Origin of the sequence: Aurantiacibacter sp. MUD61, from assembly GCF_027912455.1 — a bacterium.
In the GTDB taxonomy this organism is placed as follows: domain Bacteria; phylum Pseudomonadota; class Alphaproteobacteria; order Sphingomonadales; family Sphingomonadaceae; genus Alteraurantiacibacter.
The window spans coordinates 741246-856588 of record NZ_CP115446.1; the positions used below are offsets into that span (position 1 = coordinate 741246).

Genomic DNA, 115343 nt, shown 5'->3' on the forward strand with positions numbered 1-115343 from the left:
CTCCCCCCTTGGGCACGTGTCGTGCAACAGCATGGGAACGCTGCCACCACCCCGCGCGCTTGACAAGCAACACCGCGCAAGCTTTGCCGCGCATATTGGCCTGTCATTGCGGCAGGCGCAGACTTTTTTCTAGATAGGACCGTTCATGGACCGTGCCGAAATCGATACCCGCATCCGCTCGATCATCGAGCCCTTCAACAAGAAGGATGTCGCCATCACCGATTCGACGACTTTTGCCGGGGATCTGGAATTCGACAGTTTGACGGTGATGGATTTCGTCGCCGCGATCGAGGACGAGTTCGAAATCATCATCTCGATGAACCAGCAGGCCGAAATCGAGACTTACGGCCAGCTTGTGGATGCCGTCGCCAAAATGACAGAGGCCTGATCCATTATGAGCGAAGGCATTATGCAACCCGACAAGCCGGAGACCCTTGAAGGCGGGCCGAAGGACCTGTTTTCGAAATTCGACGATACGATTGAACTGCGGCGCAATCTGCTTTCCAGCGGCGTTCAGGACCCGTTCTCGCTTGTTATGGAAAAGGTGCTTTCGCCCACCCGCGCCATTTGCAACGGGCGCGACACAATCCTTCTCGGCACATATAATTACATGGGGATGACCTTCGATCCGGACGTGCTCGAGGCCGGAAAGCAGGCGCTTGACGACTTCGGTTCCGGCACCACCGGCAGCCGGGTTCTCAACGGAACCTTCCAAGGCCACAAGGAATGCGAAGAGGCGCTGCGCGAGTTCTACGACATGGAACACGCGATGGTTTTCTCGACCGGCTATCTCGCCAATCTTGGGATCATTTCCACGATCGCGGGCAAAGGCGATTACATCGTGCTCGACATCGATAGCCACGCCAGCATCTGGGATGGCTGCGCGATGGGCAATGCCGAAGTCGTGCCTTTCAAGCACAATGACATCGAAGCGATGGAAAAGCGCCTCAAGCGGATCCCTGAAGGTGCAGGAAAGCTCGTCATCCTCGAGGGCGTCTATTCCATGCTGGGCGATGTCGCACCGCTGAAGGATATGGTGAAAGTCGCCAAGGAAAACGGCGCGATGGTGCTGGTCGATGAGGCGCACTCGATGGGCTTTATCGGCGAAAACGGCCGCGGTGTTTGTGAAGAGGCAGGCGTCATCGACGATTGCGATTTCATCATCGGAACCTTCTCCAAGAGCGTCGGGACCGTCGGCGGCTTCTGCGTGTCGAACCACCCCAAATTCGACATCATGCGGCTGGTCTGCCGCCCCTATGTTTTCACCGCTTCGCTGCCGCCCAGCGTGGTCGCAACCGCCGCAACTTCGATCCGCAAGCTCATGCATGCCTCGAACAAGCGCGGCCACCTTTGGGAGAATTCCAAGCGATTGCACAGCGGCCTCACCGAGATGGGCTTCAAGCTCGGCACGGAAGAGCCGGAAAGCGCGATTATCGCGGTGATCATGCCCGATTTGGAAAAGGGCGCGGCGATGTGGAGCGCGCTTCTTGAGGAAGGCCTCTACGTCAATCTCGCCCGGCCGCCTGCCACGCCTGCAAACATGACGCTGCTGCGCTGTTCGCTTTGCGCCGAGCATTCGAGCGAAGAGGTCGAGACGATCTTGCAGATGTTCGAAAACGCCGGAAAGGCTGTTGGGATCATTTAACCAAGCGGTTGTTTAGACGCTCTTTTTAAATTAGCTCTACGAGCATCAAGAGGGGCGTTTTCATGAAGTCAGGTGTTTCGCGCGCAATCGTTTTGTCGTTTGCGCTTGTTCTCGGCAGTTGCGGTGGTGGCGGCAGTAGCAGCAGCAACAACAACGGAGGCGCTGCAGGCGCTCCCGTTCTGACGAAGCCGCGTTTCACCTCGGCTGGCAGTGCAAGCGTTGCGGAAAATACGGCGGATGCGTTCTATACCGCAACGGCAACAGACCCACAGAACGATCCTGTTTCCATAACCTTGTATTCGGGCCGGGATGCAGACAAATTCGTCCTCGAAGACGGCGGACGACTGCGGTTCAATACAGCTCCGAATTACGATCTGCCGATCGATGCTGATCGCAACAACGTCTACGAGGTTACGCTCCGCGCCACTGCAGCAGGCGAATCGACCGATCTGAACTTGTCGGTAGCAGTGACGAACGACCGCGAAGGCATCGTGGTGACCCGCGTTGTAAGCGGGCTCTCTCGCATCGTCGCGGCAAACTTCATTCACAATGAGGAAGAATTGCTCATTGCCGATGAAATGGGCCGCGTCCTCCGCGTGAACCCCATTACCGGCGATGTGACGGAAGACACCTACATTAGGGATCGCCGCTACGAAGGCGAGATTCTCGCCGTTTCCTACGGGTTTCCGGGGCAACCCTATCAGGAGGGTGTCTATATCGTCACCCACAGCCCGGTTTTGGGTCTCTACGCCCAATCCTTCAACGAAGCGCGCGGGAAGTATGACCAGTTCCGGCTTGGCGACCCTTGGAGCGCACCAGTAACCGCTTCGATTGCATCACAGGGCGAGTTGTACATCGCTATCGGAGATCCCTCGGGAAATCTCGCACAGGACTCGTCATCTCCCTACGGCAAGTTGTATCGCGTAAATTATTATAACCCCTATGCCGGCGCCACTTTGCCGAGAGGCGATACGATGGTTCTGAGGCCGCGCCTGTATGGTGATGGCATTCAGAACCCGGGTGGGTTCAGTGCAGCTTCGGCCTATCTTATCTTCGCGGATCGTGGCTCGGCAGGTTTTCACGAGCTCACCTATTTCAACCGCGACTGGCAACCACTCGATTTCGGCTGGCCGTTTTACGAAGGCGTTCAGGCTCAACGCACGTCGCCGCCTGCGGTCGTGAATGGGGCCAATATCGTTTACAGAATTGGCGACGACCGCGCGCAGGGCGCTGGCGTTGTTGCCGGCCTGCTCAACGATACAAATTTCTTCGAGGAGCTTGGACGCAGTTATGTTTTTGGCGATGTCGATGGCTCTATTTTCACTGTAAATCGGTCACGCTTTTCCGATGGCTTTTCGCATAGTGCCGAGGTGATTGAAGACCGGACAGAGGATTTTGTGCCGGATGTCGGGACAATCGATGAGCTTGTGGCCATCGTGATGGGCCGAGGCAGCGATCACTTTTTCCTCGTCGATGCGGATGGTGAAATATTCCGGGTCGAAGGGCAGTAATCTCTCGGCACCGAAATGCCGGTAGTGCGTTAGGTGGGAAAGGAGATTTCCCATGAAAACGACGAATACCGGTAGCGCAACTTACGAAGGTCTTGGCAAAGGCGGCAAGGGCCATGTGTCGACCGGCTCCGGCGCACTTTCCGCGCAGCCCTATGGTTTCCAGACGCGGTTCGAAGATGAAGCCGGCACAAACCCCGAAGAATTGGTCGCGGCTGCCCATGCAAGCTGCTTCACCATGGCGCTGAGCTTCAAGCTGGCTGAGGCAGGGCATGAAGACGGCACTCTCACGACTTCGTGCGAGGTGACTCTGGAAAAGGGTGACGATGGCTTCACCGTGACGAAGTCCGCGCTGTCCACGAAGGGCAAGGTACCCGGGCTCGATCAGGCGAAATTCGAAGATCTGGCTGCCGAGGCGAAGGCGGGCTGTCCGATTTCAAAGCTGCTTACGGCGGAAATCACGCTCCAGACCGAGTTCGAAAATTGATTGCCGGTTGGCTCATTGCCTGGTCGCTCATCGTGGCCAGGCGATTACCGTGATCGGTTTTTGCGCATAGGGCGGGCGTAACCGATCGGATGGCCCTCGCGAATTCTCCCGCAGTTCAACAGCAAAAGGAGAATTCACATGACCAACACCGCCACCATCGCCGCCACCGATCTCTATGCCGATCGCAGTGCCGTCACCACTCTGGCCGGGACCGTGACCGCTTTCGTGTCGCTGCTTTCCATTGTCGCCACGACTTCTGTCGCGACCGTCACCATGATGATGTGATCGTATTCGATCAATCGGAGAGGGCGCGCCGAAGCTTCCTCTCCGATTGCGCGGACATCCGGCGTTAGATCTGCTCCAGCGACGTCACGCTATTACAGCGGTGTTCGTCAGCGTCCGCAGCATCATCGTTACCGCCCAGTTGGGTGATGATCAGGAAGCCGCCCACCACCAGCACGACGAAGGCAGTGGTTACCCAGCCGAGGTAATTGTCGATGAAGGCTTTGATCGGTGCGCCGAACACCCGGAACAAAACGCCCACCACCATGAAGATCAGCGCCCGACCGGCAATGGATGCCAGGATGAACGTCAGAAGGTTCATCCCGATGAAGCCTGCGGTAATCGTCATCAGCTTGAACGGGATCGGCGTTCCGGCCGCGAGGAATACCGCTGCCGCGCCCTGTTCGTTGATATAGCAGGCGGCGACGGGGAAGCTCTCGGTCAGCCCCAGCACACCGAGCATCCACGTGCCGACGGTTTCGTACAGGAAGAAGCCGATCGCATAGCCGAACAGCGCACCGAGCACCGAGGAGACGGTCGCGATCAGGGCAAAGCGGATCGCCTTTTTCGGTTCTGCCAGGCACATCAGGCCCAGCAACGGATGCGGCGGGATCGGGAAGAAGCTCGACTCGATGAAGCAGAAAAACGCCAGCCACCATTCCGCCTTGGGATGGGCCGCCTTCTCCATCGTCCATTCGTAGAGCCCGCGCAGCAGACGCATCATAAGGTCAATTTCCCGCCGAAGAGTTTTGCCGCCTCTATGCCACCCGCGCCGGTCAGGCAAGCGCCCCGCTAGTCCAACAAAATAACCTATATGGCACTTTTATATTGACATCGTGACACTCTTTGGTTAGAGAAACGGAACATCGCGATAGAGCGAGTCGGCAGCACGAAGTCTTGAAGGGCGGTCCCGCAGGGGAGCCGCCCTTTTTCGTGCCCGATGCGCAGCGCAGGACGAGCCAGGAAAACGGGATCGAACGCATGGCGAAAAGAGTAAAGCCGAGGAAAGAGCAGAAGCACCAGAACCTCCCCCAGAATTGGAAATTCATCTTCCTCGAAGAGTTGGCGGAGACATCCAATGTCACGAAGGCGGCGGCGAAGTGCGGAGCGATGACATCCTATGTCTACAAGCACCGCAGGGAAAATCCCGAATTCCGCCAGAAATGGGGCGCCGCGCTCCTTGAAGGTTACGAGCATCTCGAGATGGAGACGCTCGAAAGGCTGCGTTTTGGCACCGCGCCGGGCGATGCGAAGTTCGACATTCCCAATGCGCTGCGTTTGCTCGCCGCACACAAGGAAAGTGCCGCGCGGGAGAAAGCGCGCCGTGGCAAGCGGGACCGCGCAACCGTGCTCGCCAGCCTGAATGCAAAGCTCGACAAGATGCGCGAGCGACGCGCCGCGGCCGACAAATTGCTGGAAGCTGATGAGCCAGTGGAGAGCCGGGCAAGCGGAGAGCAAGGCGCATGACCGCAATTGAGCGCGGCGCGGCACTCTTCCGTTTGAATACCGACCGCCGCCAGAAATTCCTCGGCGAGCTGAGCGATGACGAAAACGACCTTCTGGAAAGCTACTGGCCGCTATGGGCGCGCGCCGAACAAATGCCGCCCTCCGCGCATTGGCGGCTCTGGCTGATCTGCGCCGGGCGCGGTTTCGGCAAGACGCGTGCCGGAGCGGAATGGGTGCGCCATATCGCAGAGGAGCACGACGAGGCACGTATCGCCCTCGTCGCCCGGTCCATCGGGGAAGCGCGCGCGGTCATGGTGGAAGGCGAAAGCGGCATTTTGGTATGCTGCGAAGGAAGCGAAGACCGACCCTTTTTCGAACCATCCTTGCGCCGCCTGACTTGGCCCAGCGGGGCGCAGGCGACTCTGTATTCCGCAGGTGAGCCGGAGAGCCTGAGAGGACCTCAACATTCGCACGCCTGGTGCGACGAGATCGCGAAATGGGAAAATGCCGGCGAACGGGCACTCACCGCGTGGGACAATTTGCAAATGGGCCTGCGGCTTGGCGAACATCCGCAGGTGCTGGCGACCACCACGCCGCGTGCAGTCCCGCTCATGCGCAGGCTCATCAGCGATGGAAGCGATCCCGACATCGTCGTGACACGCGGTAGCTCCTACGACAATGCCGAGAACCTGCCTGCAGAATTCCTCGCAGCGATGAAGCGGCAATATGGCGGCTCTTCGCTCGGTCGGCAGGAGCTGGAAGGCGAGCTGCTGGCCGATGTCGAAGGTGCACTGTGGAGCCGATTGCTGCTCGAGGAATGCCGGGTGCCCGCAACGCTGGAAAGCATGGTGCGCATTGTCGTCGGCGTCGATCCGCCAGCATCTTCACGAGGCGATGAATGCGGCATCGTGGTTGCGGGGATCGATGCGGAGGGCAAGGCCTATGTTCTGGAAGACGCTTCGCTCACCAAGCCCAGCCCCGAGGCCTGGGCCCGGCGGGTGGCGGTGACATTGCGCAAATGGAAAGCCGACCGCGTGGTCGCCGAAGCCAACCAAGGCGGCGATATGGTCGCCAGCGTCTTGCGCGCAGCGGACTGCATGATGCCGGTGAAACTGGTCCATGCGAGCCGCGGCAAGGTGGCGCGCGCCGAACCGGTCGCCGCTTTGTACGAGAGTGGCCGCGTGGCGCATGTCGGGCATTTGCCTAAGCTGGAAGACCAGCTCTGCGGGATCATGACCGGCGGTGGCTACGAAGGCCCGGGTCGCTCGCCGGATCGCGCGGATGCGCTGGTGTGGGCGCTGACGGAGTTGGTGCTGGGGCGGCGGGGGCGGCCTAGGGTGTGGGGGTTGTGACTGACGTCAGAAATCCGGGCGGCTGATGGCAAACGCTATCAAGCCACAGGTCGTGAAGGTCAGCATTACCACCGTGAATATCAGGTTATTCTTACCCGTCATGCGCTGGCCGAACCGGAATTTTCCTTTTGGGAAAGCGAAGTATCCTGTTGCCATGAACAGCAGCCAATTGATTGGCACCACAGGGAAGAATGCCTGAAAGCCGACCCATTTCGCCAATGCCAGCATTGTCAGGGAACACAGCACTGACAGGCTTGCGAGCAGATGGAAGACCTTTTGACGCGAATGGTCTGACATGATGAAGCCTTAACACATCACCAAATTCCGTCACCCCCGCGAAGGCGGGGGTCCAGCTTTCTTGGCCGAGGCAAGTGGTCAAGCGGGATTCCCGCCTTCGCGGGAATGACGGAGAAGTTACCAACCAGATTTGCTCCATTCCGTTCGTCCTGAGCTTGTCGAAGGACGCGATTGCCACGGCAGTGTGGTGGTGGGCGACAAATATAGCGAGACAATCATGAAAATATTCGACCAGCTCCGCACCGCCTTTAAAGGCGGTGGCGGGGCCCGTGTGCCTTTGGCGCGCAGCTTTCAGTCACCCTGGGGATGGACCTTTGAAAATGGCGGCGCGAAGCCGCCATTTTCGTATCGGGATTCCGTCCGTCACGCCTTCGTCGACAATCCGGTGGCACAACGTGCCGTGCGGATCGTGGCGGAGGGAGTGGGCGGCGCTCCGGTGCAGTCCGATGCGCCGGACCTGCTCGCGCTGGTGCAGGCGACCAGCGCCGGGCAGTCGCTGCTCGAAACGCTCGCCGCGCATCTGCTGCTGCATGGCAATGGCTTCGTGCAGGTCGCCCGCGATGGCTCGGGCAAGCCGGTCGAGCTGTTTGCGCTGCGGCCCGAGCGGGTGTCCGTCGTGCCGGGCGAGGATGGCTGGCCGCGCGCCTATCGCTACAAGCTCAATGACCGCACGCTGGAAATGCCGGTGGAGGATGGGGATGGCTGGCCTAGCGTCATCCATCTGAAGAGCTTCCATCCGGCGGACGATCACTATGGTGCGGGATGCTTGTCAGCAGCCGAACAGGCGGTGGCCATCCACAATGCCGCGGCGAGCTGGAACCGCGCGCTGCTGGAGAATGCGGCGCGGCCTTCCGGCGCGCTCGTCTATGATGGCGGGGCGGACACGGCAGGGCTGACCACCGACCAGTTCGAGCGGCTGAAGGCCGAGCTGGCGCAGGCCTACCAAGGCGGCGGCAATGCCGGGCGTCCGATGCTGCTCGAAGGCGGGCTCAAATGGCAGAGCCTCTCGCTTTCTCCTGCCGACATGGATTTCGCCGAGCTGAAGGCCGCCGCCGCGCGCGACATTGCGCTCGCCTTCGGGGTGCCGCCTATGCTGCTCGGCCTGCCGGGAGACAATACCTACGCCAATTACCGCGAGGCCAATCGCGCGCTGTGGCGGCTTACGCTGCTGCCGCTCGCGGGGAAGATCCTGTCGGGCCTTTCCGAGGGCCTGTCGCCGTGGTTCCCGCAGGCGAAGCTGGTCGTCGATCTCGACCGCGTGCCCGCTCTTTCCGAAGACCGCGAGCGGCTGTGGAAGCAGGTGAGCGAGGCCACTTTCCTTGAACCTGCCGAAAAGCGCGCGCTGCTCGGCCTTGACGATGGAGCAAAGCAATGAACCGCGAAGACATGCTCGCCGCGCTGATGGCTCAAGCTCAGGGTAACGGCACAGACCTCATCACATTGCGCGCCATTGTCGAGGAAGCCAGCGAAGTCGGCGCACGCCGCGCCGTCGAGAAGCTGGGCCTCGGCGATGACGATGCGCCCGGCGATCTCGATGAATTGCGCGACCTCCTAGGCGCGTGGCGAACAGCCAAGGCCTCTGCATGGAAGGCTGCGGTGGACTGGATCGTGAAAGTCATCGGTGCGCTGCTGCTGATCGGCATCGCGGTGCGGCTCGGCGTTGGCGAGATCGTGCAATGAAGATCGCCGGATACGCCGCGCTGTTCGACATTGCCGATGGCGCGAAGGATACGATCGTCGCCGGTGCTTTCGCCAAGTCCCTGACCAAACGCACAGAGCCGATCCCGCTCTACTGGCAACACAACCCAGACCAGCGCATCGGCACTGTGCAACTTGCCGAGGAGGACACTCGCGGGCTGCGCGTCATCGCCAGCATCGACAATCCGGAGAGCCGCGCTGTCGCCGATCTCCTGGCCAAACGCGTGAGCGGCCTCAGCTTCGGCTACCGCGCCCGCGGATACGAACGCACCGGCGACGGCCGCGTGCTGCACGACATCGACCTGTTCGAAGTGAGCCTCGTTTCCCACCCCCTGCAGCCCACTGCGCGTGTCCATTTGCTTGTTTAGCCTCACGCGCCGGCGAGGCCATCCGGCCCCTTAGGCTTTCCTCGCCTGAATCCCTTCGTTTCGCTTCGCTTCACTGCGGGGCGGCTGCGGGCGCGCGTTCGCGCTTGCGGTCTCTTCGAGACCGAAATCCCCCTCCCCAACCGAAAGGCCAATACCCCTATGGATGTACAGATCGAAACCGACCAGCTCGCCGAGAGCTTTGACATTGTCGCGCGGCAGGATGCTGCGGACGAAAAAATCGCCACGCTGCGCAGCGATGTCGATGAAGTGAAAGCGCGGCTCGACCGGGTGAGCAAGGCCGCATCGCGCCCCGCGATCCTTGGGCCAGTCGCATCGGCCACCAGCGAAGCCAGCCCCGAAGTCAAAGGCTTCGTCGACGGCTACCTGCGCCGTGGGCGTGAGGCGGAAATCAAGTCGATCTCCGGCGCGACGCCGCAGGATGGCGGCTATGCCGTGCCGCGTGAAATCGATGCGATGATCGCCAGCGAACTGAAGGAAATCTCACCCATTCGCAGCCTTGCACAGGTCGTGCAGGTGGGCAGCGCCGGCTATCGCAAGCTCATCACCACCGGCGGCACGGCGTCGGGCTGGGTGGGCGAGACTGCGGGCCGGCCCGAAACAGACGCACCCGAATTCGCCGAAATCGCGCCACCATCCGGCGAGCTCTACGCCAACCCGGCAGCAAGCCAGGCGATGCTGGACGATGCGGCATTCGACCTCGAAGCGTGGCTGGCGAGCGAAGTCGCGATGGAATTTGCCCGCGCCGAAGGGTCCGCCTTCGTCGGCGGCAATGGCACGGACCAGCCGCTCGGCTTCCTCTCCTCGCCAACCTCGCTGGCAGGCGATGCGGTGCGTCCCTTCGGCTCACTGCAATATATCGGCAGCGGAGATGCGCAGGGCTTCGATGTCAATCCGGAAAGCCGCCTGATCGACCTGGTCCACACGATGAAGGCCGGGCATCGCCAGGGCGCGAGCTGGGTGATGAATTCGGCCACGCTCAGCGAGGTGCGCAAGCTCAAGACCAGCGATGGTGCCTTCCTGTGGCAGCCGGGCCTTGTCGAAGGCCAGCCCGATCGCCTGCTCGGCTATCCGGTGGTCGAGGCCGAGGACATGCCCGACATCGCGGCAGATGCCTTCCCGATTGCATTCGGCAATTTCAAGGCGGGCTATATCATCGCCGAACGCAGCGCCACGCAGGTGCTGCGCGATCCGTTCACCAACAAGCCCTTCGTCCACTTCTACGCCACCAAGCGCGTGGGTGGCCAGGTGCTCGATAGCTCGGCGATCAAACTGCTGAAGATCGAAGTTTGAGGACGCTGAACCCCGGCGCCTCAACCGGGCGGCAGGCGTAAGCTAGCTGCCCCGCACGCCCGCTCCGCTGGAGCCCCCTTCCCGCTCGCGGAGCGGGCGTGTTCTTACCTGTTTCATCCAAAAGGAGACCGCATATGAAGCGGCAAACCGTCGCGCCGGCATTCTTGCCACTAGCGGCCCTTGATGAGCTGAAAGAATGGCTCGCGATCACAACCACGCGTGACGATGCTGCGCTAAGCGCATTGCTGCGCGCCAGTCTCGACACCTGCGAAAGCTTCACCCGCGCCATGCCGATCGAGGCGCTGTGTGAAGAGGTGGTGCCCGCCACCCGGGGCTGGCATTCGATTGCCACCAGCCCCGTGCAATCGATCACCGCGTTGGAGACAATCGCGGCTGACGGCACACGCGGCGCAGTCAATCCCGGCGACTATCTGTTCGACATCCTCGCCGACGGCAGCGGTCGGGTAAACCTGCTGCGCACCTTTGCCGATACTCGCATCGCGGTGCGATTTACCGCCGGACTTGCTCCCGATTGGGAAAGCCTACCCGAAGGGGTTCGTCATGGCATCATCCGGCTGGCCGCGCATCACTATCGCGAGCGTAATGAAAGCGGTTCCAACGCTCCCCCCGCCGCGGTTTCGGCCCTGTGGCAGCCCTGGCGTCGCATGGTGATCGCATCATCGAACCGCAAACGAGGCGGGACATCGGCTTCGCCCAGCGCATGACCAATCGCGCCAAGCTAGTCGCCCTCGCTCACGCCGAAAACCGTGCCCGTCGCCGCGTGGCGGACGGATCTCGCTGGCGCGATCCGCGCCTGCTCTGGCCACTCACCAGCAGGGATATCTGATGATGGAAAGCACACTCAGGACTGCCCTTGTCGAGTGGCTGGAGAGCGACCCGCTGCTGTCTGCCGCGCTGAACGATGTAGCCGAGGAAGCCCCATCCCGCAGCGCGCCTCCATGGCTCGGCATTGCCGCAAGCGCGAGCACGGATTGGAGCATGAAAGGCACAAAAGGCCGCGAGGTGCGCATCGCGATCGAACTGCACACCCGCGGTGATGCAGCTGATGAAACAGCATCGCTTGTGTCGCTAATCGAAAGCCGGATCGAGGCCCTACCAGCCGCGCATCCTGGCTTCCGGATCATCAACACCTTGTTCCTGCGCGCTCGCGCTGAACAGCGCCCACGCAATACGCGAGCCGTGCTGCTCGAATATCGTTTCAGATTGCTTGCCGCCTGACCCCTCCCGCTTGCGGGAGGGGAGCGCGACTTGGTGACGAAGGAGCCTAGTCGCAGCGGGGTGGGCCCTTGCAGGCCCATGCCCACCCCCAGCCCCTCCCGCAAGCGGGAGGGGAATTTCCAGCCCATCACTTGGAGAACCCCAATATGACTGCCCAAAAAGGCTCTGCCTTCCTCCTCAAGATCGGGGATGGCGCGCAGCCCCCTGCCTATGAAACCGTCGCTGGCCTCAGGACCACGCAAATGTCGATCAATGGCGATGCCGTTGTCGTCACGCATAAGGAATCGGGTGGCTGGCGAGACCTGCTGTCGGGCGCTGGCGTCCGCTCGGTCTCGGTCAGCGCGGCAGGAATTTTCCTTGGCAGCAATGCCGAAGCCGCCATCCGCGCCCATGCGCTTGCCGGGACAATCGAAGACTACGAATTGTCCTTTGAGGACGGGCAGAAGCTGCAGGGCCGCTTCCTTGTCCAGCGGCTGGACTATGCGGGCGATTTCAATGGCGAGCGCAATTACACGCTGCAGCTCGAAAGCTCCGGCGCGGTGCTGCCTGCATGACCCTTAGACAGGCTCAGGATGAGCGTCCAAACACAGTTCGCGGTGAAGCGGTTTTGCGCATTGCTGGCGAGGATCACCTGCTGCGCCCGAGCTTTGCGGCGCTGGTCGCGGCTGAGGACGAACTTGGCCCGCTTTTCGCGCTGGTGGAGCGGGCATCCGAAGGCCAGCTACGCCTCACTGAAATCGCGGCCCTTTTCTGGCACTGCCTGGCCGATCGCAGCACAGTTTCGCGTGACGATGTGGGCGAGGCCGTGATGGCTTTGGGCCTGGCGAAATCGACAGCGCCCTTGCGCGTACTACTCGCGCAGATCCTGCAAGGCAACGAATGACGAAGCAATTTGCCGACAGTGCACGCCGGCTTGCGGGAGCAAGCGGCAGGCTGCTCGGCTGGCCCCCGCACTGGTTCTGGCGTGCGACGCCCGCAGAACTGGCAGCCATCCTGCTCGACGAAGCGAATGAAGCCGATCCCGGCATCACCCGCAGCCAGATCGAGCACATGATCGAAAGCGACAAAAATGGACGATGAAATCGAAACCCTGATGGTCGAGGTGCGCGCGAGCACCAGCGGCTTTCGCTCCGACATAGAGGACATGCGCGGGGCGCTCGACACCTCGCTGCTCGATGGATTTGCCAAGGCAGGCGATGTGCTGGAGCGCAGCCTGTTGTCTGCCATCCGGCGCGGCAAGCTGGGCTTTGACGAGCTGAAATCCATTGCCTTGCGAACCATGAACGAAATCGCCGCGCAAGCCCTGCAAAGCGGGATCGGAGCGATGTTCGGCGGCCAGTCGCCATTCGGTGGCGGCACCAATTTCGGTTCCATCCTGAATGGCATTTTCGGCTCGTTCCTCGGCATGCCGGGCCGCGCGACCGGCGGGCCGGTCTCGCCTGGTACGCCCTATGTCGTTGGCGAGAGAGGGCCAGAGCTGTTCGTGCCGACGAGTGCCGGGCGGGTTGAAGCGAACGGTTCGATGGGCGGCGCCCGCGACGTGCGGGTGTCAATCAATCTCAACACGCCGCGCGGGTCGCAAAGCCCGGTGATGCTCAAGCGGTCATCGCGCCAGGTCGCGAGCGCCATCGCCCGCTCCATGAGAGAATACTGAGGGGTATCCGACATGGCATATTGGTTGGCGAAGAAACGCGAAGGCCAGGATACCGACTTCATCCAGCGCTTCGATCCGCGGTTCTGGACTGTCGATTTCCCCCGCCCGATGATGGCCAGCGTCGTCACGACAGCCCCGGATGCGCTGCGGGTCGATTGCGAATTCCATCATCATGACGCGCTCGCGGGCCTGATCTGGGAAAGCGAAGACCGCTACGATCATCCGCTGCTGAGCTATGACACCAATCGCGATTACGCACGAACGACACTCAGTTTCCGCTGGCGATCATCCGGCGTCCTGCCTCTTGATGCGGTGCACGGGCCGACGCTGACGATCGAAGGGCGCGATGCAAATGGCGCGGATAGGAGTTGGTACGTGCGGCTCTGGAACTACGCCAGCGGATCGCCCGAAGATGCGCTGGTCAGCCTTCCCTTCTCTGGCCTGCGCGAAGGCTGGGCCGCCGAAGGAGCGCTGGTCCACCCCTCCGACATCGATCGGATGTTCCTGTCCTGCGTGCCCACGAGTTATGACCCGGCGGATACCAGACTGCTGCCTCAGCGCGCCAATGGCTGGATCGAACTCAGCGAGATTAATTGCGATGGCGAACATGCCATGCTGACGATCGGCGATGCGATCCTGCCGCCTCATGAGGTCGGCATCGCCACCGCCTATGACGATAGCTACAACCAGACACCCTCACGATTGCTGCGCAATGCACTGCATCTCGGCTATCGCGATCAGCTGATCCACTATGTGGGAATGAGCCATTATTTCCGGCTCGCCCCTACTGGGGACGGGCGTTTGCTTATCCCTCCGGCTGCCGACCTGTGCGACCCGTGTCGTCTCTGGCATGAGGACTTTCTCGCCCAGTGCAAGACCATGGGTTTCGACCCGATTGTGTCCTTGTCCTTCGAAATTTTCGAAGAGCATTGCCGCAATGGTTGGAAGCAACGCGACTGGCAGGGCAATCCCGCGCTGACCGGCTGGGAGCCGCCGTCGACGCTTATCGATCCGGCCCATCCCGCCGGGATCGCCTATCTGTGCGACATCGCCGAGACTTTCGTGCGTCTCCAGACGGAAGCCGGCCTGCCGCCGCTGTTCCAGGTGGGCGAACCCTGGTGGTGGGTGAATGCCGATGGCGAGCCGTGCGTATATGGCTCGGGAGTCCGAAGCATTTACGCCAATCCGCCGCATATCGACGATCTCACCTCGACCGATGAAACCGGATTTCTCGAATGGCTGGCCACTACTCTGGGAAGCGCGGTCCAGGCGATGGCCAACCGGATTACCGGGATTTGGGGCGAGCAAGCGGTCACGCATGTCCTGCTCTTCACGCCGACCCTGCTCGACCCGGAGCGCCCTGCGGTCACCGCCATGAACATTGGCCCCGAATTGGGGGAGGCGCATTTCGACATCCTGCAGGTCGAGGATTACGACTGGCTAACAGCCGGAGCGGAGGCCCTGCGCCGCTCGGCCTATGCCCGTCTCGACAATGCCCTTGGCTACCCCGCCGAGCGACAACACTACATGTCCGGCTTCGTACTCGATGCGGCTGATGCGGAAGCATTCTGGCCGCTGATCGACAGCGGACTGGACGAAGCGATCGCCCGCGGCGTTTCGCGCACCTTTGTGTGGGCGCTGCCGCAGATCGTTCGCGATGGATATGTCCGATTGCCTGTTGAGGAGAATGACGTGCAATCATTCGATGATGTGCTCTACCCGCTCGCGCTTGGGCGTGACGCGTCGGTGGCGCCCGAATTTTCGACTTCGATCTCGCTCACCGCATCGGGCCATGAGCGGCGCAACAGCCAGTGGAGCGATGCGCGGCTGAATTACGATGTCGGCCCGGGCATCCGTTCGCAGGCGGAACTGGGCGTCCTGCTGGAGTTTTTCCGTGCGCGCCGCGGGCCTGCTCGCGGGTTCAGGCTTTCCGATCCCTACGATTTCAGCAGCAATGGTCTGACAGGTTCGCCTTCCATGCTGGACCAGCTGATCGGCACGGGCGATGGCCTGACTGCGACCTTCCAGCTGCGCAAGAGCTATGGCGCGATCGACGAGCCGCAGCTTCGCAATATCACGCGCCCGCGCGCCGATACGATCCTTATCAGCGTGGACGGTGTGGCCGAAACCGATTGGCTGCTGGGTGACGGCGGCAAGATCACTTTCACCAATGCTCCACCCGATGGCGCCGCAATCCGCGCAGGCTTCCTTTTCGACGTACCCGTGCGTTTTGCAGAGGATCGCCTCGATATCAGCGGCGCAACTTTCGCCGCAGGTGATGCCCCTTCCGTTGCGCTCATCGAAGTGCGTGAAGCCATATGAGCGATCATGTCTTCTTTGCGAAAGATCTGGAAGGTGTCGCGACCTATTGGAGCATCAAGCGGCGGGACGGCGTGTGTCTCGGCTTTACCAGCCATAATCGCGACCTGGTGATCGACAGCGTCCGCTATCGCTCCGCGCCCGGCATGATCCCTTCTGCCATCAGGCGCACGGCGCAGCTGGAGCGCGACAGCGTCGAGGTCGAAGGCGTGCTGGCGCATGACTCGATATCGGCGGAGGACATGGAGCAGGGTCGCTATGACAATGCACGCATTTCCATCGGTCTGGTCGATTGGGAAACGCTCGAGCACACCTCGCTATTTCACGGCGAACTTGGCGCGATTTCGCAACGAGACGGCACTTTCGAAGCAGAGCTACGCTCCGCAAAAGCGCGACTTGAAGTGGATGTCGTGGCGCGCACCAGCCCCACCTGCCGCGCAGAATTCTGCGACGCGGCATGCCAATTGAATGCGGCGCGCTTTACCCATCTCCTAAAGGTCAGCTCCATCGACATTGAAAACAACAGTGTGAGCTTCGGCGGTGCTGTTAGTCCGGTCCATCTGCTGCATGGCAACGTCAAATGGGTCGATGGCCCTCATGCCGGAATGGTCATGCAGGTGATCGACGCCGATGCGAACGGCATTGTCCTCGACCGCCCCATCTCCAGCGACGTTACGCCGGGAACCCGCGCTTTCTTGCGTGAAGGTTGTGACCACACTCTGGCGACTTGCAATTCCCGCTTTGGAAACGCGGCCAATTTCCGCGGAGAGCCACACTTGCCCGGCAATGATTTGCTGGCCAGCTATCCCACCAGCTCGTCGTGAATAATCACGGCGTCGCGCTTGCGGCAGCAGCGCACGAGCTGATCGGAACGCCTTTCAGGTTGCGCGGTCGGGATCCCAGGACGGGCGTGGATTGCATCGGCTTACTCCACTGCGCACTTGTCGCGAGCGGCCGAACGCCTCCGCCAATACCCGCATACGCTTTGCGGAATGCGAGCATCGAAGCGTTCATGCCGCTTTTGCCGGAGGCTGGTTTCAGCGAGTTTTTCGGCGAGGAGCGCGCTGGCGATCTGGTGCTCATGAAGCCTTCAGCGGGGCAATTCCACCTCGCTCTTGTCAGTCTCGACCATCAATTGATCCACGCTCATGCGGGCCTCCGACGCGTCGTCAAAACTCCCCAGGTGCCCGCTCAGCGAGAGCTGGGCCGCTGGCGCTTCGCCTGACATCAAGGAGCCTTTATGGCCACTCTCGTGCTTTCCGCCGCTGGCACAGCTATTGGCGGCCCGATTGGAGCAACTATCGGATCGATCATCGGCAGCCAGATCGATGCGATGATTTTCGGCCCACCCGATCGTGAAGGCCCAAGGCTGCAGGAGTTGAAAGTCACCACCTCATCCTATGGCGCACCGATACCGCGGCATTTCGGGAAGATGCGGGTGGCGGGTTCCATCATCTGGGCCACCGATCTCAAGGAAACGAGCGAGAAAAGCGGCGGCAAAGGCCAACCGAGTGTCACGACATTTTCCTACTCGGGCTCGTTTGCCGTGGCGCTCGCCAGCCGCCGGATCAACCGCATTGGCCGCATCTGGGCGGATGGCAATCTGCTTCGAGGTGCCGCAGGCGACCTGAAGGTCGGCGGCGAGTTGCGCGTCTATAATGGTGACGGCGACCAGCAGCCCGATCCGCTTATCGCCAGCGCCGAAGGCAGTGCGTGCCCCGCCTATCGCGGCCTTGCCTATTGCGTGTTCGACGAGCTGCAATTGGCAGATTTCGGCAACCGGATACCGAGCCTGACTTTCGAGATTTTCGCGGACGAGAACGATGTCGCGCTTGCAGATATCCTCAGCCCCGTGGCCGGAGGGCTTTCCGTAGATCGGCCTCTCGGAAGCCTGAAGGGATATTCGGACGAGGGCGGCATGCTGCTCGAAACGCTGTCTTCCATCGACCGCGTATACCCGCTCACCAGCAATGCCGAAGGTGACCTGCTCGCAATCGCAACCGGCGATCCGGAGACCATTGCCGTGCATGCTCTGCCCGAGCCTGTCGTCGACGAGACCGGCGAAGGCGCACAGGGCGGGCGTTCAGAACGCCGCAAATTCGATGACAGCCGCGTCCCGGCTGGGCTTCGATATTACGATATCGATCGCGACTTTCAGACAGGATTACAGCGAGCCGGAGGGCGAGCTGCGCCGGGGCGTAATCGCCTGATCGAATTTCCCGGAGCGCTCTTTGCCACCAATGCGCGCAAGCTCGCCGATGATGCAGCCGAGCGCGCCCGCTGGTCTCAGGATCGCATGGCTTACCGGATTGCGGAAATCGATCCGGCTCTCTCGCCAGGCCAGATTGTTTCTGTGCCGAACCGCAATGGGAAATGGCGAATCGAGAGCTGGGAATGGCGTGAGCAGGGCATTGAGCTTGAGCTCGTGCGTCTGCCGCAGCGCAAGGGCGCGGTCGCGACCACCGACACCGGTCGCTCACTGCAGCAGGTCGACAATATCGCCACCGCCACTTCGCTCAATGCCTATGAGCTGCCATGGGATGGCGTGGGCGCATCCGACCAACGGCGCGTTTACGCAGCCGCATCCTCGATATCGCCCGGTTGGAGCGGAGCGGCTCTCTACGCGGTACAGGGTGAAACACTCTCGCCACTCGGAGCAACCGGATCGCGCCGCAGCATTACTGGCGAGATCGTCACAGATCTTGCGTCTGCAGATCCCACGTTCATCGATCGGCACAATCGGATCGAGGTTCAGCTCGACTGCCCGGACCTCCCGCTTGCCAGCTGCACGATGGAAGAGCTGGTGAACGGAACCAATCGCGCATTGATCGGAGAGGAAATCGTCCAATTTGCCGACGCCGAAGACCTCGGTGCGGGACGCTGGCGCCTTTCGACATTCCTGCGAGGCATTGGGGGAAGCGAACATGCGGCACTCGCAGGCCATGCTTTGGGATCGGCTTTCGTCTTACTGGACGACCGGCCCATCCCGCTCGACAATACACACATTGGCCAATCGCTTGCGGTGGCCGCGATCGGGCTGGCCGATGAGGCGCCTGTCATAGCTCCCGTTGCGAATATCGGCATTACTCAGAGACCGCTAATTCCCGTCCACGGCAGTGTCGCTCCGCAACCGGACGGCAGCTTGGCTCTATGCTGGACGCGCCGTGCGCGCGGCTCCTGGGTATGGACTGGCACCGTCGATGTGCCTCTGGTCGAACAGCGCGAGAGCTACGAAATCGGCGTTGGTAATTCGAACAGTCCGATCAAAACCTGGACCACGTCAGCGAACCAGATCACTCTCGATCCCGCGACTGTCGGCGATCTGCAAACCGACCATTCGGGCGCGGTCGTCTGGGTCCGCCAGATCGGGACATTCTCCCGTTCCTTGCCGCTTTTCCTTACCACAATCCCCTGAGGCTCATATGACTGAAGCTGTTTCCTTTCCGTCCACCACCCCACGCTTCTCGCTCCCGAATCTTTTCGCCGCGCAGGCACAAAAGGAGGTTTTCGTGAATGAGGCGCTGGCGCGGCTCGATATGCTGCTGCATCCAGTAGTCCAAGGGATTTCCAATGATCCGCCTACCGCCCCCGCGGAAGGCAAAAGCTGGATTGTCGGCTCTGCGCCGAGCGGCGATTGGGCTGGGCACGAGGACGCGATCGCGAGCTTTCAGTCGGGCAATTGGCTTTTCGCAGCTCCAGCCCATGGCATGATCGTCCATGACCTTGCGGCGGCAGCCAACGCGAGATTCGAGAACGGGTGGAGTTATGCATCCACTATCGCGGCGCCCAGCGGGGGAAGTACACAGGATGCAGAGGCCCGCGCGGCGATCGGTGCGCTGATTGCCGCTTTGGTCACTGCGGGGATCTTGCCCGCGGCCTAGGAACCTAGGCCAGTTATGGGGAGTTGGTGGGTAAACTCACTTCCAAAGGGAATATTCGCCATGACAATTCTCAAGCAGATCGCCGTTCCAGCCCTCGCCCTTTTCTCGCTAAGCGGATGTGCAACCGCTTACGAAGCGGCCGCGACGCAGATTGCCGAGGCGAACATCATGGACCGGACCGGCCAGCAGGTCGGCACTGCGCGGATGTATTCGCTGGGAGAGGAAGTGACGATCAACGTGTCTTTCACCGGATTGACCGCAGGCCTGCACGCTGTGCACCTGCACACGACGGGCAATTGCAGCGCGAATGATTTCACATCGGCTGGCGGCCATCTCAATCCCGGCGGTCAGCAGCACGGTACGCTCAATCCGCGCGGCGCTCACCTCGGCGATTTGCCCAATGTGACGATCGCCAGCGACGGTTCGGGGACGACGAGCACGATCCTGCGCGGAGACCGCAGCACGGTAGAGGCTGCGCTATTCGATAGCGATGGTACGGCCCTTGTGGTGCATGAAGGACCCGACGATTATCGCACGGATCCGGCTGGTGCAGCGGGAAGCCGTGTCGCTTGCGGCCTCGTTACGCGGAGCTAGTCCGCGTCATTCGCATAGGCGGTCGTATCCGTAACGCCCGCCTCCGCGAAGCCCTTGCGGCGCAACCGGCAGCTATCGCACAAACCGCATGCCTGCCCTTCAGGTGTCGGATCATAGCACGACCAGCTCCATTCCGGACCAAGGCCGAGCCTTGCGCATTCGCTCGCGACATCGGCTTTGGTCATATGCTGGAGCGGCGCGTGGATGGTGAAAGGTGAGCCTTCCACACCCTGTTTTGTGCCTAGGCGAGCTGTTTCGGCAAAGCTTTCGATAAATTCTGGTCGGCAATCCGGATAGCCAGAATAATCGAGTGCATTGACGCCGATGAAGATATCGCTCGAGCCGGAGCTTTCAGCAAAGGCGGTCGTCATCGCCAGAAACAGCAAATTACGCGCGGGAACGTAGGTGACCGGAATGCTGTCATCCACTCCGCCTTTTGGCACGTCGATGTCGGCAGTCAGTGCGGAACCACCGAATTGCCGCAGATCGAGCGACAGGGTGACGTGCCTCTCGGCCGTCAATTCCTGAGCGATGCGTTCGGCGGATTCGAGCTCCCTGACATGGCGCTGCCCGTAGTTGATCGTGAGACAGTGCAGGCGAAAGCCCTGCTCGCGCGCAAGGGCGGCGCTGACCATGGAATCGAGCCCGCCCGAAAGCAGGATAGCGGCGATTGGGTTGTCGTTGCTCATGTGAAGCGAGCTAGGCATTTCGCTGCTTCACAGCAAGAGCGAGGAGGTCAGCAACTTCCGGTGCGGCGCGCCTCGCCCTCGATAGAAAAGGGCGTGCCGCCCTGGATGCCCTGGCTGCGGATCTGCACCAATTCACTGCTTTCGCTGCGAATGGTCGTGCGTCCATAGCCATTGCCACGGCAAGTGTACTGCACGGTCACTTCATTGCGATCATCCTGCACCACGAACTGCTCACAGCCCGGCTGGCGATGACGGATCTGAATAAATTCCCGCCCGGTCCGCACGCAGATGCGCGAGGAACTGCCACCGTCTCGAATACGCAAAGTCCAGCTACCCGGCTCAAGCCTATCCAACATGGCGAGCTCCGGCGCCTGCGCGGTGGCAGGCACCATCGTCGCCGCTGCTATCGCTCCGCCTATCAGAAGTTTCGCCATGAATTGCACACGCATGTCCGGGGTCCTTTAAGATGCCCACATATACCAGAAGAATTCTGAACCACCAATTGCGCGCACATCGACCAGTGCGGACGCAATAAAGTTGGGTCATCAATCCTGAATGGCAAAAGCCTTTGAACAAAAAGCACAATCGACAAGAATGATCCCGTCATCGTTGGCCATTTCACGCCTGTCCTCTTTCGGGAAGCGTGCGAGGACATCTTCGAAATGCGCTTCGGTGCAGCGGCATCCCTTCGCCAGCGCGTGTCCGGGTGTCACGCGGACTTCGCGTTCTTCATGGTAAAGCCGCCAGACCAGATCCTCGAGCGGAAGTGTTTCGTCCGACAATTCATCATGGCTGAGGCTCTCTGCCATGATCGAGACATGCTCCCATTCCGGGTGATCCAGGCGGACGTGCAGGCGCTCCCTGCCTTCTTCCCCATCGGGGAAATGCTGAACGAGGAAGCCAGCCGCCATAGTCCGCGTGGAATCCGAGGAAATCGCCGTGCGGATGCGCGTCGGCACCTGTTCGCTCTGCGCAAAGTAGTTTTCTACCGCAGCAGAAAGCGATTCGCCTTCGAGCGGAACGATCCCCTGATAGCGCTTGCCCGTTTTGGCGATGTCGAAAGTGATCGCGAGATGGCCTGTGCCGAAGAGCTTCTCCAGATTGGCGCTCGCGCCGCCGTCGGCGAAATGAGCCGGATCATGCTCGATGTATCCGCGCAGTTCGCCATTTCGGTAATCGCACACGAGCAAATTGGCCAGGCCGCCTTCGCTTTGCGCCTGCATGGTCAGCTGATCGTCTTCGCCTTTGAGCAGACCGCCCATCAGCGCGGTAAGCACCAGTGCTTCCGACAAACAATGGCGCAGCGCGACAGGATAATCGTGAGCGCTCAAAATCTCATCGAGCACCGGGCCAAGGCGAACAGCGCGTCCACGACAATCGCGATCAGGAATGGTGAATCCGAGCAAGCGATCGGAAAATGTCTGGCTGTGTGAAGTTTCCATCCGCGCCATATGGGAGCGGATCGGGCCAAATCAAAGGGATCAGCCCAGTTTGTCGAAGCACCACAGCAAGATAGATTTCTGCGCGTGAATGCGGTTTTCCGCTTCATCGAAGACCACCGACTGCGGCCCTTCGAAAACATCTTCGCTCACCTCGTCACCCACATGTGCGGGCAGGCAGTGAAGGAAGATCGCATCGGGCTTGGCTTTGGCCATCAGTTCCTCATTCACCCGGTAAGGTTGCATGGCAGCGAGCTTCGCATCGCTATCGGCTTGCCCCATCGATACCCACGTATCGGTGACCAACACATCCGCACCCTGCGCAGCCTCTGCAGCATCCTGCGTCAATGTGACCGAGGAACCGGCATCGCGCGCCATCGCAACGAATTCAGCTTCGGGCTCGAAACCGGCGGGAGTCGCCACGCGGACGTTGAACTTCATCAATGCGGCAGCCTCCAGAATGGAGTGCAGCACATTGTTGCCATCGCCGAACCATGCCACTTCGAGGCCCGGCAACGGCTTGCCTTTTTCGATGATCGTCAGCAGGTCGGCGACGATCTGGCACGGGTGCGAGCGATCGGTTAGTCCGTTGATTACCGGCACGCTGGCATGCCGCGCCATCTCCTCGATCTTGGCGTGATCGTCGGTGCGAACCATGATCGCATCGGCCATGCGGCTAAGTACACGCGCAGTGTCAGCGATGCTCTCCCCACGCCCGAGCTGCGATGTTCCGGCATCGAGGATGAGCGCACTCCCCCCCAATTGGCGCATCGCGATATCGAAGCTCACCCGCGTGCGAGTGGAGCTTTTCTCGAACACCATGGCGAGCACGTGATCCTGCAAAGGCGCATCCGCATCGCGGCCGCCCTTAGGTCTGCCTATGCGCGCAGCTTTACGATCAATTGCATCGGCCAGCATGGCCGCTATGGCATTGCCGCCTGCATCCGAGAGATCGAGAAAGTGCGCCATCGGCTTAGGCGACCACTTCCTGCACGTAATCGGCGGCACCGGCAGAGAGCTTGTCGAAGAATTCATCCATTTCCGCATCGCCGATCACGAGCGGCGGCAGGAGACGCAGCGTCTGGTCGCCTGCGGCAACCGTCAGCAGATCGTGGTGATCGCGAAGGTGAACCATGAAGGGGCGCGGTTCGCCCTTCATCTTGATGCCAAGCATCAGGCCCATGCCGCGCACGCTTTCGAACAAATCAGGATAATTTCCGATGAATTGCTCAAGGCGTGAGCGCAGGCGCTCGCCTTTTGCGCGGACATCGGCAAGAAACTCGTCGTTTGCGACTGCCTTCATCACGGCGACACCAGCGGCCATGGCCAGCGGATTGCCACCGTATGTCGAGCCGTGCGTACCGAAGACCATGCCGCGCGCCGCCTTCTCCGAGGCCAGGCAGGCGCCCATGGGGAAGCCCCCGCCCAAGCCTTTCGCAGAAGCGACAATGTCGGGCACGATGCCGTATTGCTCGTATGCGTAGAGCGTGCCCGTCCGGGCGACCCCGCACTGCACTTCATCGAGCGCCAGCATCAGATCGTGCTCATCGGCCAGCTTGCGCAGGCCCTGCATGAACTCCTGGCTGGCTGGACGGATACCGCCCTCGCCCTGTACAGGCTCTACCAGGAAGCCAGCGGTATTCGGTCCGATAGCAGCTTTCGCGCCCTCAAGATCGTCGAACTCGACATATTTGAAACCGGGCAGAAGCGGCTGGAAGCCTTTGTGCATTTTGTCCTGGTTGGAGGCGCTGATAGTGGCCATCGTGCGGCCGTGAAACGCGTTCTTGAAGGTGATGATCTCGAAGCGTTCTTCATTACCCTCGTGCTGGTGGTAAGCACGCGCGGTTTTGATCGCGCATTCCACGGCTTCCGCGCCCGAATTGGTGAAGAACACGGTATCGGCGAAAGTCTTGTCGACCAGCATCTGCGCAAGCTCTTCGCCCTGCGGGCTGCCGTAGAGATTGGAGACGTGCATCAGCGTTTCAGCCTGCTTCTGGATCGCGCCGATCAACCCTTCGTGGCTGTGCCCCAGCAGATTGACTGCAATTCCCGATGCGAAATCGAGATAGCGCGTGCCATCCTCATCAATCAGGTGGCAGTGCTCACCGCGTACCGGACGCACGCCGCAGCGCGGGTAGACGGGCATCAGCGGGGTAATGGTCATCGCGAAAATCCTTCAACGCAGAATAAGAGAGAGGCGGCCGGGCCTTGCTGGTCCGACCGCCTGATCTGTGCTTCTCTATGCATGTGCAGGCAGCCGGTCAAACGTGTGGCCGCCAAGCTGTGGACCGGTGGGTTTAACCCTGTGCCGGGACCAGATTGACGGCAGAATATTTGCCGCGGCGGTCCACTTCGAGATCGAACTCGAAACGGTCGCCTTCTTCGATCCCCTGCAGGCCGGAACGCTCCACTGCGCTGATGTGCACAAAGGCATCTTCCTTGCCATCATCACGGGTGATGAAGCCAAATCCCTTCATGGAGTTGAAGAACTTCACCGTGCCGACAGCCTTTTCACCAGTCAGCTCGCGCTGCGGGGCCGCTTTCTGCACTTCGATCACGTCACCAACGACCTGAAGATCGGCAGCGGAAACCTTGCCGCCACGATCCACGAGGTTGAACTGGAGCTCCTGGCCTTCGGCCAGACCTTCAAGGCCGGCGCGCTCAACCTGGCTGATGTGAACGAATACGTCCTCGCCACCTTCATCGCGCTGGATGAACCCAAAACCCTTCTGTGCATTGAAGAACTTAACCTTGCCCTGACCGGTGCCGACGACCTGTGCCGGCATTCCGCCGCCACCGCCACCGCGCGGTGCTCCACCGCCGCCGCCGCCGCGGAATCCACCGCCGCCGCCACGGTTGCCGCCACCCCGATTACCGCCGCCACGATCATCATTGAAACGGTCACCACCGCCGAAGCGGTCATTGCCGCCGTCGCGCCAGCCGCCACCGTCCATCGGTGCAGGGCCGCCATCCATAAAAGGGTCGAAACCTTCTTCCCCGAAACTATCACGCTTGTCGCGACCCTTACCGCGACGTCCTCTGTCGTAACCCATGAACCTAAAAAACCTTCAATCCCGTCCTGTAACTCAGGCTGACGACGCGGACGAACTTTCCGCCAGCCAGAAACAACGGACTTCCCCCGCCACTTCTTTTACAGGCTTATAACCGTAAATTGGTGGCGATGCGAATAATTTAGTGTTGCAGTTGAATGACCGCTGCGAAATGAGACGCGCGGACACCCGGATATCGTGATGAGCAGGAGGATGAGATGAGCCCAGAGATCATCAAGATCGGTGCATCACTGCTCGCGATTTTGGCGCTTGTCGCCCTTGTGCATTTCCTGGGCTTTTCACGCGGCGGACTATTGCAAACCGAGGGCGACGCGGAGGAATTCTTTCGTCTGGCTGCAGGCGGTTTCGTCCCTGTAGATATTGCGATCTGCGACGAGAGGACAGGCGCGCTGGCCCGTGATGCGGATGGACGGCTAGCGGTGCTACTGGCACATGGAGGCACTTTCATTGCGCGGGTCTTGGGAGATGAGGCAAGCATTGGACGGGAGGGTGAGAGGCTATCGATCACCGCGCAATCGATTGGGCCGCGCCCGCTTGTGTTGCGATTCGACAACAGCGCACCGGACTGGGTGAAGCGCGTAGCGAGTGCTAAGTAATCGCCGATGATTCTCGATCCCGTAACCCTTGCGATTCCTCTTTTCATCGCGCTCATCATTGGTGAAGTGCTGTGGGCACGGTCCCGCCGACCGGAAGCCTATGAGTCGCGCGACACGGCGACTTCGCTCTTCATCGGTCTCGGCAGCACGGCTGTTGGTGCGATCACCGGTGGTGCGGTGGCAGCAATGCTGTTTTGGGCGCATTCCCTCACTCCATTGAGCATCGGTTGGGCATGGTGGGCGTGGCCGCTGTGCTTCGTGCTGGATGATTTCGCTTACTATCTGTTTCACCGCAGCGCGCACCGCGTGCGATGGTTCTGGGCGAGCCATGTGAACCACCATTCGAGCCAGCACTACAATCTCTCCACCGCCCTGCGGCAAAGCTGGACCGGCTTTTTCGCAGCCAGCTTCATTTTCCGGCTACCGCTTGCGTTTGCGGGATTTGAGCCCGCAATGATCCTCGCCTGCGGGGGAATCAATCTCATCTACCAGTTCTGGATTCACACCGAAGCGGTGGATCGGATGCCGCGCTGGTTCGAAGCGATCATGAACACGCCGTCGCACCACCGCGTCCACCATGCGATCAATCCGCGTTATCTCGACCGGAATTACGCAGGCGTATTCATCATCTGGGACCGGATGTTCGGCACTTTCACGCCGGAAGACGACAGCGACCGGATTCGCTATGGCATCGTCAACCAGCTCGGCACTTTCAACATTGTGAAGGCGGTGTTCCATGAGTGGGCGGCGATAGCAAAGGACGTGTGGCGTGCGCCATGGCGGCACAAGCTGTCCTATCTGTGGCGCGAGCCCGGCTGGAGTCACGATAGCAGCCGCGAAACCTCCGACATGATCCGCGCCCGCTGGGAGCGAGAACGGCGCTAATTGCCCGAGCCGGGGCCGTAGGTGATTTCCACTCGGCGGTTCTGAAGCTCGCGCACGCCGTCTGCGGTGGGAACGCGTGGCAGGCTTTCGCCGAATGCCTCCGCAGCCATTTCAGTCATTGGGATGCCACCACCGGCCAGGTAATCCCGCACCGCCGCATTGCGTCTTTCGGAAAGGCGGACATTGTATGCGCTCGGCCCAGACGTATCGGCATGTCCGGCAAGCATGACGCGAATATTATCGCATCGGCGATACGCTGAAATTGCGACATCCAAGACCGCCGCAGCTTCAGGTGTAATCTCGCTCTCGTCCCAATTGAAGAACACAATGAAGGGACCTTTTTCACAGGACGTATAAAAGCCCGACGGATGCCCGCGCGGCAGTTGCGGCGGCGGCGGCGGAGCGGGCTCGGGCGCTGGCAGCATCCGAACAGGCTCTGCATGAGGCTCCGAACGCCCGCCCAGATACACGGTCAGTGTTGCCGCCAGCGTATGTGTGCGCAGTTCAAAATCGGTGGCGCGGCCAGCGCTGTCCTCCACTTCGAATTCGAGCGTACTGAAATAGCGATAGCGCAGTCCCAGATCGACCCGCTCCGCGACTGGCAGGCGTGCCTCGGCGAGCAATTGCCAAGCCCATTCATTGTCGCTGGTGTTGAGATGATCGACGCTCGCGCCGACAATGGCTGACTCCACATCCATCCAGCTGCGCCCGATTCCGCCGCCTATGGCGAATTGCGCCTCGTCCGCGTCGCCGAAGTCGACCAACGCATTCGCCATTACTGCGGTAAGCGAGAAATCGCCGTCGTACTCCTGCACGCCCGTCGCGAAGGTGGTTGCACTGTCCGGAATTCCGCGCGTGACAGAAGTGATCTCGTCGGCGTCGAAGGATTGGTGCGAGCCCTCGATCTCTAGCCGGATCCGCCCGGCATCGTAGCCAAGCCGCGCATCGACACCCCAACCCAGCTCCGTAGATGTGCGTGCATCCTCCTTGTCCGCCCCGATATCGGTGTCGAAATCGGCTGGCAGCACCGCGCCCGCGTCGACGGAAAGGAAAGGACCGCGTCTTGGATCACCGTCCTGCGCGAGGGCCGGTGAGGCAAGCCCGATGGCGAGTAGCGAAACGGCGGCAAAAAGTCTTGTCATGCCGGTTCTCCTTCCAGCGATAGCAGCATGGTAGTGCGCTGGGCGCTCGCGGTGCAAGCATTCACTGCGCAGGTGTCACTGATTTTACAGCGCGTTTTCGTCCACCTCGCCCGTTCTGATGCGGGTTGCCCCTTCCAGCGGGAGGACGAAAATTTTCCCATCGCCGATCTGCCCGGTGTTCGCCGCGTTGCGGATGGCTTCGACAACTTGAGGCGCCAACCCATCCTCAACTGCGATTTCCAGCCGAACCTTGGGCAGCATGTTCACCGCATATTCCGCACCGCGGTAGATTTCCGTCTGGCCCTTTTGCCGGCCGAAGCCCTTTGCTTCGCACGCGGTCATGCCAGCCACGCCGATTGCGGCCAAAGCCTCGCGCACCTCTTCCAGCTTGAACGGCTTGATTACGGCAATCACGATCTTCATCGGCTCTCCCCTGAGCGAGTGACGGGCTTGGCGACACGACCTGTGTGCGATGCGCGCCCCTCTCCATGCAACAAAAAAATGGGCCGGAGCGGGTGGCTCCGGCCCTCAAGTTGTACGTTCGCAGGAGGAACGAGTTGCGGCGGGGACAGAGGGAGAGAGAGATTCCGCCCCCGCCAAACTGGTCAGGTCACGACTGGTTCGCGAGACCCGGGTAGGCTTCGACACCGATCTCATGGATATCGAGACCTGTGGTTTCGACTTCGGGATCCGGACGCACGCCCATGATTGCTTTCAGAGCGAACCAGATCACGGCGCTGGCCGCGCAGACCCAGACCATGGTGAGCAACACGCCCACAAGCTGGCCAAGGAAAGTCACGCCCGCATCGGGAGCAGCAGTCCAGGCGACGATCAGCGTGCCCCAGATACCTGCAAACAGGTGAACCGGGATCGCGCCGACGACATCGTCGATCTTGAACTTGTCGAGCAGAGGCACGGTGAAGACCACGATCGCACCGCCGACAGCGCCGACAAGGATCGACTGGCCCACGGTGGGCGCAAGCGGTTCCGCGGTAATTGACACGAGGCCGGCGAGTGCGCCGTTCAGCGCCATGGTCACGTCAGCCTTCTTGTAGCGAAGCTGAGTCAGGATGATCGCGGTCACCACGCCGCCAGCGGCAGCCATATTGGTGTTCACGAAGATCTTCGACACGTCCGACACGTCACCCACGGTGCCCATCGCAAGTTGCGACGCGCCGTTGAAGCCGAACCAGCCGAGCCACAGGATGAATGTACCAAGCGTGGCGAGCGGGATGTTCGAGCCGGGGAAGACATTGACCTGTCCACCCGCTCCATAGCGACCGAGACGCGGGCCAATGATCAGCGCACCGACCAGAGCGGCCCAGCCGCCCGTGGAGTGGACCAACGTGGAACCGGCAAAGTCGGAGAAGCCGTGTACGGTATCGAGGTAACCGCCGCCCCATTCCCAGCTGACCACAACCGGGTAGATCACACCGGTCAGCACGGTCACGAAGATGAAGAACGGAACGATCTTCACACGCTCCGCCACTGTGCCAGAAACGATCGAGGCAGTGGTGGCGCAGAACACCATCTGGAAGAACCAGTCGGATGCTACCGAATATCCTGTGTCGATATCAGCTTCGCCCACGCCCTGCATCGAATAGATGCCGGTGAAGCCACCGATCAGGCCGAGGCTGTCTTCGGCAAAGCTTGGGTAGGCGATGTTGTAGCCGATGACCCAGAACATCAGGCCGGCAATCGAATAAAGGCCGATGTTCTTGAGGCACTGGGTAGATACGTTCTTGGTGCGAACGAGGCCCGCCTCGAGCATGGCAAAGCCCGCCGCCATCCACATGACCAGGAAGCCGCCGATCAGGAACAACAGCGTGTTGAGAATATAGGCGGTGCCGCCACCAACGGCATCCGCTGCAGGTGCTGCGGCCTCTGCCACAGGCGCGGCGAGCGCGGGGCTTGCTAGCGAAAGCGCGGCCAATGCAGCAGCGCCCATCTTGAGAATATCGGTTTTCATAATGACGTGTCCCCTGATCACAGCGCGGTTTCGTCGGTTTCGCCGGTACGGATGCGCGTGGTCGATGCGAGATCGAGCACGAAAATCTTGCCGTCTCCGATGGCTTGTGTGCTGGCGGTTTGCTGGATGGCTTCGACCACTTTGGGCATCATCTCGTCGCTGACAGCGATTTCGATCTTCACCTTCGGCAGCATGTTCACCGAGTATTCGGCCCCGCGATAGATTTCAGTCTGGCCCTTCTGGCGACCGAAGCCTTTCACTTCCGAGACGGTCATCCCGGCAACACCGACTCCGGCGAGCGCTTCGCGCACTTCATCGAGCTTGAATGGTTTGATTATGGCGATGACGAACTTCATCCCTGACCCCTGTCCTGCACCGGTGGTATTCCCGGCCACGGGATCAATCTGCAAAGGCTGTGCCAGTTTGCCTTTTCGGAAGTTTTTCGGGAGTTGGTGAGATCACGCAGTCTGTTGTTTGTGCTGCAGCGCACAAAATGCAGGCAGGCTGCTCAATTTTTCAGCAGCGTTAGCTCTGCACGGATAGGCAAGTGATCAGAGGCCTGCCGCGCCGACGTGCTGGAGTGGACCGTTGCGCTTACGCAATCCCAATGCGGCGTATGCATGACCCGGTCGAGCTCCAGCATCGGCCTGCGGGCGGGAAAGCTCTTCCCCGGGGTCACCATCTGCCAATGCGCCGCCAGCCCGCGATCTCCGCCAAAAGGCTTGAGCCATTCATTGCAGTCACCCAACATAACGGCAGGAAGGCCCGGCGCGCGCGAGGCATTGCAGAGATGCGAAAACTGACGTTTGCGCAGCAATCCGCTGAGATCGAGATGCATTGCGGTGACGCATAATTCTGCCTGCTCAAGCCGCAGCCGCGCCCGAACCGCGCCGCGCGGCTCGATCTGCGGCAGGTTTTCCGCCGCAATGTCGAGGATATCGATCCCGCTTCGCACCAGCAGGGCATTGCCGTGCCATCCCATGCTGTCCGGCTTGGTGGGGACCGCGGCGACTTGCCACCCGCGCTTCTGGATATCGCCCAGATCGAGCACGCTCTGCCGGTCACCGAAACGGATATCGACTTCCTGCAGCGCGACGACATCGGCCTCCAGCTCATCAATCACATCGAGGATGCGAGACGGATTGCGCTGCCCGTCTGCGCCGATCCCCTTATGGATGTTGTAGCTGGCGAAAGTGAGTTGCATCGCCCCTGACTTACTTTTCAGGGGCAGGCATCGTTCCCTCGATATAGCGATCGGTCTTGCTGGTAGGCAGGCCATCAATGCTGCCGGGATGCGCCTGTCGCTTGCCGACCCACTTCTCTTCATCGACGTTGCTATGCGCTTTCAGCAGCGTGTACCGCTCTCGCTCATACTCCATGAAAGGCACACCCCAGCCGCAACTGGTCTGCACGCTTTCGACAGCGATATCGAAGATCTGCCGCGTTCCGGGAAACAAGGTGAAATGCTGCGAGAGCTCGTTCCAACCGTCGTCGGCGGGCAATACCGGCTTGCCGCGCCCGTAAATGCGGAGGATCAGCGCGGGCCGCTCGAAATTGCATAACATGATGGTGATCCGCCCATCGGCAAGCAGGTGGGCGTTGGTCTCGTTCCCTGACCCTGCCAGATCCAGCCACGCAACGCGGTCCGGCGCGAGGACGCGAAACGCGTCATAGCCCTTGGGCGAGAGATTGATCCGCGCATCGGGCGCAGCGGTCGCGACAAAGAACACCGGCTGGCGTTCGATCATCGCGATGTGTTTTTCGGTGAGCGTTTCGGTGAAGTCGGCCATTTGGCCAGACTACGCCGCTAGCCTGCGGATGTCACCGCTCCTTCGTTGCCGAGAACTTCAGATCAGGATTCTTCTCTTCCTGATAGCCGACATCCCATGCGCTTTTCGCCATGAAGACGAGGTCGCCATCGCGATCCTTGGCGAGATTGCCCTGATTGAACCTCTCGAATTCGCGCAGCGCTTCGTCGCTGCCTTTGAGCCAGCGCGCCGTGGCAAAGGGAGACGCTTCGAGAGCGGCATCGACCTTATATTCCGCACCCAGGCGGGAAATCAGCACGTCGAGCTGAAGCTGACCGACCACGCCGACAATGCTGCTGCCGCCGATCTCCGGATAGAAAACCTGGATCACGCCTTCTTCCGAAAGGTCATCGAGAGCCTTGCGGAGCTGCTTCGTCTTGGTCGGATCCTTCAACTGGATGCGGCGCAGGATTTCCGGCGCAAAGTTGGGCAGGCCGGTGAAACGGACCGTGTCCTTTTCGCTCAACGTATCGCCCACGCGCAGCGTGCCGTGGTTGGGAATGCCAATGATATCGCCGGGCTCTGCCGTATCGGCAATCTCGCGATCCTGCGCGAAAAACAGGATCGGAGAATGGACGGCAATGGGCTTGCCAAGGCCGGACGGGGTCAGTTTCATCCCGCGTTTGAACGTGCCCGACACCTGCCGCATGAAAGCGATCCGGTCCCGGTGGTTCGGGTCCATATTGGCCTGAACCTTGAAGATAAAACCGGTCACCTCGTCTCGCTCCGGCCCGATTTTCTCTTCACCAGCAGGCTGCGGGCGCGGCGGCGGCGCATAGCGGGCAATCGCGTCGATAAGCTCCTCGACACCGAGGTTCTTCAGCGCCGATCCGAAATAGACCGGGGTAAGATCGCCATTGCGGTAGGCTTCCAGATCGAATTCGGGATAGCCGGCCTGCGCGAGCTGGTATTCTTCTTCGTAATTCTCCGGGATATCCGCATCCGCCAGTTTGTCGCGCTTGCCGAGATAGTCCTTGGAGCCGCCTTCGACCCGCGCCACTTCTTCGGTGCGGAAATCGAGCAGGCCTTCGAACAGGCCGCCCATGCCGATGGGCCACATCTGCGGGCTGACATCGAGCGCGAGCATATCCGCCACTTCGTCCAGCGTCTCGAACGGGTCGCGGCCTTCGCGGTCCACCTTGTTGACGAAAGTGATGATCGGCACGTTGCGCAGGCGGCAGACTTCAAACAGCTTGCGCGTCTGCGGCTCGATACCCTTGGCAGCGTCAATCACCATGATCGCGCTGTCGACTGCTGTCAGCGTGCGATAGGTGTCTTCCGAGAAGTCCTCGTGACCCGGCGTATCGAGCAGGTTGAAAGTGATCGTCTCACCCTCAATTTCCTTCTCGAAGGTCATGACCGATGACGTGACCGAAATCCCGCGCTGCTGCTCGATCTTCATCCAGTCAGACCGCGCCCTGCGTGCCTCGCCGCGTGCTTTCACCGCGCCCGCCTGATGGATTGCGCCGCCCTGCAGCAGCAGCTTTTCAGTCAGCGTGGTCTTACCAGCGTCAGGGTGCGAGATAATCGCGAAAGTGCGGCGGGAATTGTTTGCCATGAATTTGCTCAGCCTTCCCGCGCGATGCGGAAACCGGCGAAATCCTGGTTGACCGGCATGGGCTCCAGCCGGTTGATGTTGAGATGCGGAGGCAGCTCTGCGACCCACTGGATCATCATCGCAATATCCTCGGCCGTCATCGGATTTACGCCGCGATAGAGATCGTCCGATGCTTCCTGACTGCCGGTGCGCACCAGAGTGAATTCGGTCTCGACCATTCCCGGCTCGATGCTCGTCACACGCACTCCGGTGCCATGCAAATCGGCCCGCAGGGCGAGAGTGAAGTGATTGGCGAAAGCCTTGGATCCGGCATACACATTGCCGCCCGGATAGACATAAGTGCCCGCTACCGAACCGATGGCGATGATTGCGCCCTTACGCTCGATCAAAGTGGGCAGCAGCTTGCGCGTCAGCACGACCATGGCAGTGACATTGGTGTCGATCATGGTGTGCCAATTTTCGAGATCGGCTTCCTGCGCGGGCGAGAGCCCTTGCGCGAGCCCGGCATTGTTCACCAGCAGGTCTACTTGCGCGAATTCTGCAGGCAGGCCGGCAATGGCCGCATCCATCGCCTCTTCGTCCCGGACATCGAAACGGGCCGGGTGCACCTTGTCCGCGCCGAGTTCGGAAACAAGCGCGTTGAGCCGCTCCTGCCGCCGACCGGTTGCAACGCAGCGCCATCCGCTGGCCACCAGCGTGCGAACCGTGGCCTCGCCGATGCCTGCTGTCGCTCCTGTGACAAATGCCGTCTTCATGCTCATCCTCGAAGCTCCGCTCCCTGTTTGGCAGCCGCAGCGACCACGGCATCCGAGATCGCCTTCAGCTCGTCATCCTTGAACGATTTCTCGCCCGGCTGGAGAGTGACTTCCACCGCGACCGATTTCTTGCCTTCTGGCACGCCCTGGCCGGCAAAGACGTCGAATACGCGGGCGTCGACGATGTTGGTCTTGTCCGCGCCTTTCACCGCTCGCAGCAAATCGCCCGCAGGCAGATCGGCGGGGACGAGGAAAGCAAAATCGCGGGTCACCGTCTGTAGAGCGGGCGGCGCGTAATGCGGCTTGGCAAAGCCCTGCTTGCCCTTCTTCGCCGGGATTGCATCGAGATAAATCTCGACCGCGACAACCGGACCATCGACATCGAAGGCATCGAGCGTTGCGGGATGCAGCGCGCCGAACCGGGCGAGCACATTCTTCGGGCCGAGCCGCAGAGTGCCGGACTGGCCGGGATGGAACTGCGGGCCTGCATCACCCATCACCATGAGATTGCCCACCGGGGCGCCTGCCTCGGCTAGCAGTGCTTCAGCAGCACCTTTCGCATCGTAGGCGTCGAACATCTGCGCCTTGCCGGTTGCCCAGCCGCGCGGTGTCTTTGCACCAGCCAGCAGCACGGCGAGCGTCGGATGCTCGTCCGACGAACCATCCTTGGAGCGCAGATAGCGGCGACCGATTTCGAACAGACGCAGGCTTTCCGCCCCGCGATCCATGTTGCGCTTGGCCGCCGAGAGCAGACCCGGGACAAGCGAAGGGCGCATGGCCTTCATGTCTTCGCTGATCGGATTGTCGAGGAGCCACAGGCTCTCCCCATCCGCTGCGAAATGCTGCGCTTCGGGCACGGGAAGAAAGCTCCACGTCACCGCTTCGTTCAGCCCGCTTGCCGCAGCGGCACGGCGAAGCTTGCGCTCCATCTGCTGCTGCGGCGTGGCAGTCGGACGGGCCACGCCATCGGCGCGCGGCAGGGCAACGCTTTCAACATTGTCGAGGCCGTGAATGCGCACCACTTCCTCGACGAGGTCAGCCGGACCTTCGATGTCGTGGCGGCGCAGCGGGCAGGTGACGTTCCAACCCGCATCGACGGTGAAGTCGAGCTTTTCGAGGATGCGCTTCTGTTCGGCTTCGTCCACTTCAACGCCGCCCAGCTTCGCGGTCATCGCCGGATCGAAGGCGACCACCTTCGGCTCGCTCGGCGGCGAACCGGCACGAACGACTTCGCTTGCTTCACCACCGCACACGCGCTGGATCAGGCTGGTGAGGATCGCGAGGCCATCTTCGAGGAAGGCAGGATCGACACCGCGTTCGAACCGCGTGCGCGCATCGGAGGCGAGACCAAGCTTGCGGCCCGTCACCCCGATCGCTTCGGGATTGAAATAGGCGATTTCGAGCAGCACGTCGGTCGTCTCGGGCTGCACGCCCGAATGCTCACCGCCCATGATCCCGGCGATATCGTGGACGCCATTGTCGTCCGCGATCACCGTCATGGTGTCATCGAGCGTGTAGGTCTTTTCGTTGAGCGCTTCGACCTTCTCGCCATCCTTGGCGCGGCGCGCGACAACCGGACCGGAGAGCTTTGCAAGGTCATAGGCATGCGCCGGACGCCCGAATGCGAGCATCAGGTAATTGGTGATGTCGACGATCGCGCTGATCGGACGCTGACCCGCTGCAATCAGCCGCTGCTGCATCCAGTCGGGCGAGGGAACGGTGTTGTTTACGCCTTTCACCACACGGCCATAGAAGGCCGGGCAGCCCTCCGAATCGTCCGTGCGGATTTCGACCGGGCACGCGCCCTTGGCCTCAATCGCGCCGGGTTCGATCGGCTTGAATGTACCGAGCCCCGCTGCCGCGAGATCGCGCGCGATGCCATAGACACCCATGCAATCGGGCCGGTTGGGCGTAATCGCCACATCGAACACCGGCGAGGCGTTGTGATATTCGGCAAAGCTGGCGCCGACGGGCGCATCGTCGGGAAGCTCGATGATTCCATCGTGCTCATCACCCAGCTCAAGCTCGCGCACCGAGCACATCATGCCGTTGGATTCGACGCCGCGGATCGCGCTCTTCTTGAGCTTCATGCCGTTGGCCGGCACTTCGGCACCGGGCAGGCCAAGAACGCCTTTCATTCCCGCGCGCGCATTGGGCGCGCCGCATACCACCTGCAAAGGCTCGCCTTCACCGGTGTCGACCGTGAGAACCTGCAGCTTGTCCGCATCGGGATGCGGTTTGGCGGTCAGCACTTCGGCCACGCGGAAACCGTCCAGCTTTTCTGCCGGATCGTCGATCCCCTCGACTTCGATGCCAATCGCATTGAGAGTCGTTGCAACATCCTCGACTGTCGCGTCGGTATCGAGGAAGTATTTCAGCCATTCGAGCGAGAACTTCATGCTTTTGCTCCCACGCCGCCGGAAAGGGTCGGCTGGTCGAGACCTGAAAAACCGTAGTGTTGCAGCCAACGCGCGTCGCCATCGAAAAAGGCGCGCAGATCGTCCATTCCGTATTTCAGCATGGCGAGCCGATCGACGCCGAGACCCCAGGCAAAGCCCTGCCATTCGTCAGGATCGAGGCCGGCGAATTCGATCACGCGGCGGTTGACCATGCCGCTGCCAAGCAGCTCCATCCACGCATGGCCGGGCGCATCGCCGCTGCCGCCGAGCACGCGCTTGCCGTCGACAAGTGCGAAACCGACATCCACTTCGACACTCGGCTCGGTGAAAGGGAAGTAGCTTGGGCGCAGGCGCAGAACGATATCGTCGGTCTCGAAGAACGCCTTCAGGAAAGTCTCCAGCGTCCATTTAAGGTGGCCGAGGTGGATACCCTTGTCGATCACAAGGCCTTCGACCTGATGGAACATCGGCGTGTGCGTCGCGTCGCTGTCTGATCGGTACACGCGTCCGGGCGCGATGATGCGCAACGGGGCGCCTTCGTCCATCATGGTGCGGATCTGCACAGGCGAAGTATGTGTGCGCAGCAGCATCTTGCCGCCCTTGGGCGCGGTATCCGGAAAGTAGAACGTATCGTGCATCGCGCGCGCCGGATGGCTTTCCGGCATGTTGAGCGCGGTGAAATTGTACCAGTCGTCCTCGATCTCCGGACCGGTGGCGACCGAGAAGCCCATGTCGGCGAAAATCTCTGCCAGCTCGTCCATCACCTGGCTGACCGGGTGCACGCTGCCGCGCGGCGCGTCAGGTGCAGGCAGGGTGAGGTCGAGCGTTTCCGTGGCGAGGCGCGCTTCCAGCTCGGCCGCTTCGAGCGCGGCCTTGCGATCCTCGATCGCGTCGGCCACACGTGCGCGAATGCCCTGGATCCGCGGCGCTTCGGTCTGCCGCTCTTCGGGCGTCATCTTGCCGAGCGTTTTCATCAGCTGGCTGATCCAGCCCTGCTTGCCCAGCGCTTCCACGCGAATGGCTTCGACATCGCTGACGTTGGCAGCCTGGTGCAGCCGTTCGAGCGTCTGGGTTACCTGATTTTCCTGTTCGGTGCTCATGATGCGGGACCGCTTAAAGGGGACAAACAAAAAGCGCCACCCTTTCGGATGGCGCTTCCTGATTTCGTGCGTTTCACCAATTAGGCCGGAAGCGCTTCCTTGGCCTGCTTGATGATGTGACCAAAGGCTTCGCCTTCGTTCATGGCGAGATCGGCCATGACCTTACGGTCCAGCTCGATACCTGCCAGCTTCACGCCGTGCATGAACTGCGAATAGGTGAGGCCTTCTGCGCGGACGGCAGCGTTGATGCGCTGGATCCAGAGGGCGCGGAAGTTGCGCTTCTTAACCTTGCGGTCGCGATAGGCGTACTGGCCGGCCTTTTCGACGGCCTGACGCGCGACGCGGATCGTATTCTTGCGACGGCCGCGGTAACCCTTGGCCTGTTCCAGAAGACGCTTGTGCTTGGTGCGGGTGGTCGTACCACGTTTAATGCGAGGCATATCTTTTTCTCCTTAAACCCGGCTCAATCGAGACCGTAGGGCGCCCACTTTTTCACGGCTGCCTGGTCGGCTTTTGCCAGAACCTTGGTGCCGCGCTGCTGGCGGATATACTTTGCATTGTGGCTGATCAGGCGGTGGCGCTTGCCGGCGACACCATGCTTGACCTTGCCGGTGGCGGTGAGCTTAAAGCGCTTCTTCACGCCGCTCTTGGTCTTCAGTTTGGGCATTTTCGTCTCCTTGTTCAGAAACACGTTCAACCAGCCCTGGCAGCCCTAACGGCCAGACCGGCAAATGAATCACGTGTCAGTGAAGGCGCGCATTTAGCGGTTTCGCGCCGAAATGCAAGCGGCGGAGCGCGCTTTCGCTCGCCCCGCCGCAATAATCGCTGTCCGCTGGATTAGAAGCGGGCGCCGAGCGTGACACCGAAGTGGCGACGCTGCACGTTCAGGCCGAAGAGCTCGCCGACATCTGCATAACCGCCTTCGACGCGGCCGAAGAAGTTCTCGCCAAAGCCCTGCTCATAGCCGAGTGCGAAAGCGACACCGCCGCCGCTTTCCGAAACCGAGTCGACGCCATCGGTGGCTTCGAGGGTGAATTCACCATAGCCAAGCTTGCCGTAGATCGCGCCCGAGGTGCCGACGGCATAGCCAACGGAGAGGCCGCCTTCGATGTAATCTTCACCGCTGAGGCAGAATTCGCCATCGCAGGATTCGACACCGGATACTTCGTACTGGACATACGGGCCGACAGTCACTGCGTTCGAAACCGCGACGTCGTAACCAAGCTCACCGCCGAAGGCGAAAGCGCTGCCGATCTTGAACACGTCATCCTCTTCGATGACCGAGCTGACCGTCGGCGTTTCGTAAGTGGCGCGCGCTTCGATGCGCAGGCCATCGCGCGGTCCGCCGTCCTGTGCGAACGCAGGAGTAGAAACAGCCGCGCCCAGCACGACCGCCAAAATCATCTTATTCATATTGTTTGTAGACCCCATTCATGTGCCGCCCTGATTGTCGGCGCGGCGCTTTTATTTCCGGGCAAGCCATAGGAAAAGCCAAATTCGCAAGGGCACTTCAGAATGTCGCTACAATACAATTCGGCCGCCGCCCTGCGGACAGGGCGGCGGCCGTAATCGTGTGTAGAATGTTAGAAGTCCTGGCGGACCGTCACACCAAATGTACGCGGTTGACCGACTTGGAAGCCAAGCCGCGCACGCCCGCCGCGTTCCCGGTCGAAGGAAAGCAATGGATTCTCGTCGAACACATTGTTCATATAGACAGTAACTGACGTACCGGTGTCGAGGTCGATACCCGCAGAAATGTTCACGAGATTGTAGGACGGCAACAACAGATCAACCGTGGTTGATGCAGTGGCAGGAGCGCCGAGGAAAGGCAGTCCGGCCACGAAAGTGCGTGGATTGTTCTCTTGGTCGGAAGGCTGCGTATAGCGGCTTCCCACATGTGTGAAAGATGCCGCGATATAGGCGTCGCTTGTGTTGGTGAAGGCCCATTCGTAGCTACCCGTAGCCGAGAATTGGAATTCCGGCACGGACGGCAGGCGATTGCCTTCGCGGATACCCGTCGCAGCTGGGAGCGGATCGGGCAGCGTCGTGTCGAACTCAGCCTCGATCAGACTGCCTGACAGGATGATGTCAAGGCCCGGCGCCGGGCTGAAGCCCATTTCCGCTTCAACACCCATGGTGTGTGCATCGGGCACGTTGAAGACGATGCGAGAGGAGCAACTGCCGGCATCCAGCGTCACCTGCAGATTGTTGATGTCCGTGTAAAAACCCGCTGCGTTGACATAGAAGCCATCGCCCTGCGCTTTCACACCCGCTTCATAATTCCAAAGCGTTTCGTCATCATAGTCCTGAAAGCCCCCGAAGAGCGCGAGATCTTCGGCGTTGCATAGCGGCGTGTTGAGCGGATCGTTCACGCCGCCGAGACGGAAGCCTTTGGATGCCTGCGCGTTAAGTGTGATATCGTCAGTTACATCATAGCTTAGCAGAATGCGGGGGCTGATCCCGTCCGAACTGGTGGTGTCGACCTGTCCGGTATCGCCATTGGCGAACAGACCGCCGGTGGTAATGGTTCGGCTTTCTTCAAAATCATAATAGCGCGCGCCCAGTGTTACATCGAACCGCTCAGTCACCGCGTATGTGGCCTCGCCGAACACCGCGATCTGCTCGATGTCGTAAGGCAAGTCCGAGTTGAATGGTGAGTTGGCCGGGAAGCCATTCGCCACCGCCGCCGATGTTCCCGCGCCAAGCACCTGATCGGTGAATGCGTCATAGCCCGGTGTCGGGAGGCGTTGACGATAGAAGCGGCTGGTATCCGAATAAAATCCACCAAGGACCCACTGCAGCGGCCCGTCCGTATCTGACGACAGGCGTACTTCCTGCGTCCAGCTTTCTAGATCCGTCGTATCACGCAGGTTGGAGGGCAGAACGACGGCGTTCTCCGGATAGCCAAGGTCGATGGAGACTGAACCAGTCAGTGCGCTGGCATCGCGGCTCACCAGAATATCCCGATTGGTGTAGGACGTCACAGATGTCAGGATAACCCCGCCAAGCTCAATTTCACCCACCAGATCCGCGATCAGGGTTTCGTCTTCAAACGCTTCGCGCAAGAGTAGCCACTGCTCGCGTTCGCCGAAGACGAAAGGATCTGCGGTCGTGGTGAAGGGATTGCCGAAGATATTGAAGATTTCCTGCCGGTTGAAGCCGTCGGCATTCACGCGCTGGTAAACAACCCGCGGGGTCAGGCTGAAGCCTTCTCCATTGTCGAAAGTGATGGCAATCCTTCCGCCATAGCGTTCGCCGCCATTTACATTCTCGCCGCCTCCGGAGCCGGCTGCGTCGATAAAGCCTGCATATTCGGTGTAATATCCGACGACGCGTGCCGCGATATTGTCGGCCAACGGCACGTTGATCGCACCTTTGATATAGCCGCCGATATCGCCGCCGTCGACGCGATTCAGATTGCCCTCGATCGTGCCTTCGGTAACACCAAGCTCAGGCTGATTGGTGATGTAGCGGATGGTCCCGCCAACCGAACCGGAACCAAACAGAGTACCCTGCGGTCCACGCAAAGTCTCGACGCGGTTGAGATCAAAAAGGTCCAGGTCGGGAGTGAAAAGCGAGAGCGAAATCACGCTTTCATCCAGATAAACGCCAACCTGCTCCTTCACACCCGGCTGATCGCGAACGACCTGACCTGCGGAGACGCCGCGAACCGACACTTGGCTCTGACCGGGCCCGAGGTTCTGCACAGAAAGGCCCGCCACATTGCGCGAAAGGTCCTCCAGCGTCACTGCGCCTGACCGCTCGATATCCTCGGCGGTCTGGGCATTGATGGAAAAAGGAATGTCCTGAATATTGGCATCGCGCTTGGTCGCGGTCACCAAGATCGAATTGCCCGATTGCGCCTCTTCCTCTTCGGCATCTTGCGCCAGAGCAGGCGCCGCCGAAAGGGCCATAGTGGCGGTTCCAAGAAGCAGGGCTGCGCGGCAGCCTCCTCCAAATGAATTGAAGCTACGCATCGTTCTCTCCTCCAAATCAGGCCGTTCTATCGCGGCGGTGATGGCAGGATGTTACGTTAATTGTGCCCATTTTACATCATGCGGCCCGAAGAGCAGCAAGAACGCTTTTGGATTGTTTCAAATTCGCCACAGGTCGCACAGCGTGAAGGAGGCCGCCCGGCAGTTCAATACGGCAGCTCAAGACCCAAGTCGCGACCGGATCGCCGTCGATGGCACGGCACTAAGGAAGGGTCCGGTCTCGCGCCACGCCATCTTGGACGTTAGGCAGAAACGGTGTCCTGCTGGAATTTCAGCTTGCCTGTCAGATTGAGGAATGTTGCAACCGCAAGCAGGATGAGCGCATATCCGCCGAAGCCGAGCGACCAACCCTCACGCACGGAATCGGCCGATACGAAGCCTGAAAGCCGCTCCATTTCGCCTGCCATCACTTCTTGTACGCCGACGAAATAGAACAGAGCCCAGACCGTAGCGACAATCGTCAGAATCTCGAAAATCCGGGTCTTCTCGCCTTTAAAGGCCCTCCAGATAGTTAGTCCCGCAAAAATCGGCAGAAGCAGGAGGGTCCATCCCATGATGGCCATGCCGTCAAAGACATTGGCCACTTCACGCAAGGTGGCGCGATCGCTTTCTGCCATCAACCACGTATTTTCGGCCCGGTCACGCGCATAATCTGCCAATTCGGACAAATCGGAGCTCCCGCCAACAGCGAAGCCAATGAGCGAAGTCGAGTTGTCCGAACCCATGAATGACACATTGATGTAAGGAAGCAAAAGGCAGGCAATTATAATCAGTCCGCCGATCACCATGGCTGGTGCACTTTTCAGTTTTTCGACAATGCCTGATGCGCCTGCGCCCTCTGCCATGCGCGAAAGACCTTCGCCCCCGCTCTGCAACACCGAACCAAAGTCAGGCGCAGCAGCGGCGCGTTTAAGGGGATAAATTTCGCCAGCAGTGCCACTGTCGCTCTCGACGAAATCGACACGCTCGCCGCCTCGAGGGTCTCGCTCGCTTTTCCAGTCGCTTCTGGTGAATTTGTATCTTTTGCCGTCATCGCCGGTGATGGCACCTTCGTCGCCCGAAAAGCCGAGTACCTGACCTTGCATCGAAAACCCCCTGTTTTTCCTATGATGTATGTTAATTTGCAAAAACACGGGCGCGTGTCAAAGCCTTGGGAAATCGCTCGAAATCCTGTGCGAAAATGAGCCGGAAATCCGGGCTGGTGGGGGCACTCGCTAGGCCAGTATCTCCACCACATCATCAAGCCGCGCGGCATCGCCAAGGGCGAGCACTGTGCCATCGGAGCCCGCATGTAGCGGCTCTCCGCGCCAGTCACCCATCACTCCGCCTGCACCCTCCACCACCGGCACAAGCGCGGCATAATCGTGCAGCTGCAACCCTGCCTCGCAGACGATGTCGATATGTCCGCTCGCGAGAGCTGCGTAATTGTAGCAATCCCCGCCCATCACCATGCGCTTATGATCGGTTTGCCCTGCCAGCGCCATGAAGCGGTCACCCTGCTCAACGGAGAAATAATGCGGCCCGGTTGTGGCGATGGTCGCGCGATCGAGTTCGGGGCAACGACGCGTGGAGACGGCCTTGCCGTTGAAAGTCGTCTCCCGCCCGGAGACGCCTGCCCAGCGTTCGCCAAGAATGGGCTGGTCGATAATGCCAAGCACCGGGAAGCCGTCTGCCAGAAGCGCGATCAGTGTCCCGAAGATTGGCCGGCCTGCTAGGAAAGCCGTCGTTCCATCAATCGGATCGAGCACCCATTGGCGTCCGGAAACGCCTTCTTTCACGCCGTACTCTTCGCCGTGAATGCCGTCAGCCGAGCATTCCGCTTCGATGATCTTGCGCATCGCCGCTTCGGCATTGCGATCCGCCACGGTTACCGGGGTAGCATCGCCTTTCGCCTCGCCATCCAGAGCGGTGCGAAACAGCGGGCGAATCTCGGCCCGGGCGGCATCGGCAAGGCGATGCGCCAGTGCAATATCAGACGATGTAATCATGATTGCATTTTAATCGACGTGCCAAAAGTTGCAATCTGTCATTATTTTGCGCAAGAACGAAAGCAATGAACAAGGGGCCGCAGATTTCTTCGCAGACAGGTGCGACCAAAAGTGGTGCGCCGCTAGCGATGTCCCGCGCGCCCGCCGAATATTTGCGCCCCTGGCTTTATTGGTGGAGCATTTCGGAAGGCGAGTTGCCGCCAGGCGTGCGGGTAAACTGTGGCCGCACAGTAGATCATCCCTGTATTACTTTCATCTATCACGATGCTTGGACAGCAGGGACCGCCGATGGCGAACAGGTGTGGGACCCCGGCGAGCACGGCAAGGCGCTCTACTTTGGTCCGCAGATGCGCCGAATGCCGCTCAGCATCGCCGGAAAGTACACGGCCATCGCGTTGCATTTCAACGTCGGAGCAGCGCAATTGCTGGGCTTTCCGCCCCCGAGCGAGACGATCGATCGAATCATCGATCTCGACGAATATTTCGAACGCGACGTCCCTCTCGCCAAGCTCGTTCCTCTGAGCAATGACTATGAGACCTGGCTTGCCGTGCTGGAGCAGGATTTCTTGCGGCCACTGGTCGCGCAGAATGGCGGCGAGCGTCCCGATGCCATCAGCCGCGCCTTCGAAACCGCATGCCTGGCAGAGCCCCAGATCACGGTGGAGGAATTTTCCAGCCGGCAATCGGTGTCAAAGCGCACTGTCGAGCGGTGCATCAAACAATCCTTCGGCATTACGCCCAAGCAGGCACTGCGGCGCGCACGCGCGCTGGATATGGCCGCGGCGCTCTTGGGTGTGGCGCGGCCCGAAGATCAGCCTGAGATCGAAGACCGCTATTTCGACCAGTCGCACCAGATCAAGGAAGTGCGTGCGTTTTTCGGCATGTCTCCGACCGAGCTGAAAAACGGCATGCATCCGTTTCTCCGGCTGGCACTTGAAGTGCGACAACGGCGGCGTCTCGATGCGCTTAATAGGCTGGGCCCCGAAGAACTTGGCCCGTGGCGCGATGCTGACAGCGAACCGCGCTCAGGCGACTCTCGCGATTGATCAGTCGAACAGGCTCGAAACCGAGCTCTCGTCTGCAATCCGGCGCATCGCCTCACCCAGCAGCGGAGCAATTGTCAGAACACGAATGCGGTCCGATTCATGCGCGGCATCGGTCGGCTGGATGCTGTCGGTAATGACCAGCTCCTTCAAAGCCGATTTGTCGACACGGGCGACCGCTCCGCCCGACAGCACGCCATGGGTAATATAGGCAGCAACGCTCTTCGCGCCCTGGTCGAGTAGCGCCTGCGCCGCATTACACAGCGTGCCACCCGAATCGACGATGTCGTCAATCAGGATGCAGCTGCGCCCTTTGACATCACCGATGATGTTCATGACTTCGCTTTCGCCGGGGCGATCGCGGCGCTTGTCGACGATGGCGAGCGGGGCGTTGTCGAGGCGCTTGGCAAGCGCGCGGGCACGAACCACACCGCCGACGTCCGGAGAGACAACCATCAGGTCTTCATCGCCGTAACGCGCCTGAATATCCGCCGCCATGGTGGGCGCGGCATAGAGATTGTCCGTCGGGATATCGAAGAATCCCTGGATTTGCCCTGCATGCAGGTCGACGGCCAGCACGCGATCTGCACCCGCTTCGGTGATCAGATTGGCCACCAGCTTGGCCGAAATCGGGGTGCGCGGACCGGGCTTACGATCCTGACGCGCATACCCGAAATAGGGCACCACTGCCGTGATCCGCTTAGCCGATGCACGCCGCAGCGCATCGATACCGATCAGCAGCTCCATCAGATTGTCGTTCGCCGGAAAGCTCGTCGACTGGACGATGAACACGTCTTCGCCGCGCACGTTTTCGTGAATTTCGATGAAGACCTCTTCATCGGCAAAGCGGCGAACGCTCGCGTCAGTCAGCGGCACTTCCAGATATCCGGCAATAGCGCGGGCGAGCGGCAGATTGGAGTTGCCGGACATGATCTTCATGGCGAACGAATCCCTTTGAGCGAATGCTAGAGTGTGCCTAGCCGAGAGTCATAGAGGTGTAACAGGGCGCGCGGTCAGGTTTCCCCGATCAGAGCCGGTGCTCACCTTTGATCCAGCGGACCGTCCCTGAACTTGCGCGCATCACAACGCTTTCGGTCGTCATCACGCGGTCGCCATTGGGACGCTTCAGGCGCTTCACGCCGGAAAGTAGCGATCCTTCGGTGACGCCGGTCGCAGCAAAGATGCAATCGCCCTTGGCGAGATCTTCCAGCTTGTAGACCCGGTCCAAATCCTCAATGCCCCATTTTGCGGCACGGGCGCGCTCATCATCGTTGCGGAAGACGAGGCGACCGTTGAACTGGCCACCCACGCAGCGAAGCGCGGCTGCTGCGAGCACGCCCTCGGGTGCTCCGCCCTGGCCCATATACATGTCGATCGTGGTGTCCTGATCGGTCGTAGCGATCACACCGGCTACATCGCCATCGCCAATCAGGGCGACACCGCAGCCGAGACCGCGCAGCTCTGCAATCAGGTCGGCATGGCGGGGACGATCAAGCACGCAGACGATAATGTCCTTGGGCTCGACGCCTTTGGCAGCAGCAACAGCTTCGACATTCTCGGTAACGCTCTTGTCGAGGCTGATCACGTCTGCGGGATAACCCGGACCGACGGCGATCTTGTCCATATAGACATCGGGAGCGTTGAGCAGGCAGCCTTCTTCGGCTGCAGCCAGTACGGCGAGCGCATTCGGGCCAGCCTTTGCGGTGATGGTCGTGCCTTCCAGCGGATCGAGAGCAATGTCGATCTTGGGTCCTTTGCCCGGCGCGCCGCCGACTTTCTCACCGATGTAGAGCATCGGCGCTTCATCGCGCTCGCCTTCACCGATCACCACGGTGCCATCCATGTAGAGGGTATCGAAGGCGCGGCGCATGGCCTCCACGGCCGCGGCGTCAGCGGCTTTCTCGTCCCCGCGACCAATCAGATCGGATGCGGCAATCGCGGCGCTTTCGGTGACGCGCACCATCTCCAGCACCAGTACCCGGTCAAGTACGCTCTGCTCTTTTGAACCCGTCGAATTCATCGGTAATTCAGCCTCCAACGCCTCTGTTGCGGCTCGCTTAGCAGGAGGGTCGCGGATGTCGAGGCTATTGGTCGCAATGTGCGCCGCGAGTGCCGCTTTTTCGGTCTCGGCGGCGGCACAGGAGGTGTATGGCCCGCTCGTCGGCACCGAAGTTGATGAAGAAGTCCCCGTCACCATTGTCGAAGAAAGGCCATGCGAAACGCAGACGCGGGAGGATGGCGCGATCCTCGTCTGCCGACAGGTCGACGAGACCAAACGATACCGCTCCCCACTGCCGCGCGAAGTCCAATCGGACCGGCGCATCATCCCCGGCCTTACCGATCCGCCCTGCTGGGTCACCAATCCCGGGGCTGTCGGCACGCCCTCGTGCATGCGCGTCGGCTACGCACCGGAGCCTGCATATATGCTCGACTTCTCCACCCTGCCGGAGCCGCTCGCTAGCGATGAGGCTGAGCAGGTGACTGAGGTTGAGAATGACGCTTTGCCTGCAGACAATTTGTCAGGCGAACGCGTGCCGATAGACCTGTCTGAAGACGACTAGCCGAGCAGCCGCATTACCAGCGGCTCTTCAACGAGGCTGGGTGATCCGTCGAGCAGAGCCAACGCCTTGCTCACCGCAGCTTCGGGCGATTCGTGCGTCACCATGCCGATCAGGACCGGCACATCGTCACCATCCGGCTGGCCATGCTGGATAAAGCTTTCGATCGACACTTCGGCATCGCGCATGGCGGCGGTAATTTCTGCCAAAACCCCCGGGCGATCGGCGACCACCATGCGGATGTAGGCGCGATTGCGGCGGTGCCCCGGATCGGCAGGCGCGCTTTCTTCCAGCGCAGATACGGGAATGGAAAATGGTGGCGGCGTGTTGCCGCGTGCCATGTCGATAAGGTCTGCCACGACCGCGCTCGCAGTCGGGCCATCGCCCGCGCCCGCGCCTTCGAACAGCAGTCGACCCGAGAAATTGCCTTCTCCAACAACGGCGTTGGTCGGGCCGGACACGCCTGCCAGCGGATGATCCTTGGCCACCAGATAGGGAGCTACGCGCTGGAACAGCTGGCGCGATTCCTCGCTGCCCGACACATCCGCAAGGCCTATCAGGCGAATGACGTAGCCCAGCGCATCGGCCTGCGCGATATCGGCGGCGCGAATGCGGCTGATACCGCTGGTATCGACCGAAGCGAAATCCAGCCGTGTGCCAAATCCGAGTGCAGCGAGGATCGAGAGCTTGTGCGCGGCGTCCACGCCTTCGATATCGAATGTGGGATCTGCCTCGGCGTAGCCCAGCGACTGCGCTTCCGAGAGCACGTCGGCGAAGTCCCGGCCCGTACTCTCCATTTCCGAAAGGATGTAATTGCAGGTGCCGTTGAGAATACCATAGATGCGCTCGATCCGATTGGCAGCCGCGCCTTCGCCAAGGCCCTTGATGGCCGGAATGCCGCCAGCAACGGCTGCTTCATAGCGCAGTGCAGCGCCGCTTTGCTCGGCAAGTTCCGCCAACTCCAACCCGTGATGTGCGACCATTGCCTTGTTCGCGGTGACGAGGCCCTTTCCGTTCTCCAGCGCCTTGCGCGCCAGAGCGAGAGCCGGTCCATCAGATCCGCCAACCAGTTCCACCACGACATCGACATCATCGCGCGCAGCAAATGCGGTCATATCGTCTTCCCAGGCGTAAGCGGACAGATCGACCCCGCGATCCTTGGCACGGTCTCGTGCGGACACGGCGACGATCTCGATCGGGCGCCCTGCACGACGGGCAATCAGCGCGCCGTTTTCATCAAGCAGCCGGATGACGCCAGCACCCACGGTGCCAAGCCCCGCCAAAGCGATACGCAAACTCTCTGCCATAATTCCCCGTCTGGCTTTCCCGCTGAATTGCTCTGGCCCGCGTTACGAACAGAGCCAGTCAGGGGCAAGCGAGATGGGCTTCGCTGCGATCAATGAAAACTTCGCTGAGTCGAATTCGCGCTCAGCTGTATCGGCGTTCACACGGGCCAAGCTGCTCGCGAACGAACGCGTAGTCTTCACGTGCGCGGCGCCGCGATTCGGCATCGTTCTGCAGAAATGCGCCGTCCGCCAGCGTTTCGGGCAGGAAACATGCGAAGCGGAACCAGGCGAGTGTCTCAGGCTCTGGTGGACGTGCCGATACGTCGACGATCTCGCCCAGCGATACGCCCCATTCGGGCGCCCGTCCCGGGCGGCGGATGACCGTGAGAGAGACTGGCGCACCCGTGGTCGTCTCGACAAACATCTGCGTTTCGGATTCGCCGGCAAGGTTACCCGGTACGGAAATCACATCGCGCACCCCGGTAATCGGCGGCGGCGCATCGGCAGCGGCAATCTGCCGGAGAACCCGCCGCACCCGCTCCTGCAGTATCGGGCCTGAAGGGAACATCGCGCGCGAGGAAATCAGCTGCACGGCATTGGGCTGCGTCATCGACATATCGGCGAAGATCACGAAGTTGCGCTCTTCCCAGTCGGGAGCATCGCCATCGGCCTCTCGATCGGTCTCGGTCACAAAAACAAGCGACTCGCCGACGCCGCGCGGTGCAGTCAGCAGGTTCTGCGTCAGCGATTCGATATAGAGTCGCACACGATTGGCCGGAACATTCGGCGCGCGCTCCTGCGAAAATGCAATCGCCTCGTCAATCTGCACGGTCGCTACCAATTCGGCTTCGAGCGCGAAGGTTACCAGATCTGCATAGGTGGGGTCTTCGCCCGGGCCGAGCTCTGCTGTCATTCCATCGCCGCGGTCCTGCGAGAGCGCGGGAAGCGAAGGCAATGTCGTCGAGCAGGCGGCGAGAAGGCTTGCCGCAGCGGTTGCGAATGTCAGGCGCGCAGGATGGCGAAAATGCGGACGCTTCGGTGCAATATTCATGCGAATCTCTCTCACCCTATCGAAAGGTGTTTTGCAATGGCGAGAGCGTAATGCCCATTGCCCTCGACCATTCGAGCGCCGCCACCAGTTTTCATTTTTCTTTGTCCATCAAAGGCAAGTGCGCTGAATCGTGACTTAATGGGAAAAGCATTTGCCCATACCCTTCCGTCCCGTTAAGACGCGCCCCGAAAGGCCCCGGGATAACAAAAATAATCCGGATGTGGCCAATCGGGCACTAATCTTACGTTGCTTGGTTGGTCTTGCAGGACAGAAATTGGGCTGGACAACAATCCGCCGCGACTGGCAGGGTGCGAATCTTGTCGGTCGAGTAGCCGGGCTTTGTCCCGGTGTAGTTAATGGAGTGAAGGGACTGGATGGCTTACGCTGACCAAGAAATGAGCGGTAGTCGCATCATCGCGATTATTATCGTTGCCCTTATTCACATCGGTATGGGCTATGCGCTTGTTACCGGTCTCGCCTATTCAGCTTTCAAGGAAGCTGTTGAGCGCGTGACCACCGTGGATATTGAGGAACCGCCGCCACCACCTGAGGAAGAACCGCCGCCACCGCCGCCGGAGCAGGAAGTTGCTCCGCCGCCGCCGGTTGCGCCCCCGCCGCCGATCAATGTCGCGCCAAATCCGCCGCCTGTGCGGGTGCAGCCGAACATTCCGCCGCCGGCACCGATCAGCCGTGTTGTGCCGCCGCCGGCTCCGCCTGCTCCTGCTGCACCGCCGCCGCCGCCGCCCGCACCGGATCTTTCGCGTCCGGCTCAGCCGGAAGGCCAGGCACGCTGGCAGCGTCGTATCATCGAAAACTACCCTTCACGCGCCCTGCGCCGTGAGATCGAAGGTACGGTGGGCGTCAGCGTCACGATCGGAGCCGATGGCCGCGTTGCGTCATGTCGCGTGACACGCTCTGCCGATCCGATCCTGGACGAGGCTGCGTGTGATGACATGCGTCGTTATGCTCGCTTCAGTCCGGCATTAGACCGTAGTGGCAACCCGACTTCGGGTAGCTGGGCAACCAACATCGTTTATCAGATCAACTAATTCAGAATTCTCTTAGAAGAGGAAAAAAGCATGCTTATCGATTTTCTGGCCGCTGGTACGGCCGATGGGGCCCCAAAGACCGATTTCGGTTTCGTCGCGGCAATGGAAGAGGGTGGCCCTGTCGCCTGGTTCATCCTTGGCATCATGATCATTATGTCGGTCGGCTCGTTCTACATCCTGATCACCAAGTACTTTGAACAGAACAAGGTGATGAAAGAATACCGCTCCAACCGCGCCGCTTTCTGGCGTGCAGGCTCGCTGAAAGACGGCGCCACCAAGTTCGAAAAGAACAGTGCATGGCGCCAGCTGGTCGACGACGGCATCCGTGCCGGCGACGAGTCCGCCAAGATGACCGACAGCCTGGAATCGCACGATTGGCTGCACGGCACGCTCGCTCGTTCGGAAGCTTCGATCAATGCAAAACTTGCTAGCGGTCTACCCTTCCTCGCAACCGTGGGTGCAACCGCTCCCTTCGTCGGTCTGCTCGGTACGGTGATCGGTATTTACAACGCACTGATCAAGATTGGTGCCACCGGTTCGGCTTCGATCGACCAGGTTGCCGGTCCGGTGGGTGAGGCCCTGATCATGACCGCTATCGGTCTGCTCGTGGCTGTGCCTGCTGTGTTCGCCTACAACTATCTGCAGTCGCGCAACCGCAAGATCGCTTCGATGCTCTCGGGCTTCTCGACCGATCTGCAGGCCAACATCACCTCTAACGGTGCGGTGAAGCCGACCCTGCCGACAGCTGCTAACAAGGCCCCTGCTCCGGCAAAGGCCGCTCCGGCGAAGGCAGCTCCTGCCACCGCGCCGAAGAAGTAAGCTAGACTGTATGAATTGGCGGGCACCTTCGCATGCTGGTGCCCGCCGCTTCCTCACTTACGTGAAATAGGAAAAGACACATGGCAATTCAGTTGGGCGGCGAAGAGACACCGATGTCCGACATCAACACGACGCCGCTCGTCGACGTCATGTTGGTGCTTCTGATCATCTTCCTGATCGCGGTTCCGGTGGCCATCCAGACCGTCGAAGAACTGCGGATCCCGATCATCGAGACGCAGGAATCGGACGACAAGGTCGAAAACCTGCTGATTACCGTGACCACGACGGATGCACAGGGCCGTACGCCCGACACCATCCGCAGCGGTTTCACCGGTGCCACGCGTGATGGCGAGTGCCGCGTGTTCCTCAACAACACCACGCTGGTGGACTCGACAGAACTGTACGATCGGGCATTCGAACGTCTCGATGCCATCGTTCAGCGCGCAGGTGGCCCAGAAGCTATCATGGCCGATCCGGAGCTGATCCCGCAGGTCCATATCCGTGGTGACGTGAACGCGCCATGGCGCTGCGTCGCAGGAACGATTTTCAACGTGCAGGCCGCCGGTTATCCGACCGTCGCCTTCATCTCGAACCCGGTTGACCCTGAAGGCTGATCGCCTCCACCAATCGCGGTTGAAAGAGTAATTTAGGAGTACGCAATCATGGCAATGTCAGGTGGCAGTGATGATGGCTCGCCGATGATGGAAATGAACATGACGCCGTTGATCGACGTCCTGCTCGTTCTTCTCATCATGTTTATCATCACCATCCCCGTGGCGACCCACGCCATCAACATCGACCTGCCGTCTCCGGTCAACAATCCGGACACTCCGGAGGTTGAGCCGATCAAGAACAAGATCGTGCTTACGCAGGACGGCCAGATCCTCTGGAACGACCAGTCGATCAGCCAGGGCGAACTGGTGGGCAACCTCCAGGAATCGCTCGGCTTCGCGGTTGAGCCTGAACTGCAGTTCGAACCTGAGCCCCTCGCCAGCTATGAGCTTGCAGCGGAGGTGCTCTCGATCATCAAGGCATCGGGCGTCACCAAGTTCGGTTTTGTCGGCAACGAGCGGTATCGCCAATTCTCTGCCGAATAATCAGCCGAGACAAGAAACACGAAAAGGGCGGCTTCGGTCGCCCTTTTTTGTGCCTGACCCGGATTGGGCTAAATAGAGCGGTCCGCAATTATGGCTGCGAGGAAACCAGCTCGCATCAATCCAAACATTTGACTTCCCAGAGCTCTTGTGATGTTATGTTGTGACATACAAGGAAGAGGAGAACAGATATGGCTATCAAGTCCCGCCTGTTGGAACGTCGTTACACCGCCCACGCCCAGCCGATGAGCGAGCTCAACATTACCCCGCTGATCGACGTTCTGCTGGTCCTGCTCGTCATGCTGATCATCTCCATCCCCATCGCCACCAACTCGATTGAAGTCGATTTGCCGAATGGTCGTCTGGTCGGACCGGAAAGCCCGCAGATTGCTCTGATCGTGACCGAAGGCGGCGCGGTCCTATGGAATGGCGAACCGGTCGACCGCCCGACTCTCGAGGACCGCCTCGCCCTCGCTGCGACTGCACCCGACGCGCCTGTGATCAGCTTCGAACCAGAAGCCAATGCGAGCTACAATGACAGCGTGCAGGTCATCAATCTGGTTGATGATGCCAACATCACCAAATTCGCCTTCGCCGGAGCGCACCAATACCGCACCTTCGATGCCGAGTAGGCTCCGGCGCAAGCGCTGGCTCCACCTGCCCCACGATCATGGTGAGCCGCTTAGACAGCCTCGCTATGATGTGGTGGCAGGGGTCCTGTTCACGGTTACGGGCATGCTGATCTGGACGGACTATCCTGTTCCAACGCACGCCGTGACCTTTGATCTCCCATCCCCGTTGCCGTCTGCATATCATTCGGAGCGCGAAGAGATGGTCAATCGTGTCGGCCTCACCGAGGCCGGCGTCACAACCTTCAATGGCAACCCCGTCAGCCTTTACGAACTTTGGGATCAGCTAGCACTCGGCATGTCTGAACCCATCGAACCACTGGTTGTATTCGATCCCCATCCCGATGCTGCTTATGGCGAAGCAGCGCGGACTCTGGTGGCCATCAAGGCTTCCGGCGTGACCAAATTCTGCTTTGCCCGCCAAGAGGCTCGCGAAACCTTTGGGGACGGAAGCGAAAATCGCCTTTATGTCGTGCCCCAAACGCGGAATTCCTATGCTCGCCGCACGATAATCTTCCCGCCGACGGACTGCTCCGACGAACTCATCCAGTCCAGCCATCCGCGCTAACCTCCCAATCCCCCCGGCAGTCCATCCACCCGCATTGCCGCGCCAGCCAGCGTTTCCGCCTCCAGCAGCAGCTCGTCATCCGCCCCGCCTTGAGGCACAGCCTCGCGACCGATCATCACCATTACCGGCACGGCGAGCGGGCTGACGCGGTCCAGCTCTACGAACTCCAGCCGCTCGGCCGCCGTATCGAGCAGGTCGCCCAAACGACCGATATCGGTCATCTTCTCGCGCGCATCGGCCCAGGCGGCTTCGATCAGGACATGGTCGGGTTCGTATTTGCGCAGCACGTCGTAGATGAGGTCGGTGCTGAAAGTGACCTGCCGCCCGCTCTTCTTCTTGCCGGGATGCTGGCGCTCCACCAATCCACCGATCACGGCAACTTCGCGGAAGGCGCGGCGCAGGAGGTGGCTGTCTTGCACCCAGTCGATGAACTCATCAGTCAGGATATCGGGCGAGAGCAGCGGGCGCGGATCTTCCACCGGCTTCAGGCTCCACACCGCGAGCGAGTAGTCATTCGCCACAAAGCCGCCCGGCATCATACCCAGCGCCTCCATGCGCGATGTGATCAGCATGCCCAGCGACTGGTTCGCGTTCCACCCGGTGAACGTATAGTAGACCGTGTAGTGCTTGCCCCCATGCGGGAAGCTTTCGACCAGTAGATTGTCCGGCCCCGGCAACTGACTGCGCCAATCCTGCACTTCCAGCCATTCGCGCACATCGTCGGGAAAGCGCGCCCAGCCCGCGCGATCGGTCAGCAGGCCGCGGACCCGGTCCGCCAGATGGGTGGTGAGCGGCAGGCGCAGCCCGCCATAGCTGGGGATCATCGCCGATTTCTTGCTGGCCCGCACGATCAGCTCCATATCCTTGAGCTGTTCCACTTCGACATTCACCCCGGCGAACTGGAAAGTGTCTCCCGGCCTCAGCGAGGCGGCGAAGCGTTCCTCCACCTTGCCGAGCGATCGCCCGTTGCGGAAGCGCACTTCCAGCATCTCCGCATCCACGATGATGCCCGCATTCATGCGGTGCTGATAGGCGCGTTCGGGATGGGTGAGCCGCCAGACACCGTCCTTGTCGCGCGTGATCCGCTTGAACTTGTCGTAAGCCCGGAGCGCGTACCCGCCGGTGGCGACGAACTGCAAAACGCGCTCCCATGTCGGCTTGTCGATGGAGGCATAGGGCAGGCAGCTGGTCACTTCGGCGAGCAGCGCATCTTCGTGGAATGGCCCGGCGCAGGCGCAGCCCATCACATGCTGGGCGAGCACATCGAGACCGCCGGGGCGGAACTCCTCGCCATCGCGCTTGCCTTCCTCCACCGCTTCGAGCGCGGCGGTCGCCTCGAGGAACTCGAAGCGGTTACCCGGCACCAGCAATGCGCGGCTTGGTGTGTCGAGCCGGTGACCTGCGCGCCCGATGCGCTGGAGCAGGCGCGATGAGCCCTTGGGCGCACCCATCTGGACGACGAGGTCGATATCGCCCCAGTCGACACCAAGATCGAGCGAGGCGGTACACACCAGCGCCCGCAACTTCCCTTCGGCCATCGCCGCTTCCACCTTGCGTCGCGCCTCTTTGGACAGCGAGCCGTGGTGGATGCCGATGGGTAGATTGTCCTCATTCGCATCCCAGAGGTGCTGGAAGATGTACTCGGCCAGGAAGCGGGTATTGGTGAAGACCAGCGTGGTGCGATTGTCGCGAATGCGCTGGTAGAGCTGCGCGATGGACCACGTCGCAGCATGCCCGCCCCACGGCACACGCTCTTCATCGGGCAGCAGGATTTCGACTTCGGGTTCGGCCCCGCTTTCGCCCTCGACCAACTCGACACTATCGACATCCCCATCGGGCGCGATCCAGTCGCGAAAGGCATCGGGATCGGCCACTGTGGCAGAGAGCGCCGCGCGTTGCATATCGGGCGCGATGGCTTGCAGGCGAGTAAGCGCAAGTGCCAGCAAGTCACCACGCTTCTGTGTCGCAAAGGCATGGACCTCGTCCACCACCACCCGCTTCAAGCCTTTGAACAGCTCGAAGCTGTCATCATAGCTGAGCAGGAGCGACAGGCTTTCGGGCGTGGTCAGCAACACGTGCGGCGGCTTGCTGCGCTGGCGACGCTTCTTGTCGGACGAGGTATCGCCGCTGCGCGTTTCGATGCGCAGGCCCAGCTCCATCTCCTCCACCGGCGTGATGAGGTTGCGCTGCACATCGTGTGCGAGCGCTTTCAGCGGTGAGACGTAGAGCGTGTGCAGCCCTTCCGGCGGTTTGGCCCCATCCAGCCGTGACGGCGTGAAGTCGGCCAGAGTCGGCAGGAAGCCTGCAAGCGTCTTGCCCGCACCCGTATCGGCGACGAGCATCGCATGTTTGCCGCTGTCAGCCGCGGCCAGCATCTCCGCCTGGTGTCGCCGAACCCGCCAACCTCGCCCGGCAAACCACGATTCGATTTCGGGAGGGACGCCCGCGCTGGTCATTCAGCATGCCTTCCCGAGGAGGGGGTGTGACAGGTGTGACAGTGTCCAAGAGAGAAAAAATTCGCCCGCAATTCTCCCGCCATCACAAAGCGTTAGCGGAGAAGAGAGGAAGCGGATCATATGTGCCTTGTTTCAGAAACCTTCGCTGTAGGAAATGGTGTCGCCACCCCCGTACTGCAACTACAGCGCGGCGAACTGCGCAGGGCTTACTTCATCGCGGCGTTCCAGCATCGCCTCATGCAGTGCGATGGCGGTGCGGCAGGTGTTCTCGGAATTGCCATTGGCATGCGCAGCGCGGATGAAACGCAGTTCCAACCCGGTGCGCTCCGCCGCCGCCTCGAAAGCCCAATCGGGGATTGAACCGATCTCACTCGCGTCGCCCTCAGTTTGAACGCTGAACAAATTCGGGGTCAGAGCCAATTCGGCCGACAAGCTGCGTTCGAAGCGCACCCAATCCGCCCGCATCTCCGGTGCCCCGGCCTCGAACCTTCCGTTTTTGACGTCGCGACACGCCTGTTCGCTGTCCTGCTCGGCAGTCAGCAACCAGGCGAGGCGCAATTCGGCGATCGCGGCAGCCTGGTCCGGGCTGACGAGCGGGCGCACGGCCAGCAGCTCATCGCGCATCATGTCTTTGGCAGTTTCGATTGGCTCACTATTGCCACGCAACTCCATCGCCAGCGCGCGCGCAAGCACCGCATTGGCAGCGGCCACGGCTTCAAAAGTCGCGTCCCCGCCAAACAGCTCCTGCTGTGCCTGCCTGATCGCCGCTTGTGCAGTTTCACCGTCTGGATTGGGCGGGAGGACTTGCATTGGTGGTTCATCCGGAACCGAGGTGAATGGCTCGTCCTCGTCTGCACCCCCGCCCGAGCACATGGACAACAGCAGCAAGAATCCACCGAGCCACCACACGCCGTATTTGTTCAGCGAATATCGCCGGAAGGTCGCATTGATGCCGCCCTCCTGCCCTTCGCCGCTATCGAAGAAAGGCGCGATGTCCTCGTCACGCCAATAGCCGGGCTGGTCGGATGGCAGGCTCGCCGGGCGATGCATGAAATAGCCCGCGTCATGTTCGTAATGATCCAGATAATCGGTGGGATCGGCGTAGCGGCCACCCGGCTCGTAGCCGTCCGGCGTTTCCGCAGGGTCATCCTCGGTCTCGGCTCGCTCGCTGACTTGAGGCTCAGGCTCAGGCTCAGGAGCGGGTTCGGGTTCGGGTTCGGGTTCGGGTTCGGGTTCGGGTTCGGGTTCGGGTTCGGGTTCGGGTTCGGGTTCGGGTTCGGGTTCGGCAGGTGGCTCCGGCGCTGGAGGAGCTATGTCAACGGGCGGCTCGCCTGCTCGCGCGGCCTCGCGCTCCATTTCCGCGGCGAGGAACAGGGCCTTGCCTTTTGCCGCAGTCAGATCAGCGAATGCCGAGATCGACGCACTGCCATCCAGCTTCGCGCGCGCCAGCTCATAGGCTGCGTTTATCGCATCCTTGTCCGCCGTCTCCGCAATGCCAAGCGCGGACCAGGGCCAGGATTGCGAAGCTGGGGAGCTCACCTCTTACTGTGCATCCTCGGGCGCTTCGGCGGCAGGAATCGAGATGCTCGGCTCGAGCGCATACCGCAGCTGCTCTTCCGTCATTCCCGTCAGTTCCATCACCCGTGCACGCTCTTCGGATTGCAGATCAGCATAGTTGCGGGGCTCTGCCACGCCTGCGAGCTGCTCTTCCAGTCCCTCGAAATCGAGCATCTGCTCCCACATCGCCTCATTGCTGAACATGCGGGCCATGATGCGCGGATCGCTCGACATGGACCAGCTTTCGCGGGCGAACACCGTGCCGGTGTCGGTCTGGAAAAATGCCTCGATATCTTCGAGCTGAGCCTGCGTGAAATAGATGGCGTAAAGCTCTGTCATGACTTCGCGCATCATCGGCTCCATCACTTCGCCCATGCGCACCATCATCTGCTCCGCCGCGGCCATTTCCGCAGCCTGCCGGTCGCGCCAGATCGGATCGACGATATCGAGCGTGGCGATGACGCTTTCGTCATCCATCTCTTCGGTGGGGGCCATATAGCCGAGCGCCTGGTCGAGCGCATCGCGCGGGTCCTGCTCCATTTCGGCCATAGGTCCGAGGATACCGCCGACCGCGCCGCCCATCATTTCGCCAAAAGTGCCTTCGGGGATGAAGAGATCGATGATGCGGCGTGCGGTGGGAAGACGCGCTTCCTGTTCGGCGGTCAGCGGTTCCGCTTCAAACATCGCGCCGAGGGCTGCGAAGGCGTCGGCCGTCTCAGCTTCCTGCGTCTCCTGATAATTGTCCTGCGCGAGCACGGGCTGCGCCGCGAGTGCCAGCGCCATGCCAGCGGTTCCGAAAAGCGCCTTCATCATAGTCCCTGCCTTTTAGTGTCCCACGCTTTCGCCGCGTTCGAGGCCGCTCAGCGCCAATTGTTCATCGATCTGGCCCATCAGCCGTTCGAGGCCTTCCTCGGTGTCGCTTTCGGCGCGGGCGACGAGGACATCCTGCGTGTTGGAAGCGCGCAGCAGCCACCAGCCGTCTTCGGTCGTGACACGCACGCCATCGGTGGCGTTGACCTCCACACCTTCCGGCACGTCGTCACCGGTCATCCGCGCGGTCACTTCGTCGATCGCGGCGAATTTGCGGGTCTCGTCGACCTGGAAACGCATTTCGGGCGTGTTGAGCATCGCGGGCATTTCACTGCGCAATTGCGTCACCGATTTGCCGAGCCGCGCCGATGCCGCAAGCAGGCGGACGCCGGCATACAGCGCATCGTCGAAACCGTAGTAATCGTCCGCGAAGAACACGTGGCCGCTCATTTCGCCTGCCAACGGAGAAGAAGTTTCCTTCATTTTGGACTTAATCAGCGAGTGGCCGGTCTTCCACATAAGTGGCTTGCCACCGTGGGTTTCGACATGATCGAACAGCGCGCGGCTGGCCTTCACATCGGCGATAATGGTCGAATTAGGTAGTTTCCCGAGGAGGTCCTCGGCGTAAATCATCAGTAGTTGATCACCCCAGATAACGCGGCCTTCGCCGTCGATCGCGCCGATCCGGTCGCCATCGCCGTCAAAGGCAATTCCGAAGTCGCAGGACTTCTCGGCGACCACGGCCTTCAGGTCCGCAAGGTTCGCCTCGACAGTGGGATCAGGGTGATGATTGGGAAAGTTTCCGTCGACTTCAGTGAACAGCAAATGGTGCGTGCCCGGCAGCTTCGCGGCGAGCTTCTCCAGAGCCGGACCGGCAGCGCCATTCCCCGCATCCCACGCGACGGTAAGGCCATCGAGCGCGGCAGTATCGATACCGGCGAGCGCGCCGAGCATATTGTCGACATACTCATCGAGGATCTCGACTTTCTCGACACTCCCGGCGCCATCGACCCAATCACCGGCTGCAGCCATTTCGCCGAGCCGCTGGATGTCCGCCCCGAAGAACGGGCGGCCCCGAAATACCATCTTGAAGCCATTGTAATTGGCGGGATTGTGGCTGCCAGTTATCTGAATGCCGCCATCTACCTCTTCGGCTGAGGCTTCCGCGTAATAGAGCATCGGCGTTGCGCCCATGCCGATGCAGCGCACGTCGCAGCCGCTCGATGTCAGCCCTTCCACCAGCGCGTGTTCGAGGATCGGCGAGCTGACGCGGCCATCATAGCCCACAGCCACCATCGGCTTCCGGCCGTCGCCAATATCGCGGACGAGCAGCGTGCCGAAACCGCGGCCGATCGCGCGCGCATCGTCAGGGCCAAGCGTTTCGCCAATAATCCCGCGAATGTCATATTCGCGCAGCGATGTCGGGTGGAAATTGTGAGACATGGATGCAGAACCTTTCGTTGGCTCTGCGGTAGCTTAGCGCACTTCGTGGGGCAACTCATCCAGCAGCAAATCCCGCGCGGCATTCGCTTCATGGACCTGGTCGTTAGAGCCGCCCCGGTCCGGGTGGACCATCGCGATCAGACGCTTGTGCGCGGCCATGATATCGGCTCGGTTGGCCCCTGCCTCCACACCGAGCAGGCGACGGGCGCGGAAGATCGCCTGATTGCGTGTCGAAATCTTTGGCTGCCACGGCCAGCGCCCGACAATCCAGCGATAGGCAATGAGGCCCACCGCGACGAGGACGATCAGGCGCATCATCTCAGGCGGGCTCTTTCGCTGGCTCGGTAATTGGTCGCACCGGCTCGCCCGCCTCAGGCTTTCCCGGCATCGGCAGGCGCAAATTCTGAACCAGGTTGCGCAATTCCTGCCGCGCGACGAGGTGGCTGGTGCCGAGTTCACCCAGATGCCCCTTGTCGAGCAGCGTCAGCCCGCTGGGAAACAGCTCGCGGTAAATCACGCGCTCGCTCATCCCCTGCACCGGGCGGAAACCGACACGCTTGGAAAGCTCTGTCAGCGCCTGATCGATGCGCCGCTGGTTACGCGCATCGGCATAGCCGGTGCGGTTGCGCACCACGACCCAGTCCATCTCGCGCCTGTTCTCGTCGATCTGCGCGCGGCTGCGCTTGATCCGCGCTTCCCAGATCAGCTCGGCATAGAAGGACAGCTTGCGAACCTTGAAGGTCTCGGCATCGACTTGCCCGATCAGGTCGAAATCGACGAAACTGTCGTTCATCGGCGTCACCAGCGTATCGGCACTCGCCGCGGCATGGCGCGCGAAGGGATCATCGCGCCCCGGCGTATCGAAGATCATGAAGTCCGCGCCTTCGCTGATGCGCGCCGCCTCCTCTTCCAACGCCTCGATCGTATCGCCATGGCAGCGATCGAACACGGGCCCCGGCAGCTGCGTGTTGCGGCGCTTCTGCGTATCGGCGCGGTTCTCGCAATAGCGGAAGAAAGTCGCCTGCCGCGTGTCGAGATCGAGCGCTGCGACTTTCGCGCCCTGATAGGCGAGCGCCACGGCCACGTGCACAGCGGTGGTCGATTTGCCCGTTCCGCCCTTTTCATTGGCAAAGACAATGCGATGGGGGGTAGTCACGTCGGCTCTTTCTCTCATGGCAATGCGCGTCTAGCGTGCGCTTCAAACAGTACAGCCAAGGCATGCACCCATGCAAACCATCACGACAATTGTTAATCTCCGCGAAGCTGTGGATGAATTGCGCAGCTCAGGAAGCGTGGCGCTGGTGCCCACGATGGGCGCACTGCACGATGGCCACCTGACCCTGATGCGCGAAGCGGCAAAACATGCGGATCATGTGGTCGCATCGATCTTCGTTAATCCGCGCCAGTTCGGCCCGAATGAGGATCTCGACGCATATCCGCGCCAACTGGCTGAAGATTCTTCAAAACTGGAAGGCGAAGGCGTCGCGCTGCTGTGGCACCCGGGTTTGGAGGCGATGTACCCGGACGGATATTCGACGAACATTTCGGTTTCCGGCGTCAGTGCTGGCCTGTGCGGTGCGGACCGGCCCGGCCATTTCGACGGCGTTGCGACGGTGGTGTGCAAGCTCTTCAACCAGGTGCGCCCGGACATGGCCTTCTTCGGAGAAAAGGACTGGCAGCAACTCGCGGTCATCCGCCGGATGGCACGCGATCTCGACCTGTCCTTCCCGCACGTCGATGCCATTCACGGTGTGCCGACCGTGCGCGAGGCGGACGGTTTGGCGATGAGCAGCCGCAATGCGTATCTCTCGCCAGAGGAGCGCGAAGCCGCCGCCACCCTGCCGCGCGCCATGAAAGAAGCGATCGCCCGGATTCTCGACGGGCAAGAAGTCACCCCCACGCTCGGCATGCTGGAAGACCAGCTGCTCGGCGCGGGCTTCGCATCCGTCGATTATGCCGAGCTGCGCGATGCGGACAGCGTAGCATTGCTCGATAAAGACAATGGCAATGCGCGCCTCTTTGTCGCTGCGCGGATCGGCAAGCCGCGGCTGATCGACAATATGGCGGTCGCATGAGCATGCGGTGGGGCGCGATCCTGACTCTGCTCGCTGCCATGCTGCTTTCGGCATGCAGCAATGATATCGAAGTCGAACCGCCGCCCCGTGTCGAAGACCAGCCGGTGCTCGGCAATCAGACATCGACGATGCAGGTGCCGCTGCAAATCTCGCTCGACGAGGTACAGCGCGCGCTCGAAGCCCGCACCCCGCGTCGCCTGTGGCGTATGAATGAACGGCGCAGCGATTGCATTCCGGCCACTCGCGTGAACCCGCTCGGGCTGGAATTCAACGTCACTCCCAATATCGCCTGCACCATCATCGGCGAGGCGAACCGCGGCCGTATCCGCCTGACAGGCAGCGGCAATCGGCTCACCATCCGTGTGCCGGTCAATGCTACGCTGCGCGCCGAGGATATTGGCGACATCATCAGCGGCGAGACGGCAGATGCCTCGGCCGCTGTCGTGCTGCATGCGCGCCTTTCGATGACGGACAATTGGGGCATGCGCGCCGATCTCGATCTCGATTATTCGTGGAGCGAGGAGCCGGGCATCGACTTCCTTGGCCAGCGGATCAATTTCACCGAGCGCGTCGATGAAGAGCTCGATACTGTCATTCGCGATATCGAGCGTGAGCTGGAGCGCACCTTTGCGCGTATTTCCGCGCGGCCGCTCGTCGAGGATGCGTGGCAGAAGGGCTTCACCACCGTATCGCTCAATGCCGAAAACCCGCCAGCCTGGCTGCGCATAACTCCGCAGCGATTAGGCGTCACAGGCTATAATGTGCAGGGGCGCCAGCTCAGCGTGAATGTGGCGCTTGAAGCGCAAACCGAGACGGTGATCGGCGAGCGGCCCGAGCCTGCCCAGCCCGGCCCGCTGCCAGCCATGGCGCGCGACTTTACGGGCGACGGCGTGCAGGTCGCAGTGCCCGTGATCGTGGATTACGCGCAGCTGGAGCCGGTGCTGCTGCGTGAGCTGGGTGAGTTTGCAGAAGGCGGCATCACCCTGCCGCGCATCGGCGTGGTCGATGCCACATTCAGCGATGTAGAGGTTTACGCCACGCAGGATCGCAGGCTGGCGGTTGGCATCAATGCCAGTGTGACCCCGCGCGAAGGCGTGGCCGCGCGCTACGGCGAGGCGGAAGGGCAAATATGGCTGACAGGCGAGCCCTATAATGCGCCCAACAGCGCCGTCATCACGATCCGAAATCTCGCCATTCACGGCGATACCGATCGCAACACCGTCGACCTGCTGATCGCCCTGTTCGCGGATGAGCAGGTGCGCAGCGCCATCGAAGCCGCGCTGGTGGGCGATTTCACCCGCGATTACGATCGCATCATTGCCGATGCGCGCGAAGCGGTGAGCGAGCTCGAGACCGATGGTGTTACGCTCAACCTCACTATTGACGAGGTTCGCCATGGCAGAGTGCGCGCGACTGGCGCTGGCCTATTCCTGCCGGTGGAAGTGCAAGGAAGCGGCAGGCTGAACGCCTCGATCAACTGATAGATCAGGCGGCGCGCAGCCTGCCCACTAATAGCCTCAGAAGAACTGCAGGCTTGCCGAATTGAGCGAACCTGGCGTGACCGCCAGTTCCATCGTCTCCACATTCTCCGGCACAGCATCGAAATGCAGCACCAGCGGGCCGGACAAGCGGTCTCCATTCGCGGCGATCCAGTTGGCGAGCGAGATCGTGATGGGCGTCGGCTCGATGGCATGCGGATCGCCGAAGAAAGCGAAAGTCCCGACATAGTCGGCTCCATCGAGCGAGAGATCGGGCGTCTCGCCTTCGCCAGTCAGGTAAAGGCGATAGCGGTGACGCGCGCCATCGACGGGCGTGAAGACGACATTTGCCACACCATCCTGCGGAGTGATCGCCGTCTCTTCGCCTGCCACCATCGCTTCTTCGCGCGGCTGGACAGAAGCGGTGGCGGGCGCACCCGGTCGCAATGCCTGCGAGGAGACAGTCGTTTCGAGAATGTACCCATTGTCCTGCATGGACACCATCGCCTCGCTTTCCGCCATGATCTGCGTGCCGCCACCATAGGTATAATCGAAGGCGGCGGGCGTCATGTAGAGACCCGCCGAAATGTCGTCAGCAACCGGCCTGCCATCAGGCTGCACGAAGAACAGGTACTCCTCCGTATCAAAGGCCTGACCTTCATCGCTGGACGGGAAGGGCGATTGCCCCCGCGCGTTCTGCTCTGCCGTCCAAACCGTCCATAGCCGGTCGACATTGGCATGGTGCAGCCAGAAGATAGGATCGATGGGAGACAGGAATTCCCCCATCAGCCCGCCGATGCTGTTGTGGACGTTGTTGTGTGGCTGCCCTTCAATCACCGCGAATTTGCCACTGTCGCTATGGTTTTCGGTGATGGCGGAATTGAAAATCGTTTGCTTCATCACCCGCGGTGGGGGATTGGGAGCGTTGAACAAGGTTGCCGAGAGACCGGTGTTGATCACTTTGATATCGACGGCTGCAAGCGCATCTTTGTCCAGCTGGCCCGCCTGTGCGTCAGCTCCGCGCGCAGAGGCCCCGCCGGCATACGCCGATTGCATAGAGGACTTGAGCTCCGCAAGGCTCATCGCACCGTGCCTTTGCGACATCTTTGCCTGCTGCGCCGGTGTCAATGCGTTCCAGAACGCATCGACCGCCGCATCCATGTTGCTCATGAATGTCGCGCTATCCGCGTAGAACAGGCTGCTGGTCGGATCGAGCGCGTTTGGCGCGGTCGTCGGTCCATAGAATTCGGGCGGCAATTCGGGGTTCGCGGTCCAGTCCCAATAAGGCAGCGCGAAAGTCTGGTCTCCCGTCACTTCCCGGCAGATCTGCTCGAAATAGCCCAAGAATGGGCGGTGCCAATTGAAGAACCACCAATTGCCATGCGGGCAATCGATCAAATGGATCATCGCCTGGCGATACCAATTACGCGGATCAGTGGCAGGCAGCGCAAGCATGGCCGTGATGGCTTCGGCATAGGTTGCCAGCTGCGCCTGCCCTTCCGGACTAAAGACGCTGTAGCGTGTGTAGGTCGCGGTCGTGCTGGCGAGTTCTTCGGTCTCGGCCTCCGCTTCCGCATCGGCGCAACCGGGTAAAGTCAGCGCAATGCCTGCTGCCAGCGCTGAGCCCATCGCACCGCGGCGATCGATCGTAAAAGGTGTATTGGACATGAATTTCCCCCCATTCGCATATCGCCCGGTTCGGGCTCAGCGATTGGGCAGGATGCACCGCATCAAGGCCAGTTAAAAGCCGGTAATCGCAACGATGGGAGAGAGTGGGCTGGAGCGGGTAAGGGGAATCGAACCCCTCTAGCCAGCTTGGAAGGCTGGAGCATTACCACTATGCTATACCCGCGCCGAGTAGATTGGAGCGCCGATTGCCACCGGTGTGGCCTTCACGTCAAGCAGAGATATCAGTCAGCAGGTGTTCGCGACGCGCTGGGCGTGGGGCTGGGGTTTGGCCGTGCGGGCGGTGCAATGCGCAGGTCGACACGGCGATTGCGCCGGCGGCCCTGCTCGTTTTCGGAACCATCGGGCAGGGCATTGGGCGCGATGGGGTTCTGCTCCCCGAACGCGATCACCTCGATACGGTCATCATCGACACCATATTCGACCAGCCACGCGGCCACCGCTTCGGCGCGGGCGCGCGAGGCACGCAGGTTCGCTTGGTCATTGCCCGAGGAGTCAGTGTGTCCGCCGAGAACGATAGGCCAATCCTCGTCCATCGCGTCGCTCGACAGGACATTCACCAGCACACGCTGGGCAGCGGCATCGACCTCGGCACCGCCAGGCATCGGGATGACAACTTCGATGGGTTCTGCGGGCTCGCTTTCTTCAGGTGCATCGGTGGCCAGGTCTTCGCGAATGATCGAACCGGTTTCGGTGGGGGTGGGTGACGGCGTGGGCGTTGCACCTGCGCCGGTCTCGCCAGCGACGGGCTCCTCAGTCGGGTCCGCAGCAGGATCTTCCTCCGTCCCGTCGCGGCGCACTTCGCAGGCGGACAGCGCCAGCGCGCCCATAGCGAGCGCCAATGCAGAGGTCAGGGATCGGGCAGTGCGGATTTTCATCGTGGTCTTCCGTATCATCATTCAGGCGTGTCAGGCAGGCTGCGGTTCGGGATCGCTATCGGGATCGCTATCCGGGTTGGGGCCTCGCTTGGCCTTTTCGGTTTTCTTCGCGCTTTGCTTTGCGATGCGCTCCTCACTCTTCTCACGCGGCGGTGAGAAGGAGATGATCGCATCACCCGGTTGCGGCTCAGGCGCGGCGGCGTGGGTAAAGAATTGCAGCTCGCCATCGGGCTTCATCAGCATCAGCATATCGGCGGATTCTGGCAGCGTGTTCAGCGCATCCTCCAGCACGAATTGCTCGGACAGCTTCGTGTGACGGAACACCCAGCCTTCGCTCTGGCGCTGCTGCACTTCGTCGACACCCCAGCCAGAGGAAAACAGCGCACGGCCACGCAAGCTTGCAGGGATGGCGCGGTGATCGTCCTCATCCGCACCTTCGCCCAATTGATAGACCTTGTCGGTACCGATTTCGGGCGCAAACTCCGCGCAGACGAGCGCATTGTACGCTTCATTGTCGGTCGCAGCGACAAGCGACTGGAAAGGCGTCAGGTCGAGATTGTGCTCGGTCGCCTCATTGAGGATTTCCCCGTGATAGGTTGGCAGGCCGGCGCTGCGCGCAGGCTTCAATCTCTGCCATGAGGAATCGACGATCATCACCGGCGTATCGAGCTTGTGCAGGCGCTCTGCGAGAGCGATCGTCCACGGCGTTGCCCCGGCGATCAGCAAGCCCGGTCGGCTTGCGCCTTTCACGCCGAGCAGTTTCGCCACCATGTTTACCGTGAAGCCATGCGCAACGATGGTCACGACGACCACGGCGAAGCTCAGGCCGATCAGAATCGATCCATCACCATAGCCAAGCTCGTTCATGCGCAGTGCGAAAAGACCGCTGATGGCAACCAGCACGATACCGCGCGGCGCAATCCACGCGAGGAAGAGGCGCTCGTTCCACGGCACCGAACTGCCGAGGAGCGAAATGAGGATCGTGAGCGGCCTCACCAGGAACAGCAGGGCGAGCAGGAACATGTAGAGCCTGAAGCCCGATTGGGTGAGCGGGTTGAGATAAGTCAGCTCTGTCAGGTCCAGCGAGGCCGAGAGCAGGATGAAGATGCCCGACACCAGCAGCACAGCGATGTTCTGCTTGAACGGGTGGATGCTGCGCAGGCTGGACACATGCATATTGGCGAGCGCGATGCCCATCACGGTCACCGCAACAAGCCCTGCTTCATGCTCGATCTTGTTGCACAGCACGAAGACGCCGACCACGGCGACGAGCAGCACCGGCACTTTCAGATATTCGGGCACATAGCCGCGCGGGAAGCTCCACGCGATGGCCTTTGCCGCGCCCCAACCGATGACGCCGGAAGCGATGGCAGCGCCTGCAATCCAAGGCACGACTTCAAAAGCCGTCCCGCCATCCTGCACGGTGACGCGGAAATATTCGTAAGCGATGACGGCGCAGAGCGCACCGATGGGATCGTTGACGATCGCTTCCCATCTCAGGAGCGCGGCCGGCCTCTGCTGCACTGCCGATTGCCGCAGCAGCGGAATGACCACGGTGGGCCCCGTCACAATCAGGATCCCGGCAAACAGGATGGCCACCGGCCACACCAGTCCGGCGATGTAATAGGCCGCGAGCGAGCCGATGAACCAGCCCACCGGCGCTCCGATCAGCACCAATCGCCAGACACCGCCGCCATATTTCTTCAGTTCGCGGAAATCGAGGCTGAGCCCGCCTTCGAACAGGATCAGCGCCACGCCAATGGCCACCATCGGCTCCAGCAATTCGCCGAAGGCCCCTTCCGGATCCAGCAGCCGGTAACCGAAATAGCCGAAGATCGGGCCGACGATGAAGCCGGCGGCCAGCATAAGCACGATAGCGGGCCAGCCCGTACGCCATGCGACCCATTGTGCGCCAATGCCGAGAACGCCGACGAGGGCGATTGTGAGCGCCTGTGATTCCATGAAACTCCCCGAGCTTTCGCCCCTTCACCCGAAGGCGTGATAGCATGTTAATGCATGAAGCCGGGATTTTTTCCCGGAAAGCTCAATGGCCTTCAAAAGCCATGACGCAGTGTGTGGTCAATTCCTCTTCAGCCAGCGCGCTCGCACCGCCCAATTCGGGCAAGTCGATCACGAAGAGCGCGTGGTCGACTATGGCACCAGCGCGCCGCAAGAGATGGGCTCCGGCAATCGCCGTTCCGCCGGTTGCCAGCAAATCGTCTATCAGCAGAACTCTCTCGCCATCGCTCACCAGTGTGGGATCGAGCTCGAGCCGCGCTGTGCCATATTCCAGCGCGTAATCTTCACCAATGGTTTCGACGGGCAGCTTTCCGGCCTTGCGCAGCGGGATGAAACCGAGGCCAAGCTCCAGCGCGAGCGCCGTGCCGAAGATGAAGCCTCGCGCTTCGATACCGGCAACCGCGTCAGCCTCGAGATCGCGCGCGAGCGCCGCCAATGCCTGGATGGAGCCAGCCAGCCCCTCGCCATGGGCGAGGAGCGTGGTGATATCGCGAAACTGGATGCCGGATTTGGGGAAATCCGGAACCGTGCGGATCAGGCCCTTGAGTTCGTCAGGACCCAATGCGCGATCAGTCGTCTTTGCGCTTCGGCTTGATGTCCGCCCAGATCTGCTTCTTGGCGAACCAGGCCAGGATCGTGGCGAACAGCGTGAAGGCGAGGATCCACCAGCCGGTCTGCTTGCGCTTCACCAGCGAAGGTTCGGCAGTCCAGGTGAGGAAGGCAGCCACGTCCTGCGACATCTGGTCTACAGTTGCTTCCGTGCCATCGGCATAGGTCACGCGGCCATCGGCGAGCGGCGCTGGCATCGCAATGCCCAGGCCATGGAAATACGGGTTGAAGTAGAGACCCGTGCCGAGCTGGAAGTCGGGATAGGCTTCCGTAAGCACCACGCCATCCTTCGCAAAGGTCGACATCTCCTCGTAACCGGTCAGCAGCGCATAGACATAATTCGACCCATCGTGTCGGGCTTTGGTGATGAGCGAAAGGTCAGGCGGATTACCAAGACCGGCGTAGGGAACCGGCGGGAAGTGGTCGGTGGGGAGGCCCGGCTCACGGATAACCTCTGCTGTGTCATCATCATAACGCGGGATCGTGTAGGTCTCTGCCTCGGCCTTGATCTGCGCGTCCGAATAGCCGAGATCGGCGAGATTGCGGAAAGCGACATATTCAAGGCTGTGACAGGCTGCACAAGCTTCCTTGTACACCTGATAACCGCGCTGCAGCTGCGCAATGTCCCAGCGACCGAAGGGACCATCGAATGAGAAGCCGCCTTCGGGGCCTTCAGCTTCGAGATGGAATTCGTAAGCCGGGTTCGGCGCAACTTCCTCTGTCGCGGCGGTGTAAGCTCCGACGCCGAATGAGATGAGGGCAACCAGCGCAAAGCCGAGACCGATGAGGATACCAACGAGGCGGATCATAATTCTATCTTTCCTCTAGCCTTACGCTTCAGGTGGCCACCGGCTCGGCGTTTTCGCCAAGCACGGCCTTCTTGTCCGAGCCCAGCACCGCTTCGGTGATCGAATAGGGCAGCGGATCGGGACGCTCGATCGAGGAGATGATCGGCAAGATGACCAGGAAGTGCAGGAAGTAGTATGCAGTCGCGATCTGGCTCAGCATCACATATGGCTCTTTTGCCGGCGCGCCGCCCAGGAAGAAGAGCATGGCCATGCAGGGGATAAGGCCGAACCAGAAGAACTTGCGGAACAGCGGACGATAGTGACCGCTGCGGACCGGACCCTTGTCAAGCCACGGCAGGAAGAACCACACCAGAATGGCGCTGAACATGGCCAGCACGCCCCACAGCTTCGCCGGAAGGATGAAGTCGAAGGTGAAAGCACGCAGGATCGCGTAGAACGGGTAGAAATACCATTCCGGAACGATGAGCGCCGGGGTCGAGAGCGGATTCGCTTCGATATAGTTATCGGGGTGACCCAGCACGTTCGGCAGGAAGAACACGAACGCGAAATAGATCAGCAGGAAGACGCCGAGCCCGAAACCGTCCTTCGCCGTGTAATACGGATGGAACGGCACGGTGTCGCTTTCACTCTTCACTTCAACACCGGTCGGGTTGCTCGAACCCGGGATGTGCAGCGCCCAGATGTGCAGGATCACACAACCGGCGATCACGAATGGCAGCAGATAGTGAAGGCTGAAGAACCGGTTGAGCGCGGCATTGTCCGGTGCGTAACCGCCGAGGATCCAGACCTGCAGCGATTCGCCGACGAGCGGAATGGCACTGAACAGGCCGGTAATCACCTGCGCCCCCCAGAAGCTCATCTGGCCCCAGGGAAGCACGTAACCCATGAAGGCGGTTGCCATCATGAGAAGGAAGATGACCACACCGATCAGCCAGATCATTTCGCGCGGCGGCTTGTACGACGCGTAGAACAGGCCGCGGAAGATGTGGATGTAGATCACAACGAAGAAGAAGCTGGCGCCGTTGGCGTGCGCATAGCGCATCATCCAGCCCCAGTTGACGTTGCGCATGATGTGCTCGACCGAAGCGAAAGCCACGGTCGTTTCGGCGGCATAGTGCATCGCGAGCACGATACCGGTGACGATCTGCAGCATCAGGCAGAAGCCGGCGAGAACGCCGAAATTCCAGAAGTAGGAAAGGTTGCGCGGAACCGGGTAACCGGCGCCTACTGCATTGTAGACGAGGCGCGGAACGGGCAGACGCTCGTCGAGGAATTTGGTGAAGCCGTTTGCCGGCTGATATTCCTTGGCCCAGGGAAAGCTCATTTTCTTGCCTCTTCCTTGCCTTAACCGATCACGATCGTCGTGTCGGATGCGAATGTATAGTCGGGGACCAGCAGGTTGGTCGGCGCCGGACCTTTGCGAATGCGTGCTGCGGTATCGTAGTGCGAACCGTGGCACGGGCAGAAATAGCCGTTGAATTCGCCCTTGTTCTCGCCCGTGGCAGCACCCAGCGGCACACAACCAAGGTGAGTACACACACCCATCACCACGAGGATGTCCTCATGGCCGGGCTGAGTGCGATCTTCGAGCGATTCGGGATCGCGCAGCGAGCTCGTCGGCACGGCGTTGGCTTCGTCGATCTCGGCCTGCGTCAGGCGACGGACAAACACCGGCTGCTTGCGGAATTCCGCCTTGATTGCCTGGCCTGCTTCGAGCGCGCTGATGTCCAGCTCGGTCGTGCTGGCGGCGAGCACGTCTGCCGACGGCGCCATCTGGCTGACCAGCGGATAGACCATCACAAGGCCGCCCACGCCCGCCACCGAAACGGCGGCGATTTCGATAAAGTCGCGGCGACGCACACCGTCTTCGGTGGTCTTTTCGCCCGTTTCAGGATTGCCCGTAGTGGTTGCCATATCCTTGCCTTGCTTGCTGAGCCGTAGAGGGAAATGCCTCACGCAGGCTCGCCAGAAACCATGTCTGCGATGCGGTGCGATCGTTCACACCTGTCACGGCAGTCTGGCGCGGCTGATAGACGAGCAAAACCGCAATGCCAACCCGCCTTTTGGGGGTAATTTCGCGATATTGTGCAGGGACGAAGCGTTTATCTACGCAGGCAGGCCGATCAGGGAGAATTGTCGCCCATCGGCAGCGGCGTTTTGATGCGTTGCGCGGCGGTAGGAATGGAAACGCTTGGGATCGCCATATGTATCGAGCGCGAGATCATCGATCTGACGCAAATTGAGCGATTCGAGCCGCCGGACAACATAGGCGGGCAGGTTGAAATGCCACTTGCCCGGTCTGCCGCGACGGAAGAAATCGGCATGGCGCTCCTCAAATTGTTCGTAGAAATCGAGGCCGACTTCGTAATTCTCTTCAGCAATGGTTGGTCCGATCGCGGCATGAATATTCGCCCGATTGGCACCGAGCTCTTCCATTTTGCGTACCGTTGCCTCCAACACCCCATAATGCGCCCCGCGCCATCCGGCATGCGCCGCGCCGATCACGCCGGCTCCGCGGTCAGCGAACAGCACGGGCGCGCAATCCGCAGTGACGATGCCGAGTACGAGGCCGGGAGTCTTGGTGACGAGACCGTCCACCTCCGGTCGCGCGTCGCTTGGGAAGCGTCCTTCGACAGCGATCGCTTTCGCCGAGTGAACCTGCTTGGCGAGTACCAGCTGCCCGCCCGGCACCAGCAATGACGGATCAGGCTCGCCGGTATGGCCGAGGCCGGTCAAAAAGCCATGCGGGATGCCGTACAGCACATCGGCGCGGAGGACTTCACGCTCGTCAGCCAAGACTGCGGCTCACCTGTTCGGACGTGTCGCGCGAGAGATTGCCCGCCGCAGCGATCCGTTCCAGCTCCGCTTTCATCAGCGCCGAGCGCTTTGGCTCGATCCGCCGCCAGCGGCCCAGCGGGGTGACGAAACGCGCGGCAGTCTGCGGGTTGATCGGATCGAGTTCGAGGATGAGGTCCGCGATCATGCGATACCCCTCACCGCTCGCATCGTGAAACGCCTGCGGATTGACCGCAAATCCCATGTAAAGCGAACGCACGCGGTTCGGGTTTTTCAGCGTGAATTGCGGATGCTCCGCCAGCGCCTTCACATGCTCGATCGCATTGGGATGCAATGACATCGACTGGAGGCTGAACCATTTGTCGATGACCAGCGCATTGTCTTTGTAGCGGTTGTAGAAGTCGAGCAGCGCGCGGGTCCGCTCCGGACCGTCGAGATTGCACAAGACCATTAGGGCGCCCTGCCGGTCGGTCATGTTGTCAGCAGCAGAATACTGCTCCCACGCAATCTCCTGAACGCCGTTAACATTGCCAGCCGCAAGATAGGCCAGCGCCTGCGTTTTGACTTTGCGCGCACCGCGAGCCTCGGGATCATGCGAGAACGGCACGGATGCAGCGCGTTTGTGCAGGGCCTTCCACGTCTCTTCGAGCTGCGTTCCGAGATAGGCTCTCAGCCCCTGCCGCGCTTCGTGAATTGCACCGGGATCGGCGACCAGCATGGTTTCGGCGAGATAACCCTCGCTCGGCAGCAGCAGCATTTCGCCGCGCATCAGATCGTCGATGTGTTCATCGTCCAGCACGGCGGAAATGGCAGCGGCGATTGCGTCCCTGCCTGCCTCGCGCTCGTTATCTTCCAGTTTGCCGTCGATCACATCTTTCAGATGGCCGACGACCAGATCCTGCAAGGCCTCGTAACGGGCAAAGGGATCATCATCATGCGCTGCGAGGAAGACCAGATCATCCTGCGCAATGTCGCGTTCGATCACGACGGGAGCGGAAAAGCCGCGATTGATGGAGAGCACTGGCTTCGTGGCGAAGCCTGAGAAGCAGAAGCTATCTTGAGCTTTGGTCAGCGTAATCAGTTGTTCACCATCGTGTTTCCCGGATTCCCTATCGAACAGGGCAATGCGTAGCGGAATCGGCATGGGCTGCTTGTCAGGCTGGCCGGGGGTTGGCGGCACGTCCTGCGACAGGTGCAGGGTGGCCGTATCGCCATCATGCTCAAGCCGGACGGAGACCTTCGGCGTGCCCGCCTGGCTGTACCATAGGCGGAATTGCTCGAGGTCCAGCTCCGCGCCATCCTCGATCGCTTTCACGAAGTCTTCGCAAGTCGCCGCTTCGCCATCGTGGCGGTCGAAATAGAGGTCCGTTCCGGCGCGGAAGCGCTCTTCGCCGCACATGCTGCGCATCATGCGGATGACTTCGGCGCCCTTGTTGTAGATCGTGGCAGTGTAGAAGTTCGAAATCTCGCGGTAGCTGTCCGGGCGGATCGGATGGGCGAGCGGGCCCGAATCTTCGGGGAACTGTGCCCCGCGCAAAACCCGCACATCCTCGATCCGTTTGACAGGCGCACTGCCCATATCCTGGCTGAAGAGCTGGTCACGCAGCACAGTGAAGCCTTCCTTCAGCGACAACTGGAACCAGTCGCGGCAGGTAACGCGGTTGCCGGACCAATTGTGGAAGTATTCGTGCGCGATCACGCCTTCCACCCCGTCAAAATCGCCATCGGTCGCGGTATCCGGGTCTGCCAGTACGTATTTGGTGTTGAAGACGTTGAGGCCCTTGTTCTCCATCGCGCCCATGTTGAAGTCGCTCACCGCAACGATGTTGAATAGGTCGAGATCGTATTCGCGGCCGAACACTTCTTCGTCCCAGCGCATCGATTTCTTGAGCGATTCCATCGCATGGCCGGTGCGCAGCAGGTCGCCATCGCGGACATAGATATTGAGCGCGACTTCGCGGCCCGACATGGTCGTGAAACTGTCCGAATTGGCCACGAGGTCGCCTGCGACGAGCGCGAAAAGGTAGCTCGGCTTCGGCCATGGATCATGCCATTCGGCCCAATGCTTTCCATTCTCACCTTCGCCCTGCGCTTCCAGATTGCCGTTGGACAGAAGAACAGGAAAATGCGCCTTCATTCCGCTCATCCGCACGCGATAGGTCGAGAGAACGTCGGGGCGATCGGGGAAGAAGGTGATGCGGCGGAAACCCTCTGCCTCGCACTGGGTGCACAGCATTCCATTGGAGGCGAACAGGCCCATAAGCGCGCTATTGGCTGCGGGATTGATCTGCGTGGTGACGCGAATTTCATGCGCCTCGCCGGTGAGCGGAATGATCAGATCGCCATCGTCCATCGACCAATCGCTGACCATCTCGCCATCGACCTGCACCGAAAACGGCTCCAGCCCGTCGCCATTCAAACGGATCGTCGGTGAAGGGTCGGCTTTCGCGTTCGGTGCAACGCTGAGAGTCGCGACCACCCGGGTCGACCCCAGTTCCAGATCGAAATCGAGCGACACTTCAGGCACCAGCCACTCAAAAGGCTTGTAGTCCTCCCGCCGGATTACGGGCGGTTCATGCGGCGTGGGCGCGGCATCGGCCATTTCGGGATTGCCATCGGGCGAGGTGGGGGTGCGAGCGATATCCATGGTACGAAACTGGGTCTTTCTATTGGCGGTGTCGAGGGTCTAAACGCACGACATGGCAAATCTGTTCATTTTTGGCCTCGGCTACACGGCAAAACGCATCGCTGCGGCCATGGAAGAGCGAGGCTGGCAGGTCGAGGCGACCGGCAGCGACGGCAAAATCGCCTTCGACGATCGCAGAGCGGTGCTGGCGGCCCTCGAACGGGCAACGCATGTTCTGTCCTCCGTCCCTCCCGACCGCGAAAAGGGCACAGACCCGGTGCTCGACACCTACGGACGTGACTTTGGCTCGGCATGGTACGGCTACCTTTCCTCTACCGGCGTTTACGGAGACCGGCAGGGCGCGTGGGTGGATGAAAGCACGCCAACCATTGCCGAAACGGGTGAAGGCCGTCGCAACGCGCGAGCAGAGGCCGATGCGCTGTGGGTCAAACTGAGCGCACGGGTTTTCCGACTGCCCGGAATTTACGGCCCCGGACGCAGCAACCTGGACCGGGTGCGCGATGGCAAGGCACGGCGGATCGACATGCCTGGCCAAGTCTTCAGCCGTATCCATGTCGACGATATCGTAAGCGGCGTCGTGGCTGCGCTGACGAGTGATGCCCCGGCGGGAGCTTACAACCTTGGCGACGATCTTCCGGCAAGCGGCAATGCCGTGACCGAATTTGCGTGCCAGCTTCTCGGCGTGGAGCCGCCGCCCATGCAGACGCTGGAGGAAGCGGACCTTTCACCCATGGCGCTGGGCTTCTATTCGGAAAACCGCCGGGTGGCGAATGGCAAGGCCAAGCGTGTGCTCGGATGGGAGCCGGCGTATCCGACGTATCGGGAAGGTTTGTTGGCTCTTTTGTAGCCTCAAGCGCCGGCGGTCGCATCCGCTCCCTTAGGCTATCCTCGCCTGAATCCCTCCGCTCCGCTGCGGGGCGGCTGCGGGTGGCCGTTCGGCCTTGCGGCGGCTGCGCCGTCGAGAGCTCTAATCCACGTCGTGGCGCAGGCGGCCCGATTGCTGGACCTGCACGCCTTTCTGTTTCCGTGCGCGCAAGGCGATCAGCATGCCCACCACAGCCAGCGCCATGCCGAGCGCGGTCAGCACCGTCCACTGATAGCCCTCCAGCAGGGTGGAAAGCAGCATCGCGACCGAAATCGTGACGATGGAATTATACGCCGTGCGGCCCGCGCCGATCTCTCGCACCAGATTGTAATGCAGTGGGAAAGTGACGACCGATCCGATCAGCGCGAGATAGACGATACCCATCCAGTATTCGCTTCTGTCCGGCACTGGCGGAGGCCCTGCCGTCACCCATGCAAAGGCGAAATCGAACAGCGTGCCATAAAGCATGGCCCACGCCAGCAGGCTCACCATCGGTACGCCGCGCCCGGTAGGGTTCGCCTGAATGACATTGGCGACCGATGCCGCCAGAATTCCCAGCAGCGCGAGGAAAATGCCGAGGCCCACATTGCCGCCCACCACGCCCGCATCGGGGTTGGACTGCCATTCGTGAAACAGCAGGAAGCAGACACCCACGATGGCCACTGCGCTGCCGAGCAGGAACCCGCCCTGCACCCGCTCTCCCAGAAAGATGCGCGCGAAAATCGCATTGGGCACCATCAGCAGCGCGAACATCATCGCGACAATGCCCGAAGTCACGAACAGCTCTGCGTGATAGACAAAGAGGAAATTGCCGCTGAACTGGAACAAGCCGACAAACAGGGCGAGCAATTGCTCAGGGCTTGTCAGGGCCAGCCGGCGCTTCATCAGCGCCGCGACCAGAAACAGGGCGGGCGTGGCAAGCGCGAAGCGGTAGAAAACAGACCAAGCCGCGGGCACCCCGTCGATCTGGCCAGTGATCACATACCAGGTCGAACCCCAGATCGCTCCGGTGAGAAGGAAAGGCAGGATGACGCGCCAACTCAGCATGGCGGGCTGCTCGGCGCTCATAAAGCGGCGATTGCCTTGCCAAGCTTTTCGGAGTCCTCGTGCTTGCTCGCCCAATGGGTGACGAGGCGGACGCAGGCGTCATCCCAGTCGTAGAAGGCAAAGCCCTGATCGCGCAGCGCCGCGCGTTCCTCAGCCGTCATGCGGACGAACAGTTCATTGATCTGCTGCGGGTGGACCAGCCGGTCGCCCGATTCGCCGGCGATGATCTTTGCCGCATCATTGGCAGCGCGGGCATTTTGCAGCCAGATTTCATCGTCCAGCATCGCGAGGATCTGTGCAGCGAGATAGCGGCCCTTGCTCTGCAAATGGCCCGCCCGCTTGCGCCGCCAGCGCACCAGCTCCGCCTTTTCGGTGTCGAACAGGATAACTGCCTCTGCGCCCATCCCGCCGTTCTTGACGAAGCCGAAACTCAGCGCATCGACTGGCCCGGCGACTTCCATCGCAGGACCTCCCAGCGCCGCCACCGCATTGGCAAAACGCGCGCCGTCCATATGCAGGCCGAGGTTACGCTCCTTCGCTAGCGCGCCGATCGCAACCAGCTCTTCTGGCCGATAGACCAGACCATACTCGCTCGCCTGCGTGATCGAGATCGCATGGGCGGGCACCTGGTGCACACCGCGCGTGATCCCGGCGAGCACGGCGTCAATATCGGCAGGTGTAAGCTTCGCGCCTTCACCTTCAGCCAGCAACAGCTTTGCACCATGAAGATAGAAGCCCGGCGCGCCGCATTCATCCATTTCGATATGCGCTTCACGGTGGCAGATGACCCCGCCATGCGGCTCCACCATCGTCGCCAATGCGAGGCAATTGGCCGCCGTTCCCGTCGCCACCCACAGCGCAGCACATTCGCGCCCGAACAGAGCAGTAAAGCGCGCGTCCAGCTCGCGGCTCAGCGCATCGGTATCATAGGGCGTGTCGGGGCTATCTGCCGCCTGCATGGCTTCCCACACCTTGGGATGCACCGGGGCGGCATTGTCTGACAGGAATTGCATGGTGGAACGCCATGGCCCCGCAGTGCGTTTGGCGCAAGAAGGAGATCACCATGGCAGAGCTTGAAATCATCGTGACTGACGAGGGAGACCACGGAGCATACCGCGCCAATGTCGAGGGAAGCGACCGGCAGGCCGAACTGACATGGCGCAGCGTCGCTCGCGGGGATGGGGATGTGCGTAACGCGAACCACACCTTCACTCCGCCCGAAGCACGCGGCAAAGGCATTGCTCTCAAGCTTGTCGAATCGATGATCGCCGATGCGCGCGAGCAGGAATTCAAAATCGTGCCGGGGTGTCCCTATGTCGCCGCGCAATTCGACAAGCATCCTGACTGGGCGGACCTGCGCGCGTGATCGCATTTCGCCTCGCGGTAGCTTAATACCTGAAAATACGCTGCTATTTCGGAACGATGCCCGTGCCCACCCGTTGATTGGATGAAGCGCTGATGGCGTTGACAGGCGCAGGCCGATTGCGCTCCCCGGAATGTCCGGGTCGAGCACCTCCCTACAGGAGATGAGACGAAGGCCGATAGTCAAGCATCCGTTCGGGATCGCGTCCGCCACTGGCCAAAAGAGACAGGAGATCATTTATGACTCAGCAGACTCTCAGAAACCGTAACGACTTTTCCGACGCCGAACTCGATCGGCGCGCACAATTTGACCGCTCTCGCCCCATGGAACGGGACGCAAGCGCGGATCTGATTTCAAGCGACCGCGTGAGCGGGACGAAGGTCTACGCCACCGATGGCGAAGAACTCGGCAGCATCGATCACCTGATGATCGGCAAGCGCTCCGGACGCGTTGAATATTCAGTCATGAGTTTCGGCGGCTTCCTGGGCATCAATGAAAAGTATCATCCGATCCCATGGGACGCGCTCGATTACGACACCGAGAAAAACGGCTATGTCGTCAATATCGACAAGTCGCGCCTAAAGGATGCGCCAAGCATCGCCAAGGATGAACGGAGTGGCTTTAACGAAGACTTCGGACGCAATGTGTATGCGTATTACGGTGTAATGTACTGACAAGGCACGAGGCGGCCCAATCACACGGATTGATCAAATGGTCACCGCAAGGCCGTAGAAAAGAAAAGGCCCCGGCGATTACCGGGGCCTTTTTCTTGCGCGATTTGGATTCGCAGAGGCTACTTCGGCAGCCGTGCAAAATCGACCGAGGCGATGCTGTCCAACACGGCAGCGCGCAGTTTCTTCGCATCTTCGAGCGCCAGGCCGCGAAAAGCGAAACGTCCGCCCGCCATGCCGAACACCAGGTCGCAATAGCCGTGCCAGCGCCCGAGCGGGCCTTGCGCGATCTCGACGGAATGCAGCTTCACGCGATTGGCGATCTGGGTGCGCGGGGCAAGCCAGCCGCGGCGCGAAAGGACCTGTTCCGGGTCCAGCGCGTGCCGATCATAGCACCAAAGGTAAAATTGCCGCGCGGCGACGAGCAGAATGAGCACAGCAACCAGCGCGCCGATTACGAACAAGCCCGGCACCAGCCGCTCTGCCTCCACGGCAGCCAATACGAACACGGCGGCCCCGATCAGGAAAATCAGCAGAGACTGGATCAAGCCGCGATCGAAATAAAAGGCGGAGCTCGGCCTACGCCATTGCTCGCTCCCATCGGGCAGAGCGAAACCTGCTTCAGACGCGATCGGCGCGATTTCCGCCATTTTTGCGAAGGGGGCCACGTCATGATTGGCGCTACCCGAATCCTGCGCCAGCGAAATGAAGGAGAGGCCGTGCCAGCCGAAGCGGCGGCGAATGAGACCGGTCGAGACCACGAGAGCCTGCACCCGGTGGACCGGCATCACGACATCAGTCTTGGTCAGCAGGCCGCGGCGGCGACGAAAGCCCTTAGCGGTGCGCTCCAGGCGGAATTCCCAGTCGCGGACGAAGGTTTTCACCACGCCGCTGGCGATGCCCACGAGGATGACGGAAACGATGAGCCACGCGATCCCGGCGATACGCGCCGCCGTATCCATCCCCGAAATGTAGGAGCCGGCATCGGCATAACGCTCGTCCTCGAAGTAATCGGCGATGTAGTCCCAAACATCGAAGGGGAGCAGGAATTCGAATTGCTGCACCACGCCGACGAGCACTGCGAAGATAACCAGTGAAAAGCTGAACAGGCCAAAAGTGAAAAGGCGCTGCGGGGGCATTGCGAAAAGCAGCCTGCCGCCTGTATCCTTGACGGCAATGGGTTCGCCGGGCTCACCATCGAGCGAAGCCGGAGCCGCAGCCATCTCGTCCGCGCCCTCGACCAGACCGCGCACAACTTCGCGCAGGCGCTCGCCTTCGGCCTCACTGACGAAAGAGAGCGCCAGTTCATCCTTGCCGCCCGCACCCGTTTCGAATTTCACTTCGACGAGCCCGAGCAGACGCGGGATCAGCTTTTGTTCTAGGCTCACGTCCTGAATGCGATCGTAAGGGACCGAGCGCGCCGAGCGGCTGATAATGCCCTGCTCCAGCCGCACATCGCTTTCCCCGATGCGATAGCGCAGGCGATACCAATTGAGCCACGCCGGCACGATATTGATCGCGATGATCAGGCCTAGAATAGGGACCAGATAAGGTGCCACGCCGGAAAGCCTGTCGCTTTGGCTGGCAGCTCCGAACAGGATAAACGCTGCAGGAATGATCGCGCTGCCCAGCGTGCGCACCGCCTGCACCGCGACCGACACCGGGCTGACCCGCCGCCATTCGCCGACTTCAATCGCAGCGCCCGCTTGAGCGATTTCGGTATCGGGTTCGCTCACATCGATTCCCGCTTCACATGCTGGCGGATTTCCTCCCGCATCGATGTCGCATCGGCATGCCGCAGCCCCGGCAGCGTGACCGAAGCGTTGTGGGTGCCCGCCGTGTGCAGGATCAGCCGGGCAATGCCGAACATCCGCTCAAGCGGACCTTGCTCGACATCGAGATGCTGCACCCGGCTGAACGGTACGACCGTATCCGAATGGAAGAGCACACCCTTCACCACCCGCAACCGGTCCGTGCTCATGTCATACCCTCGCGATCGATAACGCTTCAGCGGCAGCACCCCGATCAGGATGATCGCAAGGATCACCACCGGAATTGCGGGGACATAGGCCGGAACCACTTCCGCGAGCGAGAGCACAGCAGCGCCAATGACAAAGGGAAGCGTGGTCAGCAGCCCCTCGATCCGCATGACAGTGGTGTATGAAGGGTCGAGCTGGGTAAGCGGTTCGGTGTCCATAGGTGATATATATAAGTGACACACTAGGAGGGGAAGAGCAAAGGTCCCGATACCCACCCAATCGTCGCCGGAAGGCGACGACAGCGAGCAACCGCGAAGCCCGCAGGTGCCGCGCAGCGGGAACGAAGTCCCCGCGAAGCGAATAGCACCGAGGACGGAATTGCGGATGCAATTTCGAAAAGAAAAATGGTGCCACGAGAGAGAATTGAACTCTCGGCCTCACCCTTACCAAGGGTGCGCTCTACCACTGAGCTACCGCGGCTCCGGTCCTGCGGGCAGGTGATGAGAATCACCGCTACGTTTCATTACCCGTCAGGCAGGCGCGCGCTATTGTCATCTGCGCCGCGAATGTCAAGCCAAGCTTGAGCCGAAACCTCGCTTGCGGCAAGAGGTGCGCCATGAGCAAGGACATGACACGCGAAGAGCGCCTGGCCGCCAAGCTGCGCGAGAACCTGCGTCGGCGCAAGACCCAGGCGCGCGAAATGGCAGACCGGCAAAAGGCCGACGAACCTCTTTCCAAGACAGATGGCGAAGGCTAACGCCCTGCCTTCCCTTGTTTCGCAAGAACTAAAGGAAATTTGACGTGCCCAAACTGATCCTCGTTCGCCATGGCCAGTCGGAATGGAATCTCGCCAATCGCTTCACCGGCTGGTGGGATGTCGATGTCACCGAAAAAGGCGTTGAAGAAGCGCGCGAGGCAGGCCGCCTGCTGAAAGAGAAAGGCGTATTCCCGACCGTCGCTTTCACCAGCGTGCAGAAACGCGCAATCAAGACGCTGCATCTGGCGCTGGAAGAATGCGAACGGCTGTGGATTCCGGAAACCAAGAACTGGCAGTTGAATGAGCGCCACTATGGCGGACTGACCGGGCTCAACAAGCAGGAAACGCGCGACAAGCACGGCGATGAGCAGGTGCATATCTGGCGTCGCAGTTTCGACGTGCCGCCTCCGCCGATGGAAAAGGGCGACAAATACGATCCCGGCAATGATCCGCGTTACGACGGGATCGACGTTCCGCAGACCGAAAGCCTGAAGCTGACGATCGAGCGCGTGCTCCCCTATTGGGAAAGCACCATCCTGCCGCAGCTGGAGAAAGGCGAGACGGTGATCATTTCCGCGCACGGCAACAGTCTGCGCGCGCTGGTGAAGCATCTCTCTGGCATTTCCGATGACGAGATCACGGGTCTCGAAATCCCCACCGGCCAGCCGATCATCTACGAATTCGACGATGCGACCATGCAGCCGGGCGAACGCTATTACCTGAAGGATTCCTGATCCGATGAGCGCAAAAGTGGCAATCGTGATGGGCAGCCAGTCCGACTGGCCGACCATGCAATGCGCGGCAAAGGTGCTGGATGATCTCGGCGTCTCATATGAAGCGCGCATTGTCTCCGCTCACCGCACGCCGGACAGGCTGCACACCTTCGGCAAAGGCGCGGCGGAAGAAGGTTTTCAAGTTGTGATCGCAGGCGCTGGCGGCGCGGCGCATTTGCCCGGCATGATCGCCGCGCTGACGCATCTGCCAGTGCTCGGCGTGCCGGTGCAGTCGCGCGCGCTCAGCGGTCTCGACAGTCTGCTGTCCATTGTCCAGATGCCCGCAGGCGTGCCGACCGGCACGCTGGCTATTGGTGAGGCTGGCGCGACCAATGCAGGCCTGCTTGCCGCATCGATCCTCGCACTCGGCGATGATACGCTGGCAGGGCGGCTGCAAGACTGGCGCGCGGCGCAGACCGACAAAGTGGCGGAAACGCCGACCGACAACTGAGCTGGCAAGCGGGGGCGATGTGCTGAAACCGGGCGCGACAATCGGCATTTTGGGCGGCGGCCAGCTTGGCCGGATGATGGCGATGTCTGCCGCGCAACTGGGCTATCGCTGCCATATCTTCGCGCCCGAGGCGGACAGCGTCGCAGCCGAAGTCAGCGCACAATTCACCAATGCATCATGGCATGACCGCGAGGCGCTGACCGGTTTTGCATCGTCTTGCGATGTGGTGACCTATGAATTCGAGAACGTTCCGGTGGAACCGCTTTCCGCGATCCCAGCCGACATGCTTGCACCCGGAACACGCGCGCTTGAAATTGCGCAGGACCGGGTGAGCGAGAAACGCTTTGTCGAAGAGCTCGGCGGATCGCCAGCGCCCTTCGCCGTGGTCGATCACGATGCCGATCTGGCCGATGCCATTGAAAGGGTCGGAACGCCTGGCATCCTCAAGACACGGCGCGATGGCTATGACGGCAAGGGCCAGTGGAGCATTGCCAGCGCGCATGAGGCAGACGGCGTGCGCGTGCCTGCAAGCGGCAGTGTCTATGAAGGCAAGGTCAGCTTCGAATGCGAATTCTCGGTCATCCTCGTGCGCGGGTTCGATGGCGAAGTGCGTTTCTGGGATTCGACCCGCAATCGGCATGACAGCGGCATCCTCGCCCATTGCGAATTGCCGGCCCCCGCTATCGTCGGCGAGCAGGTCGAAGCCGCCCGCGCGCTGGCGCAGAAAATTGCCGAGGCGCTCGAATATGTGGGCGTGCTGACGTGTGAATTCTTCGCCACGGCGAATGGCCCGGTGTTCAATGAAATGGCACCCCGCGTGCACAATTCGGGCCACTGGACGATCGAAGGGGCCCTCACCAGCCAGTTCGAGAACCATATTCGCGCGATCGCCGGTTTGCCGCTGGGCGATACCGCCAGCGTGAGCGAGACGATCGTCATGGACAATCTCATCGGCGCCAGTGCGCTAGATGTGGCGACGCACCTTTCCGACCCCACGGCCCACCTCCATCTTTACGGCAAGGCCGAGGCGCGCGAGGGGCGCAAGATGGGCCACATCACCCGGGTGGGCTGAGTTTTGACTGACAAAGCTGACCGCGAAGTTCTTTTCATCGTCGCCCGTGCCACCAATGGCGTGATCGCGCGCGATGGCGCCGTGCCCTGGGCGATTTCGGAAGATTTGAAACGGTTCAAGCGCCTGACCATGGGCAAGCCGATGGTTATGGGCCGCAAGACCTTTGAAAGCCTGCCTGGCCTGCTGCCCGGCCGCCGCCACATCGTGCTCACCCGCTCTGAAGACTGGCAGGCCGAAGGTGCGGAAGTCGCGCACAACGTTGCAGGTGCGCTGGCGCTGGTGGCCGGCGAGGATTTCGCCGTGATTGGCGGGGCGGAGATATTCGACCTATTCTGGGATCATGGCACGGTCTTCGAGCTCACCGAAGTGCATGAAGAAACCGAAGGCGACGTGACCATGCGTAGCCCGGCTGATGACGACAGCTGGCACGAAGTAGCGCGCGAGCCGCGCACTGCTGAAGGCTTTCCACCATTCGACTTCGTCACTTTCGAGCGGCGGCGATGATCGGGCGAATTCTCAAGGGTCTGGGCATCGTGCTGGTCGTCGCGCTGGCCGGCTTCTTCATCTTCGCCCCCGGTATCGCCGAGCGGAACATGAATGTGATCGATGGCGGACCGCTGCCGGAAATCACCGATGAAGCGCGCGAACTGCACGCAACGCTGACCATCGTCGACCTCCATTCGGACACGCTGATGTGGGCGCGTGATCCGGTCGAGCGGGCGGATCGCGGCCATATGGATTTGCCCCGCCTCATAGATGGCAATGTCGCGCTGCAGGTATTCTCCAGCGTCACCAAGTCGCCTGCAGGCCTTAATTTCGATGAGAATTCCGCTGACGCGCGCGATGACATTACCCTTCTCGCGATCGGTCAGCTGCAGCCCGTCTCGACCTGGACATCGCTATTCGAACGATCGCGCTGGCATGCCTCCCGCCTGACCCGCGCCGCAAGTGACGCCCCCGACGCGCTGCGCACCATCCGCACTCCCGAAGATATCGACGCCCTGCTCGACCAGCGCGGCACCGCTGATCAGCCAGTTGGCGGATTGTTATCGGTCGAAGGGCTCCACAATCTGGAAGGCCGCGCGGAAAACCTCCAGCGCCTGTACGATGATGGCATGCGCATGGCGGGGATCACCCATTTCTTCGACAATGAACTCGCGGGATCGATGCATGGCGAGGAGAAGGGTGGCCTGACCGATTTTGGGCGCGAAATGGTGGGTGAGATGGAGCGCATGGGCATCATCGTCGATGTCGCCCATTGCAGTCACCAATGCGTTGCTGAGCTGATCGCGATGGCGCGCCGCCCGCTCGTCTCCAGCCATGGCGGAGTGCAGGCGACCTGCCCGGTCAATCGCAACCTGACCGATGATGAAATCCGCGGTGTCGCGGCGACGGGCGGCGTGATCGGCATCGGCTATTTCCCGGGCGCTGTCTGCGACACATCGCCGCAAGCCATCGTGGCCGCGATGCGCCATGTGGCAGACCTGGTCGGCGTGGAGCATGTCGCGCTCGGCAGCGATTATGACGGGACGGTGGAAGTGCGGTTCGACACGGCCAACATCGTGCATGTGACGCAGGCGCTCATGGACGATGGTTTCAGCGAGGATGAAATTCGCGCGATCATGGGGCTGAATGCTTTACGGGTCATCCGTGCCGGCCTGGTCCCATGGGGCGAGAACTGGATAGACGAGGACGGCAACCCGATCATGGTTCCACAGGCCGGAGTAGGCGAGTGAGGCTTTTCCACCGCGATCCTGTCCCTGAAAGCTTGCGCGGCGCCATCGTCGCGCTCGGCAACTTCGATGGCTTCCATCGCGGGCACCAGCATGTCGTGTCCGAAGCGGTGGAGTGGGCGAAGAGCGAAGGCCGCCCCGCCATCGTCGCCACGTTCGATCCCCACCCCGTGCGCCATTTCGCCCCGCATGTGCCGCCTTTCCGCCTGACGCGGCTGGACCAGCGCGAAGAGCTTTTTACTGAAGCCGGCGCCGCGGCGATGCTCGTGTTCGAATTCGGCGATACGCTCGCCAGTATGGAAGCGGAGAGCTTCGTGCGCGAGCTGCTCGGCAGCCATATCGGCGCGGCGGGCGTAGTCACGGGCGAGGACTTTACCTTCGGCAAAGGGCGCGGCGGCAATACGCAGGTCTTGCGCGACGTCGGTGCGGATTGCGGCATTCAGGCGCGCGCCATCGGCCCGGTCGGCGATGGCGGGCAAGTCATTTCCTCCAGCCGTATCCGCGATGCGCTGAAAGCGGGCGAATGCGATGTCGCCACCAGCCTGCTCAGCCGCCCCTTCACCGTGCGCGGCGAAGTGATCCATGGTGACAAGCGCGGCCGCGAGTTGGGCTATCCCACCGCCAATATCGACATGGGGCACTATCTGCGCCCCCGCTTCGGCATCTATGCCGTGCGCGGCAAAGTGCTCTCGACCGGGCAGGAGCTGACAGGCGCGGCCAATCTGGGTGTGCGCCCGCAATTCGATCCGCCCAAGGAATTGCTGGAGCCGCATTTCTTCGATTTCTCCGGCGATCTCTATGGCGAAGTCCTCGACATAGAATTTCGCCACTTCCTCCGCCCCGAAGCGAAGTTTGACGATCTGGACGCGCTGATCGCGCAGATGGATGCTGACTGCAAAAAGGCTCGCACGCTACTCGCATGAAAATCTGGCTCTATCGCGGCGCGATGGCGCTTGCCGTCGCTTTCCTCATCCTGACCGTGGTCAATGCCAGCTGGCTCGCCCCCACGCCGCAGGGCAATCCGAAGCTAATCGCCCATCGCGGCGTGGCGCAGCTGTATGACAAGGAAGGCGTCGGGCGCGACACCTGCACCGCCGACCGGATCGAGGAGCCGGTGCACGACTATCTCGAGAACACCCTCCCCTCCATGGCCATGACGCTGCAGGTCGGCGCGCAGATGATCGAGGTGGACATTGCGCCCACCAGCGATGGCGAAATCGCGGTATTTCACGACTGGACGCTCGACTGCCGCACCAATGGCAGCGGCGATACCCGCGATGCGAGCATGGCGGAATTGCAGGCGCTGGATGCAGGCTATGGCTATACAGCGGATGGCGGCGCAACATTCCCGTTCCGCGGCAATCCTGACAACCGCATCCCCACCCTGGAGGAAGCGTTGCAGGTGCTGTCCCGCCGCGCGATCGTGTTCAATTTCAAGTCGCGCGATCCGGCAGAGGCGGATCTGCTCGCCGAGAAGCTGGAGGCATCGGGCCGCCGGGTAGAGCGGATGGGCGATGCTTTCTACGGCCACCCGGATGTGATCGCGCGTATTCGCGAGTATTATCCCGATGCATGGTCATGGACCGCGCCGGAGCTGGAAGAATGCTCGCGCGATTATGTCGCCTATGGCTGGACGGGCTATTTGCCGCAGAGCTGCCGGGGGCGCACGCTGGTCGTGCCGCTGGACAAGCAATGGGCGTTCTGGGGCTGGCCCAATCGCGCCATTGCCCGGATGGAAGCGCATGGCGGACGTGTGCTGGTGATCGGCCCGATGGACGTGGAGAACCACCCGCGCGGCCTCGCCCTGCCCGAACAGCTTGAGGAAATTCCCAGCACCTACAATGGCTATGTCTGGGTGGAGGATATCTGGACGATCGGCCCCGCCCTTCGCCCGAGTGCGGATCGCCGCCGTGCGGATGTACGCGCCGGGTCCGAAGATGCCCTGCCCGCCCGCCGTGCGCGGTTCGGGCTGGATTAGCCTTACCAAGCGCGATGCGGTGTTGCCGTAGGGCGCGTTTGCCCTTACTTGCCTGCGCCCTATGAGCGAAGAATCTAGCAAGCGCGATTACCGGGACACCGTCTTCCTGCCGAAGACCGATTTTCCCATGAAGGCCGGCCTTCCGCAGAAGGAGCCGGGCATTCTCGCGCGCTGGGAAGAGGAAGGTGTCTACAAGGCGCTGCGCGAGGCGCGTGCCGGGCGCGAGAAATTCGTGCTGCACGATGGCCCGCCTTACGCCAATGGCAATATCCATATCGGCCATGCGCTGAACAAAGTGCTGAAGGATGCGGTCGTCCGCACGCAGAGCCTGCTTGGGCGTGATGCGCCCTATGTGCCCGGCTGGGATTGCCACGGCCTGCCCATCGAATGGAAGGTCGAGGAAAAGTACAAGAAGAAGAAGCGCAACAAGGATGAAGTCCCGGTGCGCGAATTCCGCCAGGAATGCCGCGATTACGCCGCCGAATGGGTCGATGTACAGCGCGAACAGTTCAAGCGCCTTGGCATCACGGGTGAGTGGGACAAGCCCTACCTGACGATGGCGCCCGAAGCCGAAGCTGGCATCGTCGCCGAACTGCTCAAGTTTGCAGAGAGCGGCCAGCTCTATCGCGGCGCGAAGCCGGTGATGTGGAGCCCGGTCGAAAAGACCGCGCTGGCCGAGGCCGAGGTCGAGTACGAAGATATTACCTCAACGCAGATCGATGTGGCGTTTGAGATTGTCGAAGCTCCGAAGTCTAAGGCGATCACCGAATATCTAGCAGAAGGCAAAAAAGTCTTCGCGGTCATCTGGACGACCACGCCTTGGACAATCCCGGTAAACCAAGCCCTTGCATTCCACCCTCACCCGTTCCGCTCAGGAATCGGGAACTATGCCCTTTACAAAGATGCGAATGGTGACCGCTTCGTGCTTCACCCGTTGCTGTTCGAGCATTTTGTTGAGCGAACCGGCATGGAATTGGAGTTCGACAAAGAACTCATCGACTCCTCTTTGCATAATGCAGCAGCCCGCCACCCGATGCACCATCTTGGCGGGTTCTTTGCCGAGCCGCGTCCGCTGCTCCCCGGAGACTTCGTCACCACCGACAGCGGTACCGGCCTCGTGCATATGTCACCCGACCATGGCGAGGACGATTTCGAGCTGTGCAAACGCGCCCAAAGCCTTGGCTGGAAAGAAAACATCAATCCCAAATTCGTGGTCGATGCCGATGGGCGCTATCGCGAAGACTGGGGCTGGCTGCCACGCACCGATGCGCGCAATGGCAGCGTCATCAATCCAAAATTCAATGCGCCCGACGGACCCATCTGTTCGGACCTGCGCGAAGCAGGCGCGCTGCTCTCGGCCTCTGCCGATTACGAGCATTCCTACCCCCACTCGTGGCGCTCCAAAGCCAAGGTCATCTATCGCTGCACACCGCAATGGTTCGTGCCGATGGACAAGCCGGTGGGCGAGTTCGACTATCCGATTGCCGACCAGGGCGCGATTGGCGGCGCTATCGCGCTGGGCACGCAGGCGAGTGACACCGCAACGCTGCGCGAAATCGCCCTCGGTGAAATCGACAAGACGCGCTTCGTTCCGGCGAAGGGCAAGAACCGTATCGGCTCGATGGTCGAGGGGCGTCCCGACTGGGTTCTGTCCCGCCAGCGCGCATGGGGCGTGCCGATCACGCTGTTCGTCAATCGCAAGACCGGCGAATATCTCGTCGATCCAGCGGTCAACCAGCGTATCGTGGACGCGATCAAGGCGGACGGTGTCGATGCGTGGTCGGAAGAGAATGCCCAGACGCTTTTGGGCGAGGAGTACAAGCTCGACGATTACGAGATGATCGGCGACATCCTCGATGTCTGGTTCGACAGCGGCTCCACCCACGCCTTCGTGCTCGAAAGCGATAATTGGCCGGACCTGCAATCGCCTGCCGATCTGTATCTCGAAGGCAGTGACCAGCATCGAGGCTGGTTCCAGTCCTCGCTGCTCGAAAGCTGCGCCACGCGCGGGCATGCGCCTTACAAAAGCGTGCTGACCCATGGATTCACCATGGCGGCTGATGGTCGGAAAATGTCGAAGAGCCTCGGCAATACGGTCGATCCGCTGAAGGTGATGGAGGAATACGGCGCCGACATCATCCGCCTGTGGGCGCTGAGCGTCGACTACACCGAAGACCACCGCATCGGGCCGGAAATCCTCAAAGGCGTGGCCGACCAGTATCGCAAGCTGCGCAACACCTTCCGCTACATGCTGGGCGCGCTCGGTGGTTTCGAGGATAGCGAACGCGTCGATGTCAGCGAAATGCCGGAGCTGGAGCGGTATATGCTCAGCCTGCTGGGTGAGCTGGACGCGAAGCTGCGCCAGTGCATCCACGATTACGACTTCAACGCCTACACCCGCGCGCTCGTCGACTTCATGAATGAGGACCTTTCGGCCTTCTTCTTCGATATCCGCAAGGACCGGCTTTATTGCGATGCCCCCGGCAGTGTGGAGCGCCGCGCTTACCGCACCGTGCTCGATACGCTGTTCCACGCGCTGATCCGCTACGCCGCGCCAGTGCTGGTGTTTACCAGCGAAGAGGTGTGGGGCACCCGCTATCCGGATGGCGGCAGCGTGCACATGCTGGAGCTGGAGGCGCTGCCGGAAGTGACTGCTGATAGAGAAGGTTGGGCGTTTCTAAGAGATCTGCGCGATGCTGTATTCTCAGCAGCAGAAGAGGCAAGACGGGACGGCCTCATCAAGTCCACTATGCAGGCTCGGGTGTCGCTCGTTTTCGAGAACCAAGAAGCCAGAGATAGGCTCGATAGCTGGTTGCGCTCAGATGACGTACTGATCTCACAACTATTTATTAGCGGCACCGTCAATCTGCTACAGGGCAATCCTTTCGAGCAGCGGGAGGTCCATTGGAATTCTGACAAGTCCGTCGGGGCTGTTGTACATAAATCTCCCGACGCCAAATGTGGCCGCTGCTGGCGCCTCCTTCCGGAAGTCGAGGAAGATGGCGATTTGTGCAATCGCTGCGAAAGCGTGGTCGCCGAAATGGACGCAAGCGCATGAGCCAGCTCGCCAAATTCCGCGCCCTCGGCCTCGCGATTGCAGCGATCATTTTCGCGTTCGACCAATGGGTGAAGCATTTTGTCGTCAACGATCTCGGTCTTGACCAGATCGGCGAGAATTACCCCATTCTCCCGTTCTTCGATTTCACCCGCACCAACAATTACGGTGTCTCGCTCGGCATGTTCGAGGCAACCAGCGTGGAAATGCGCTGGATCCTTGTCGGCGTCACCGCGCTCATCGCGCTGGTCGTCCTGGTCTGGATGTTCCGCGAGAAACTCTTCGGAGACATTCTCGCGCTCAGTCTGATTCTGGGCGGGGCAGCGGGCAATATCCGTGACCGCGCGCTGTATGGCTATGTCATCGATTATGCCGATTTCCACATTGGGGACTTTCGCCCCTTCCTGATTTTCAATATTGCCGATGCCGCAATAACCATCGGGGTGGTGATTATCCTTGCCCGCGCGCTGTTCATGCGCGAGAAACCCGAGGACGAGCAGGACACTGCAACCGAATAAGCGCTGAGCCGCTAGAGAGTAGAGACAATGGCCAAATTCACCCGCATCATCATTCTGGCAACGGCCGCAACGGGCCTCACCGCCTGCGGTGGTATCGATGTCGCCAGCCGCGAACGCCCGGACGAGTTCGCCGTGCAGCGCCAGGCGCCGCTGGTGATCCCGCCCGATTTCCACATGGTCCCGCCAGAGCCCGGCGCACCGCGCCCGGTTGAAGGCACCGCGTCCGAACAGGCTCTTGAGGCGCTGTTTGGCGGTCCTGCTGCCCGCAGCGAAGTGGAAACCAGCGCATTGGAAGCGGCAGGCATGGCAGAGCCCGGCATCCGCACAGCGGTAGGCTTTCCGGACACCTTCACGGTCGACAAGGGCCTGGACGTGCGCACGATCCTCGCCGCTCCTGAAGGCAATGGCCAGTCGGCACAGGCTGTTATTCCGAGCTGATCGCGGCTTTACAACCGATCTGAAAACAGCGGCGCGAGGCTTGGCCTCAGCGCCGCTTTTTCATGCGCGCTTGAGAGTGTCGAAACAAACCGGCATGACAGCGCGCATGACTGATTTCACGCTGACCGGCTTCGACCTTGACCGCTTCGTGCGGGAAACCCTTGCAGAAGATCTGGGCGAAGGCCTGCCCGGCGGGGGCCGCGATGTGACCGCCGAATCGGTGATCCCGGCGGACGCTCGCTTTTCCGGTGTCATGGACAGCCGCGATGCGACTACTGTTGCAGGCCTGCCCGTTGCTGTCGCTTTCTTCCGCCACCTTGACCCAGATATGGCCATAGAGGTGCTTGTGGAGGAAGGCGCGCAGGTCTCACCCGGCACCGATCTGATGCGCCTTTCCGGCAATGCCCGCGCCATGCTGACGGCAGAGCGCAGCGCGCTCAACACCGTGCAGCATCTCTCCGGCATTGCCACCATGGCGCGGCAATATGTCGATGCGATGCGCGCTGGCGGTGACAATCAGGATTGCACGCTGCTCGATACGCGCAAGACCATTCCGGGGCTCCGTCATCTGGAGAAATACGCCGTGCGCCAGGGCGGCGCGAGCAATCACCGCATGGGATTGTGGGATGCCGCCATGATCAAGGATAATCACATCCTTGTCGCCGGGAATGTCGGCGAAGCGGTGCGCCGCGCGCGCGATGCAGGGGTCGAGCACATCATTTGCGAAGTCGACCGGATCGATCAGATCGAGCCTGCGCTGGCGGCGGGCGCCGACCATCTGCTGCTCGACAATATGTCGCCTGAAACGCTGCGCGAAGCCGTCGAGCTGGTCGCGGGGCGGGTGAAAACCGAAGCATCAGGCGGCATCAATCTCGACACTATCCACGCCAAGGCATCCTCCGGCGTGGATTACGTATCCGTCGGCCGCCTCACCCAAAGCGCGCCAGCCGCCGACATCGGCCTCGATTTCACCGTCGAATAACAGCGCCGAAAGATGGCGAGCCGGCTGTCCGGCTCGCCACTATCCTTAGATATACCAGTCAAGCGGATCGGTGGGCGAGACACCACGACGTCCGGTTTCATCCTGTTCGCGTACACCGAATGTGCCGAGATCCTGACGGATGAGCGCGAGGCGATTGGCCAGCTGCGCCTCGGGGACACCCGCCGGGACGACTGCTGCCTTGCTTCCGTCATCGTCAAGCTTGGCGCGTTCATGTGGCATAATCTGCGTGCGTGCTGCGCTAACATCATCGCGCTGCATCTGCGGCTCGATATTAGCAAGCATGGCTGCAGACACATGCTCTGGAAGCACGGCAGCATCGCCAAGCGCATCATCCAATTTGACACGCTCGTGCGGCATGACCTGCGTCGCTGCTGCGAGCGATTGAGCCTCACGGATGAGCTGCGCCATCTCGGCAGTCATTCCATCGTAGAGCGTCGCGTCATTTTGCAGCGGCGTGCGGAAGCTATCCACCAGGAATGGGGGCAGCTCATCACGCCATGGGCGCACGGTGCTCGTAACGGATCCGCGCCGCTCCATCGCAGTTGAGGTGTGGCCGAAGAATTCAGAGATGAGCGAGTCCCATTCGTTCGCAAATTCGCGGCGCATCATCGCTGGCATCGCGCTGGCCTCGCCCTGATAGCCAAAGTAATCGCGCAGCACGGCCGTCGCGTTCAGCACGCTGGATGCGATGTTCCGCGGCGTCAGCGAGAAGCTTGTGCCGGTCGCTGCAGGCTGACCCACAGCCCTGCCCGGACGATAGGCGAGCGATACATCCGCCGCCGTTGAGACCGTGCCATCGCTGCGGGTGAAGCTGGCGGTGGCGACCACGGCGTTGCGGTCCACCTTGAGCAAGGTCTCCTGACCGCTGGCGGACAGGCTGATCGAGACGATGCCGACATCGGCCAGACTGCGAAGTTCGCCTGCATCGGTCCGCCCGTTGCCGTTGCGATCCTGCCAGACGCGCAATTCGCCAAAGCGCGCATCATTTGCATCGACCTGGCCATCACTGTTGCTGTCCAGCCATGCGAGGCCCTGCAGCCCGCTGCGCGCATTGGCATTCTCACTGGCGAGCGAAAGTTCTGCGGCATCGGTGATCAGGCCGTCATTGTTGCGATCGATGACGAGGAAGCCATCGTCGCCCTTGATCCAGCCGGTATCTTCCATGCTGCCATCGCCATTGTAATCGAAGCCGGCGCGCGACTTCTTGCGCTTGACCAGCTCCACGCCGTCGCCGCCGAGATCGAGGACGACCGGAGCAAACATGCCGTATTGCTTCCCGCGGAAGGAGAACACGGTGTTCGCACCGAGCATGCCTGCGCCCGGATCGGTAGCGTTGCTGGTCTTGCGCGGCGTAATCGAAATCGTGCCGCCAGCGACCCGCAGCATATATTTCTTCGACTTGCGATCGAAGGAATAGCTCACCGTCTCCAGCTCGGGCATATTTGTCGCGGCGGAGAAGTAGGTGAGCGCCGCATCGGCGAATTCGCGCGACTGGCCATTGGCAAGAAGCACGCTGCCGGTGTTGATGATGGCAACTTCGCCCAGCTCGGTGACACCATCTACCGGAGTGCCCGTAAGGTCGATTGCGACGATACCGACAGTCGCCAGCGATGCGGTTTCGCCTTCGTCGACTGCACCATCGCCATCCGCATCGCGCCACACGCCGAATTCGCCATAGCGATCATCCTGCGCGTTGAGCACACCGTCACCATTGCTGTCGAATGCGGCGAGGCCTTCAAGGTCAGTCGACGCACCTTCAAGGTCATCGACGAAGCTGATTTCCTCAACGCCCGACATCGTGCCGTCACCGTTGCGATCGAGATAGAGGAACGCCTCATCCGCGCTGATCCAGCTGGTATCGTCTGCCAGGCCATCACCATCGAGATCGAAGCGGGCATTGCTGTCCGCCGCGCTGACGGTGAGGACGCCATCGCCCGAAAGGTCGATGATGATTGGTGACACGACCGAAGCGGTCTCACCATTCTTGAACGAAAGCAGCTCGATGCCCTCGATCGTATCCGTGCCGTCATCGCCATCGGCCGTAGGCGCCGTGTCGACCACCTGCACCGTGCCGCTGACGGTCTGGATCACATAGGTATTGCGATAGCCGAAGTAATAGGCGGTGTCATAGCCGCCATTGCCGATCAGGTGATCGTCGCCGGCATTGCCCCAAAGGTGATCATCGCCCGCAAGGCCAAGCAGCTTGTCATTGCCTTCGCCCCCAGCGAGGCGGTCATTCAGCTTGCCGCCCTTTACGTGGTCATCGCCCGTGCCGCCGTTCAGCGAGTTGTCGTCCTTGTTGTTGCCGAACAGCTTGTCGTCACCGCTCGTGCCTTCGGACCAACCTTCATAGAGGCTGTCGATGCGCACATTCACGGTGCCGGTGGCCGTCTCATCCCCATCGGTGATGGTGTAGGTGAAGGTGTCGGTGCCCACAAAGGTGCTGTCCACGCTGTAGACGATGTTGCCGTCCACATCGAAGGCGACCGAGCCGACCCCGGCAGCGCCGAGCGAGAGGATGCTGATCGCATCGCCATCCGGGTCGCTGTCATTGGCCAGCAGATCGCTCGCGAGGATGGCGAGATCGGTCGCCTGCACGCCCACGAACACACCGTCGTCCGCGGCAATCGGCGGATCGTTGGGATCGATGATCGTCGCTGCGAACTGCGTCTGAGCGGTATATTCGCCATCGCTTGCGGTCAGGACAATATCGAACACGCCATCGAAATCGTCGACCGCCGTGCCGCTGAAGGCAGTGCCGTCGAACACCAGCCAGTCGGGCAGCGCATTGCCATCGGCAAGCGTTGCTGTGACGGTCAGCGTATCGCCATCGACATCGAAGAACAGATCGGCGGGTAGCTGCCAGTCGATGGTCTCGCGCCCGAAGATCGTGACATCACCCATGCTGCCGGAAACGACCGGCGCATCGTTCACCGGCGCGACCCACAAGGTGAAATTGTCCACCCCGGTAAGCTGTCCATCGCTGGCAGTGACGAGGATATCGAACACGCCGTTGAAGTTCGCCGGTGGCGTGCCGGTGAAGCGCTCGCCATCGAAGGACAGCCAGCCGGGAAGCGCGCTGCCATCCGCAAGCGTCGCCGACAGGGTCGGCGGATCGCCATCGACATCAGCGAAGCTGCCGCTTGCCAGAGCGAAGTCCACAGCCACATCCTCGCTCACGGTGACATCGGCCAGCGGCGTCAGGATCGCCGGAGCATCGTTCACCGGATCCACGGTGAGGGTGAAAGTGCCAGTCGCGCTGAGCGCGCCGTCGCTGGCCGTAACCGCGACATCGAGCGAGCCGTTGAAGTCCTGCGGCGGCGTGCCCGAAAGCGCGGTGCCGTCGAACGAAAGCCATGCGGGAAGCTCAGAGCCATCAGCCAGCGTCGCCGTCAGCGTAAGTGTATCGCCGTCCACATCGCTGAAGCTCGCCGGATCGATCGCCAGGCTGAAGGCGGTGTCCTCTGCAATATTTCGATCAGGCAGGGCAGCCAGCAGCACCGGCGCATCGTTCACCGGATCGACCGCCAGAGTGAAGGTGCTGGTAGCGATCAGGAAGCCATCCGTCGCGGTAACTTCGATCGCAACCGTGCCGTAGTAATCCTGCGGCGGCGTGCCCGAAAGCGTCGCCCCGTCGAAGGACAGCCAATCGGGCAGATCGGTGCCATCGGTGCGGCGCGCGACCAGTGTCAGCGCATCACCATCGACATCGGCGAACGTGCCGGCCGGGATGGTGTAGCTGAAGGCCTGGTCTTCCAGCGAGGTCTGGTCCGCCAGTGGCACCAGCAGCTGCGGCGCGTCATTCACCGCCACAATCGTGAAGTCGAATGTGTCGACCGCTTCCAGCGCGCCGTCGCTCGCCCGCATGCGCAGCGAGAGGACGCCGTTGAAATCGGCAGGCGGCGTACCGGTGATGCGCGCGCCATCCCATGCGAGCCATGTCGGCAGCGGTGAACCGTCCGCCATTTCGAGCGAGAAGGCCAGCGTATCGCCATCGACATCCCTGAAGCCCGCGCCGGTCAGCGGCAGATCGATGGCGTAATCCTCTGCCGTCATCAAATCGGCAAGCGGGGTCAGCACCACCGGCGCATCGTTCACCGGCGTGACCGTAAGACGGAAGCTGTCGGTCGCCATCAGCAGGCCGTCGCTCGCCATCACCTCGATATCGAGAACACCGTTGAAATCCTGCGGCGGCGTGCCGGTGAGGCGCGCGCCGTCGAATTGCAGCCAGGCGGGAAGCGGCACGCCGCCCACAAGCCGTGCCGACAGGGTCAGCGCATCGCCATCGACATCGCCGAATGTATCGGTCGGAATGCCAACGGAGATCGCGGTGTCTTCGGGCGAAGCCACATCGCCCAGCGGCTGGAGCACGGCAGGTGCATCATTGACTGCTTCGATCACCAGACGGAAGTCTGCGGAAACGCTTTCGCTGCCGTCATCCGCCGTCACCACGATATCGAACGATCCGTTGAAGTCCTGCGGCGGGGTGCCGGTGAAGCGAGTTCCGTCGAACGAGAGCCACTCCGGCAGCGCGCTGCCATCGGCAAGGCTTGCGCTGATCGCCAGCATATCACCATCGACATCGGTGAAGGCGTCGGCAGGCAGGGCCACATCCACGATCTCATCTTCCGCCGTGCGCACATCGCCAGCGAACCAGTTGGCAAGCACCGGCGCATCGTTGACCGGGTTGATCACCAGGGTGAAGACATCGCTGGCCGAATATTCGCCGTCGCTGGCGGTGAAACGCAGATCCACACCGCCGTTGAAGTCTGCAGGCGGCAGGCCGAATAGGCGGCCATCGGCGTAATCGAGCCACTCCGGCAGCGCGCTGCCATCAGCCATGGTCATGGTGAGCATCAGCGCATCGCCATCCACGTCGGAGAAGGCAGCGGTGTCGACTGCGAGATCGATTGCCTCATCTTCATAGCTCGCCAGATCGACAAGCGGCGTGTCGAGCATTGGCGCATCGTTCACCGAAGCGAAGCGCAGCACGAAATTATCGCTCGCCGCATACTCGCCGTCGCTGGCAGTTACGGTGATTGCGACGGTTCCGTCGAAATTGGCGGGAGGCGTTGCGGAGAAGCCCACGCCGTCAAACGTGAGCCAGTCCGGCAGAGCCATGCCGCCAACCAGCGTCGCCGTCAGCGTAAGAGCATCCTCATCGACATCGCCGAAGGTGCCAGCCGGGATGGTGAATGCGATAGCCGTATCTTCCACCCCATCGACATCGGCCAATGGCGCAAGCAGTTGCGGCGCATCGTTCACCGGATCGATGTTGAGGCGGAAAGTCGCCGCCACCTGTTCGAGACCATCGCTCGCCGTCAGGACGAGATCGAGCGCGCCGTTGAAGTCCTGCGGCGGTGTGCCGGTAAGCGCACCGGTTGCAGCATCGAAGGCCAGCCAGTCCGGCAGGGCGCTGCCGTCAGCCAATGACAGGGTGAATCCCAGCGTATCGCCATCGACATCGGCAAAGCGATCGAGCGGCAGGTTGAAAGCAATGCTCGCGTCTTCGTCGCTGGCGAAATCGCTGAGCGGGGTCAGCAACACCGGAGCGTCGTTCACTGGCGAAATGACCAGCGCGAACGCGTCGATTGCGGTGAGCTCGCCATCGCTGGCGACGAGACGCAAGTCGAGCGTACCGTTGAAGTCAGCCGGCGGGGTTCCTTCGAGAGTGCTACCGGTGAAGGTCAGCCAGTCAGGCAGAACGCGGCCATCGGCCATGGTCACGGCGAAGCTCAGCGTGTCGCCATCGACATCGGTGATGCCATCGGTGGGCAAGGACAGGCTGAAGGCTGCGTCCTCTGCGCTTTCCAGATCGGCCAGCGGGGTCAGAACGGCAGGCGCATCGTTCACCGGCTCGATCACCAGCGTAAAGCTGCTGCTGGCGCTGTATTCGCCATCGCTCGCCGTCACGGTGAGCGCAAACTGGCCATGGAAATCCTGCGGCGGCGTACCGGTGAAGCGTGTTCCGTCGAACGAGAGCCATGCCGGAAGATCATCGCCATTCGCGAGAGTTGCGGTCAGGGCCAGCGCGTCCCCATCGACATCCGAGAAGGTGCCTTCCGGAATATCGATGGTGAGCGCGCTGTCTTCAGCGCTGATGTAGTCGCCAAGCGGCGCATCCAGCACCGGCGCATCATTGACCGGGGTAATGGTGAGGGTGAAGCCCTCGCTCGCGGTAAGCTCGCCATCGCTTGCGGTCACCACCAGCGCCAGCGCGCCATTGAAGTTCGCGGGCGGCGTGCCTTCGAGGATGGTGCCGTTGAGGCGTACCCAGTCCGGAACGGCCGTGCCATCGGCCATGCTCAGCGAATATTCGAGCGTATCGCCATCGACATCGGCAAAGGCATCGCTGCGCATCGCCATGGCAAAGGCATTGTCCTCTGCCGAGGCGAAATCGTCGACACCGCTATCGACGACCGGCGCATCATTGACCGGCTCGATCGAGACGATCAGTTCGCGCACGGTTTCGAATTCGCCGTCGCTGGCTGCCACTTCCAGCGCAATCGCGCCGTTGAAATCGGCAGGCGGCTGGCCGGAGAGGCTCCGGGTTGCACTATCGTAGCTGAGCCATTCGGGAAGCGATGCGCCGTCCTTGCCGCGCACGCTAATCGCCAGGACATCGCCATCGGGATCGGTGGCAAAGCCTGATGGCAGCGCACCCACAAACGACTCATCTTCAAGTCCGCGCATGATCGGGACGAGATCGATGACCGGCGGATCGTTCTCCGGCTCCACCCAGACATGCACGCGGGCGGTGTCGGTCAGGCCGGTGCTGTCGGACAGTTCGTAGTCGAAATAGGCTGCGCCGTTGAAGTTCTCATCCGGCGTGATCTGCAATTGGCCGTTGCCCAGATCGACAATCGACAGACCTTGCATTTCGCCAAAGCCATTGATGAAGATCGCCTGCGGATCGGCATCGCTATCATTCGCGAGCAGCGCATCCTTGAAGATGACCAGCGGCGTGTCTTCCACGGTCGCCAGAGTATCATCGAGAGCCACCGGAACGTCTTCCACCGGCAGCACATCGATGGTGACAGTCGACCAGACGGGGAAGCCCTGCTCATTCTCGATCGCATAACGCAGCGTTACTTCGCCGAAGAAATTCGGCTCTGCGGTGTAGCGGTATTTGCCATTGTCGAGCAGCTCGGCACCCTGAAGCGTCACGAAGCTGAGTGTGCTGCCTTCGGGCGCGGTATCGTTCGCCATCAGCAGCGCGGGATCGATATCGATGAACCCGTCTTCGAGCATTTCGAGGCCGGCATCGGAGGATGCGACCGGTAGCGGGAAGTCGGGATAGACGATGATCTCGACGTAGCCGACGCTGGAATCGCCGTGCTCGTCGGTCACGCGGTAATGGAAACCGGCATCGCCGAAATAGCCGCCATCCGGCGTGAAGATCGCAGTATCTCCGTCGCGGGTCACGAAGCCCTGATCGCCGTCGAAGACTTCGACGATGGAGAAGCTGTCGCCCTCCACATCGCGGTCATTGGCGATCATTTCGGCAAAATCGATCACGACCGGCACGTCCATGTCGGTGACGAAGCCGAAATCGGCATTTGCAATCGGCGCATCGTTGATCGCCGCGACATTGAAAGTGACGGTTTGCGTGGTGCGCTTGCGACCATCGGTGACGGTGTATTTGAATACCAGCGCGCCGTTCACATTTTCATCCGGCACCAGCTGGAAGCGGCCACCCGGCAGCTCGAAGATGCGCGCGCCGTCAACCGAACGCTGGAGCGATTCAAAGCGCAGCGTGTCGCCATCGGGATCAATGTCATTCGCCATCAGATCATCGATGGTGAAGGTGAACGGCACATCCTCTTCGGTTTCGAACACGTCGGCGCCAAGAACAGGCGCCTGGTTGGTCGAGGCGACATTGACCGTCACCTTGCCCGTCGAAACGCCGTGGCGGTCGTCGGTTACGGTGTATTCGAAGCTCGCCTTGCCGGAGAAATTGTCATCCGGCGTGAAGGTTATGTCCGTACCGTCATAGGTGACGGTGCCATTGGTGGCATTGGCCACGTCGAGGAAGCGGATCGGGTCTCCATCCACGTCATAATCATTGGCGAGCAATTCTGCCGGGCTGATGACGAGCGGCGTTTCTTCTACGGCATCGACCGTGTCGGCCCGCGCCACTGGCGGATCTTCCAGCGGGTTGACGGTCACCGCCACATTGCCCGTGCTCTCGCCTTCGCGATCGTCGGTCAGAGTGTAAGTGAAGGCGTCCTTGCCGCTATAGGCTGCATCGGGCGTGTAGAGCACTGCCGCGCCCGCATTTCCGTCCACCATGGTGCTGAGAGAGGCGCTGTCCACCGTGCCGCCAACATCGCGGCTGACGGTGATATCGAGCGTGCCGAGCATATCGAGCGGCACTTCGCCGGTGATGACCCCGGTTGCGGCATCGATTGCAAGCCAGCCCGGCAGTTCGCTGCCATCGGCAAGCGTCGCCGAATAAGTCGCGCCTGCAACAGGCTCGAGACCTGCGGGCACATCGAGGCTGATCTGGCCCAGCTCGATCACCAGCTGGCCCTGTGCAGGCTCATCGAAGCCGGTGATGCGCATGGCATCGCCATCGCGGTCGAAATCATTGGCGATAAGCTCGGCCACGGTAACGCGGACCGAGAAGCCTTCATCGACAACCAGCGCATCGGCACCGGCATCGGGCCGTTCACGCGTTGGACGCACGTTGAAGAAGATTCGTGCCGGCTCGTCCGAAACAGCGCCCTTCTCATCCGTCGTGTCGTAAGAGAAGACGGCGGTGCCGTTGAAGTCATCCGGCGAATCCAGCGTGATCCGTTCATCGGTGACACGCAGTCCAAAGCTTCCAGCAGACTTCAAAGTGAAGGTATCATCCACCACCACTTCGGTGATGATCGACATGGCCGGAACATCGCCGCCGCCTGCGATATCGAGGCGGATCGGCACGGCACCAACGAATTCGGGCGGAGGCGTGCCGGCAAAGCTCAGCGTCTCGGGATCGAACGACATCCAGTCGTTGAGCGGAGCACCGCTTTCACGCAGCACGCTGAGGCCGCCAGCGTCCGAGAGATCGAGCGCGTAGAGGCCCTGCGAAGCGAAGAACGGATCGCCTGCCAGCACAGCATTGATCGCCGGATCGATGCCGACGGCAGGATCGATCACGAACTCCAGCGTGAAGCCGCGATCGGTCGAGGCGTAGGTGCCATCAGGCAGCACGCGCTTGGGCGGGGTGAAGACAATCTGCAGTCGCACCGGCTGCGCATCGGCATCCGGCTCGAAACCGGAAAGACCGATCGTGCGGGTCTCCGAATCGAAGGCGAGCCAGTCCGGCAGTGGGCGACCGCCGTTGAGCTGCGCGACCACGCTTGCACCGTCCAGATCGAACAGTGCGACATCGCTATCGTAGGCGACGGGTCCAGCTGTGAGAGCCGAAGTGTCGAGAAGCTGGCTATCGGTGAACGTCAGGTCCGCGCCGCCTGCAGGATCGGGGCGCGTGAACGTGATCGCAACTTCGTAAGTCGCCTCGGCATCGACAGGCGGTGTGCCAGCTAAGCTAAGCGTCGCGGCGTCGAACACCAGCCATGCAGGAAGCGGTGGACCATCAGCCAGCGCCGCGGTGGCCACTGCATCAGCCGGCAGGTCGCCAAGTCCGAATTCCAGGCTGCTCGCATGCGCCTCGCGAATGGTAAAGCCTGCGAGAACTTCGTCTTGCGCGCCATATCCGCCAGCAAGGCTTTCGGCAGTCAGCGTGATGCGGGTGTTGAACACGCGGCCATTGGCGGGATCTTCCAGCCAGACGTCGACTTCCACACCATCGGTAACGCCATCGGGCAATGTGCCCGAGAACGTCATGGTCGCGGCATCGAAGCTCAGATCGCCAACCAGCGGGGAGCCATCGGCCATCCGCGCTTCGACAGTGAAGTCGGGCGAAAGCCAGCGCTGGTCCATGACCCCAAGGAAGCGGGCGCGCTTGAAGAACAGCACGTCGCCATCGGGCTCGATATCATTGCCGAATGCTTCAGCCGGGATGACGAATTGCGGTCCGTCTTCGAGACCTGCCACAAGGTCATCGCGCAGGATCGCCGCTTCATTGCGCGGCAGGATCGTGATCGAAACATAGGCGGTATCGAAACCGCCGCGGCCATCGCTGATGGTGTATTCGAACCCGGCCGAACCGTTGAAATCGGCGCGCGGTGCGAATTCGATGAAGCCATCATCATTGATGCGCACCTTGCCGTTTTCAGCAAAGCGCGAGAGGCTTTCGATCAACAGCGTATCGCCATTCTCGTCACGGTCATTGGCGAGTAGGCGGGCCGGATCGATGACCAGCAGCTGGTCTTCCAGCGTGCGCAGGCCGTAATCATTGGCAGCCACCGGCGCGTCATTGTCCGGCTTGACGAAGAGATTGTATTTCAGGGTAGCCTGCGCGCCGCGGGCATCGATCACCTGGTAATCGATGCTGGCTTGGCCCAGCGCATCGGCAGTGAACAGGAAGTCGCCGGTGTCCGGATCGATGGTGATCGAGCCATTGGTGGCGGCGTTCAGATCCGCCCCTTCATACAGCCCAACGAAGCTGATCGCATCGCCTTCGATGTCATAGCTATATGCCAGCAGGTCAGCCGCAGTAATGCGGGTAACAGAGCTGAGGCGGATCTTGCGCACACCGCCATCCGCGCGCGGCGCATCATTGACCGGAGTGATATAGACTTCGACCGTGGCCGTGTCCGTTGCGCCCGAAGAATCGGCAAGAACGTACTGGAAGCCAGCAGTGCCGTAGTAATCGCCCTTGATCTTGAATTCGAGATAGTCGCCCTTGATCGAGCCGGAGATATTGCTGGCGGCGAACTGATAATCGCGGTGCTTGTAGCGATCGATATCGTCGCCATCGATGTTCTCTAGCGGCTTGATGCCGACGATGCGCAGGCCCTCTGCCGCATTGTCGCCATCGATATCCCAGTCATTGGCGAGCAGCGTGTCGATGCGGATGCGGATCGGCACGTCTTCGGTGCCGTATTGCAGCTCATCATCGACGGCGGTCGGCGCGTCATTGACAGGCGCCAGGTTGACTTCGACCCGGGCCGAGCTTTCGCGGCCGAACTCGTCTCGCACCACGTAGTAGAAGAACGCATCGCCATTGTGATTGAGATCGCCCAGGAACTCGATCATGCCGTCTTCATTGACGGTCGCCGTGCCCTTGATGCCGCGATCGATACCCACGAAGCTGAGCGTCGAAACATCTTCGGTATCGTTTTCGATCAGGAAAGCCGGATCGATCAGGATCGGCTCGTCTTCCTTGGCGAAGCGGACGATATCGTCGGCAGCGTTAAAGCGGCCGATACGCTGCAGCGTGTCGATCGTATCGACATCCCATACGGTGCCATTGGTGAAGACGATTTCCTCGATACCCGTCTCGCGGCCGAGGAAGTGATCGGTCACCCGGATCGTATCGATCAGGAAGCCGTCGTCCCGTTCGAATTCGAGGAACAGATCGTCGGCATCGCGCAGGATCGAAACGTCCTTGGGCGCAACTGTGGCATTGAGCTGGATGCGGTCGATATCGGCAGCATCGCCCAGCTCGTTGATCGTGTCTTCATCGCCTTCGATACCGAAGACATAGGTGTCGGAGCCGAAGCCGCCGGCGATCACATCCTTGCCGAAGCCGCCTTCGAATGTGTCATCGCCCGCGCTGCCGGTGAAGGAATCGGCATAGACCGAGCCCACTACCATTTCGATGTCGATAAGCGTATCGCCGAGCGCTTCGCCCGAGAGACCGACGCCCTGTGCGAGGTCGATAACCACCGCATCGTCAGACAGGCTGTAATCGGCAATATCGAAGCCGCCGCGCCCGTCGATCACATCTGCGCCGCGATTGCCGCGAATGCGGTTGTCGCCTTCGTCACCGCGAATGATGTCGTCGTGATAGGAGCCCTGGATGATCTCGATGCTGCTGAAGGTATCGCCCAGCGCATCGCCGCCGCCCGCAGTGCCATCGACCATGTCGATCGTCACGCCTTCGAGCGAAAGCGTGTAATCGGCGATATCGACGCCTTCGCCGCCCTGCAGCACATCCGCGCCGCGGCCGCCGATCAGCGTATCATTGCCAGCGCCGCCGATCAGCAGATCATTGCCACGCTTGCCCGAGAGGAGGTTGTCGGCATCATCGCCGGTCAGCACATCGTCATGATCGCTGCCGATGATGTTTTCGATGCCGACCAGCACATCGCCTTCGGCTTCGCCGCCAAATCCGGTGCCATCCAGCAGCGAGACAGTGACGCCCTCGGTCGAGAATTCATACACAGCCGTATCGCTGCCATCGCCGCCATCGAGATAATCGGCGCCGACGCCGCCCGACAACGTATCGTTCCCGGCACCTGCGATCAGCGTATCCGCGCCGCCGCGGCCTTCGATGATATCGTGGCCACCGCGACCCTCGAGCCGGTTGTCCTGTCCGTCGCCGCCGAGCAGGTCGGTAAATTCGGAGCCAATAAGGGCCTCAATGCCGAGATAGACGTCGCCCTGAGCAAAGCCGCCCTGGCCGATGCGCGCTTCAAGGTCGGCGCGCACACCGATGTCGGAATCGATGAATGTCACCGTGTCGAAACCGGCCCCGCCATCGATCCGGTCGGCACCATCGCCGCCATTGATGAAATCGTCGCCATCGCCGGCTTCGATCAGATCGTCGCCCAGTGCGGCCTCGATCACATCATCGCCGCCAAGCGCGACGATCCAGTCGGCGCGGTTGAGCCCGCGGATGATCTCGCCGGTTGCCGTGCCCTCGATATAGTCGGGGTCCGGCGTGCCGGTCAGGACACCGGCATAGTAATCTGCGACTGTCGCGTTGGCGAAGCCGACATCCTCAGCACCTTCGGTGTCGCGGATGCGGTATTCTATGGCGATTTGGCCGCTGAAGCCTTCCGGGACGCGTACGACAACAAACTGTTCGCCTGCCCATTCGACAATCTGCGCCGTACCTGCCGTCACACGATTTCCAAGCTGCAGCTCGACCGTATCGTAAACGCCGTCGACACCGACAAATTCAGGGAACGCGCGGTTCGGATTGTCGAGGTCGATATCCCGCTTGCCGTCTCCATCCGTATCAAGCTGCTCGATATCGAAATCGTTCGCCAGCAGATCGCTGACGCGGATGACGAGCGGCACATCTTCCGGCGTGATGAAGCCGAAATCTTCACCCACGGTCGGATCGTCATTCGACGGGATGATGACGATATTGACGTTGCCGGTGGCTTCGCCGTCGGCGCCATCGGTGATGGTGTAAGTGAACCCGCCCGACTTGGTCGCATCGCGATCCGGCGTGTAGAGCAGATTGCCGTCCGCATCGTATTCCAGCGTGCCGTTCAGCGGATCGCGGCGATAGCCCCAACCGAGGAAGGTGAGCGGATCGCGGTCGATATCGGTATCGTTCGCCAGCAGCGAGTCGATCTGGATGACGGTCGGGATATCTTCGTAAACGTAGATCGTATCGGTGACCGCTTCGGGCGGCCCGTCACCCACATTTTCAAACCACAGCGTTACCCGGCCGCCGTCGACAAGGCCTTCAGGATCGGTGATCGAGTAGCTGAAGGTCGCCTCGCCCCAGAAATCCTGGTCAGGCGTGAAGATGATATTGCCGCCTTCGATGACGATATCGCCGTTCACCGCGTTGCCGGCTTCCTCGAAAGTGACTGCGAAGCCTTCCACGTCGTAGTCGTTCTTCAGCAGCTCCACGATCGGGATGACCATCGGCGTGTCTTCGGTGCCTTTGAGGATCGGCAGCGATTTGCTGCGATAATCATCGTCACGCGCGACCGGACGGTCGTTGACCGGCTGATATTCGATGGTGGCACGCGCCCAAGCGGAGCCGCCCTGCCCGTCGCTCACCCGGTAGGAGAACCATGCATCGCCGTTGAAGTTCGCATAGGGCTCGAACAGGATCGTGCCATTGTCGAGCAGCTCAGCACGGCCGCCTACGCCTTGCGCCACGCCGGTAATGGTCATGGGATCGCCATCGTGCTCGATGTCGTTGGCGAGCAGCTGATCGGCGGCGATGACAATCGGATTATCTTCGAGGATGGGTGAGCCATCCTGATTGGTTTCAATCCGGTCGTTGGCGAGTTCAGGGGCGTCGTTCACCGGCGTAACGGTGAAGCTTACCCGGCCGGTGGATGTGCCGCCATTGCCGTCGCTGATCGTGTAATCGAAATAGGCATTGCCCCAGAAGTAATCGCGCGGGGTGACCGTGATCAGCCCGTCCGCATCGAATGCGACCTGCACATTGGCATTGGACTGGAGCGATTCCACGATGAGCGTATCGCCATCGATGTCGGTATCATTGGCGAGAAGGACGCGCGGATCGATGCTGATCGACGACCCTTCGGCAAATTGCGAAACGCTGTCATTGCGCGCAGCTGGGGCATCATTGACCGGCGTAACGTCGATAAACACCTGCGCTTCGGCACGGCCGCCTTCGGGCGTGTTGGCGACATAGGTGAAGCTCGCCTGGCCATTGAAGTTCGCGTCGGGCGTGAAGCTGATGTTGCCGTCGCTCGACAGCGAGACGCTGCCACCGCTGGGATCGAGGACCTGGCCGACGACCATGCGGTCACCGTCAAGGTCGTTCGACAGAAGCCGCTCCACGCGAATGACGATATTCCCGTCTTCTTCGACAGCGAAGCCGCTATCGTCATAGGCGGTGGCGATCGGGCGTACGCGGATATCCAGAACCGCATCGTCAAAGCCGTTGCGGCCATCCGAAATAGTATAGGAAATCGTCGTCGGACCGAAGAAATCGCCAATTGCGGTAAAGCGGATATTGCCATCGCTATCGAGCGTCGCGACGGCATTTGCGCCGCCGTCGACTGCAACGATGCGCAGCGGATCGCCATCGGCATCGAAATCGTTCGACAGCAGCACATCGGCGCGGATCACAAGTTCCTGCCCGGAGGTGACGGAGTAAACCCCGTCTGCCCCGATGGTCGGTGCGTTGTTATCGAGCAGCGCAGCGATCTCGGCTTTGCCCCAGGTCACCCCATCAGCGAAGTAATAGTTCTCGATCCCGCGGTTATCGCTGGCGAGAGCATCGATGATTGTCAGCGTGTCATTCTCGTTGCCAGCGACGCGCAGAACGATCGTGTCGCTCGAACCGAACAGGCGTTCGCCCGAAACCATGTCCGACGTGATGCCGATCAGGCGCAGCGTGTCGAAACTGCTGGCCGTGCCGTCATCGATCGTGTCGTGGCCCGACCCCTCGCCAAATTCGTAGATGTCCAGGCCGCCATTGCCGAGCAGCGTGTCATTGCCCGGACGCGCGGCGAAGAAGTCTGCCCCGCTGAAGCCGATGACATTGTCATCCCCTGCACCATCGACATCATCGATAACGGCCGCGCGCATGTCATCGCGCGTCCAGGTCTGGCCATCGGCAAATTCGAGCGAAACGCTCTTGCCCGATGTGCCGTTGGCATCTCCCAGAGCGCCGATCAGGATGAGCCTGTCACCCGCAGAGGCGAATTCCACGACAAGGTCCAGATTGTCCGGCCCGCCGCGCCGCAAGGATGCGACATCCGAGAGTGCATAATCGCGCAGGACAACCCTGTCGGCACCGCCGGTCAGCGCCTCGATGCGGTCGTCCCCATCGCCCTGGTAGTAATTGTAGACGTCTGCGCCCGCGCCGCCTTCGATCAGATCGTGGCCCGCTTCGCCTGTCAGCGCATCATTGTTGTCGCTGCCGACGATCACATCGTTGCCGTCGGTGGGAGCCGTGGTAAGCAAATCGGCCTGCAGCGTTGCGACCGAAATTTCGGTGCCGTCATCCAGCGCGATGGTTTCGACGCCAGCCGTATCGGAAAGCCCGTTGACGATGATGATCCGGTCATCGCTTCCGGCAAAGCGCACTGCGACATCGAGGCTGTCTTCGCCGCGGCGGCTGAAGCTGATTTCGTCTGCCGTATAGCCTGTGATCTCGAGCCGGTCGGCAGTGGAGCCCGCATTGTCGAACACCACATCGCTGCCATCGCCGCGCGTGAAGCGATAGGTATCATTGCCAGCGCCGCCGCGCAGCAGATCGTCGCCCAGTCCGCCGGTGATGATATTGTCGCCCGCGTCGCCGCTGATCGTGTCATTGCCGAAGGTGCCAGACCGCTCAACAAGATCGGCAACGGTCCACACCGTGCCATCGGCAAAACGAACTTCTTCGACTGCGCCGCTGGCAAGACCGTCCTCAATCGTGATGCGTGCATCGCTGCCGCGCAGGCGCAGGACGAAGCCTGTTCCGCCGGCATTCTGCTCTACAGTCACATCGCTGGCGGCGATGCCCTCTGCAAACACGAGCGCATCATTGCCACCCGTGTCGCTGATCGTGTCATGGCCGCCGCCGCGAGCGAAGCGATAGATATCGTCGCCGAGGCCGCCTTGCAGCCGGTCGCTGCCTTCGCCGCCGTCGAGATCGTCATTGCCTTCGAAGCCGCGCAACAAATCTGCACCGCCAAGCCCTGCGAGCACATTGTCGTTCGCATCGCCGATCAGCGTATCGTCGCCATCGCTCGCGGCCAGCGCCATCGCGCGCAGATCTGCTGCTGACAGGCTTGTGCCATCCGCGAAACTGATGCTTGCGATATCGAGGCTTCCTGCACCGCTCGTGCCGATGCGAATACGGTCTTCGCTATCGGAAATCTGCAGAACCAGATCGTTGCCATCGAACTTGGCGCGGAGCATATCGGCAGTCAGGCCGGCGCCCAGGACGAGGCGGTTTGTGCCGATGCCGTCGACGATCACATCCTGCCCGTCGCCAGCATCAAAGCGGTACTCGTCATCACCGCGGCCGCCCTCGAGACGGTCATTGCCAGTACCGCCGATCAGGACGTCATCATAGAAGCCGCCCTTGAGCACATCATTGCCCGCACCGCCCGTAAGCGTGCCGCCCGTGGCGCCGGGATCGATGCGGTGGAGGCGCACATTGTCGAGTGAAGCGCCATCGGTATTGAGCGAGCCGAGCCCGCGGAACGACAGGCGGTTTTCGCCCTCGACAGCGGTAAGCTCGAGCGACTTGGTCTTGTAGCTCCGGTTTGCTTCCGAGACGGACAGCACGAGCACGCCGTTCCAATAGACATTGAACGCGCCCGAAGCTGCGGTCGTCCGGTTCGCGTGGTCGAATTCAAGCAGCAGCGTCTCGCCTTCGACGAGATTGCCGTAGCTCTGCTCCATCCAGGTGTTCTCATCGGCTTCGAGATCGATCCAGTTATTACCATCGCTCGGGCCGATACCTTCGGCGGTGCCGGTAATAATCTGGATGCGCCCGCCGCTGATATCCCGCCAGTGCGGAATCGAGTAGGACCAGTACTGGTTGTAACGGCTGAAGGGCTCTTCGAAACTGCCGTTGCGGACGATGTCGAAGCTTTGCAGGGTCAGCACATCGTCGCCATCGCCGCCCGTTGCCGAGCGCGCGATGATGTCGTCCCAGTTCCAGCTGGTGCCATCGGCAAACAGCACTGTCTCGACGACACGGCGCGTATCGACGAGGCCGCCATCGATCAGGACGCGCTGCTCGCCGTCACCGATGCGCAATTCGATGTGTCGCCCATCGACCTGTGCAACACTGATATCCGATGCGAGGATGCCCGCGCCGAATTCAATAGTGTCATTGCCACCGAAATCGGCGATGACATCCTGTCCGTCGCCTGCCGCGAAGACATAGATATCGCTGCCGATGCCGCCTTCGAGACGGTCATTGCCGGTACCGCCGCGCAAGATGTCGATATCGTCGCGCGTGCTGCCATCGCCGAAGCCGGTAAGCGTGTCATCGCCCGAACCGCCAATGAGGATATCGGAGCCTTCGCCGCCAATAACCGTGTCATTGCCCTGACCGCCCGAAAGCTGGTCGTCATCGAAACCGCCGTCGATCGTGTCATTATCAGCGCCGCCCGAAATGCGGTCGTTCCCGGCAAAGCCGTTGAGCGTGTCATTGCCCGCACCACCGCGGATCGTATCATCAAGCTGGCCGCCATCGACCACAGCGTCACCATCGCCATCATCCACCACAACGGCGGCATCGAGGCTGATCGGCAGGCCTTCGAAATTGTCAGGCGTAAGCGCGGTGCGGTCGACATTCAGCAGGCGCACAAGCGCGGTGAAGGATCCGTCCGCTGCCTGGCGAGCAATTACCGTATCTGCACCCTGTTGCAGCAGGCGAAGATCGCCATCGACGAAGGGGTTGGGGCTCGCTGAAAGGATGCGGATCTGGTCGCCGCCAGGTCCGGCAGTGAAATCGGTGATGACGTCGGCCACGAAAGAGGCGTCCGCACCTTTGCCGGGAAGGCTCAGATAAAGGTCGCGGCCCTCGCCGCCGGTGTAGGTGTCGACGCTGGCATCCGCACCGATATCGAGGAACACATCGTCGCCCGCGCCGCCGTCGACGCTATCCGCACCGCTACCGCCCGCGAGATAGTCTGCGCCCATGGTGCCGGTGACGGAGTCATCGCCATCGGTGCCGCGCTGGACGGAAGATACATTTGTGGCGTCAGGCACGGCCTGCGCCAGCACGTCCGCCAGCGTCAGGGTTACGCCGCTATCGGCGATTTCGATGAACTCGACCGCAGCGGCAGGGCCGGATGCCGCGCCGCCAGCGATCACGATGGTCTCGTCACTGCCGAGAAAACGGATGGTGACATCCGCAAGCGCCGGTCCGGTCAGGCTGAAGCGGACCTGGTCCTGGGTGTATCCGCCGATCCGCAGCCGATCGTTTGAAGTGTTGCCATTCTCGGTGATGACATCGCTGCCGTCTCCGGCGTTGTAGACGTACAGATCATTGCCGAAACCGCCGCTCAGCGCATCATCGCCTGTGCCGCCGATCAGCGTGTCATCGGCCAGACCTCCGTCGAGGCGATCGCTGCCGCCATTGCCTTCGAGCTTGCTGGCGGAATCGTAAGCCGTGAACGCGTCGTCGCCCTCGCCGCCGACCAGGCTGCGGCGGCGCAGTTCGGTGAGATCCCACACGGTGCCATCGGCGAATTCAACGGTCTCAACGGTCGCCGCATCGGCCGCCAGCGCGTTATTCAGCACCACACGGTCACTGGTGCCCTCGACCAGCAGCACAAGAGCGCCGCTGCCGTTGTTGCGGACGACAATCTCTGCAGGCGCGATCCCTGCGCCGAACACGAGCTTGTCGATACCCTCTGCATCGGTGATCGTGTCGAGACCGTCGCCGCGATTGTAGTGATAGGTGTCGTTGCCCGTACCACCGTCGAGCGAATCCGTACCCGGTCCACCGATCAGCGTATCGTCGCCGGCCTGCCCGCGAAGAGTGTCATTGCCCTCGCCACCGTCGATCGTATCATTGCCGCCCGCACCGTCGAGCGTCTCGGAAACAGCACTACCAGCGATGATGTCGTCACCATCGCCATAGACGCGGCTGTTGGCCGAAACGGTGGTGAAATCGGTGAGAGCCGCCATTTCGGCATGAGTGAGCTCGGTTCCATCGGCGAAGAGGAAAGTCTCTATCTGACGCGCCGAATCGGACATCGCGCCGAAAATTGTCAGGCGATCGTTTTCGCCTGCAAAGCTGATCGTCAAATCATTGGCCGTGCGGACCACGGAAATCTCTGCGAGCAGGACCGATGCGCCGAACACGACCCTGTCGATGCCAGCGCTGTCCGTGATCGTGTCCTGACCATCTCCGATATCGTAGTGATAGGTCTCATCGCCGCTGCTGTCGCTGATGGCATCGGCGCCTGTGCCGCCCGTGATCGTGTCATTTCCGGCATCGCCACGAATGACATCGGACCCCGTGCCGCCTTCAATCACATCATCGCCTTCGCCGCCGTGCAGCGTATCGCGGCCTTCCCCGCCGGAGATGATGTCGTTCCCGTCAAGGCCGTGGATCGTGTCGTTACCTTCGCCGCCATCGAGTGTGCGATCGACGATCTCGGCAAGGCTCGCGCGGTGGAGCTGAACATTGTCGAGCGAAGCGCCAAAGCCATCAGATGGGCCGAGAGAACGGAAACCGAGCAGGTTCGGTCCGGCCTGCGCGGTCAGTTGCAGCTCGACATGCTGCATGGCAGTATCGCCATAAATAATTGTCTTGACGACAACGCCGTTCCACAGAATTTCGAATTCCGCATTGGCCGCGCTCGCACGGCTCGCATGGTCGAATTGCAGCAGCAGAAGCTCGCCGTCGGCCAGCCCATCGACCTGCTGCACGATGTGGAGATTGCTATTGCCCGACCAGCTTGGGCTGCCGTCGAGCTCGAGCCAGTACTTGCCTTCGGTCGTCGGAATTCCGGCATAACCGGAATTGATCTGCTCGAAAGACAGGGCCGAAGGCGACTGCGTGGAATCGAGGCGCGTCCAGCCGGGAAGGGTGGAATTGCGATAGCCCCAGCTGATTGCCGTTGCGTCTGCCGCCGATTCCTCGAACCCGCCGTTGGTGAGCAGGTTTTCGCCCTGCACGTCGAGCAATGGCTGATCGGGACGATCGCCATCATTGGTGCCGTAGATGAGATCATCGCCGGAGGTCGACTGCTGCGCGGAAAGCTGCAGCTGTTCGAGCGTCCAGACGGTGCCGTCCGCGAATGCGACCTCGTCGATCGTCACCTGCTGGCCGAAGCGCGCGCCGCGCAGCGTTACACGTTCGCCGCTTCCGCTGATGTGCAGCACGATATCATTCGCGCCGCTCGGCATAATGCGAACATCGGTTGGAGCAATGCCTGCATCGAAGAGAAGGCGGTCGAACCCGCCGGCCTCGAGTATGATGTCCTGCCCGTCTCCGCGCGCGAAGCGATAGATGTCATTGCCGGTGCCGCCACGCAGCAGATCGTCCCCGACGCCGCCGGAAATATCATCATCGCCAGCGCCCGCATCGATAGTATCGTTGTCATCCGTGCCGCCAAGGAGATCGGCTCCATCGGTGCCGGTATTCTCAGCAGGTTCGACAAAGACAGGTGCACCGGTGCCGACCGTAGGCCGCTCTGCAGTGACTGCTGTCGCCGCGCCGACCATGTAGGCGTGGCTCCATTTGGTGCCATCGGTGAAGCGCACTTCTTCGATGCGGTAGTAATCGTGGTTGATCGCATTGGCGATGAAGATAACATCGTCCGTGCCGGCGATCCGCAGGATCAGATCCGGATGTGACGTTTCGATGATTACATCTGCTGGAGTGATCGTGTCATCGAACTCGATAACGTCGAACTGGTTGCGACCGCCGTCGGCGATAACATCCTGCCCGAAACCCCGGCTGAAGCGATACGTGTCGTTGTCCCAGCCGCCACTCAGATAGTCATTGCCCGTCCCTCCATCGAGCACGTCATTGCCGCTGTTGCCATATAGCGAGTCGTTACCGGCACCACCTGCAAGGTCATCAGCCCAATATGCACCGCGCTTAAAGTCATCGCTCTCAGTCGATAGAAGCCCCATCTGTGAGAGCTCGTTACGTGACCACACCGTTCCATCGGCAAACCGCACTTCTTCGATATTGGCGTATTCATGGTCGTAGAAACGCTGGATTGTAATCCTGTCGGTGGTACCCGCCAGACTGATGATTAGGTCCGGCCAGCTTTGCTCGATAACCAAATCGCTGGGAGAAATCGTTCCGTCGAATTCGATCACATCGAATTGATAGCGACCGCCCTCGTAAATGGTATCCTGGCCGAACCCGCGGCTGAAGCGGTAGATGTCGTTGTCCCACCCACCGTTCAGGTAATCGTTGCCGGTGCCGCCCTCGATGATGTCGGCGCCGCTGTTCCCGCGCAGATCGTCATTACCTTCGCCGCCAACCAGCGTGTCGCCCCAATAGGCGCCGCGCATCTGGTCATCGCCGTCGGTCGCCACAAACGTCCGCTGCGCCAGTTCATTGCGGCCCCACACAGTGCCGTCGGCAAACCGCATCTCTTCGATATTGGCGTATTCATGATCGTAGAAACGCTGCACCCGGATCTGGTCGCTCGTTCCGTCGATCTTGATAATGAGATCGGGCCAGTCCTGCTCGAAGCTGACCTCATCCGGAGAGATCGTGTCGTCGAATTCGATGACATCGAATTGATAGCGACCGCCCTCGTAAATGGTATCCTGGCCGAACCCGCGGCTGAAGCGGTAGATGTCGTTGTCCCACCCACCGTTCAGGTAATCGTTGCCGGTGCCGCCCTCGATGATGTCGGCGCCGCTGTTCCCGCGCAGATCGTCATTACCTTCGCCGCCAACCAGCGTGTCGCCCCAATAGGCGCCGCGCATCTGGTCATCGCCGTCGGTCGCCACAAACGTCCGCTGCGCCAGTTCATTGCGGCCCCACACAGTGCCGTCGGCAAACCGCATCTCTTCGATATTGGCGTATTCATGATCGTAGAAACGCTGCACCCGGATCTGGTCGCTCGTTCCGTCGATCTTGATAATGAGATCGGGCCAGTCCTGCTCGAAACTGACCTCATCCGGAGAGATCGTGTCGTCGAATTCGATGACATCGAATTGATAGCGACCGCCCTCGTAAATCGTATCCTGACCGAACCCGCGGCTGAAACGGTAGATGTCGTTGTCCCAGCCGCCGTTCAGGTAATCGTTGCCGGTGCCGCCCTCGATGATGTCGGCGCCGCTGTTCCCGCGCAGATCGTCATTACCTTCGCCGCCAACCAGCGTGTCGCCCCAATAGGCACCGCGCATCTGGTCGTCGCCGTCGGTCGCGACGAACGTCCGCTGCGCCAGTTCATTGCGGCCCCACACGGTGCCGTCGGCAAACCGCATCTCTTCGATATTGGCGTATTCATGATCGTAGAAACGCTGCACCCGGATCTGGTCGCTCGTTCCATTGATCTTGATAATGAGATCGGGCCAGTCCTGCTCGAAGCTGA

Annotated in this window: 99 protein-coding genes and 2 tRNA genes (1 of these 101 only partly in view); 51 read left to right on the plus strand and 50 right to left on the minus strand. The window is 61.1% G+C overall.

What is annotated here, in order from left to right:
- Positions 1-145 precede the first annotated feature (145 nt).
- The 5 genes from O2N64_RS03535 (at position 146) to O2N64_RS03555 (ending at position 3925) form a co-directional block, all read left to right on the plus strand.
- Positions 146-388: an acyl carrier protein gene (locus O2N64_RS03535; RefSeq protein ID WP_271078907.1), complete on the plus strand. Its 243-nt coding sequence runs from the start codon at positions 146-148 to the stop codon at positions 386-388.
- Between the two features lie 6 nt (positions 389-394).
- The gene (spt, locus tag O2N64_RS03540; RefSeq protein WP_271078908.1) at positions 395-1645 is read left to right on the plus strand and encodes a serine palmitoyltransferase; all 1251 of its coding nucleotides are present in this window, start codon (positions 395-397) and stop codon (positions 1643-1645) included.
- 62 nt (positions 1646-1707) lie between these two features.
- Positions 1708-3156, plus strand: coding sequence for a hypothetical protein (locus tag O2N64_RS03545; RefSeq protein WP_271078909.1), 1449 nt, complete (start codon positions 1708-1710; stop codon positions 3154-3156).
- A gap of 52 nt (positions 3157-3208) precedes the next feature.
- Positions 3209-3640 (plus strand): OsmC family protein, encoded by a 432-nt coding sequence (locus O2N64_RS03550; RefSeq protein WP_271078910.1) that lies wholly within the window; start codon positions 3209-3211, stop codon positions 3638-3640.
- A 138-nt stretch (positions 3641-3778) separates the two neighbouring features.
- Positions 3779-3925, plus strand: coding sequence for a hypothetical protein (locus O2N64_RS03555; protein WP_271078911.1), 147 nt, complete (start codon positions 3779-3781; stop codon positions 3923-3925).
- Between the two features lie 64 nt (positions 3926-3989).
- Here O2N64_RS03555 and O2N64_RS03560 read toward each other — a convergent pair whose 3' ends face one another.
- Complete coding sequence (locus O2N64_RS03560; RefSeq protein WP_271079597.1) at positions 3990-4643, minus strand: YqaA family protein; 654 nt, start codon at positions 4641-4643, stop codon at positions 3990-3992.
- 212 nt (positions 4644-4855) lie between these two features.
- Between O2N64_RS03560 and O2N64_RS03565 the strand changes: the two genes are divergently transcribed.
- The gene (locus O2N64_RS03565; protein ID WP_271078912.1) at positions 4856-5389 is read left to right on the plus strand and encodes a hypothetical protein; all 534 of its coding nucleotides are present in this window, start codon (positions 4856-4858) and stop codon (positions 5387-5389) included.
- Positions 5386-6720, plus strand: coding sequence for a DNA-packaging protein (locus tag O2N64_RS03570; protein ID WP_271078913.1), 1335 nt, complete (start codon positions 5386-5388; stop codon positions 6718-6720). The genes O2N64_RS03565 and O2N64_RS03570 overlap by 4 nt, the downstream gene beginning before the upstream one ends.
- 6 nt (positions 6721-6726) lie before the next feature.
- Here O2N64_RS03570 and O2N64_RS03575 read toward each other — a convergent pair whose 3' ends face one another.
- A complete protein-coding gene (locus tag O2N64_RS03575) occupies positions 6727-7017 on the minus strand; it encodes a hypothetical protein (protein WP_271078914.1) in 291 nt (96 codons plus the stop codon).
- Between the two features lie 217 nt (positions 7018-7234).
- Here O2N64_RS03575 and O2N64_RS03580 point away from each other — a divergent pair, with 217 nt between their 5' ends.
- The 17 genes from O2N64_RS03580 (at position 7235) to O2N64_RS03660 (ending at position 20081) form a co-directional block, all read left to right on the plus strand.
- A complete protein-coding gene (locus tag O2N64_RS03580) occupies positions 7235-8392 on the plus strand; it encodes a phage portal protein (RefSeq protein WP_271079598.1) in 1158 nt (385 codons plus the stop codon).
- Positions 8389-8697 (plus strand): DUF6127 family protein, encoded by a 309-nt coding sequence (locus O2N64_RS03585; protein ID WP_271078915.1) that lies wholly within the window; start codon positions 8389-8391, stop codon positions 8695-8697. Before O2N64_RS03580 ends, O2N64_RS03585 begins: the two co-directional genes overlap by 4 nt.
- Positions 8694-9083 carry an HK97 family phage prohead protease gene (locus O2N64_RS03590; protein WP_271078916.1) on the plus strand — a complete coding sequence of 130 codons (390 nt, stop codon included), beginning with the start codon at positions 8694-8696 and terminating at the stop codon, positions 9081-9083. The genes O2N64_RS03585 and O2N64_RS03590 overlap by 4 nt, the downstream gene beginning before the upstream one ends.
- Before the next feature lie 159 nt (positions 9084-9242).
- Positions 9243-10394: a phage major capsid protein gene (locus O2N64_RS03595; RefSeq protein WP_271078917.1), complete on the plus strand. Its 1152-nt coding sequence runs from the start codon at positions 9243-9245 to the stop codon at positions 10392-10394.
- A 134-nt stretch (positions 10395-10528) separates the two neighbouring features.
- Complete coding sequence (locus O2N64_RS03600; RefSeq protein WP_271078918.1) at positions 10529-11119, plus strand: head-tail connector protein; 591 nt, start codon at positions 10529-10531, stop codon at positions 11117-11119.
- The gene (locus O2N64_RS03605; protein WP_271078919.1) at positions 11116-11241 is read left to right on the plus strand and encodes a hypothetical protein; all 126 of its coding nucleotides are present in this window, start codon (positions 11116-11118) and stop codon (positions 11239-11241) included. Before O2N64_RS03600 ends, O2N64_RS03605 begins: the two co-directional genes overlap by 4 nt.
- Entirely contained in the window at positions 11241-11633 is a 393-nt protein-coding gene (locus O2N64_RS03610) for a DUF3168 domain-containing protein (protein ID WP_333781574.1), read from the plus strand. The genes O2N64_RS03605 and O2N64_RS03610 overlap by 1 nt, the downstream gene beginning before the upstream one ends.
- Before the next feature lie 146 nt (positions 11634-11779).
- The gene (locus O2N64_RS03615) at positions 11780-12187 is read left to right on the plus strand and encodes a phage major tail protein, TP901-1 family (RefSeq protein ID WP_271078920.1); all 408 of its coding nucleotides are present in this window, start codon (positions 11780-11782) and stop codon (positions 12185-12187) included.
- Positions 12184-12516: a gene transfer agent family protein gene (locus O2N64_RS03620; protein ID WP_271078921.1), complete on the plus strand. Its 333-nt coding sequence runs from the start codon at positions 12184-12186 to the stop codon at positions 12514-12516. Before O2N64_RS03615 ends, O2N64_RS03620 begins: the two co-directional genes overlap by 4 nt.
- Positions 12513-12713 carry a phage tail assembly chaperone gene (locus O2N64_RS03625; protein WP_271078922.1) on the plus strand — a complete coding sequence of 67 codons (201 nt, stop codon included), beginning with the start codon at positions 12513-12515 and terminating at the stop codon, positions 12711-12713. Before O2N64_RS03620 ends, O2N64_RS03625 begins: the two co-directional genes overlap by 4 nt.
- A complete protein-coding gene (locus O2N64_RS03630) occupies positions 12703-13287 on the plus strand; it encodes a tail tape measure protein (RefSeq protein ID WP_271078923.1) in 585 nt (194 codons plus the stop codon). Before O2N64_RS03625 ends, O2N64_RS03630 begins: the two co-directional genes overlap by 11 nt.
- Before the next feature lie 12 nt (positions 13288-13299).
- A complete protein-coding gene (locus tag O2N64_RS03635) occupies positions 13300-15609 on the plus strand; it encodes a DUF2460 domain-containing protein (protein ID WP_271078924.1) in 2310 nt (769 codons plus the stop codon).
- Entirely contained in the window at positions 15606-16430 is an 825-nt protein-coding gene (locus tag O2N64_RS03640) for a DUF2163 domain-containing protein (protein WP_271078925.1), read from the plus strand. Before O2N64_RS03635 ends, O2N64_RS03640 begins: the two co-directional genes overlap by 4 nt.
- Before the next feature lie 188 nt (positions 16431-16618).
- Positions 16619-16831, plus strand: a complete 213-nt coding sequence (locus O2N64_RS03645) for a hypothetical protein (RefSeq protein WP_271078926.1) — start codon at positions 16619-16621, stop codon at positions 16829-16831.
- A gap of 15 nt (positions 16832-16846) precedes the next feature.
- On the plus strand, positions 16847-19021 hold the full coding sequence (locus O2N64_RS03650) for a phage tail protein (RefSeq protein WP_271078927.1): 2175 nt from the start codon (positions 16847-16849) through the stop codon (positions 19019-19021).
- Positions 19022-19028: 7 nt separating this feature from the next.
- Positions 19029-19487 (plus strand): DUF2793 domain-containing protein, encoded by a 459-nt coding sequence (locus O2N64_RS03655; RefSeq protein ID WP_271078928.1) that lies wholly within the window; start codon positions 19029-19031, stop codon positions 19485-19487.
- Positions 19488-19547: 60 nt separating this feature from the next.
- The gene (locus O2N64_RS03660) at positions 19548-20081 is read left to right on the plus strand and encodes a superoxide dismutase family protein (RefSeq protein WP_271078929.1); all 534 of its coding nucleotides are present in this window, start codon (positions 19548-19550) and stop codon (positions 20079-20081) included.
- Here O2N64_RS03660 and queC read toward each other — a convergent pair.
- From queC to O2N64_RS03690, 6 genes are all read right to left on the minus strand, one after another.
- Entirely contained in the window at positions 20078-20770 is a 693-nt protein-coding gene (queC, locus tag O2N64_RS03665; protein ID WP_271078930.1) for a 7-cyano-7-deazaguanine synthase QueC, read from the minus strand. The genes O2N64_RS03660 and queC overlap by 4 nt on opposite strands.
- A gap of 47 nt (positions 20771-20817) precedes the next feature.
- Positions 20818-21219, minus strand: a complete 402-nt coding sequence (locus tag O2N64_RS03670; protein ID WP_271078931.1) for a DUF3617 domain-containing protein — start codon at positions 21217-21219, stop codon at positions 20818-20820.
- A 96-nt stretch (positions 21220-21315) separates the two neighbouring features.
- Complete coding sequence (hslO, locus tag O2N64_RS03675; protein WP_271078932.1) at positions 21316-22212, minus strand: Hsp33 family molecular chaperone HslO; 897 nt, start codon at positions 22210-22212, stop codon at positions 21316-21318.
- A gap of 39 nt (positions 22213-22251) precedes the next feature.
- Complete coding sequence (gene argF / locus O2N64_RS03680; protein ID WP_271078933.1) at positions 22252-23178, minus strand: ornithine carbamoyltransferase; 927 nt, start codon at positions 23176-23178, stop codon at positions 22252-22254.
- 4 nt (positions 23179-23182) lie between these two features.
- The gene (locus tag O2N64_RS03685; protein ID WP_271078934.1) at positions 23183-24373 is read right to left on the minus strand and encodes an aspartate aminotransferase family protein; all 1191 of its coding nucleotides are present in this window, start codon (positions 24371-24373) and stop codon (positions 23183-23185) included.
- A gap of 133 nt (positions 24374-24506) precedes the next feature.
- A complete protein-coding gene (locus O2N64_RS03690) occupies positions 24507-25262 on the minus strand; it encodes a cold-shock protein (protein WP_271078935.1) in 756 nt (251 codons plus the stop codon).
- Between the two features lie 215 nt (positions 25263-25477).
- On the opposite strand from O2N64_RS03690, the gene O2N64_RS03695 reads away from it, so the two are divergent.
- Positions 25478-25876 (plus strand): hypothetical protein, encoded by a 399-nt coding sequence (locus tag O2N64_RS03695; RefSeq protein WP_271078936.1) that lies wholly within the window; start codon positions 25478-25480, stop codon positions 25874-25876.
- 6 nt (positions 25877-25882) lie between these two features.
- A complete protein-coding gene (locus tag O2N64_RS03700) occupies positions 25883-26761 on the plus strand; it encodes a sterol desaturase family protein (RefSeq protein WP_271078937.1) in 879 nt (292 codons plus the stop codon).
- Here O2N64_RS03700 and O2N64_RS03705 read toward each other — a convergent pair.
- The 16 genes from O2N64_RS03705 to O2N64_RS03780 form a co-directional block, all read right to left on the minus strand.
- The gene (locus O2N64_RS03705; protein ID WP_271078938.1) at positions 26758-27903 is read right to left on the minus strand and encodes an OmpA family protein; all 1146 of its coding nucleotides are present in this window, start codon (positions 27901-27903) and stop codon (positions 26758-26760) included. The two genes, O2N64_RS03700 and O2N64_RS03705, sit on opposite strands and share 4 nt — an antisense overlap.
- An 84-nt stretch (positions 27904-27987) precedes the next feature.
- Complete coding sequence (locus O2N64_RS03710; protein ID WP_271078939.1) at positions 27988-28326, minus strand: P-II family nitrogen regulator; 339 nt, start codon at positions 28324-28326, stop codon at positions 27988-27990.
- A 187-nt stretch (positions 28327-28513) separates the two neighbouring features.
- Positions 28514-29872 (minus strand): ammonium transporter, encoded by a 1359-nt coding sequence (amt, locus tag O2N64_RS03715; protein WP_271078940.1) that lies wholly within the window; start codon positions 29870-29872, stop codon positions 28514-28516.
- A gap of 17 nt (positions 29873-29889) precedes the next feature.
- Positions 29890-30228 (minus strand): P-II family nitrogen regulator, encoded by a 339-nt coding sequence (locus tag O2N64_RS03720; RefSeq protein ID WP_271078941.1) that lies wholly within the window; start codon positions 30226-30228, stop codon positions 29890-29892.
- Between the two features lie 152 nt (positions 30229-30380).
- Entirely contained in the window at positions 30381-31076 is a 696-nt protein-coding gene (locus O2N64_RS03725; protein WP_271078942.1) for an endonuclease/exonuclease/phosphatase family protein, read from the minus strand.
- Between the two features lie 10 nt (positions 31077-31086).
- Entirely contained in the window at positions 31087-31662 is a 576-nt protein-coding gene (locus tag O2N64_RS03730) for a pyridoxamine 5'-phosphate oxidase family protein (RefSeq protein ID WP_271078943.1), read from the minus strand.
- Positions 31663-31693: 31 nt separating this feature from the next.
- Positions 31694-33238, minus strand: a complete 1545-nt coding sequence (locus O2N64_RS03735) for a peptide chain release factor 3 (RefSeq protein ID WP_271078944.1) — start codon at positions 33236-33238, stop codon at positions 31694-31696.
- A gap of 8 nt (positions 33239-33246) precedes the next feature.
- Positions 33247-33993, minus strand: coding sequence for an SDR family NAD(P)-dependent oxidoreductase (locus tag O2N64_RS03740; RefSeq protein ID WP_271078945.1), 747 nt, complete (start codon positions 33991-33993; stop codon positions 33247-33249).
- A gap of 2 nt (positions 33994-33995) precedes the next feature.
- Complete coding sequence (gene pheT / locus O2N64_RS03745; protein WP_271078946.1) at positions 33996-36392, minus strand: phenylalanine--tRNA ligase subunit beta; 2397 nt, start codon at positions 36390-36392, stop codon at positions 33996-33998.
- Positions 36389-37492 (minus strand): phenylalanine--tRNA ligase subunit alpha, encoded by a 1104-nt coding sequence (gene pheS, locus O2N64_RS03750; protein WP_271078947.1) that lies wholly within the window; start codon positions 37490-37492, stop codon positions 36389-36391. Before pheS ends, pheT begins: the two co-directional genes overlap by 4 nt.
- A gap of 80 nt (positions 37493-37572) precedes the next feature.
- On the minus strand, positions 37573-37932 hold the full coding sequence (rplT, locus tag O2N64_RS03755) for a 50S ribosomal protein L20 (RefSeq protein ID WP_197920179.1): 360 nt from the start codon (positions 37930-37932) through the stop codon (positions 37573-37575).
- 23 nt (positions 37933-37955) lie between these two features.
- Positions 37956-38159, minus strand: coding sequence for a 50S ribosomal protein L35 (rpmI, locus tag O2N64_RS03760; RefSeq protein ID WP_048884691.1), 204 nt, complete (start codon positions 38157-38159; stop codon positions 37956-37958).
- A gap of 170 nt (positions 38160-38329) precedes the next feature.
- Positions 38330-38905, minus strand: coding sequence for an outer membrane beta-barrel protein (locus tag O2N64_RS03765; RefSeq protein WP_271078948.1), 576 nt, complete (start codon positions 38903-38905; stop codon positions 38330-38332).
- A 170-nt stretch (positions 38906-39075) separates the two neighbouring features.
- A complete protein-coding gene (locus tag O2N64_RS03770) occupies positions 39076-41406 on the minus strand; it encodes a TonB-dependent receptor (RefSeq protein WP_271078949.1) in 2331 nt (776 codons plus the stop codon).
- 323 nt (positions 41407-41729) lie between these two features.
- Positions 41730-42572, minus strand: a complete 843-nt coding sequence (locus O2N64_RS03775; protein WP_271078950.1) for a hypothetical protein — start codon at positions 42570-42572, stop codon at positions 41730-41732.
- A 129-nt stretch (positions 42573-42701) separates the two neighbouring features.
- On the minus strand, positions 42702-43475 hold the full coding sequence (locus O2N64_RS03780; RefSeq protein WP_271078951.1) for an inositol monophosphatase family protein: 774 nt from the start codon (positions 43473-43475) through the stop codon (positions 42702-42704).
- A 65-nt stretch (positions 43476-43540) separates the two neighbouring features.
- On the opposite strand from O2N64_RS03780, the gene O2N64_RS03785 reads away from it, so the two are divergent.
- Entirely contained in the window at positions 43541-44521 is a 981-nt protein-coding gene (locus tag O2N64_RS03785) for a helix-turn-helix transcriptional regulator (RefSeq protein ID WP_271078952.1), read from the plus strand.
- On the opposite strand, the gene O2N64_RS03790 is transcribed toward O2N64_RS03785, so the two are convergent.
- Positions 44522-45457, minus strand: coding sequence for a ribose-phosphate pyrophosphokinase (locus O2N64_RS03790; protein ID WP_271078953.1), 936 nt, complete (start codon positions 45455-45457; stop codon positions 44522-44524).
- A gap of 88 nt (positions 45458-45545) precedes the next feature.
- The gene (gene glpX / locus O2N64_RS03795) at positions 45546-46538 is read right to left on the minus strand and encodes a class II fructose-bisphosphatase (RefSeq protein WP_271078954.1); all 993 of its coding nucleotides are present in this window, start codon (positions 46536-46538) and stop codon (positions 45546-45548) included.
- 55 nt (positions 46539-46593) lie between these two features.
- On the opposite strand from glpX, the gene O2N64_RS03800 reads away from it, so the two are divergent.
- Positions 46594-47079, plus strand: a complete 486-nt coding sequence (locus O2N64_RS03800; RefSeq protein ID WP_271078955.1) for a hypothetical protein — start codon at positions 46594-46596, stop codon at positions 47077-47079.
- Here O2N64_RS03800 and O2N64_RS03805 read toward each other — a convergent pair.
- Positions 47076-48383 (minus strand): homoserine dehydrogenase, encoded by a 1308-nt coding sequence (locus O2N64_RS03805; RefSeq protein ID WP_271078956.1) that lies wholly within the window; start codon positions 48381-48383, stop codon positions 47076-47078. The genes O2N64_RS03800 and O2N64_RS03805 overlap by 4 nt on opposite strands.
- A 121-nt stretch (positions 48384-48504) precedes the next feature.
- A complete protein-coding gene (locus tag O2N64_RS03810; RefSeq protein WP_271078957.1) occupies positions 48505-49413 on the minus strand; it encodes a hypothetical protein in 909 nt (302 codons plus the stop codon).
- Between the two features lie 395 nt (positions 49414-49808).
- On the opposite strand from O2N64_RS03810, the gene O2N64_RS03815 reads away from it, so the two are divergent.
- The 6 genes from O2N64_RS03815 (at position 49809) to O2N64_RS03840 (ending at position 53572) form a co-directional block, all read left to right on the plus strand.
- Complete coding sequence (locus O2N64_RS03815; RefSeq protein WP_271078958.1) at positions 49809-50462, plus strand: energy transducer TonB; 654 nt, start codon at positions 49809-49811, stop codon at positions 50460-50462.
- 30 nt (positions 50463-50492) lie between these two features.
- A complete protein-coding gene (locus tag O2N64_RS03820; protein WP_271078959.1) occupies positions 50493-51281 on the plus strand; it encodes a MotA/TolQ/ExbB proton channel family protein in 789 nt (262 codons plus the stop codon).
- Between the two features lie 80 nt (positions 51282-51361).
- The gene (locus tag O2N64_RS03825) at positions 51362-51895 is read left to right on the plus strand and encodes an ExbD/TolR family protein (protein WP_271078960.1); all 534 of its coding nucleotides are present in this window, start codon (positions 51362-51364) and stop codon (positions 51893-51895) included.
- A 48-nt stretch (positions 51896-51943) separates the two neighbouring features.
- On the plus strand, positions 51944-52378 hold the full coding sequence (locus O2N64_RS03830; RefSeq protein ID WP_271078961.1) for an ExbD/TolR family protein: 435 nt from the start codon (positions 51944-51946) through the stop codon (positions 52376-52378).
- Positions 52379-52566: 188 nt separating this feature from the next.
- On the plus strand, positions 52567-53007 hold the full coding sequence (locus O2N64_RS03835; protein ID WP_271078962.1) for an ExbD/TolR family protein: 441 nt from the start codon (positions 52567-52569) through the stop codon (positions 53005-53007).
- On the plus strand, positions 52997-53572 hold the full coding sequence (locus tag O2N64_RS03840) for an ExbD/TolR family protein (protein WP_271078963.1): 576 nt from the start codon (positions 52997-52999) through the stop codon (positions 53570-53572). Before O2N64_RS03835 ends, O2N64_RS03840 begins: the two co-directional genes overlap by 11 nt.
- Here the strand turns inward: O2N64_RS03840 and O2N64_RS03845 are convergent.
- From O2N64_RS03845 to O2N64_RS03870, 6 genes are all read right to left on the minus strand, one after another.
- On the minus strand, positions 53569-56028 hold the full coding sequence (locus tag O2N64_RS03845) for a ligase-associated DNA damage response DEXH box helicase (protein ID WP_271078964.1): 2460 nt from the start codon (positions 56026-56028) through the stop codon (positions 53569-53571). The two genes, O2N64_RS03840 and O2N64_RS03845, sit on opposite strands and share 4 nt — an antisense overlap.
- Positions 56029-56208: 180 nt before the next feature.
- Positions 56209-57567, minus strand: a complete 1359-nt coding sequence (locus O2N64_RS03850) for a hypothetical protein (protein ID WP_271078965.1) — start codon at positions 57565-57567, stop codon at positions 56209-56211.
- A 3-nt stretch (positions 57568-57570) separates the two neighbouring features.
- Positions 57571-58398, minus strand: coding sequence for a DUF2059 domain-containing protein (locus tag O2N64_RS03855; protein WP_271078966.1), 828 nt, complete (start codon positions 58396-58398; stop codon positions 57571-57573).
- A 12-nt stretch (positions 58399-58410) separates the two neighbouring features.
- Positions 58411-59838 (minus strand): phosphoglucomutase/phosphomannomutase PgmG, encoded by a 1428-nt coding sequence (pgmG, locus tag O2N64_RS03860; RefSeq protein WP_271078967.1) that lies wholly within the window; start codon positions 59836-59838, stop codon positions 58411-58413.
- Between the two features lie 33 nt (positions 59839-59871).
- Complete coding sequence (locus O2N64_RS03865) at positions 59872-60156, minus strand: molecular chaperone DnaJ (protein WP_271078968.1); 285 nt, start codon at positions 60154-60156, stop codon at positions 59872-59874.
- A gap of 1 nt (position 60157) precedes the next feature.
- A complete protein-coding gene (locus O2N64_RS03870; protein ID WP_271078969.1) occupies positions 60158-60994 on the minus strand; it encodes a division plane positioning ATPase MipZ in 837 nt (278 codons plus the stop codon).
- Positions 60995-61064: 70 nt separating this feature from the next.
- On the opposite strand from O2N64_RS03870, the gene panC reads away from it, so the two are divergent.
- Complete coding sequence (gene panC, locus O2N64_RS03875) at positions 61065-61913, plus strand: pantoate--beta-alanine ligase (RefSeq protein ID WP_271078970.1); 849 nt, start codon at positions 61065-61067, stop codon at positions 61911-61913.
- Positions 61910-63394, plus strand: coding sequence for a DUF4403 family protein (locus tag O2N64_RS03880; protein ID WP_271078971.1), 1485 nt, complete (start codon positions 61910-61912; stop codon positions 63392-63394). The genes panC and O2N64_RS03880 overlap by 4 nt, the downstream gene beginning before the upstream one ends.
- Before the next feature lie 36 nt (positions 63395-63430).
- Here O2N64_RS03880 and O2N64_RS03885 read toward each other — a convergent pair whose 3' ends face one another.
- The 10 genes from O2N64_RS03885 to pepN all read right to left on the minus strand — a co-directional run bounded on the left by O2N64_RS03885 (position 63431) and on the right by pepN (position 74835).
- Positions 63431-65059: a tyrosinase family protein gene (locus tag O2N64_RS03885; protein WP_271078972.1), complete on the minus strand. Its 1629-nt coding sequence runs from the start codon at positions 65057-65059 to the stop codon at positions 63431-63433.
- Positions 65060-65169: 110 nt separating this feature from the next.
- A tRNA-Gly gene (locus O2N64_RS03890) sits at positions 65170-65243 on the minus strand.
- Positions 65244-65301: 58 nt separating this feature from the next.
- Positions 65302-65976 carry an OmpA family protein gene (locus tag O2N64_RS03895; RefSeq protein ID WP_271078973.1) on the minus strand — a complete coding sequence of 225 codons (675 nt, stop codon included), beginning with the start codon at positions 65974-65976 and terminating at the stop codon, positions 65302-65304.
- 9 nt (positions 65977-65985) lie between these two features.
- Positions 65986-67917: a cation:proton antiporter gene (locus tag O2N64_RS03900; protein WP_271078974.1), complete on the minus strand. Its 1932-nt coding sequence runs from the start codon at positions 67915-67917 to the stop codon at positions 65986-65988.
- An 82-nt stretch (positions 67918-67999) separates the two neighbouring features.
- Positions 68000-68536, minus strand: a complete 537-nt coding sequence (locus tag O2N64_RS03905) for an adenine phosphoribosyltransferase (protein WP_271078975.1) — start codon at positions 68534-68536, stop codon at positions 68000-68002.
- Between the two features lie 7 nt (positions 68537-68543).
- Positions 68544-69392 carry a cytochrome c1 gene (locus O2N64_RS03910; protein ID WP_271078976.1) on the minus strand — a complete coding sequence of 283 codons (849 nt, stop codon included), beginning with the start codon at positions 69390-69392 and terminating at the stop codon, positions 68544-68546.
- Between the two features lie 28 nt (positions 69393-69420).
- Positions 69421-70716 (minus strand): cytochrome b, encoded by a 1296-nt coding sequence (locus tag O2N64_RS03915; RefSeq protein WP_271078977.1) that lies wholly within the window; start codon positions 70714-70716, stop codon positions 69421-69423.
- 20 nt (positions 70717-70736) lie between these two features.
- The gene (gene petA, locus O2N64_RS03920; RefSeq protein WP_271078978.1) at positions 70737-71306 is read right to left on the minus strand and encodes a ubiquinol-cytochrome c reductase iron-sulfur subunit; all 570 of its coding nucleotides are present in this window, start codon (positions 71304-71306) and stop codon (positions 70737-70739) included.
- A 192-nt stretch (positions 71307-71498) separates the two neighbouring features.
- Positions 71499-72188, minus strand: a complete 690-nt coding sequence (gene pgeF, locus O2N64_RS03925) for a peptidoglycan editing factor PgeF (protein WP_271078979.1) — start codon at positions 72186-72188, stop codon at positions 71499-71501.
- Complete coding sequence (gene pepN / locus O2N64_RS03930) at positions 72181-74835, minus strand: aminopeptidase N (RefSeq protein ID WP_271078980.1); 2655 nt, start codon at positions 74833-74835, stop codon at positions 72181-72183. The genes pgeF and pepN overlap by 8 nt, the downstream gene beginning before the upstream one ends.
- Positions 74836-74887: 52 nt before the next feature.
- Between pepN and O2N64_RS03935 the strand changes: the two genes are divergently transcribed.
- Positions 74888-75682 carry an SDR family NAD(P)-dependent oxidoreductase gene (locus tag O2N64_RS03935; protein WP_271078981.1) on the plus strand — a complete coding sequence of 265 codons (795 nt, stop codon included), beginning with the start codon at positions 74888-74890 and terminating at the stop codon, positions 75680-75682.
- A 120-nt stretch (positions 75683-75802) separates the two neighbouring features.
- Here the strand turns inward: O2N64_RS03935 and O2N64_RS03940 are convergent, their stop codons facing one another.
- Positions 75803-76768: a DMT family transporter gene (locus O2N64_RS03940; protein WP_271078982.1), complete on the minus strand. Its 966-nt coding sequence runs from the start codon at positions 76766-76768 to the stop codon at positions 75803-75805.
- Positions 76765-77760 (minus strand): threonine aldolase family protein, encoded by a 996-nt coding sequence (locus O2N64_RS03945; protein ID WP_271078983.1) that lies wholly within the window; start codon positions 77758-77760, stop codon positions 76765-76767. The genes O2N64_RS03940 and O2N64_RS03945 overlap by 4 nt, the downstream gene beginning before the upstream one ends.
- 50 nt (positions 77761-77810) lie before the next feature.
- Between O2N64_RS03945 and O2N64_RS03950 the strand changes: the two genes are divergently transcribed.
- Both O2N64_RS03950 and O2N64_RS03955 read left to right on the plus strand, forming a co-directional pair.
- On the plus strand, positions 77811-78113 hold the full coding sequence (locus O2N64_RS03950) for a GNAT family N-acetyltransferase (RefSeq protein WP_271078984.1): 303 nt from the start codon (positions 77811-77813) through the stop codon (positions 78111-78113).
- Positions 78114-78349: 236 nt separating this feature from the next.
- The gene (locus tag O2N64_RS03955; protein ID WP_325100050.1) at positions 78350-78784 is read left to right on the plus strand and encodes a PRC-barrel domain-containing protein; all 435 of its coding nucleotides are present in this window, start codon (positions 78350-78352) and stop codon (positions 78782-78784) included.
- A gap of 119 nt (positions 78785-78903) precedes the next feature.
- On the opposite strand, the gene O2N64_RS03960 is transcribed toward O2N64_RS03955, so the two are convergent.
- The 3 genes from O2N64_RS03960 to O2N64_RS03970 form a co-directional block, all read right to left on the minus strand.
- A complete protein-coding gene (locus O2N64_RS03960; protein ID WP_271078985.1) occupies positions 78904-80517 on the minus strand; it encodes a PH domain-containing protein in 1614 nt (537 codons plus the stop codon).
- Positions 80514-80978, minus strand: coding sequence for a PH domain-containing protein (locus O2N64_RS03965; protein WP_271078986.1), 465 nt, complete (start codon positions 80976-80978; stop codon positions 80514-80516). Before O2N64_RS03965 ends, O2N64_RS03960 begins: the two co-directional genes overlap by 4 nt.
- Before the next feature lie 187 nt (positions 80979-81165).
- Positions 81166-81240: transfer RNA gene (locus O2N64_RS03970), tRNA-Thr, on the minus strand.
- 136 nt (positions 81241-81376) lie between these two features.
- Here O2N64_RS03970 and O2N64_RS03975 point away from each other — a divergent pair.
- The 12 genes from O2N64_RS03975 to nadC all read left to right on the plus strand — a co-directional run bounded on the left by O2N64_RS03975 (position 81377) and on the right by nadC (position 92517).
- Positions 81377-81517 (plus strand): hypothetical protein, encoded by a 141-nt coding sequence (locus O2N64_RS03975; RefSeq protein WP_271078987.1) that lies wholly within the window; start codon positions 81377-81379, stop codon positions 81515-81517.
- 44 nt (positions 81518-81561) lie between these two features.
- Positions 81562-82251 carry a 2,3-diphosphoglycerate-dependent phosphoglycerate mutase gene (gene gpmA / locus O2N64_RS03980; protein WP_271078988.1) on the plus strand — a complete coding sequence of 230 codons (690 nt, stop codon included), beginning with the start codon at positions 81562-81564 and terminating at the stop codon, positions 82249-82251.
- A gap of 4 nt (positions 82252-82255) precedes the next feature.
- Entirely contained in the window at positions 82256-82741 is a 486-nt protein-coding gene (gene purE / locus O2N64_RS03985; RefSeq protein WP_271078989.1) for a 5-(carboxyamino)imidazole ribonucleotide mutase, read from the plus strand.
- A gap of 19 nt (positions 82742-82760) precedes the next feature.
- Positions 82761-83813 (plus strand): 5-(carboxyamino)imidazole ribonucleotide synthase, encoded by a 1053-nt coding sequence (locus O2N64_RS03990; RefSeq protein WP_271078990.1) that lies wholly within the window; start codon positions 82761-82763, stop codon positions 83811-83813.
- A 3-nt stretch (positions 83814-83816) separates the two neighbouring features.
- Positions 83817-84317, plus strand: coding sequence for a dihydrofolate reductase (locus tag O2N64_RS03995; protein ID WP_271078991.1), 501 nt, complete (start codon positions 83817-83819; stop codon positions 84315-84317).
- Positions 84314-85549 (plus strand): dipeptidase, encoded by a 1236-nt coding sequence (locus O2N64_RS04000; protein WP_271078992.1) that lies wholly within the window; start codon positions 84314-84316, stop codon positions 85547-85549. The genes O2N64_RS03995 and O2N64_RS04000 overlap by 4 nt, the downstream gene beginning before the upstream one ends.
- Positions 85546-86469: a bifunctional riboflavin kinase/FAD synthetase gene (locus O2N64_RS04005; protein WP_271078993.1), complete on the plus strand. Its 924-nt coding sequence runs from the start codon at positions 85546-85548 to the stop codon at positions 86467-86469. Before O2N64_RS04000 ends, O2N64_RS04005 begins: the two co-directional genes overlap by 4 nt.
- On the plus strand, positions 86466-87524 hold the full coding sequence (locus tag O2N64_RS04010) for a glycerophosphodiester phosphodiesterase family protein (RefSeq protein WP_271078994.1): 1059 nt from the start codon (positions 86466-86468) through the stop codon (positions 87522-87524). The genes O2N64_RS04005 and O2N64_RS04010 overlap by 4 nt, the downstream gene beginning before the upstream one ends.
- Positions 87525-87585: 61 nt before the next feature.
- A complete protein-coding gene (gene ileS / locus O2N64_RS04015) occupies positions 87586-90582 on the plus strand; it encodes an isoleucine--tRNA ligase (RefSeq protein ID WP_271078995.1) in 2997 nt (998 codons plus the stop codon).
- Complete coding sequence (gene lspA / locus O2N64_RS04020; protein ID WP_271078996.1) at positions 90579-91097, plus strand: signal peptidase II; 519 nt, start codon at positions 90579-90581, stop codon at positions 91095-91097. Before ileS ends, lspA begins: the two co-directional genes overlap by 4 nt.
- A 27-nt stretch (positions 91098-91124) precedes the next feature.
- Positions 91125-91535, plus strand: coding sequence for a DUF3035 domain-containing protein (locus O2N64_RS04025; RefSeq protein WP_271078997.1), 411 nt, complete (start codon positions 91125-91127; stop codon positions 91533-91535).
- 106 nt (positions 91536-91641) lie between these two features.
- Positions 91642-92517: a carboxylating nicotinate-nucleotide diphosphorylase gene (gene nadC / locus O2N64_RS04030; RefSeq protein ID WP_271078998.1), complete on the plus strand. Its 876-nt coding sequence runs from the start codon at positions 91642-91644 to the stop codon at positions 92515-92517.
- A 45-nt stretch (positions 92518-92562) separates the two neighbouring features.
- Here nadC and O2N64_RS04035 read toward each other — a convergent pair whose 3' ends face one another.
- Positions 92563-115343: the 3' portion of a tandem-95 repeat protein gene (locus tag O2N64_RS04035; RefSeq protein WP_271078999.1), read on the minus strand. It continues 9331 nt past the right edge of the window; the window shows 22781 of its 32112 coding nt (coding positions 9332-32112); its start codon lies beyond the right edge, outside the window; its stop codon occupies positions 92563-92565.

Coding starts and splice junctions, on each gene's coding strand:
- pheS (WP_271078947.1), bottom strand. CDS start 37,492: ATGAGCACCGAACAGGAAAATCAGGTAACCCAGACGCTCGAACGGCTG.
- O2N64_RS03595 (WP_271078917.1), top strand. CDS start 9,243: ATGGATGTACAGATCGAAACCGACCAGCTCGCCGAGAGCTTTGACATT.
- O2N64_RS04025 (WP_271078997.1), top strand. CDS start 91,125: ATGGCCAAATTCACCCGCATCATCATTCTGGCAACGGCCGCAACGGGC.
- O2N64_RS03810 (WP_271078957.1), bottom strand. CDS start 49,413: ATGAATATTGCACCGAAGCGTCCGCATTTTCGCCATCCTGCGCGCCTG.
- O2N64_RS03620 (WP_271078921.1), top strand. CDS start 12,184: ATGACCCTTAGACAGGCTCAGGATGAGCGTCCAAACACAGTTCGCGGT.
- panC (WP_271078970.1), top strand. CDS start 61,065: ATGCAAACCATCACGACAATTGTTAATCTCCGCGAAGCTGTGGATGAA.
- ileS (WP_271078995.1), top strand. CDS start 87,586: ATGAGCGAAGAATCTAGCAAGCGCGATTACCGGGACACCGTCTTCCTG.
- O2N64_RS03735 (WP_271078944.1), bottom strand. CDS start 33,238: ATGGCAAACAATTCCCGCCGCACTTTCGCGATTATCTCGCACCCTGAC.
- O2N64_RS03705 (WP_271078938.1), bottom strand. CDS start 27,903: ATGACAAGACTTTTTGCCGCCGTTTCGCTACTCGCCATCGGGCTTGCC.
- O2N64_RS03580 (WP_271079598.1), top strand. CDS start 7,235: ATGAAAATATTCGACCAGCTCCGCACCGCCTTTAAAGGCGGTGGCGGG.
- pepN (WP_271078980.1), bottom strand. CDS start 74,835: ATGGATATCGCTCGCACCCCCACCTCGCCCGATGGCAATCCCGAAATG.
- O2N64_RS03645 (WP_271078926.1), top strand. CDS start 16,619: ATGCCGCTTTTGCCGGAGGCTGGTTTCAGCGAGTTTTTCGGCGAGGAG.
- O2N64_RS03835 (WP_271078962.1), top strand. CDS start 52,567: ATGGCTATCAAGTCCCGCCTGTTGGAACGTCGTTACACCGCCCACGCC.
- O2N64_RS03730 (WP_271078943.1), bottom strand. CDS start 31,662: ATGGCCGACTTCACCGAAACGCTCACCGAAAAACACATCGCGATGATC.
- O2N64_RS03720 (WP_271078941.1), bottom strand. CDS start 30,228: ATGAAGTTCGTCATCGCCATAATCAAACCATTCAAGCTCGATGAAGTG.
- O2N64_RS03790 (WP_271078953.1), bottom strand. CDS start 45,457: ATGAAGATCATGTCCGGCAACTCCAATCTGCCGCTCGCCCGCGCTATT.
- O2N64_RS03570 (WP_271078913.1), top strand. CDS start 5,386: ATGACCGCAATTGAGCGCGGCGCGGCACTCTTCCGTTTGAATACCGAC.
- O2N64_RS03940 (WP_271078982.1), bottom strand. CDS start 76,768: ATGAGCGCCGAGCAGCCCGCCATGCTGAGTTGGCGCGTCATCCTGCCT.
- O2N64_RS03555 (WP_271078911.1), top strand. CDS start 3,779: ATGACCAACACCGCCACCATCGCCGCCACCGATCTCTATGCCGATCGC.
- O2N64_RS03885 (WP_271078972.1), bottom strand. CDS start 65,059: ATGTCCAATACACCTTTTACGATCGATCGCCGCGGTGCGATGGGCTCA.
- O2N64_RS03765 (WP_271078948.1), bottom strand. CDS start 38,905: ATGAATAAGATGATTTTGGCGGTCGTGCTGGGCGCGGCTGTTTCTACT.
- O2N64_RS03740 (WP_271078945.1), bottom strand. CDS start 33,993: ATGAAGACGGCATTTGTCACAGGAGCGACAGCAGGCATCGGCGAGGCC.
- O2N64_RS03775 (WP_271078950.1), bottom strand. CDS start 42,572: ATGCAAGGTCAGGTACTCGGCTTTTCGGGCGACGAAGGTGCCATCACC.
- O2N64_RS03535 (WP_271078907.1), top strand. CDS start 146: ATGGACCGTGCCGAAATCGATACCCGCATCCGCTCGATCATCGAGCCC.
- lspA (WP_271078996.1), top strand. CDS start 90,579: ATGAGCCAGCTCGCCAAATTCCGCGCCCTCGGCCTCGCGATTGCAGCG.
- queC (WP_271078930.1), bottom strand. CDS start 20,770: ATGAGCAACGACAACCCAATCGCCGCTATCCTGCTTTCGGGCGGGCTC.
- O2N64_RS03670 (WP_271078931.1), bottom strand. CDS start 21,219: ATGCGTGTGCAATTCATGGCGAAACTTCTGATAGGCGGAGCGATAGCA.
- O2N64_RS03695 (WP_271078936.1), top strand. CDS start 25,478: ATGAGCCCAGAGATCATCAAGATCGGTGCATCACTGCTCGCGATTTTG.
- O2N64_RS03945 (WP_271078983.1), bottom strand. CDS start 77,760: ATGCAATTCCTGTCAGACAATGCCGCCCCGGTGCATCCCAAGGTGTGG.
- O2N64_RS03725 (WP_271078942.1), bottom strand. CDS start 31,076: ATGCAACTCACTTTCGCCAGCTACAACATCCATAAGGGGATCGGCGCA.
- O2N64_RS03915 (WP_271078977.1), bottom strand. CDS start 70,716: ATGAGCTTTCCCTGGGCCAAGGAATATCAGCCGGCAAACGGCTTCACC.
- O2N64_RS03685 (WP_271078934.1), bottom strand. CDS start 24,373: ATGACCATTACCCCGCTGATGCCCGTCTACCCGCGCTGCGGCGTGCGT.
- O2N64_RS03845 (WP_271078964.1), bottom strand. CDS start 56,028: ATGACCAGCGCGGGCGTCCCTCCCGAAATCGAATCGTGGTTTGCCGGG.
- O2N64_RS03600 (WP_271078918.1), top strand. CDS start 10,529: ATGAAGCGGCAAACCGTCGCGCCGGCATTCTTGCCACTAGCGGCCCTT.
- O2N64_RS03865 (WP_271078968.1), bottom strand. CDS start 60,156: ATGATGCGCCTGATCGTCCTCGTCGCGGTGGGCCTCATTGCCTATCGC.
- nadC (WP_271078998.1), top strand. CDS start 91,642: ATGACTGATTTCACGCTGACCGGCTTCGACCTTGACCGCTTCGTGCGG.
- amt (WP_271078940.1), bottom strand. CDS start 29,872: ATGAAAACCGATATTCTCAAGATGGGCGCTGCTGCATTGGCCGCGCTT.
- O2N64_RS03700 (WP_271078937.1), top strand. CDS start 25,883: ATGATTCTCGATCCCGTAACCCTTGCGATTCCTCTTTTCATCGCGCTC.
- O2N64_RS03950 (WP_271078984.1), top strand. CDS start 77,811: ATGGCAGAGCTTGAAATCATCGTGACTGACGAGGGAGACCACGGAGCA.
- O2N64_RS03650 (WP_271078927.1), top strand. CDS start 16,847: ATGGCCACTCTCGTGCTTTCCGCCGCTGGCACAGCTATTGGCGGCCCG.
- purE (WP_271078989.1), top strand. CDS start 82,256: ATGAGCGCAAAAGTGGCAATCGTGATGGGCAGCCAGTCCGACTGGCCG.
- pgmG (WP_271078967.1), bottom strand. CDS start 59,838: ATGTCTCACAATTTCCACCCGACATCGCTGCGCGAATATGACATTCGC.
- O2N64_RS03855 (WP_271078966.1), bottom strand. CDS start 58,398: ATGATGAAGGCGCTTTTCGGAACCGCTGGCATGGCGCTGGCACTCGCG.
- O2N64_RS03955 (WP_325100050.1), top strand. CDS start 78,350: ATGACTCAGCAGACTCTCAGAAACCGTAACGACTTTTCCGACGCCGAA.
- O2N64_RS03585 (WP_271078915.1), top strand. CDS start 8,389: ATGAACCGCGAAGACATGCTCGCCGCGCTGATGGCTCAAGCTCAGGGT.
- O2N64_RS03575 (WP_271078914.1), bottom strand. CDS start 7,017: ATGTCAGACCATTCGCGTCAAAAGGTCTTCCATCTGCTCGCAAGCCTG.
- O2N64_RS03965 (WP_271078986.1), bottom strand. CDS start 80,978: ATGGACACCGAACCGCTTACCCAGCTCGACCCTTCATACACCACTGTC.
- O2N64_RS03935 (WP_271078981.1), top strand. CDS start 74,888: ATGGCAAATCTGTTCATTTTTGGCCTCGGCTACACGGCAAAACGCATC.
- O2N64_RS03560 (WP_271079597.1), bottom strand. CDS start 4,643: ATGCGTCTGCTGCGCGGGCTCTACGAATGGACGATGGAGAAGGCGGCC.
- O2N64_RS03545 (WP_271078909.1), top strand. CDS start 1,708: ATGAAGTCAGGTGTTTCGCGCGCAATCGTTTTGTCGTTTGCGCTTGTT.
- O2N64_RS03550 (WP_271078910.1), top strand. CDS start 3,209: ATGAAAACGACGAATACCGGTAGCGCAACTTACGAAGGTCTTGGCAAA.
- O2N64_RS03625 (WP_271078922.1), top strand. CDS start 12,513: ATGACGAAGCAATTTGCCGACAGTGCACGCCGGCTTGCGGGAGCAAGC.
- O2N64_RS03640 (WP_271078925.1), top strand. CDS start 15,606: ATGAGCGATCATGTCTTCTTTGCGAAAGATCTGGAAGGTGTCGCGACC.
- O2N64_RS03690 (WP_271078935.1), bottom strand. CDS start 25,262: ATGGGTTACGACAGAGGACGTCGCGGTAAGGGTCGCGACAAGCGTGAT.
- hslO (WP_271078932.1), bottom strand. CDS start 22,212: ATGGAAACTTCACACAGCCAGACATTTTCCGATCGCTTGCTCGGATTC.
- O2N64_RS03770 (WP_271078949.1), bottom strand. CDS start 41,406: ATGGCCCTTTCGGCGGCGCCTGCTCTGGCGCAAGATGCCGAAGAGGAA.
- O2N64_RS03710 (WP_271078939.1), bottom strand. CDS start 28,326: ATGAAGATCGTGATTGCCGTAATCAAGCCGTTCAAGCTGGAAGAGGTG.
- O2N64_RS03630 (WP_271078923.1), top strand. CDS start 12,703: ATGGACGATGAAATCGAAACCCTGATGGTCGAGGTGCGCGCGAGCACC.
- argF (WP_271078933.1), bottom strand. CDS start 23,178: ATGGCGCACTTTCTCGATCTCTCGGATGCAGGCGGCAATGCCATAGCG.
- O2N64_RS03910 (WP_271078976.1), bottom strand. CDS start 69,392: ATGATCCGCCTCGTTGGTATCCTCATCGGTCTCGGCTTTGCGCTGGTT.
- O2N64_RS03975 (WP_271078987.1), top strand. CDS start 81,377: ATGAGCAAGGACATGACACGCGAAGAGCGCCTGGCCGCCAAGCTGCGC.
- rplT (WP_197920179.1), bottom strand. CDS start 37,932: ATGCCTCGCATTAAACGTGGTACGACCACCCGCACCAAGCACAAGCGT.
- O2N64_RS03880 (WP_271078971.1), top strand. CDS start 61,910: ATGAGCATGCGGTGGGGCGCGATCCTGACTCTGCTCGCTGCCATGCTG.
- O2N64_RS03815 (WP_271078958.1), top strand. CDS start 49,809: ATGAGCGGTAGTCGCATCATCGCGATTATTATCGTTGCCCTTATTCAC.
- O2N64_RS03615 (WP_271078920.1), top strand. CDS start 11,780: ATGACTGCCCAAAAAGGCTCTGCCTTCCTCCTCAAGATCGGGGATGGC.
- O2N64_RS03825 (WP_271078960.1), top strand. CDS start 51,362: ATGGCAATTCAGTTGGGCGGCGAAGAGACACCGATGTCCGACATCAAC.
- O2N64_RS03895 (WP_271078973.1), bottom strand. CDS start 65,976: ATGATGATACGGAAGACCACGATGAAAATCCGCACTGCCCGATCCCTG.
- O2N64_RS03840 (WP_271078963.1), top strand. CDS start 52,997: ATGCCGAGTAGGCTCCGGCGCAAGCGCTGGCTCCACCTGCCCCACGAT.
- O2N64_RS03610 (WP_333781574.1), top strand. CDS start 11,241: ATGATGGAAAGCACACTCAGGACTGCCCTTGTCGAGTGGCTGGAGAGC.
- pheT (WP_271078946.1), bottom strand. CDS start 36,392: ATGAAGTTCTCGCTCGAATGGCTGAAATACTTCCTCGATACCGACGCG.
- O2N64_RS03635 (WP_271078924.1), top strand. CDS start 13,300: ATGGCATATTGGTTGGCGAAGAAACGCGAAGGCCAGGATACCGACTTC.
- O2N64_RS03785 (WP_271078952.1), top strand. CDS start 43,541: ATGAACAAGGGGCCGCAGATTTCTTCGCAGACAGGTGCGACCAAAAGT.
- rpmI (WP_048884691.1), bottom strand. CDS start 38,159: ATGCCCAAACTGAAGACCAAGAGCGGCGTGAAGAAGCGCTTTAAGCTC.
- O2N64_RS03590 (WP_271078916.1), top strand. CDS start 8,694: ATGAAGATCGCCGGATACGCCGCGCTGTTCGACATTGCCGATGGCGCG.
- O2N64_RS03660 (WP_271078929.1), top strand. CDS start 19,548: ATGACAATTCTCAAGCAGATCGCCGTTCCAGCCCTCGCCCTTTTCTCG.
- O2N64_RS03605 (WP_271078919.1), top strand. CDS start 11,116: ATGACCAATCGCGCCAAGCTAGTCGCCCTCGCTCACGCCGAAAACCGT.
- O2N64_RS03655 (WP_271078928.1), top strand. CDS start 19,029: ATGACTGAAGCTGTTTCCTTTCCGTCCACCACCCCACGCTTCTCGCTC.
- petA (WP_271078978.1), bottom strand. CDS start 71,306: ATGGCAACCACTACGGGCAATCCTGAAACGGGCGAAAAGACCACCGAA.
- O2N64_RS03805 (WP_271078956.1), bottom strand. CDS start 48,383: ATGGCAGAGAGTTTGCGTATCGCTTTGGCGGGGCTTGGCACCGTGGGT.
- O2N64_RS03800 (WP_271078955.1), top strand. CDS start 46,594: ATGTCGAGGCTATTGGTCGCAATGTGCGCCGCGAGTGCCGCTTTTTCG.
- spt (WP_271078908.1), top strand. CDS start 395: ATGAGCGAAGGCATTATGCAACCCGACAAGCCGGAGACCCTTGAAGGC.
- O2N64_RS03830 (WP_271078961.1), top strand. CDS start 51,944: ATGGCAATGTCAGGTGGCAGTGATGATGGCTCGCCGATGATGGAAATG.
- O2N64_RS03900 (WP_271078974.1), bottom strand. CDS start 67,917: ATGGAATCACAGGCGCTCACAATCGCCCTCGTCGGCGTTCTCGGCATT.
- O2N64_RS03780 (WP_271078951.1), bottom strand. CDS start 43,475: ATGATTACATCGTCTGATATTGCACTGGCGCATCGCCTTGCCGATGCC.
- glpX (WP_271078954.1), bottom strand. CDS start 46,538: ATGAATTCGACGGGTTCAAAAGAGCAGAGCGTACTTGACCGGGTACTG.
- O2N64_RS04000 (WP_271078992.1), top strand. CDS start 84,314: ATGATCGGGCGAATTCTCAAGGGTCTGGGCATCGTGCTGGTCGTCGCG.
- O2N64_RS04010 (WP_271078994.1), top strand. CDS start 86,466: ATGAAAATCTGGCTCTATCGCGGCGCGATGGCGCTTGCCGTCGCTTTC.
- O2N64_RS03820 (WP_271078959.1), top strand. CDS start 50,493: ATGCTTATCGATTTTCTGGCCGCTGGTACGGCCGATGGGGCCCCAAAG.